Raw genomic sequence first — 115,343 nt, 5'->3', positions numbered from 1 at the left:
CGTGGTGAGACCATGCCGTTTCTTTGGCCCTGGAGCAATTTTTCTGCGATAAGAAAGGGCATCCTCATTAATTCCCTACGATGGCTGCAATTAACTTCAATGCAGGCGTGCAGATCATTTTCTGACGATATCGGGCAAAACTTCCGCCACATTACCTTATCGACTACTTGTATTTTGCAGCTGGTGAGCATAGCTCGTTAGATGTGGGAGTAACTCAAATCAAAAAAGCATCGTGGTAGACAAAAATAACAATACAGTTCATGTCCTCTGCGACGGGGAACATCGCCATCTACTGCCATCAGCATTGATGGGATTTCAAATACATCTACTTGATCCTCAGAAACCTATACCTGCAGGCACAATGTTGTTGATGGTCGACGTGGATCTAAGGAACCCGGATATGCTTTCACGTCTGCGTGCCTTTCGTAAGGTATCGCAACGTGGTTCTGACCAAATTATCGCAATTGGTAAAAACGATCTTCAAGATGAGTTGCAGGCAACTGCACTTGGTGCACGAAAACCAATTGTGAAACCGATTTCTGAGAAATCGATTGCATCCTATATCGAAGAACGGCGCAAAGCGACCGGCATGACCGGAGGAACCGCGACCGCCGCAGCCCAAGCTGGTGCCGCGGCAATCAAAGAAAGCTTTGACGAATTTAAGAACGACACTGCGATTGATGTCGATAAAATCAGTGAAGCCGGTCGCAACATTGCCGCATCCATTGCCGATCTGGGGATCTCAGAATGGCTCAGCACGGTACGGATTTATCACCAATCGACGTTTCAGCATATTTTGCTGGTGACCGGAATTGCCTGTGCCTTTGCGCAAAATACCGGGATGAGCAAAGCCGACATTGCCAAATTGACCCAGGCTGGGCTTTTGCATGATGTCGGCAAGGTTTCGATACCCGATGCGATCCTTGATAAGCCGGGAAAACTGACCGCAGAAGAGTTTGACATCGTCAAACGTCATCCCGTGGACGGCTTTAACAAACTAAATGCACAGGGAAACATTGATGCGGGCATTCTACACGGCGTAAGACATCATCATGAATATCTTGATGGCAGCGGCTATCCTGATGGCCTGACAGCCGATCAAATTCCTGATCTGACCCGCATCCTGACCATATGCGATATCATGGGCGCGCTGCTTGAAGAACGCTCCTACAAGCCGCGTTTCAGCGTTGCCAAATCGATTGAGATCCTTAAGGAAATGGGCAAAGAAGGCAAATTGGAACGCGCCCTGGTTTTCGCACTTGAAACGGTGATGAAGAAGCCGGGTTCTACGCGCTCAAACCTGACCAAATTGGCGAACCCGTCCAGCTAGGGAAAATACGCGATGATTGCTCTGTTACGTCAATCAGCTAAGGTCTAGTCTTCGATCAGTTTACAGCGGCGGAAATAGCGAAGACTTTCATCGTCCTCATCGCCCTGTGCTGTCTGCTGTTGTGCGCGATACATGCCGCTTTTAAGTGCACCATTATGCCCTGTTGCAATGATCAGCCACAAAAACCCATCCTCATCGGCCCGCGCGCGGTCCGAGTTTGATGGCCAGACATTGCCGTTGGGGTGGGAATGAAAACAGCCAACAACGGTTTCGGAACTGTTCCTTACCGTGCGATAGGTGTCAATCAGGGTTTGGGGATCAATTTCAAAAGTTTTAAGCGGATCAATTGCAATGTTGCGTGCCACGACAACCCGGTGAATACGATTGGGTCTATCTTGGGACGCAATCAAAAGACCACAGCATTCTTCGGGCCATTGCAAAGCAGAAAGATCACGGACTTCTTGATGAAGACGTGCTGATAGATGGATACTAGCTTGATCCACCGCGGCTTTGCAGTCCTTGCCCTGCACACCCTGCCCGTCCCCCATGACACAGCCCTTTTTATCGTTGATTATTGTGCATTTGGCGCAAGCAGGATGCGGCCAAGGACTGTTTTCTCAGACAAGGAGACAATTACCAAGCGTGCCGCCAAACCATCTACACCTTCGATATGCAAGGTCACGTGGTCGCCTGATACGGTATAACCAATCAAACGTTCATCGGGTTCAATATCAACCGCGATGTCGCCAAACGGTGTAATCTGTGCTGCTGCCGGGCTGACATCAGGTGCGTTAACAACTTGGTTCTCGCCAGCCATCGGAACAGTTGGTGCTTGTTCGCTTAAAGCTGCGTCTTGATCCTTGGCGTTCTTGTCAAGCGACAGGCCATAAGCCACAAGCCCGATGCCAATCACGATCAACAGGCCCATAAACGCAACCAATGTCTTAACTACACGCATTGTATTTCCAACTGACAAAACTGTTTGAAAGCCGCATGTTGGGCTATAAAACCCGATCACGCAGAACATAGTTCAAGGCCATAACGACAAGTTCCTGCAAATGCAAGACAACAACGCGTCGCTCATCCATTGCAATCGTCTGACTTGTGAAGCAGATTATGCCTTCAATCCACAGCCTTATATGCAGTGATATATGCCGCCTCAAATCGTGTGATGGCAAACACTCTATCGATCCGGAGTGCGGTGTGATTCATTGCAATTGGGTATAAAGAGGCTACAAGCAGCCCAAATCAAAAACGATGACCGCCGGGTAACAGATCGATGCCATACAATAGAAACACATGCCCCATGACGATCAGATGACAGAACACCTCAATTACACTGCAACGCCTGATGATGAAGGCGCACGCCTTGATAAGGTGCTTGCAACTGCATGGCCTGAACAATCCCGTTCACGGATCAAGGCACTGATTGAAGATGGTCATTTGATCGTAAATGATCAGCCGGTTCGCAAAATGTCGTCAAAGGTCAAACAGGACGATGTGTTTCATCTTATCATCCCGCCCGCCGAAGCCGCCACGCCAGAGCCCGAAGACATCAAACTTGATGTTCTTTACGAGGATGACGACCTTTTGGTCATCAACAAGCCGGCTGGCATGGTTGTGCACCCCGCCGCAGGCAATGAAAGCGGCACATTGGTCAACGCGCTTCTGGCACATTGCGGGGATAGTTTGTCGGGCATTGGTGGTGTGAAGCGCCCGGGCATTGTTCATCGTCTTGATAAAGATACCAGCGGGGCAATGGTTGTGGCGAAGAACGACACGGCCCACCGCGCCCTTTCGACATTGTTTTCCGAGGACAAGGAAAACATCGACCGTGCTTACCTTGCGGTTGTGTGGGGCGTTCCCCGCCCCTTGTCAGGCGACATCGAGGGCAATATTGGCCGTAGCCCGCGCAATCGCAAGAAAATGACTGTGTTAAAAACCACGGGAAAATACGCACTGACTCATTACAAAACACTGAAAACCCGTGACGACTCGTTAGCATCACTGGTTGAATGCCGTCTTTCAACCGGGCGCACGCATCAAATCCGGGTTCATATGACCCATATTGGCCACTCACTTGTTTGTGATCCTGTTTACGGAAGAAATAAAAACCTCCAAAAGTGCAACTTAGAAGCGCAGGAAATATTGAACGCATTCAACAAACAGGCGCTACATGCCAGAACCCTTGGGTTTATTCACCCTCGAACGGGTGAATATATATCAACAACAGCCCCCCTTCCTGACGACTTACGCGCCCTTATCGACAGCCTAAACATATCCAATAGGATAGTTTAACCTAGCCATTAAGGTCTAAATTCTATTGACGCATTCTAATACTCTCGTATAGGCTACAAAGGTGCTAGGGGATAACAGCACCTTTACGAAGCATAACGGGAGGCTTCAATGAAACAGGGAAATGCTCTTCCAGTAATTTCTAAAGATGGTCTGACTGTATACTTACAACGTATCCGCCGTTACCCAATGCTTACACCTGAGCAGGAAACCACATACGCCTGTGACTTTCGCGACAAGGATTGCGATAAGTCCGCGGAAAAAATGATCACAAGTCACCTTCGATTGGTTGCTAAAATCGCGATGAGCTATCGCGGATATGGCCTGCCAATTAACGAGCTGATCTCCGAAGGCAATGTCGGACTGCTTCAATCTGTGAAACGTTTTGACCCTGACAAGGGGTTCCGCCTTGCCACCTACGCGATGTGGTGGATCCGTGCCGCCATTCAGGAATATATCCTTCATTCTTGGTCGCTCGTGAAAATGGGTACGACGGCGTCGCAGAAAAAACTGTTTTTCAATCTTCGCAAACTCAAAAGCCAGATGCAGGCGATCGATGAAGGAGATCTGTTACCAGAACAGGTCGAGATTATTGCCACCAAGCTCAGTGTTTCCGAAGATGACGTGATCATGATGAACCGTCGCCTTGCCGGACCGGATCATTCGCTTAATGCACCGGTACGCATCGATGGCGATGGCGAATGGGTCGATTGGCTTGAAAGCGAAGATGAAGATCAGGAAACCCTTTATGGGAAACGCGAAGAATTCCTGCAGCGCATGAATATGCTCAAAAGTGCCATGTCGCATCTCAATGACCGGGAACGCGATATCCTGACACAGCGCCGCCTGCTTGAAAGCCCGGTAACCCTTGAAAACCTTAGTGTTTCCTATGGCATTTCACGTGAGCGTATCCGCCAAATAGAAGTTCGGGCTTTTGAAAAAGTCCGTAAATCCATCCATACAGATCTGCCCCGACAGTAGACGAACCGGACTATGATGACTGTCCTCTTCCCCCTCATGAAACGAACTACGGCGGACATAATGTCCGCCGTTTTTTTATTTTGCCAATGAGGAGTCGAACCAAGGGTTTTAGTTCCCGGAACGGTCCACTTCCTTGATCAGACTATCACCCCAAGTTTTAATCAGGCCGCGCTGGGTTTTACGCAACTCTCCCACCCGCCGCTGTGCCGAAAGGTTCAAAACATTGGCAACGATTGGCGGCATCGCAAGATAGAGCAACCAGCCAAGTCCTGCCGCCCCATACATGATTGACAGCGCAAGTGGCTGAAATATCTGTTGGGTTGCACCACCCACTGTCTGCGATGGCACCTGCCAAAGTTCAAGGATATAAGGGGCGACACCCGAAAAGTTCAGGCCAAAAACACATCGCGCCATCGACCGTCCGGGGCTACGGTCAAAGATAAAGGCCACCATGGACGGTAACAACCCGACTGTCAGCGTGATGAATGTCGGCAATGCGACCATAAACAACAGCACCGCCGATGCCACCACTGACAAGCCGGAAAATGCACTGCGGCCCTTTGGGCTTTTGCCTTTTGCCATATTGGTCCCTTAAAAGATGTGCATCAAAAACAGTGCTGAGACAGTCAACAACGCGATCATGGTTGACGCAAACGCAGCCGCCTGCTGCCCAACCTTTTCTGCCAGTTCAAGACGTGCAGGGCCAGATGATTCAAGGTCAAAAACCTCGCTCTCGGCTTCGGAATATTCTGCTACGGCTTCGACAAATTCCGACTGATCCTTACGCCGTTCCTGTTCATCATTGATCAGATTGTAAAGTTCGACCAGGTTACCACGCTTCGCCAGTTTCGGAATTTCGTTTTCCACGCGTTCACGCCGGGCTTTGCTGTGGAACACCTTGATTGCCGGTTCCATCAAACGCGCGACCCAATGCGAAAGATTCTGTAGGTTTTCCGGACCATGACGCCACTGAACAATTGCCAGCATGCTGATGATGGCACGGCTATATTCAACTTCGTCGGATGGATTTTGCATCGCCATCAACTGGCCTTCAACATCGTCCTCAAGACGGGTTGCGATGAAGGCCGCTATATGACGGTCAACCGGCCAGGTATCTTCAGATGCTTCTTCTGCCGCTTTTTCAAGGGCAGGTAAAAGTTGTGATATCTCAACAACATACTCCTGCTCAATCATCGGGCTTAAGCAATGCTGATTGCGCACCGATGTGTATAAACAACGTTCATAACCATAACCCGCACTTTGTTGCTGAATGTAATAGCGCAAGTTTTTATAAAGCTGCTGAAGCTTCTGAACTTCCGGGCTAAACCCTTCCTGACGGCCAAACCAGAAGGATGGCACATCGCGCACAACCACATCGGCAAACCGCTGAGGGCCGCGACCATGCTGCACATCGTAGGACAGCATATAGCCAAAACCATCAACCATCGACGAAAAGCCCTTGAACCGAACAGGGCCAGTCGGGTCCATGATGATAATGGCACGTGCGATAAGAACATCTTCTGCAGATCGCTTATCAGCGCCCGCCCATTGGAGCTGACGCATGGCATCAGACAGGGCTTTGGCGCGTTCGTTGTCACCCAACCCACGCCGCAACCAGATTTCAATCGTACTATCACGCAATGGTGCAAGAGAAGTCACCCAGTTGGCCGCCATCCCTTGGGCTAGTGCACGCACAGTATAATAATCCCGACCCGCCAGGTTTTGCGAACGTGCGGCACGCTTTTCGGTATTCGTCTGAACCGGCTTGTTTCGGCGGCCGTCAATCCACGCATTAAGTTCGTTAAAGCCCCATCGTTCTTCCGGGTCGTCACACAGCAGCCCACGAACAGGCTCAATCAGGACAAGCGGCAGTTTTTCCTGCGATGCTATCGCCTGAAATGATCCCTTGGACAACTTTAAGTCCATCGCTTCCTGATCGCTAAGCTTGTTGAGTGGCACATGCCCAATTCCAAGCTCGGCCAGTGTCATCCCAAGTGCATATAGGTCATCTGATAATGTTCCCATCCCGCGCCCTGCGGGATCAGCACTCATTCGGGCTGCGGTTTCATAGACAAGCGGCTGATTATAGCCAGGCGGTCCGCCGGCACAATCACCCAACACAACTTTCTCTCCGAGGGGATCGGCAAAGAACAGGTTTCCCGCCCGGACGTTCCGGTGCGCCAATCCTTTCTCTCCCAGAGCTTGTAGGACACTCATGAGCGGCTCGACCACGACGGAACTAATGTCGTGTTCGTCAATTGGCAGCTTCTTTTTGCCGACCTTCGCGGCGACACGGCCACCTTTGGGCTTTTCATAGAACAACACCATGGTCTTGCGACCAAATGGCGGCCAAAGCGCTATTTCGCTATCAAGAAGATCAATCTGACCGGCCAGATGCATGCCGGTCAGGAATTTAAGCAGGTCATAACGGGTCGGGAGAGCAGGATCGGTTACGATCGCAAAGGCACTGCCTTCATCACGGCGCAGGTTATCAGCGGAATACGCCTTGCAGTGCCCCATATCGAACTCAGGCAGCCGTAAATTCATAAAGACACGGAAATTGCCAATCTCAACGCTTCGATTGCCACCCGGGAGTTCATCTTCAACGCTCGCCGCGTCACCCTCGTCGGGTTCTTCGCTGACCACAGGCGCACCGCCCCCCGGTGCATCCATCACCGGTGATTGTGCAGCATTTTTCGAAACGTCCTGTTCCTGATCTTCAGCTTGCTCTGCCATGATCCCGATATTTCATTACCGAATTTATCATCCCTGAGGGACGCGTTTGTTCTGAACGGCTGCCTTCCTGACACGTCGCTCAGTACGCTACCCACAAAAGGTTGATAAAACGATACTTCTGATACCCCATAGGAGCAAGCTGTTATCGGCTTTGCCCACATTATGAAATCAGACCAATTCATTCAAATTCCACGAAAAAAGCCACCAGTTCAAACTGGTGGCTTTCGCGGTGCAATGCACAGATTGGTTATTAGGCGCTGAACGGGTCGTGGACAAGAATGGTGTCATCACGTTCAGGGCTGGTCGAAAGCAACGCAACAGGTGCTTCGATCAGCTCTTCAATACGACGAACATATTTGATCGCGGCAGCCGGAAGATCGGCCCAGCTACGCGCACCCATGGTGGTATCGGACCAACCTTCGATGGTTTCATAAACTGGTTTGGCTTTTGCTTGCAGACGCTGGTTTGCCGGAAGATGATCGTAGATTTCACCATCAATGTCATAACCAGTGCAGATCTTGATTTCATCAAAGCCATCAAGAACATCAAGCTTGGTCAGGGCAATACCGGTAATGCCATTAACCTTGACCGACTGACGAACAAGAGCAGCGTCAAACCAGCCACAACGACGCTTACGACCGGTCACAACACCAAACTCGTGACCCCGTTCACCAAGACGTTCGCCATCAGCATCAAACAGCTCGGACGGGAACGGACCTTCGCCAACACGGGTGGTGTAAGCTTTGGTGATCCCAAGAACATATCCAACACCAGATGGTCCCATGCCGGAACCTGCAGCAGCCTGACCCGATACGGTATTCGAAGATGTCACAAACGGATATGTGCCATGATCGATATCAAGCATCGTACCCTGTGCGCCTTCAAACAGAATGCGTTTGCCAGCTTCTTTGAACTGGTTCAGTGATTTCCAAACCGTGTCTGAGAATGGCAGGATTTTCGGTGCGATTTCTTTAAGCTGTGCCAGCAGTTCCGAACCGTCGACTTCCGGCTGACCAAGACCACGCAGAAGTGCGTTATGGTGCGTCAAAAGGTTTTCGACTTTGGATTCCAGCAGATCAACATCAGCCAAATCGCCAACACGGATCGCACGACGACCAACGCGGTCTTCGTATGCCGGGCCAATACCACGACCGGTGGTGCCGATTTTGTTGTCACCCGAAGCGGCTGCTTCACGAGCACGATCAAGATTGCCATGCAGCGGAAGAATCAGGCAGGCATTTTCCGCCAAACGCAGATTTTCCGGCGTAATGCTCACACCCTGTTCGCTCAGGCGGGCAATCTCGGCCAACAACGCCCACGGATCAACAACAACACCGTTGCCGATAACCGACAGTTTGTTCTGACGAACAATACCTGAGGGCAGCAGACTAAGTTTATAAACGGTTCCGTCGATCACCAAAGTATGACCGGCGTTATGACCACCCTGGAAACGCACAACGACGTCGGCCCGTTCGGACAGCCAGTCGACGATCTTGCCTTTACCTTCGTCCCCCCACTGGGAACCGATCACGGCAACATTGGTCATCGCAAAACTCCTTGCGCGATAAAAATTTCGTTCGATTACGCCTTAAGCGGCACGACCTGGCCGCCAAGGTAAATATAGTCACAGCCCATACGACGTGCTTCGACACGGGCAGCATCTTCTGTTTTGGCCTCAGCAGCACCTTCAAGCGCGGCCACAGTATAATGGCCTTCGGTACGCAATTTACGTGCTTCACGTTGGGGCGTTCCCAACGGAAGATAAACACGCTGAACCGGTGCACCGTCTGGAAGTCCACGAAGGATACTATCCATATAAAGCGACATACCAGTTGCCGCCTCGCCCGCAGCACCACCGGCACGGTAACGTCCGCCCCGGCCAATTTCACCACGCACATTGCGTGCAAACAGGGTAAAGCTGACACCGGTCTGATACCGGAAACCAGCCATTTCCACCGGGTCAATCGTAAGAGCAGCCTCAAGCCCTGATGCCAGAACACGTTCGGCAACATCAATCAGGCGATGCAATTCTTCAGACGCCCCAAGTGGGAGTTCAAGTTTTTTCAGTTTCGGCAACGCCGTCTTGGCCGGACCAGCCGCCTCAAGCAGCGCAACAAGCACATCGGTAACCTTGCCATCCAAAGCACGCAAAGCCGCGACATCACGGCGTTCAAGCGCCTCGGTCAGCGATTCGCGATCATCAGGCGTCACACCAAATGCATCAAACAAACGTACCGGCAGGGTCGGAAGGTTCAAGTCAACCGAAACATCTGGCAAAGCGATGCTTTCAAGGGCCTCAAGTGCAAGAAGAACAATCTCGGTATCCGCCGCTGCACTGGACACACCAATCAATTCCGCACCAACCTGTGCGAACTGACGTTCGGGGCGCAGGTGCGACCCTTTAATCCGCAATACATCACCGGAATAAGACAAGCGCAATGGACGCGGCGCATCGACCAAACGGGTTGCTGCAATCCGGCCGACCTGTGGGGTCATATCAGAACGCAGTCCCATCATACGACGCGACTCTGGATCCATAAGGCGGAATGTTTGGGTGGCAAGTTCGGGTGCTGCACCTTCAAGAAGGCTTTCTTCAAACTCGACCAGCGGGGTTTTAACCCGGTCATAGCCTGCATGCGCCAAACTGGCCATCAGCTTTTCACGGATTTCAGCTTCCCGTGCGGCGGTTCCTGGCAGGACATCCTGCAGGCCGGCGGGCAAAAGAGCTTTCCTGGCGAGTTCGGTCATTATGTGTGCTTTCCGGACTGGGCGCGCAAATTCGACTTGATAATATCCTGAGTTTCACTCAAGGCTCACTATCCGGTAGCGGTTACTACCGTGTTGTGCCGGACAGAGCAACGGGGAAAACCCCTAAAACGCAAATAATACGTACAAAATATCGGTTAACCAGCGTCAAATTCGGCTTTTACCACCGAATATGCCCAATCAAGCCATGGCAAAAGAGCCTTGATATCGCTGGGTTCGACCGTTGCCCCACCCCAAATTCGCAGACCCGGAGGCGCATCGCGATATCCATTGATATCAAGTGCAATATTTTCTGCTTCAAGAAGCTGCGAAATCTTTTTTGGCAACATCGCTTGCTGATCGACTGGCAATGCCAGCGCCCAAGGGTCGACAATTTTGATGCACATCGATGTGTTCGATGCCGTTTCCGGTGCTTCGGCAAGGTCGGCCGCCCAGTCGCTGGTCGCAAGCCACGCATCAAGATGGCCGCGGTTTGCACGCGTCCGGCTTAACAGTCCTTCAAGGCCGCCAAGGCCTTCTGCCCATTTCAAAGCATCAATCGCATCTTCAACCACAAGCATCGACGGCGTATTGATAGTTTCTCCACGGAATATCCCGTCAATCAACTTACCACCCTTGGTCAGGCGGAAGATTTTCGGCATTGGCCATGCAGGCACATAACTTTCAAGCCGTTCGACTGCACGCGGGCTTAGGATAATCACCCCATGACCACCCTCGCCGCCCAAAACCTTCTGCCAGCTATAGGTCACAACATCGAGTTTATCCCATGGCAGTTCCATGGCAAAAATCGCCGAGGTCGCATCACAAATCGTCAGACCCTTGCGGTCATCAGCAATCCAGTCACCATTAGGCACACGCACCCCTGCTGTCGTGCCATTCCAGGTAAAGACAACATCGCGATCAAGATCGACTGATCCAAGGTCTGGCAACTTGCCGTAATCCGCATCAAGGACACGCACATCATCAAGTTTAAGCTGCTTGATCACATCGGTGACCCAAGTCGCACCAAAGCTTTCCCAAGCCAGCATATCAACACCGCGTGCGCCCAGCATCGACCACAGCGCCATCTCAACCGCACCCGTATCGGATGCAGGAACCACGGCCAAAAGATAGTCGTCAGGAAGGTTTAAAACAGCACGCGAACGGTCAATGACCTCTTCAAGGCGCTGTTTGCCAAGTTTGGAACGATGCGATCTGCCGAGTATTTCGGTTTCAAGCGCAGCAGCCGACCAACCCGGGCGTTTCTTGCACGGACCCGATGAAAAGTTCGGGCTGGTTGGACGAAGTGCGGGCTTTGCGAAATCGGTGTTCTCGGCATTCTGAGCCATCGGCATATTCCTGAGCAAAAAGAACAACCCAACCGGATCATTCCAGATCAAATTAGGGGGCTGATCCTATTGAGACAAAGGCAAAAGTCAAACGCCTTCCACACAAATGGGCCAGCCAATTTTGCATGGCTGGCCCATTCGCGTCGATCACCCTGCATTTAGGTGTACGGGGTTTCACATCGGAATATCGTAATACCACGGTGCAAATAGGCTAAATGCTATCCAAAGCAGGATAATCAAAGGCGTCCCTGCTTTAAGAAAGTCAATGAAACGATAGTGACCGGGGCCCATAACCAGAAGGTTGGTCTGATACCCAACCGGAGATGCGAACGAACAGTTTGCCGCCATCACCACCGCAATTGCAAAGACATGCGGCGGCACGCCAAGCTGCTGGGCCATACCAATACCAATCGGGGTGAACAAAACTGCACAAGCATTGTTTGACAAAACATTGGTAAAGACCGCCACGATCAGGAAGAACAGCGACAAGATAACCGGCGCAGGCGCCCCACTTGTTGCCACCAACAGCTGATCCGCAACGAATTCAGCACCACCGGTCAACTGCAAGGCATTACCAAGGGCAAGGGCCGCTGCCACCAGAAGGACGATTTTTCGATCAATCGCACGCGATGCTTGACGCAGATTCAAGGCCCCGGATGCAATCATAAGGCCCGCACCGATAAAGCTTGAAACCATGATTGGGACAACACCGGTTGCCGCCAACGCGATGACGGCAAGGAAAATGGCCGCGGCACGGCGCGCATGGAATGGCCGCGGCAATGTGCGCGTGGACCATTCAAGCAACACCACATCCCGAATCGTTCTAAGGGCTTCGACATCCTCGGAACGGCCCTGTACCAGCAACACATCCCCCGCCTCAAGACGGATTTCTGTCATCTGGGTCCGGATCATCCGCGACCGGCGCTGAATACCCAGAACAAGGCATTTGTACTGGTAACGGAAACCGATCTGCTCAAGGTTAAAGCCGATCAAGCGCGATCCGGGCGGCAACATAACTTCGGCCAGAAGTTGCGTTGATTTTTGCGGAACATCTTCACCGTCGCTGCTGACCGCTGCGGCGTCGGAATGCAAAAGACCAGGATCTTTCTGAATCGCCTCGGTCAGGGCCTTACGCGTTGCGGCAACGACAAGAACATCCCCTGCCCGAATTTCCATATCATCTTCAAATGGCGGCAGTTCCGCATGTTCGCGGCGCACAATCATTTGAATGGTGATGTTTGGCAAATTCTTGAAGAAACCTGCAACCGGGCGGGTTCCAATCATAAGGGATGCCGGACCAACCGTAATCTGGGCAATGAACTGTTTGCCGCTGCTATCTGGATTGGCAAGCTTGCTGCGCATTGATGCCAATGCCGGCAACAGACGTGGCGCAACGAACAAGACATAGACAAAACCTGTAACCGCCAAGACGCTGCCAATCGTCGTGAATTCAAAGAATTCAAGCCCCGGCATGCCAAGTTCGATCAGCGAGCTTGACACCAAAAGGTTGGTCGAAGACCCAATCAAGGTCGTCATCCCACCAAGGATCGCCGCATAGGAAAGCGGGATCATCAGCGCACTTGGTGAACGCTCAATACGTTCTGCCAGTGCTTGAATGATTGGGATAAAGATAACGACCACCGGTGTATTGTTCAGGAATGCCGACATCAGCATCACAACAAACAGGCCGATAAAGATCGCGACAGACGCGTTTTTACCGCCATGTTCGGTAATCAACCCGGCGATATAACTTACCCCGCCGGTCAAAACCATCCCCTGTCCGACGACAAGCAACGACAAAACCGTCAGCAATGCCGGATTGGCAAAGCCCGACATGACGGTATCCGGGCCCATTAGGTTCGAACCATCGGCATCAAGAAGCGGGAAGAAATTGAAAAACAGCAACAGGGTCGCGATCAGCGCCATGCTGGTCAGCTCAAGCGAAATGCGTTCAAGCCCATACAGAACAAGCGATCCGGCAACAAGTGCAAGAACCACCCACATCTGCATCGGCGTCGCAGTACTGGCGACAACACTTTCGATCACGATAAATCTTCCCTTGTAAAACCAGTATCCTTGCGGTTTGCAATCCACGGATAGACCCGTGTGATTTGTCCACAATCGTCGTATTTTGTCTTTACTTAGACGAAAGCCCTACAGTCCGGTCAATAGAAAAACAGCGTCACAGACATTCAATACGGATTAATCGGTAGTCACGCATTGCCTAGGAAACATACGATTTCCAGCCTGTTTCACGACAAAACGGACAACATTTCTGCTGCCCGTCTTTTTTATTCACACGCCGAAAATGGCTTCTGTCTTAGCCCGGAATGCTAATTTCACCTTTGAGATACAGCACGGCTTCACCCTTAAGGCCGACCCGATCACCATCCACCGAACAGGCGACAACACCACCGCGTGCAGAAGCCTGATACCCGACAACGTTCTTCTGGCCCAGCTTGTCGGCCCAGTACGGTGCAACAACACAATGCATATAGCCCGTAACCGGGTCTTCATTGATGCCAATTGCTGGAACGAAAAAGCGTGAAACCATATCAAGACCGGTTTTATCGCCAGGTGCCGTGACGATCACACCCCTGCCCGTCAATTTGCCAAGCACAGACATATCCGGGCGCATTTCGCGGACAACCTTGGCATCACGATAAACAACAACGTGATCCGTATCGCGACTGGTGACCCGATAGGTTTCAATTGGTGTTTCACCCCCAAGGGCTGCGATCACGTCATCTGGAACAGTGCTGCTTTTGATCGGCTGCTTTGGGAAATCCAGGACAATCGCATCGCCATCGCGCGTGGCACTTAAAATACCACTTTGACTTTGCAGCTTAACTAGATCGCCCTCAAATCCAAGCTGGTTGAAAATAACAAAGGCACTGGCCAGTGTTGCGTGTCCGCATAGAGGAACCTCAACGGTCGGGGTAAACCAACGAATATGAAAGTCGGCCTCATCGCCCGCACCACACGGCACAAAGAATGCGGTCTCCGACAGATTGTTTTCCATCGCAATTTTCTGCATCACATCATCGGCCAGCCATTGTGGCAATGGCACGACGGCAGCAGGGTTTCCTGCAAACAAAATATCGGTAAACGCATCAACCTGATAGATCGGTAAAGTCTGGGTCTTCATAACAGTATCCTAACGTCAGCATTTACACGTCTTGTAACGCACATGCTGTAACATCTCATCACATTTACCGGCCTACAGAACAGCATCAATCGCCTGTTTGACGATGACAAGATCATGATCCTGTGTCCGCCAGTTGCTAAACGCCGCACGAAAACCAAACCGCCCACCGTAAACAGTCGGCGTCATGAAAACCTTGCCCGTGGCATTGATCCGGTCCAGCAATCCCCGATTGTCATCATCGCTGCCAATCGCCCTAAACATTGTCACATTAAGTTTCGGCTCTGAAAGCAATTCAAGTTTTCCATGGGTTCGCACCCAGGACGCTAAATCTGCAGCCTGATCGCAGTTGGCACGAATAACCGATGCAAATCCGTCCCGACCATATGCCTTCATCGACAACCAAAGTGGCAAGGCACGAAACCGGCGGGAATTTTCAGCACCACGATTTATGTAACTGTTCCCGTCGGCCTTGGTATCAAGATATGGCGCAAAGGCACGACAGCAGGTTTCAAGAACCGAAATATGCCGCGTCAGGAATATCCCGCAATCATAAGGCACATTCAGCCATTTATGCCCGTCCGATGTGATGGAATCCGCACGATGAATCCCGTTTAGAAAATGGGCGCGCCGATCATCGAGTGCGGCAAACAACCCGAATGCGGCATCAACATGCAACCATGCCCCGTAAGCCGCACAAAGATCGGCAATCGCATCAAGATCATCAAAATCCGTCGCGTTGACCGTGCCGGCCGATGCGATGACAATCTTGCCACGCGCGTCACTGGCCTCAAGCTTCTCTTTAAGATCGGCAAGATCAGTTTGCTCTGACCCTGGCAAAGTCGCAACTTTGGTAAAACGATTGCGCCCGATGCCCGTAATCGACAGATCCTTAACCATGCTGGCATGTGGACTGGCGGCAAAGATATCAAGATCCGGAAGCACGCCGGCACCATCAGCATCAATATTGACACCAACCTGCTCGCCACACCATTGACGTGCCGTCACAAGGCCGAGCAGATTTGAAACAGTCGCCCCCGTGGTCAGGACACCATCAAAACGGTCAGAGGGTAATCCCCCCATGTCACACAGCCAGTTTATGACCTGTTCTTCGACAGCCGCATTAACCGATCCTTCGGGACCCGTGGCATTTTGATCAACCGCACTTGCCAACCAATCCCCTACAAGGGCGGCAGGCGTTGTGCCACCGGTCACAAAACCAAGATACCGGGGACCAATTGATGCGGCGAGCAGCGGCAGAATTTCTTCTTTTGCTGCTCGCAACGCATCAAGTGTGCCGCTTCCCTGCCTTGATAAGGGGCGCGAGGGGTCAAAGGCAGAAAAATCACGGCAAGTCACATCGATGTCGTCCGCGCCTTGGACAAAGCCATGGGCAATATCGCCTGTTTCCACAAGGATACGGCCAAGCTTTTCAAGGTCGTCAAACATCAGATGACGTGCATTGTCAGTGGAGCTGTCAGATGCACGATTTGGAACGCTGGTCATTTGTCTTCTCCCGAAAGGATACGGGCGTAATCTGCCCGGTCGATATTTGCCCCGGTTAAAATCAGGGCAACTTTTTTTCCGATATTCTCATCACGATGCGCCATTGCCGCGGCAAGGGGCACGGCCCCGGCCCCTTCGGCAAGGGTGTGACATGAACTGAAATAAAGGCGCATGGCATTGGCGATCTGATCATCGTCAACCGCGACAATATCCGCAGCACCGGCTTTGATGATTTCAAACGCGGCGGCATCCGGGCTCCGGCATGCAACGCCATCGGCAAAGGTCTTCGCACTTGGCGTTTGAATGACTTTTCCTGCAATGAATGACTGCCGAACGGCATCTGCCCCCTTGGCCACCACACCAATAATTTCGGTTTTCAAACCAAGGGCATCGCGTGCCGTGATCAGTGAACAAATCCCCGACCCCATCCCGACAGGTACATAGACACGGTCCAGCCGCTTGATTTCATCAAACAGCTCAAGCCCATAGGACGCTACACCGCGCACAAGTTCCCGGTGGAATGGTGGAACCATGACCAGATCTGTCTGGGATGCATATGAAAACGCATATTCAGCCGCTTCCTGAAAGTCATCGCCATGTTCAATGACCTCGGCACCCCATGCCCGCATGGCGGCATTTTTCTCGACCGAGTTACCATGCGGAACAATGATAGTTGCCGCCATCCCAAACCGGCTGGCTGCATGTGCAAGGCTTTGCCCGTGATTGCCTCGCGTGGCTGAAATCAATCCGCGATTCACCTCAACGGATGTGCCCAGATAACGGCAGAATGTCAGGCCACCGCGAATTTTAAACGCACCAAGGCGTGTATGATTTTCGTGTTTGACATACAAAGACAATCCCGTCGCCCGATCCAGCATAGGCCACTGGATTGTCGGTGTCGGCGCGACATATTGATGCACGAAATCAGCTGCATCTCTTAATTCGGCCAGACTAAACATGGATATTGTACCCCATACAGAAAACACATCAATACAATCGAAATTTTCGACCAAACCCGGACCAGACGGAGACATAAAGGGAGTCTATGTCTCCGTCATACGCGGCAGTGGCTAACCGCGCGGTGGCACCCCGGTCCAAAATGGTTTGGAAAGCTCGTTATCAATATCTGCGCGCGTCAGGCCGATATCTTTAAGCATATTGTCGTCAAGCGTTTGGATCGCATGACGGTTACGTGCATGGGCCTGCAGTCGTGCCAAATATTCCACGATAGTGACAGCCATACCAACCATCGCCGAACGCCAGGTTACAGATTTTGCCCCCTGCTTACCGTTCATCACTGCGCGATTATTAACACGGATGTCGGGAAGCTGGATTGTATCGTTACAATTTACCATTTCCATCTCCTATCGGGTAATTGTCTCGATATTGTTTTGTCATTGACATTGTGACGGTGTCAATTTAAACATTGTCACCATGACAATATGGCTTCCAAAACTTGATGATGCTGGCGGACCTGTTTATCGACAGATCGCACAGACGATTAGCAAAGCAGTTAAAGACGGCTCTCTTAAACCGGGGGACCGACTGCCGACCCACCGCGATCTTGCCTATCAACTAGGTGTGACTGTCGGGACCATCACGCGGTCCTATCGCGAAGCCGAAAGGCTGGGACTTGTTGCTGGTGAAGTTGGGCGCGGGACATATGTTCTTGATAACATCCAGTCCGAACTCGACATGGCCGCGACCGCCCCCATCCCGCTTGCCTTTACAAACAATCTTGCGCAGATGGGGCGAAAGCTGAGCATTCCACAAGATGCGCCTGACGGCTCAGACGATACCGGCCCTATCAATTTCCGGATGAATTGCCCCCTGCCCCCGCAAGAAGGACATCTTCGCCAAACCCTGATGGACATCGCCAGTACGATGCCTATTGACGATATGGTGTCCTACAAATCGGAATACGGCCTCGCCCATCAACGCAAAGCATTGGCCTATTGTGCTGGAATGCTTGGACTGGATGACAATCCGGAACGCGTGCTTCCGACGGCGGGTGTTCAACACGGTATGACAGTTTCGCTTTTGGCAACGATCCGTCCGGGTGATCTGGTTCTGTGCGAAGAACTGACCTATCCCAATCTTCGCAGCCTTGCCAATTTGCTGCAGTTCCGGTTACGCGGCATTGCCATGGATGATGACGGTATCATTCCGGACGTTCTTGAAAATATCTGCCGTACACATAGCCCGCGCGCAATTTATCTGATGCCAACGCTGCACAACCCGCTATGCACCACCATGAGCCAGCAACGCCGCATCGAAATTGCGGAAATTCTGCGAAAATACGATCTGACTTTGATCGAAGACGGCATTTATCACTTCCTTGATCCTGATGCGCCACCGCCCCTGTCCTGCTTTGCCCCGGAACGCAGCATTTATCTAGATGGCGTTTCCAAAAGCATCGGTGGTGGTTTGCGTGTCGGATATATCCACGCCCCCGGTGAAATGATTGGCAAACTTGCCAGTGCGATCCGATCGACATGCTGGATGGTCTCGACGATCAATCTTGAACTGGTCACCCGCATGATCATGGATGGCAGCCTTGCCCAATACGAAGCATGGCACCGCGGTGAAGCTGCCCAGCGACTTGCCATCATATTAAGCACTCTCAAAGGATATGATGTCCGCTTCCACCCGACCAACTATCACATCTGGCTTGACCTGCCTGACCATATCGACACGGGTGAATTGGTGATGAATGCCGCCAATAGCGGTGTTTTGTTAACCGCCGCACAGCAGTTTTCTGTTGGACCGGTACCGCGCGGATTACGACTTTGCTTTGGTGCAGAACGGTCCACTGAACGCTTACGCCGCGGGGTCCAGATTGTCGACCGGCTGCTTAAAAGCAGCGATTTTGGCAATTCCGTTGTAATGTGAATTTCAACAAAACGGCACGTAAAGAACTCTCATAGTCGGCTTACAGAAACCCAACTGGCGACATTGGCGACCATCACACCATGGGGCCAATTAAAACGTTAAAAAGAGATTCCTTTCGGCATTTCAGCAATTTCCGCACGCAACGCTTGACCACATGATTGCGTTGCTTCCAAGATATGTTGCGCGGCGCAAAACGCCGTCGCTATTTCTTATCTTGGGCAGCAGAAAGTCAGCAAATGCCAGTTTCCCGCCTTGACGCAGAAGATTGCGGCTTCCCGCATTTTCGGATTCGCAGCCCACACAAAGACCAACCGCCGCAAATTTTCGATTTCTCATCACATTACCGTGCCGCAGAGGCCCTTAAATTCGGGCTTTCGATGTCCGAACCGGGTTTCAACATCTTTGTTCTGGGTCTTGATCGCGCCGGACGTATGACCGCGACGCTTGACTACCTGAACAAGGCAATGGAAGAACGCGCCACTCCCGATGACTGGGTCTATCTGAACAATTTTTCGCGCACCAACCGTCCACGCCCCTATGCCCTTCCGGCGGGTGAAGGGAGCAAACTTTTCTCATCCATGGAAACGCTGATCTCGCATCTGCGCGAAGCATTTGCATCGGCCTTTAACGCCCCTGCACACCTGACCGAAACACAAACCCAAACCGAAGAAGCCCGCACCCAGCTGCGCGAAAAATTCGAAGCCCTTCGGGAATATGCCCGTGAACGCGGTCTTGATGTTCAGGAGAACGAAAAAGGCGTGATGATCGTCGCCCTTAACGACGAAGGCGAGCCGGTTTCTCTTGATGAAATCCCCAAGGAACGCCGGAGCACCGCCGAAGCTTCCTTTGAAGAAGTCGCAGAAGAAGCCCGTAAAACCCTTCTTTCAAGCCGCGATCTTGAAGAACAGATTTCCGATACGCTTGATAGCCTGCGCCGTGGGGCGGCCAAAGTGGTTCTCAAACCGCGCATCAAGAAACTGCGCGATAAATTCACAAGCCCCGGCCTTAAGGCATGGTTCGAAGCACTTGAAAAAGACATTCTCGATAATATCGATGCCTTCGAAGAAGAAAGCGATCAGCCCGCCATTGAAAGTGGCGATGGGAAAATCCCCGAAACCGTCGATGACCGCTATGCCGTCAACCTTCTGATTGACCATTCTCGCGACAGTCACCCGGATGTTGTTTTGGAACCAAGCCCAAGCTACGACAACCTGTTTGGCCAAATTCAATATCGCCCGATGGGTGGCGGCATGCATCCGCATTTCAGCCTGATTAAGCCCGGTGCATTACACCGCGCCAATGGCGGGGTTTTGGTTTTGCGTGCCGAATCACTGGTCGAGCATGAAGAATGCTGGGGTTATTTAAAGGCCGCCCTGCGTGACCGCGAAATCCGCATTGAAGAAACCCAGAAAGGCGGCCCACCCACCGCAGGTGCACCAGAACCCCGCCCGATCCCGCTTGATCTTAAGGTCGTCATCGTCGGCGCGCCGAAATTCTATTACACCTTCTTCTCGCTTGATGTGGATTTCCGGAATCATTTCCGCGTAAAGGCCGATATCGACGCCGATATGCCTGCAGGCGGGCGCAATATTTCGATCTATACCGGGCTTTTGCGCGCATCTGCCTTGTCGCGCTCGCGCATCCCGGTTGATAATGGCGCCATCCGACAATTACTCGGGCAAGCGGCCCGCTGGGCCGGGGAACGTGACAAACTGACCGCACAGATCGAACGGGTCGAAGATGTTGCGATTGAGGCCGGGGCACTTTGTAAATCAGATGGCCGCGAAACCATTCGTGCAGCAGATGTCCGCCGTGCCATTGAAGAACGACGTCACCGCAACAGCCGGCTTGAAGATAGATCCCATGAACGGGTCCAACGCCGGGAAATCCTGATCGATAGCTTTGGCGCGGTCGCCGGACAGGTCAACGCACTTACCGTACTTGACTATGGCGATCACGCCTTTGGCCTGCCTGCCCGTGTATCGGCACGATCCTATGTCGGAAGTCTGGGCGTTCTTAATATTGAACGGATGGTCGATATGTCCGGCCCGCTTCAGCAAAAGTCGGTCATGACGATTGAAGGGTTCCTGAAATCACGCTTTGCACAGGAATTCCCGCTTTCCTTTGCCTGTAACGTCACGTTTGAACAAAACTATGGCGGGATCGAAGGTGATTCCGCATCGATGGCGGAACTTTGCGCGATCATATCGGCGGTCTCAAACATTCCGATGCGCCAGAATATCGGCGTAACCGGATCAATGAACCAGTTTGGCGAAGCGCAACCGGTCGGCGGCGTTTCACACAAGATCGAAGGGTTCTATCGCATCTGTGCGGATCAGGGCTTTACCGGTGATCAGGGGGTTATCATCCCGCTTGCCAATGCGGAAAACGTCGTCCTTCGCGAAGAAGTTGTTCAGGCCATCCGTCAGGGCAAGTTCAACATCTGGACGGTTGAACACATCAATGATGCCATTGAACTGCTAAGCGGCATGCCATCTGGTGATCGCCATGACGGCCAATATCCGGCCGACAGCGTTTATGGCAAAGCCATGGAACGTTTGCGCAGCAATGACCAGATATTGCGTGAACGACATGCCTATCAGCCGCGCGCGGAGATGTAAGAATGGATACACCACCCCATGATCGCCAACAACTTGCGACAGCCTCGTCGCAAGCGGTTTGCGCATCAAAAAAATGGGGTGGTTTATACCTGATTGCTGCTTTTGGGACGCTGGTTATTGCGGGTATTACAGCACCTATAAATGCGCACGCCCAAACATCGAACGGCGACACCATACCAACCGGGATCGATATCATTCCAACCGATCTTCCGGCACATGCGTCAACAGTTTCGCAGCCCAATCAGCCGGTCAGCCTCCTGCCAGGAACGATTCCCGCCAGTGTTACACTCAAAGAAGATTTGGAAATCCCGTCGCTTGCCACGCAATATCATCAAACATTGACAGGCAACGCGCCAATACGGCGGCAACAACGCCCAACAAGCGTTCAAAAGGCCCAAAGCACAGGGAAAGATGCGCCAGAACAACCGCGCCCTAGTGAAGGAAAGACTCCGAGTTCTTCAGAATTGATTGCGACCAAAACCGATATGTCACATTCGGTGAATACTGCGTCACGATCAGAAAATGCCGCAGCGAGCGCCAATAGCAACGCCTATCTGATCCAGCTTGGTGCATTTCGTGACACCATTTCCGCAGAAACCTATTGGGCGAGTTTTCGCATTCGCTATCCCGAACTTGCGCAAACCCATCAAAAGACAATCGTAAGTGCCGATTTGGGAACCAAAGGAATTTACCATCGCCTTCAACTGGTTGGCTTTATCACGCCGGATCAGGCAGAACAAAAATGCCGTCAGCTAAAAGCCGACGGCACCGATTGTTTTGCGACCCAGCACTAAATTCCCGAGAATTCAAATGACCAGATAAAACCGTTGGATGGCCTTAACCACCCGGCGCAAGCAGCACAATCTTATCAACAATCAAAGTCGTTGCTTCTGTGCAGGTTGTCATCAGCGCCAGATGCCCCGTCACGCGCACTTTATCGCCCGGGCGAAGACGACTGGCCTTATTGGCCAGCGCATAAAGCGTTCCATCTTCGGCACGGAACGTTACACATTCCTGGCCATGATCGGTTATCTCACCGCCAACGGTAAAATTTTCCTTCTGCAGAAACGAACACGCTGACAGCGTAACCGCCACTGTGAAAACCGCAATTTTCTTCGCTAGTCCAACCATATAATCGTTTTTCATTTAGGTGTTCTCCTATGCGTGAACGATTCTCATTCAACACAAATTCATTCCTGCTACGTTAAGGTTCTTGTAAGCCATTAACGCTAAAAGGTTAGCTATCCTTTTAAGGGTTTCACCATATCATGTCATTGGTTACAAGACAGCTCATGGAAAAGTCGCAGATTGAATTGCTCATAGAACTCGCCGCTGATTTTCAGCAGCAAACAGCGATTAACAATCGCGCGACTGAGGAATCTGAACAAAGCAACGCATTGTCAACGCTGGTCGATCTGGCCCGTGACATGCAGATGCGCCTTGACCAGCAACAAAATCGAATTCGCCAACTCGAATTGATGGTCGAAACCGACGAGTTGACCGGCCTTTATAACCGACGCGGTTTTATGCGCCGCACCCGTGAAGCCCTTGCGCGCGCCGCGCGGAATGCGGAACGTGGCCTGATGGTTATTGCTGATCTTGATGGTTTCAAAGAAATAAATGACCAATATGGTCATGCTGCGGGCGATGCCGTTTTGCGCCACTTTGGCCAAAACCTGCGTACCCATACCCGGTCTGATGACTATGTCGCACGCTTTGGCGGCGACGAATTCGCCATTCTCATGAGCGGCAGCAGTCCAGATGCAGCAGAAAAGCGTATCAACCAACTCCAAAATGCAACCGCACGCTTCCCGCTAATCTGGCAAGGCAAGGCCCTTGGTATCAAGGCAAGCTTCGGCTACACCGTTTACTCGGCCAAAAGCGATATTTCCGACCTGATCCGGGCCGCTGATGACGCCATGTATGCCAAAAAACACGCAGGTCGGAAGACTGTGACGACCAAGAATGCCGACCACGACGCGGCTTGACCCACTGAAATAGTGGTTCGCAACGACACCGGTTGTTTTCTTATGATTCTTCATCAATGATGAATTCTGCGGCACGAAGCCCCGTCATATAGGCCCCGTGTGTCGTTCCAGCATAATCAAAATCGTATGTTCCCCCGCAAGAATCAGTCGATTTTCTATTGGTTCCCCAAGATCATCAAAATCTGACTTGGTGGTACCTGCCCCCACTTCAAAAGGTGCGCCCATAGACCAATCGGTAAGCAACCGCCCGCCGATATGAGGCTTGGCTTCCAACACGGTTAGCTTGGCCCCGTGTTGGCGCAACATGTTTGCCGCGCCCAACCCGGCTATCCCGGCACCAAAAACCCGTTTTTAAATTGATGCTCAATTGCCGAACTTCAAGCCACGCTCTCTTTCGTACTATTATAATCTTTGCAAGATATGCTGATCTGCCTTCCCCATAAATCTCTAATATTTAATTTCACTCATAGACAGTGCCTTTCAATCATCGACACTCAGTGCCATCTAAATTTTGATGATCACCTTATGTATCGGTAAAAAGCGCATAGACCTAGATATCGTCAGGATTTCTCAAGCCATTTAGGCCCACAAAACCGCCGGTTTTCCCAGTTCAATAAATTTCGATTAGATACGGGGCGGATTTTTTTGGCATATCAAGTGCAAATCCTTCATATCCTTAGTAAGATCGCAAGTTACGAAAGACTGCGAACACTGCAGCACACGAAGATCAGGCGGCTTTAGATGACGGTTCACAAATGACAGACAGCACCGGGTATTCTGCGGAAACAAACGACCAGGACCTTTTGGCGGCCATGGCGTTCTGCTGGGCAGATATGCTGCTTGAAGTCGATGAAAACGGCTACATCCTGTTTGTCGCCGGTGCGACCGAAAGCCTGTTGGGCTGCACACCGGACCGTTTGATTGGTGAAGCACTTGAAAACATTGTCGTAAAATCAGAACGACCTTTGATGCGTGCGTATCTGCACACCAGCAACGGACTGAAACGGCTTGAAGAGCTTGATCTGGATTTTCAGGTTTTCGAAGCTGATGGCAGCCCGCTACAGGAACCCGTTCCTTTGTCGCTGAGCGGTTACATGATCGCCGACCCATCAAGCCGATATTACATTGCTGCCCGTCACCGTGCGATTCGCCCGCGAGCCCGTTCTGGCATAGACCGTATTATTCTGCAAAATGCAGTCATTCGACAAAACCAAAACGCAGATGCCCGCCATGCAGCAACCTTGACCGATAAGGCGACAGCCTCCTATCACAGCGAGGCCTTGGTCGTACTTGAAAACCTGGCAGCTTCACGTTCACAGGCCGAGACCGCTGCAACGAATGAACTCGCCCGCCTGATTGGCATTGGCGTCAAACAATTCGCACCATCCTTAAAGATCAATGCGTCCTCATCGCCTAAATCAATGAAAATCCACCCCGTTGACGAACCGATGATTGAACTTGAACGGCGCATTGTTGCATATGCCTCAGCATTACGTGCCGATCTTGAGGAACCGGTTCGCGATGGCTTGATGGCCTTGACCAATAGCGCGTCATCATCTGATTCAAACACGAAACGATCTGGTGCATCTGACCCGTTCGGCAGTGATTATGAAAGCGCACGCAACATTCATCATTTCGATGCTGAAAATAATGAAAATGATCGTGAAACCAATCTGACGCGTGCTGTTGCATATGCCCTGAACCGTATGCAACGCAAAGCGCAAAACGAAGTAACCGCGGCCCGCTTATCGGCCAGCCTGCCGCATTTGATTAATGAAACGCTGAAATCCGTACGCGCATTCCGCGAAATCGTCGAAAACGGGTCGTTTGCCGTCGCTCTTCAGCCAATTGTCCATCTTCATAGCCAGGAAATGCACCATTTCGAGGCCCTCGCCCGGTTTAACATCGGCAACAGCCCGCTTGCTGTCGATCAGATCATTCACTTTGCCGAAGGCACAGGACTGATCACTGAATTTGACTTGGCGATGTGCAGCAAGGTTCTGGATCACTTACGCGAGACCCCAGACAACATCCCCTTCCCGGTCGCAGTGAACCTTTCAGGACATTCACTAGAACAGGCCGGATTCCTGCCTGCATTGGTGGAACTTCTTGATCAATACGATATTGCACCACATAGGGTCTTGTTTGAAGTCACCGAAACGTCGCGTATCCGCGGACTTACCGATGTGAATAACGGACTGCAGATTTTGCGCAAACGTGGACATGAAATCTGTCTGGATGATTTCGGTGCCGGTGCCGCGAACTTTGAATATCTCAGTGCTTTGGATGTCGACATTATCAAATTTGATGGTGGTGCGATGCGCACAGCACTTGCAAATCCCAAGGGTCGCGCTTTCCTAAAGGCGACTGCCCTGCTTTGTCGTGACCTCGGCATCCACACCATTGCCGAAATGATCCATGATCAGGCCAGCTACGAAATGGTGCGTGATCTGGGCATTGATTATGGCCAAGGCTACCATCTTGGAGCGCCAGTCACGATTGGCAACAAAGGTGGCTATGACAAAGCAAATGTCACAACAGCGACCGACACCTCTTTGGAAGAAAATATTGATGTCTCGGCCATAACAGGAGGACGCGCATGACTTCCCGTCACCCTGTCGACACCGCATCGTTAAGTGCTGACGCAATCGATGATCTGATCAGCTATGATGCCAGCGTTTTCACCCTTGATCCCAAAGTCATGGCACAGGCAGAAGCCCCCGTCATCGTCATGGATTCCCATGGGGTTCCGTTATTTGCCAATAAGAACGCTGTCGGGTTTGCCAAAGGCATCCGCGATGGTCTGTTCCCTGAAATTTATCAACTGATCCGCCGGACCCTGACCACTCCAGGTGGTGTGGTTGAGATGATGACTTTTGAAGTTCAGCGCGGCACTGCAACACTTGAACTGACCGCCCTTCCGACCGGTAGTAATCAGGTCATGATTTTGCCGCGTGACGTCAGCATGGATCGGAATTTACGCGAAGCCCTGATTGATTCGCGCCAAAGATATCGCGACATTGTCGAAGTCTCCTCGGCCTTTGCCTGGGAAACCGATGAAACAGGCAAGTTTGTTTTTGTCTCCCCACGCGGGGCATTGGGATATCGTGCAGATGATATCGTCGGGCGTTTCCCGCGCCACTTCCTGCTTGATACCGTTGATCAGGACAGTGAACACGTTTTCCGCAGTCAGAAAGCTGTCCGTGATGTACCGGTCTGGTTCCGTCGGTCAAACGGCAATGATGCCTGCCTGTCTGTGTCATCGACCCCTGTCTATTCACGCGAAGGACGCTGGACCGGCACCCGTGGTCTGGCCCATGACATCACCGAACAGCGCCGCCGCGAAAGCGAAGTTTCGACCGCACGAAACCGTGACCGCCTGATGACCTATATCGTGCGCACCATGCGTGACGAAATTGATCCTCTTATGGTTCTAAAAGGCGCATCCGAGGCCAGCACACGGGCACTTGCATGCTCAAACTGCGTGATTTTCAAACGCAATGACGAAACGGACGAACTCGATATTGCTGCTGGTGATGAAAGTAAGGATGCCTGTGAAATTGCCAAGCAGGCCCTAAGCCAACTGCAAAGCACGGAAGAACCGTTTGACGCCCAGATTGGCGAATACCGCATTTTTGCCCTGCGCTGCCATTACCACCAACGTAACAATGGCGCGGTGGTCTTTATGTTTAATGCCGATCACCCTGAACCAACGGATGGTGAACGTGCCATCATGACCGAGGTTTCAGATCAGGTCGGCATTGCCATTGAACAGGCGATCCAGCATGAACGCATTCTGACATTGTCACGCACTGACGGCATGACCGGGCTTCTGAACCGCCGCGCGTTCTTTGAAGAACTCAAACGCCGCCATAGCCGATTGCAACGCGCCGCCGAACCAGCATCCCTGATGTATGTTGATATGGACAACTTCAAACTGGTGAACGACATTCACGGTCATCAGACAGGTGATGAAGCCATCCTTGCCCTGACCCATGTGCTGCAAGACAATGTGCGCCCCGCTGATCTGGTCGCGCGACTGGGTGGTGATGAATTCGTTCTGTGGCTTGAAGGTGCCGATGTAAACGCTGCATCACGGCGTGCGAAGGTGCTGATGAAAGAAAGCGCTATTTTGACAAAATTTTCCGGCGACAAAGAACATCCGCTGGGCATATCTGTGGGGATCGCCGTTCACGAACCGTCTTCGAAAGAAGAATTACAGCATCTTGTACAACGCGCAGATCAAACCATGTATCAGGTCAAGAAACATGGCAAGGGTCGTTTTGGCATCGCTGCCGCACCCGGATCAGAAGATCCGGCAAAGATAGAAGATTAGGAGGAATACCCGATGAAGGGATTTTTGCAGCGGGTCTTCACCAAACGGCGCGAAACCCCGATTACCTATGACGAAGCCAAGGAAATGGCTGGAAGCCCGGACGCAGATATCCGTGGCAAGCTTGCACAGCGCCATGATACGCGCCCTGAAATCCTGTATTTCCTGGCAACAGACAACGATTCTTCTGTCCGTCGTCATATTGCAGCAAACGAAGCAACCCCGGTTCAGGCCGATGTTCTTCTGACCGATGATTCCGATGATAGCGTGCGTGGCAGTCTTGCTGAAAAAATCGCACATCTCTCGGCCGGTCTGACTCCAAATGAAACCGACAAACTACGCCGGATGACCTATGAGGCGCTTGATAAACTCGCGCGAGATCAGGCTGTCCATGTCCGTCAGGTAATTTCTGAAACTCTGAAAGACATTGCCGAAGCACCGCAGCCAATCATACAGCAACTTGCCCGTGATGCCGAAAGTGTCGTTTGCGGTCCGGTTCTGCAATATTCGCCGGTGCTCAGCGAAGAAGACCTTCTTGAAATCATCGAAGGCAGTTCGGGGCGTGGCGCGCTAAGCTTTGTCTCGCGCCGCCGGAATGTCGGCGAAAAACTTTCCGATGCCATTGCATCAAGCAGCGACAAGGATGCGATTTCGCACCTTTTGGGCAACAAATCGGCCCAGATTCGTGAAGAAACCCTTGATCAACTGATCGATCGTGCACCGGATTATCCTGAATGGCACGAACCATTGGTCGAACGTCAGCACTTACCGCCAACAGCGGCAGGAAAACTGGCCCGATTTGTTGCCGAAAACCTGATCAGCGTGCTTGAACGACGCAAGGACCTTAAAAAGGAACAGCTCGATGCTGTGCGCGAAGTCGTACAGCAACGCATCGCATCTGGTGAATTCGAAAAACGCGACGAAGCACCAGAAGAAGCCAAAAAACAAAAGGGCAAAAAGGCTGATAAAGCCGCAGCCACAGATAAAAGCGCCAAAGCTGGTACCCCTGCTGTCGGTAAAGCGGCCGCTGATGGCGAGGAAGAGGAAGAAGAGGAGCCCGCTTACGAAAGGGCCCTTGCACTTCACGCCAAGAAAAAGCTTACCGATAAGGAAGTTGCGAAGGCATTGGCTGCGAATGATATAAAATTTGCCCGTGCTGCCTTGTCGGTTTTGGCTGGCATAACGCCAGAAGCCGTTACCAAGGTGCTTAACACCCACTCGGCAAAGGGTGTCGTTTCATTGGCATGGAAGGCAGGCCTTCCGGCTGATCTTGCGGTAAAAATCCAAGTTAAACTTGGTCACGTCCCGCCAAGCCAGACACTCAATCCGCGCAACGGCAATCAATATCCGCTCAGTGAAGATGACATGAATTGGCAGCTTGAATTCTTTACCGGCATGGCGACAAGCGGCTTGCGTTAACTCTTAATAACAATCTGTAAGATTGCATGGAACGTCCTGCTTTACGCCGGGCGTTCCATCGAGATATGCGCAATCCCGTCCTCGTCATATTTATCACCAAATTGCACAAAGCCGAGACCTTGATAAAAATCGCGCAGATAAAGCTGTGCGTTCAAATAGATCGGCTTTCCGGCAAAACTATCGGCACAGGCTTCAATCGCACGCGCCATCAAGACGCGGCCAACGCCTTGTCCACGCAAAACCTCGCTTGTCACAACACGGCCAATCGCGGGTCTATCGCCCTGCGCTGCATGATCAGGATCCAGACCCGGACCAACAATGCGTGCCGCCGCAAGAACGTCATCTCCATCCCAAGCAAGAATATGCAGGCATACCGGATCAAGCCCGTCGATCTCGGGAAAAATGCATTCTTGCTCGATAATGAAAATCTGCTGTCGCAATTTTAGCAGGCTATAGACCTGAAGGGGTGACATATCCTCAAAACGGCATATCACCCAATTCAGATTGTTCCGCGTTTCTGGCATCTAGGAATCTCTATCTTGGATAGAAATATAAGGACATTGAAATATCCAAAGAGGCTAACGGGGGACGGTTACTTACGCGCCCGTCTTTTCGATGTGATAGACAAAAACACCGTCTTCCTCTTTCGAGGAGACCAGCCGATTACCCGTCATCTCGCAGAAGGCTTTCATATCAGCAACAGACCCGGGATCGGTTGCCATCACTTTTAGAATGCCCCCGTCAGGAACATCGCGCAGAAACTTCTTTGCCTTAAGCACCGGCATTGGGCATATCAACCCCCGTGCATCAAGAATAACATCGTAAGTATCACTTGAAGATGACGTCATGAACGACCTTATAAAAAAAACGAATTTGGTCTGAGATAGTGCCATTTGGCGATTGTTGCATTTGCACAATATGTTAGACTGAATAATAACAATCAATCAAACGCTGTTAGCCTCCCCAAGATGCAAATCTATCTCCCGATTGCCGAAATATCGGTAAATATATTCCTTATTCTGGGACTGGGCGGCGGGGTAGGCTTTTTGTCTGGCCTGTTTGGCGTTGGCGGGGGGTTTTTGATCACCCCGCTTTTGATTTTTTACGGTATCCCACCAGCAGTATCGGTTGCAACTGCCGCAAACCAGATTGTCGCATCATCGGTATCAGGCGTATTCGCCCATTGGCGGCGCGGAAATGTCGATTTGAAAATGGGCCTTGTGTTGTTGGCTGGCGGCATCGTCGGCTCAACGGTTGGTGTTTGGGTCTTTGCCTGGCTGCGGTCATTGGGGCAGATCGATCTTGTCATTTCGCTGTGCTACGTCATTTTCCTTGGCATTATTGGCGGCATGATGCTTGTCGAAGCAACCCATGCGATCTTCAAAACACGCCGCAAGGGTAGTGGCTTCCGACGTAGCAAAAAACACCAACACAGCTTCATCCACGGCCTGCCGTTCAAAATGCGGTTTTACCGGTCTGGTCTTTATATCAGTGCCCTTCTCCCGCTTGCCATCGGGTTCTTTGTCGGGATGCTGACCGCTTTGATGGGGGTTGGTGGCGGGTTCGTCATGGTGCCGGCAATGATTTATCTGCTCGGCATGCCAACCGGGGTTGTGATTGGCACATCCCTTTTCCAGATTATTTTCGTGACGGCGAACGTTACCTTCCTACAATCGGTCCAAACCCAAACCGTTGATGTTGCCTTGGCGATCCTGCTTTTGATCGGCGGCGTCATTGGCGCACAGTTTGGCGCGCAGTTTGGCGCACGATTAAAAGCCGAACATTTACGCGCCCTTCTTGGGCTACTGGTTTTATCGGTTTGTCTGAAACTTCTGTTTGATTTGGTGATTGAACCAAGTGAACTTTATTCGATTATGCCGGGGAACCTGTAATGGTAGCTTCCTTGCACAAATCAATGATCGTTTGTTTGACTGCCTTCGTTTTCTATGCCCTGGGCCACACGCCAAAATCTGCGTCAGCTGACCCGCTTGTCGTTGATTTGTCCAACCATCTTGTGGCGATTACAACAGGCTTTACCGGAACCGATGTTTTGCTGTTTGGCGCGGTTCAGAATGAAGGCGATGTCATTGTCACGGTGCGTGGTCCCGATCAGGACATGATCGTCCGTCAGAAAGAACGCAAAGTCGGCATCTGGATAAACAGTGACAGTGCGCGTTACAAAAACGTACCGGCCTATTATGCCAGCGCATCCAATCGCCCGATCGAGATTATTGCACAGGCAAATGTCCTCAAAGACTATCGCATCGGCTTGGAACATCAGCGGTTCATTGCGGAAAGCGGAACCACCGAAATAGACCAGAAAGTTTATCGCGAGGCGCTGGTACGCAATATGCAAAATGCAGGCTTGTTCAATCGCCGTCCGGCCAAGATCAGTTTCCTATCAAACCAACTGTTTCGAACCGATATTCATTTTCCTGCAAACACCCCAACGGGCACATATACGATCAATGTGTATCTGATCCGTGACGGTCGCATTGCCAGCGTTAAAACCACGCCGCTGGTAGTTTCCAAAACAGGTGTCAGTGCCGCGGTTTATGACTTCGCCCACCGTTATTCTGCATTGTACGGCATTATCGCTGTCATCATCGCGATCATCGCGGGCTGGGTCGCAAGCGTTGCCTTCCGCAAAAGTTAATCTACATCCTTTGGCGTGATCCCATCCGATTAAGTCCGCCCCACATTCCATTAAAATCAGTCTGATGCGCTTTGTGCATTCGCACATGCGGCATTATTTGCTGCAATCGCAAATGATAAATCTTTGTCGATGTTCATAAAAACAACTTGGAAACAAACCACAATTTACGGCACACTTTGCTGATCCGGCATGTGGACGCGCCCCATATACACGTCCATATGGACCGGACAAGGAAACCATTTTGAGAAGCCATATGACGTCATACGATGCCGATCAGGAACTCCGCGCCACGTCCAACCGGACATTTCTTGTTGTTGTCGATAACAGCGACGAAATGACCAAGGCACTTCGCTATGCCTGCCGCCGGGCACAGCATACTGGCGGACGCGTCGCCCTGCTCAGTGTTATTGAACCTGCTGAATTCCAACACTGGATGGCGGTTGGTGACCTTATGAAAGAAGAGGCCCGCGACGAAGCCGAGGCCCGCGTCAATGAACTTGCCGCCTATGTCCATGAACAAACCGGCTCCATGCCGCTTTTGTTCATCCGCGAAGGCCGCTTAAAGGATGAATTGCTGACGCTGCTTGATGAAGAAGAACAGATTTCCATTCTTGTTCTTGCCGCAGGCACCACGTCAGAAGGTCCCGGCCCTCTGATCACGGCCCTGACCAAAAGCGACACGGTCGGGCAACTTCGCCTGCCGCTGACGATTGTACCCGCCGCCTTGTCAGAAGCTGATATTGACGCTCTCAGCTAAATTCCGTCTCAAAATCCCCAACATAAAAGCCAACCAAGTGCAGCGGCAAAGTGCCTATACACGGGTTGGCTTTTTTCATGGGAATCTTGGGGAAATCAGATCACTTTGTCTGCTGGAACAGCAACACCTTGATCAAGGAACTGCATATAGGCATCAAAGGATGATTTTTGGCCAAACAGGATGTGCGATCGGCTTTTGATCGCATGCGACACCACAGACCGGCGGCGTTTATCTGTTGCCAAGGTCAATGCCGTATCAACGAAATCTGCTGAATGATAGGCCACACAATCAAACACCGAAATTTGACGGTAACAGGTATGACTGCGCCGTGAACGTGCAGCACTTCCCGGCAAAGTTACAAGTGGCACACCAAGCCCAAGGCAATCAAACGCCAACATCGCATCGTTCCAGGCCGGGCTTTCAAGAACAACATCCACCGCACATAGAAGCGACAATAGGTCTGATCGGTTCCGCACCGTGACAAACCGCATCCGGCCTGCCACATCGGCGTAATTGACTGCAAACCGGCGTCCCCACGCAGCATCCCAACTATCGCGTTCTGGCGCGATCAGCAAAAGTTCCGCCGTTTCATCAAGCCGCAGAATTTCCGCGATCAAAGGATCAAATTCAGCCGTGAGAACATCCAAAGGCTGCGGACAAAGATACGTGTTGCGATCCTGTGCCAGACGCCAGCGGCGCTGAAGTTCACGTGGCGTCATGTCGACATTTTCAGGCGGGCTTGCATTGACAAAAAGCCCCGGCAACCGGATCAGCTTTTCGCTAAATCGCTTTTCCCCACCGGCTGTTTCCCAGTCTTCTGCAATCAAATGATAATCAATATTTGACAGACCACTGGTCGCGGCAATGCCCCCACCCGAAATCTGAAGCGGCGCCAAACGCCAGCTTGCCAGCATCATGGTATAGGCATCCGACTGCGGATCAACATAATGCAAGACATCAAGATCAAGCCCGGCAATTACCCGTGCGGAATGCAAGGGATCAAGGGGCAAGGGCACAACAAGATCAGCATGATCGTCGATCCGTGCCGTAATATCGTCTTCGCCTGTTGGGGGGCGAATGATGGTGACATCGAACCGGTCACGGTCAATGGCGTCCGCAAGACCAACAATCCAGCGGCCAATGCCATTATCACGCATATTGGACGACACAATCCCAAGACGGATTTTACCACCTTTGCGTTCTTTGGATCGGCTGACTTCCGGCACATCATAGCCCGAAACCAAGCGTTCCCAATAATGGCCCACTGCGCGAAGTTGCTTGTCACCTTCCGGGCGCAAGGCCGCACGCCAAACAGGCGGGAAACGCGTTAAAATGATCGGATCAATCCGGTCGGTTCCAACGAACTCCAGATCCGGTTCAATCGCATCTTCATCAAGCGTATCGTCCAAAAGATCCCGAACGACTTCATCATTCTGGGCCGCAAGGTTGCTTGGTACCGGCGCAAACAGCAAACGACGTGCTGTGCGAAATAATGTGGTATTTTGACCCGCAGAAATTTTACGATCAATGCCGTTTTGCAAAACCGATTGTGCGGATTCTGTATCGCCTTCTTCGGCAAGTTCGACCGCCAGACGAAATACCGCGTCATCGCCACCACCCGCACCAATGGCTGCCCCAAACCGTTCAACCGCCTCACCATGACGACCAACAAGGCTTAGTGCCTCCCCCATCATCAACAGCAATTGCGGATCTTTCGGGTGCTTAACCATAAGCGGTTCAAGCGCACCGATTGCTTCAGTCCCCTGCCCGACACGAAGGTTAAGCATCGCCAATGTCCGGCGGGCACTTTCGTCATCGGGATCAAGGGCCAAGACCTGTCGCAAGCAATGCTGCGCACCGGCGAACTGACCAAGACGAAACAGCGCGTCGCCATAGGCACTCAGCGCACGTTGATGCCCCGGCTCAAGCGTTAAGGCACGGCGCAAAGGTTCGCTTGCCGAAACCGTACGTCCCTGATCAAGGCGAATTTGGCCAATCAAAACCAACGCATTGACAATATCATCGCGCATTTTAAGCGCGGTCATACAGGATTTTTCAGCCCCATTGATATCGCCCATCGCATATTGGCAGGCGGCAAAATTGGCATGAATTTCGGCAACATCAGGGGCCATCTCCAACGCACGTTCGTAATTTTCGCGTGCGTTGTCCAATTCGTCTAACTGGCGATAGGTATTGGCAATATTGCAATAAAGGGCCGGTGCATCCGGACACAGCCGAATAGCGCGTTTAAACGCCCCCACTGCATCGCGAAGCTTGCCAATCGATTTTAAGGCTTGTGCATGGTCATGCTGAATTTCGGCACTATTGGCATCGGCAATTGCCGCCCGTCCCATCCGTTCTGCCGCCAGCGTCTGGTTCCCCTGACGCATCGCGACCAACCCGGCCAAATGCATGGCTTCTGCCGCTTGCGGATAGCTACGGGTCATTGTGCGGCAGGCTTGTTCAGCCTCCGCAAGCTGGCCTGATTCATACAAACCCAACGCAGATCGGTAAATGGCGGCGAAATCAGACAAGGAATACCTATTGCCATACGTGAATTTAATTGCGGGTCAACCATAACGCCCAAGCGTTAACAAACCACGTCTTTGCCACAAATTTTCCGCCATGACCATGGATCAGCGCCCCCGTGGGCCTTTGTCGATCAACGCAGAAGTAAGCCCACAGAATTTTGGATGAAACGCAGCTTACTAAACACCTAGAAACAAACAAAAATCCCCCGGATAGGTTCCGAGGGATTTTTAGTTTACCTACGCCAACTTTTGGCCTTAGGAACTCGTTTTAACGATTTGCTTCGTAATAACGGCCGAACCTGTTGCCAAGAAGGTCATCTAGTTTGACTTCTTCCTGACGCACATAGCCTACCCCCGGCAACGTTCGGGTCAAAACCATATCCATCACGGCGCAAAGCCCGGCAGATGTCGTGATCTGGATTGCTGACCAGTTTTTACCACCAATTTCAGTGCCGTGAACTTTGCGGATGAAATTTTCTTCGCACAGCTCGCCATCGCGGGTACCAATTGCATCGGCGAAAATTACGATCACATCCTGCTGTGTCACCGGAAGTGCGTTTTCAAAAATTTCTTTCATCATATCAGGGCGTTCACCCAAGCGCAGATCTTCAATCAGGATTTTCAGGATTTCCTGATGCCCGGGATAGCGCACAGTTTTGTAATCAAGATTATCAACCTTACCTTCAAGCATGTCGCACAATGCGCCAACACCGCCTGATGTATTAAAGGCCTCATACTCCGTGCCATCGATTGTAAAGCGCTCATAGCCTTCTAGCGGCAACACTTCGACCCGTTTGCCATTCAGGATCGCTTCACACGGATTGAGATATTCATTGATCAGCCCATCGGTCGACCATGTCAGATTGTATTTCAAACGGTTGGTCGGATTCTGCGGCAAGGCACCCACACGCAAACGCAGCTTTTTAACCGTATCAAACCGCTTGAACAGATCATGCGCAGCAATTGAAATAAAGCCCGGCGCCAGACCACATTGCGGCACAAATGCCCCATCAGCACCCTTGGAAATTTCGCGAATTGCGCGGGTGGTTTCGACATCTTCCGTCACGTCAAAATAGGATGCACCAACTGCACGTGCCACACGGGAAATCGCCACATTCAGATAAAACGGACAGGTCGACAATATTGCATCATGACCTGTTGCAATCTCGGTCAAGGCAGCCTCATCGGTAACATCAACCTTTATCAGGGTTGCGGCATGATCTTGCGCGCAATATTCCAGCATATCGCCATTGGCATCGGCCAAGGTTACCGCGTAATCGCCGCTTTCATTAAGCATCACGGCTGCCATACGTCCGATTTTACCGGCACCAAGAATCAAAATCTTTTTCATTTTTAGAACTCCCAGACAAACAGTCGGGATGGGACAAACAACCCTATCCGCCCTGATAATGTTGTTGTTTTTGACCTATTTATCCTCCGCCTCTGGACTAACGCTTTCAACCCGGCAATACTGTGAAAATACTTGAATAACCCGTCATTTTTATGGGTGCTGCCGATGAAACGTCAGCTTGATGAAACCGACCGCCGCCTGATTGCAAGATTGCAGGAAAATGCCCGCATCCCGACCGCGGCACTTGCCCGTGACGTTGGGCTATCACGTAGTGCGGTTCAGGAACGCTTGGAAAGACTGGAAAAATCGCAAACCATCGTGGGATATACGGTGCGGCTTGGGGACAATGCCCGTCCGTTTTTGCTTGCTGAAGTCATGATCCAGCTCGAACAAAAACAATCCGCCGGTGTTGTCGGCGCATTACAAAAAATCCCGTACTGTATTCGCTGCCTTGCCATTTCCGGCGAATATGACCTGATTGCCGAGGTTGCCGCCAATACCCCCGAAGAACTGGATGCCGTATTGGACCGGATCGGGGAACTATCAGGAATAAAACGCACTTCAAGTTCAATCATCCTTTCCACCAAATTCGATCGCCGCTAAGATACCCTAAAGGTTGGGGAACCTATTTTCGGAAAGAAACACTGAGTGAGATCAAAACGCAGATATTCTGTCCTTTCCGTCCTGTTGGCTGGCTTCATTAGCACCAGTGTCTTCGGCGTCGGTCTTTCCCTTTATGTCGGCCTTGGGACTGCCATAGAAAACACCCGAAATCTTTGGGTCATGCTGGCGAATATTGACCTGACATCAGTTCAGCGCACCATGAATGAGCGCATGAACGAGGTGGATGAACGATCCGACTGGGTCGCCCAACAGGTCGCTGAAGGATCCCTTGATCCAAGCTTTCAATATGGTTGGACCAATGCCATGCGTGCGCTTGCGGCGGCAGGCATGGATGTCATGGCCTATGGGTTGATTACCGGTGAACGGCAATTTATCGGCTTTAATCCCGAAGATATGAGCGACATCCGCCGCACCCTGCCCGCTGACGACATGCTGTTCTCCGAACTGGCGCAAATCCGCGGCCCGATCACCAATCGCACCGGCTTTCCGCGCTGGGACCCGTATTTCAACCGCACCGTTCTGACAAACTGGGTGCCGTTATTCTATGACGGGCACTATGTTGGCACCTTCATTCAATATCTATCACTCTCCAACCTGTCAGACAGCTTGCTAAGAGGGCGTGAAAACCTGCCGGGCACTCCGTTTATCCTGATCGCTGGCAACCGCGTCATGGCGCATCCACGCCTGCGGGACTGGGGCGAGAACACAGCAAATGCCCTGATCAATGGTGCAGACATAGCACGCAGCCCGATCCCCCTGCCGACCATTCATGACATTGGTGATCCGGTTCTTGCCAATCTGGGCAAATCCGAGAACATCAAAAACGATCAGAACGACACGCGTCAGAATGGCGGCCTCAAGCTGTCCGGCCTTGATCTTGATGATGGATATCACCTGATCGTAACCCGGCAGGTCCTGGACGCGCCGATTTCGCCAGTAGTTATTGGCATGCATTTCGACGAACGACTATTTGATGACGAATGGGACCGTCTTGTTCTAGCGTCTATTCTTGGTGGTGGTGTTCTCGTACTTGCGATTCTGGTTGCGATCTTTATGTCCAAACAGTTCACCAAACCAATTCGGCGATTTGCTGCAGCCGCGCGCGCGTTTGAAGATGAAGACATCGCATCTGTTGACGTCCCGCAACTCGTAGGAAGTCGCATACGCGAATATGACGATGCCGCCCGGTCGTTCAATAATATGATGATGGCTGTTCATGACCGTGAACGCATCACCAGCCTGTTTGGTAAGTTTGTTCCGCAATCAATTGCCAAGAAACTTCTGGCATCAGGCAATGACTCCGGGGTCTTGCCCCCTCAACAATCAGAAGCAACCGTTCTGTTTATTGATATCGCTGGTTTTACAACCATGTGTGAGGCACTTGATCCTAACCAGATTATTGCAATGCTAAACGACTATTTCGACTGTGCGACGCAAATCATCGAATCCCATGGCGGCATCATCACCCAGTTCCAGGGCGATGCAATTCTTGCGGTTTATAACGTATTTGATGATCTTGAACATCATGCCGACGCGGCACTTGATAGCGCCATCGCGCTCCAACGCGAAGTCAAAACCAGAACCTTTGAAGGGTTGAACGTCGAGATACGCTGTGGGGTCAATACCGGCTCGATGGTTGCAGGGAATGTGGGGGCCAAGGCCCGCCTTTCCTTCACCGTTCACGGTGATGCCGTCAACACGGCCTCGCGCTTGGAACAGGAAAACAAGGTTCTTCACACCGATATTCTGATTTCCGAAACCACACGGGTTTTGCTTGTAGAACCGGACCGGGTAATCAAAGCAGGTGAAGTCCTATTGCGCGGTCGCCATAGCATGACGGGACTTTATACTGTCCCGTCTGAGCAAATTAAGTAAGGAGAATGCCCAATATGGGCGTTCTCCTTTTTGAAGTCATTGTTGCATAAAGTAACGGGCACAATTGGCCATAACCGGAATGAGAAAGATTCCACAATGGCCTACCAATCCCAGGGGAACTTTAATGGCACGACGTCAACGACGCCTTTCAATTTTCGCTGTATTGCTCAGTGGGGTACTCCTAAGCAGCGTTGGCGGCGTTGGCCTGTCGCTTTATTTCGGCGTGCAAACGACGATTGAAAACACCCGCGACCTTTGGATCACCATGACCAGCGCTGATCTTGCCAAGGCTGAACGTGCTGTCGAAAATCGCATTAATCGTCTTGCCAACCGCAATAGATGGATTGCCTCTAAAATCGCAGAAGGACAAGTTGATCCCAAAACCCCTTCCTTCTGGATCGATAATATTTCTTCGCTTATTGCCAGTGAAACTGACATTGCTGCGATTGGATTGACGACACCCGATGGCGATTTTTTTGGTTATGATCCAAAAACACATCAGTTTTTGAACACACAAGCGGACCTTCTTGATGGCATTCTTGCAGCACAGTTCCCGCTTTTTGGTCCGGGGCCAAGCCAAACCCTGTTTCCATATTGGCAAAGCGCGCTTCGTCAGGTCGTTATCGGCGAAGCCATTCCCATTTTCCGAAACGGTGAATATCTTGGTCTATTGATCCAATACCTGACATTGCCCGGTTTGTCGCGAACCCTACCCGAACAGGAAAAAGGCGACGGACGTACGGCCTTTATCATCGTCGATGATCACATTATCGCCCATCCCAGCCTGTCAAACTGGCAACGGGTGAACATGCGTGCAGACGACAGTCCATTTGTCCCCAAAACCATCGAAGAAACCACAAGTGTCCTTCCACGCATTGATGACATTGGCGATACGGTCCTTGCGCAACGCGCACGCTGGCGCCCCGTGGATTTGGGCAATAGTCTTAAATACGCACTTGATCAGCGCCTTGATGTTTCTCAAGTCCAGATCAATTCGATCTACAGCATTATTGTTACCCGCGATGCACTGCAATCTTCGGCGGTACCGATTACATTTGGCATGCATTTCGAACCATCCATCTTCGAAACCGAAGGTCGTCGCATCGATAACTTGTTCATGATTGGTGCTGCGGTATTGCTCAGCGCACTGATCGGGGCAGCTGCCATTGCGCACTATTTCTCACGCCCGTTACGACGGTTCTCGTCTGCGACCCGGCAATTAGAGGACGGAGACCTTCGATCACTTCCCAAGCTCCCTTCAAGTATCATCACCGAGTTCAATGATGCCGCGACCTCCTTTAACCATATGGTCGCCACCCTTAATGACCGTGAACGCATCGGGCGGTTGTTTGGTAAGTTCGTGCCGGTGGCAATTGCCGAACAACTTCTGGCCTCGGAAAGCGATGCTGGCACAGTTGCGCCACGCAAATGCATTGCCAGTATCCTGTTCGTTGATTTGCAAGGCTTCACAAGCATGAGCGAAAAGGCAGACCCCCAAGACGTTGTTGATACCCTGAACGCCTATTTCGCCGATGCTACAGCCATTATTGAAAACAATCAGGGGATCATCACCCAATATCAAGGCGATGCAATTCTGGCCGTCTTTAATGCGGTTGGAGAATTACCTCATCATGCCGATGCTGCACTTGAAACCGCGATTTCGCTGCAGAAACTTGTTCATTCCAAACAGTTCAACGGAATAACCTTGCGCTGCCGTTGCGGGGTCAATACGGGCGAGTTGGTTGCAGGAAGTGTCGGCGCACCAGACAGACTGTCCTTCACCGTCAATGGCGATGCCGTCAATAGTGCGGCCCGCCTTGAAGCCATGAACAAGGAACTGGGCACGAAAATACTAATTGGGGAAAGTACGCGCAATCAACTAAGTGACCCGTCCCGCGCCTTTCTTGCCAAAGAAGTCCTGTTGCGTGGGCGCAGTGAAACGACGACCGTTTATACGGTTACGCTTGATGGCATTGATTAAAGCCTGAAATACAGCACCAGTCCCAAAGATACATAAAACAAAACGCCGCACTGGATAAACCGGTGCGGCGTTTTGTAAAACCTGCAGAAACAAGGTACCGGGAATTAACCCTGGCGAGCCTTGAAACGTGGGTTCTTTTTATTGATCACGTATACGCGGCCACGGCGGCGCACGATACGGCAGCCTTTTTCCCGCAGCTTAGCGGATTTCAATGAGTTCCGGATCTTCATAATCTTAAACCTTAGAAACTTGGCCCCTTCGAGGAAGCCGGAAAATAGAAGTACGACATGCCCCTGTCAACACTTAAAACAGGTTGCGGCGACAGAAAAAAGAACTTGTCCCGTCAAAGTCGCCTGCAGCAGTCAGAAACCTGAGCGATTAGTTGATCGTTGCGTAGAACCGATAAAAGGCCAGCGTTCCATTTTCAAGCATTTTTACGCGATTCATCCACATTTCCATCTCTGGAACCAAATAATCCATCACATCCGGGTCCAAACCGCTTTTCTGAATATCGGAAAGCATCGTCATCCACGCCAATTTGACATGCTTGAGATGCGTTTCCGACTCATCCTTGGCGATGCGGATATCACATTTTAAGGCGCCAAGCCGTGATTTATATTCCTGCGCTGTCCACGGAAACAGTTCATCATCTTCAAGTTTGGACCAATTAGCCAGCTCCGCATCATCAAGATCACGAGTCAGAACATAATCCGTCAAAAGAATCTGCCCATGCTCACGCAATGTACCGGTTAGAGACTCAAGGAATGTTGTTTTCTCGGGAATCTTGAATAATTCCCCAAACGAATAGACAACGTTGAAATAGCCTTTGCGCAATTCCGGCTGCAACGGATCGAATGTCTGAACCGGCACCTTTTTCTGAACCCCAGTCTGAACAGAGCGTTCCATTCCAAGGAGTGCAAGTTCGCCATCCTGTTCAAAAGCTGTCACCCACACGCCCAATCGATCGGCCAGAATACGGGCAACCCCGCCAAGCTTCGCGCCAATCTCAAGACAGCTAAGCGTTTCATCTAGCGCAAGCGGCTTTGCCAGCTCAAGCGCGTATTCATGTCCACCCGGAAGCATAATCCCGCGATCAAACAGCTTGTCATAAAGCCGTATACGTTCAGGCGGCCAACGGCCAATTTCTTCGTCAAGATCAAGATCTTCAAGCTCAGGTTCAACCGGGCGCGCCATATACATACGCATCTTGCGCAACCAGTCGGCATAGACATCTATTTCAAGCTGAAGCAGGTAATACTCTACCGGATCGTCATACCCTTCCCACTTGGCCCGCATGCGTGTGCCAAAGCCAAGATGATGGCCCGGCGGCATTTCAAACTCGGACGCTTCGCCCTCGGACATTTCGTCCTCTTCCGACATGTCGCCGTCTTCATCGACATTGCGTTGCCAAAATTTGAGTTTCAAGGCATCTACCTGTTTGTTCGAGATACGTGCTCAAGTGATTCTTGCAAAATATGGCAATTAGTCAAAAGTGACAACGTGTTAAGATTTCAACCATATGATTGCACCACATCATGCTGTCGCCAATATCGCGACCAGCTGAATTTTCGCGCTAGGAACCTCGTTAGGACAGGAATTTTCTTTCACCATGAACAATGACCGTCTCGGCATTTATTATCGCATGCTGAACATTGCACCGGGCGCGAGTGCAAAGGAAATCAAGCTCGCCTATCGTAAACTAGCGTTTGAATACCATCCTGATCGCAATACGAATGCGGATTCGGAAGACAAATTCAAAGACATCACCGAAGCTTACGAAATCCTGACGGGCGAACGCAAACCACCGGCACAGGCCGCAGGCAACGCAAAAAACTCTGCAAACAATGGTGCATCGGCCAAGCCTGGCAGCACAGGGTATGGACCGAATGCCGCCGGACCGCAGAATGCCAATCGCACCAAACAGGGGTTTGCCGGATCCGGGCGCAAAGCGGAAAAAGAAAAACCGACCACCGAAGACAAATTTGCCCGCGCCAATCAAGCTTACCGCGAACAACAGGCCAAGGCCAACACGCGCAAAAGCAACATTCACCCCGGTGCACGACGCCACAACCGCAAGAAAACGGACAGCAATGCCCAAGGGTTTATTCAGTGTGCAGTCACAGGCGTTGTTTCGGCCCAACCAAGACTGGTTGAATTTAAGATTGTCCGCGGATTTTTAAACAGGTCCCGCACCGAAACCATTTCGGCCAACCTCGCCCCCAAAGGGGCAAAGCGGATGGCATTGAAGGCCAGTTTCAAAACATGGATTCGTGGTTTTTGGGGCTGGCGCAGCTTCATCCCCGCATGGAAAGCCATCCTTGGCAATATGCGCGGCGGCACCTTCCCGCCCGAAGGCAATTCAAAGATGCTGTTTGTCCAGGCAACCGCGTTTGAGCGATCCGGCAACAAGCCCCTTGCCCGTGCAGTCCTGATGCAGGCACTTGATTTCATTGGCACCAACCGGTCTGTTCTTGCCGAGCAAATCCGCACAAGCTTGCGTCGACTAGAAGATGGCACTCCCACCCGCCGTGTTCGGGATGAATGGAAACGTGCAGGCATGTTTGATGCCTTAATGCATCTAAGCCCGCTATTTGTTCTGATTTTTGCCGCCCTGATTGCCTTTGGCCCGGGTCAGGGCTTTGTCACCCGTCAAATACCCGAACTGGTTGCTCACCAAAGCACTGAAATCACCCAACAGGTCAAACAGCTGATTGGGGAAGACCGCGATCCTTATTATGTCGACCGCGATTTCCTGAACATGCGCAAAGGCCCAAGCGTGAATGACAGTATCATTCGTCGCCTTACCCGTTTTGAAACGGTTTATATCGCCGGTGACAATAAGGATTTCTGGATTGAAATCGAAACATCCCTTGGCGAAACCGGCTTTGTAAACCTTGATGCACTGGTTCCGGGCAACGGAGCTACGGCGCGTGATACCTGGTGCACAACAAATAAATGCGACTGACCGAAAACGGTCAGTCGCATCATAAACACTCAGTGAAAAATCCAAACGCAGCGGGCTTATGCCTTCGCCGGGATCGCTTTAAGTGCGGCAAGCAGGTAATCCCAAAAACGTGCGACACTTGGCACATGGACACATTCATCCGGGCTGTGCGCGCGTTTAATGGTCGGGCCGAACGAAACCATATCCCAATGCGGATATTTCGATCCCAGAACACCACATTCAAGCCCCGCGTGAATAACGCGGATTTCCGGATCTTTGCCAAACATATCGCGGTGAACCGATTTCATCAGTTCAACAACTTCACTGTTCGCGTTTGGCTTCCATCCCGGATAAGCGTCGCCCCATTCGACAGACGCGCCGATATTTTCAAATACAGCCGTCGCCGCTTCACGGATGGCATCGCGTGCTGAATTGATCGAACTGCGTGCCGAAAGCGTCACATCTGCTTTACCGTCAGCAAGCTTGATGATTGCCAGATTAATCGATGTTTCAACGACACCTTCAACAGACGTGCTCATGGCCTGAACACCGTTTGGAGCACCAACGCAGGCATTGTTGAAATCCCTGGAATCCTTTGAACTCATGGCATTTTCAGGAAGCTCGGCATTCTTTGCAGCAATTGCAAAATTCGGTTCAATCGCACCGATTTCGTCCTGAACCTCATTGGCAAAGGCTTTAAGGGCGGCATCAAACGCCCCAGCATTGCCTTCTGGCAGAACGATGGTGACAAAGGATTCACGCGGAATGGCATTGCGCGCCGTACCGGCATTGATGGCAACGATACGCGCATCGAAATCCCGAATTGCCCCGCGTAGGAACCGCGCCATCAGTTTATTAGCATTGCCAAGGCCCAAGATAATATCGATGCCCGAATGACCGCCCTTAAGACCCGTCAATGCAATTTCACGTGCGACCTGCCCTGCATCGACGGCCTCAAGGCTATAGGTCAGGCTGGCAACAAGATCACCACCGCCTGCACAGCCAACGCACAGCTCATATTCGTCTTCGGTATCAAGATTAAGAAGAATGTCACCTTTCAGGCGCCCGGCCTCAAGGTTCATCGCACCGGTCAGGCCGCGTTCTTCATCAACAGTGAACAGCAATTCAAGTGGACCATGTTCAAGACCATCTTCGGTCATAAAACCCATCATTGCGGCGGCACCAATGCCGTTATCCGCACCAAGTGTGGTGTTGTCCGCCGTGATCCATTCGCCATTGACCAGCATACGGATCGGATCAGTATCAAAGTTATGGGTCGAACCGGAATTGGCCTGTGTCACCATATCGACATGGGCCTGCAAGATCGTCATTTTACGATCTTCATAGCCCGGCGTTGCCGGAACCGTAATCACAAGGTTCTCACCGCTGTCGCGGAAATGGGCAAAACCCTTGTCATCTGCCATTTTCTCCAGAAGCAGCAGAACAGCTTCTTCTTTGGTCGACGGACGCGGGGTATCACAAAGCTTCTGGAAATTCTCCCAAATCGCGACCGGCGCAATTTTGCTGATCTCGTTCACGGTGGCGCTCTCCTGTTGGTGTACTTGGTGTATTGAGTGTATTTGGTCTATGCGTTTTCGCGGGTTCAACTTGTTGATTACCCTATTGGCATAGGAATTTAAAGCGCATCTACGTGTTTTTGCGCAAAGCATGCTGAAATCACGATCAGATATTTGAAATCTGAACCAACCTCACCAGTCGCTATTAAACTTGCCGATTGGGCGCCAAGTTATTCAATGCCCACAGTCGTACTCCGCCGCTGCAAAAGCATCACATCACGCCATTGACCTTTCATCAGACCATAGCTCATCCGTCCCAAACCGCGCTTGCGGCCGACTGTCTCAAACCCAAGTCGGTGATGAAGGGCAATACTGGCTTCGTTTTCGGGAAAAACGCCTGCTTCCAGCGACCAGATCCCTTCCTTTTCGCTTGCAGCAATCAAGGCGGCCAGTAACGCCTTGCCAAGGCCCTGACCGTGGAAGTCCGGATCGACATATACGGAAATCTCGGCAACACCGCGATACACACAACGGTTCGAAACACCGGATAACCCGGCCCAGCCGACAACGCGCCCATCATCATCGCAGGCGACAAGCCGGCATTCGATTAAATGCCCGGCACTCCAGCTTTCCCACGTCCCGGCATCATCTTGAAAACTTGCGTTTCCCGACAACAAACCCCGCGCATAAATATCAACAACGCTGGCCCCGTCATCATCGGTCATGGCACGAATGTTCATCCGCAATTCTCCCACAAACAAGTAACCCCATCCGCATGGCGGTCAGGTGTAAAATTCGATTTTACAAGAAAGGAGAAAAACAGATAGCCTGATTAGGTATCAGACTCATTTTCGCGGGTTTTAAAGAGCATCTGGTCACGCCCCGCCTCTTTGGCAGCGTACATTGCTTCATCCGCAACCTTCATGGCATCAGACAGTTCGACAAATTTCTGCCGCCCTTCGCCACCGACGGTCGCCCCAAAGCTTGCCGTGACTTTGGCAACCTTTTCCCCGGCTTTATCGGCGGGCACTTCGATGGCCCGGATCATGCTTGCCAAACGTTCGCCAATTCGTTTGGTCACAGCCGCCGTTGCCGACGGCAACAAAACAGCAAATTCTTCCCCCCCCCAGACGAACAACAAGGTCATCATCACGCAGGGCCTGACGCAACGTTTCAGCGACTTTTTCAAGGATCCTGTCGCCAACTGCATGCCCATATGTGTCATTGATCTCCTTGAAATAATCAAGATCAAGAATGATCAGGCCAAACAACCATCTTTTGTCTTTCAAATGGCGAATTTCGCGCAAACGACTAACCGCAATCTCAAACCCGCGCCGGTTTAGTGCGCGTGTTAGCGGATCGGTTGATGCAAGGGTATCAAGCATCTGCTCTTTGCGCTTGTGATCGGTGATGTCGGTGGCCGAGACCATGACACCGCCCCCTTCCATCATATTCATCCGAATATCAGCCAACCGGCCAGAAGGTGTTTGCATTTCATCAAGTGTTGCATGGCCATGACCATGCAGCTTCATCTTGGCACAGCATTCATGCAAGGCCGAAATATCAAAGGCCTGATTGTCACCGGCTGCTTTTTCCTGACCAAACAGCCGTGCAAATTCATGATTGTGATGAACAACGTTCAAACCGATATCAAGCATCGCTACAGCAGATGGCACCAGTCGAATAACCTCGGTGACGGCTTCTTCAAGACCGGCTTTCGCCCGCACCAGTTCGTGATGCATTTCAACTTCTTCACGCACGTCATGCGCGGTCGTTAAAATGGCCGGTTTTCCGTCATGCCACAGAATGCGTTCATCGGTCAGATCGCGCCAGACAGAACTTCCGTCATCAAGAATATCAAGCACGCGATGACGATCCCCGCGGCGCTCACCGCTTAGAATGTCTGCAACATGCTTGATCGCGCGCGGGCGATTATCTTCCGGGATAAAACGCAGAATATCGGGGTTCTCCATGAACCCACTGGCACTTTCCGCCCCCATCAGACGCGCAAACGATTCATTGACGTAAAGTGCATTCATGTTGCGATGAACCATGACGCCGATAAAGGATCTGCCAAGCATGTGATCAACCTGCATGGCGGTTGTGCCATTATCAATCGCCTGTGCTGTCGTCAGAACAGCATTCCCGTGATCCCATTCGACCGTTTCATCGCTGATTTCCATCCAGACAGGGGTTCCATCTGTCCGGATATTGTAAACCTTCTTCCAGCCATGGAAGCCATTGCTTTCCTGAAAGCTTTCTGAAAGTTTTGCTGCCTCATGGTGAAAACTTGGCGGGATATATTGCCGCATGTCAGGTTCACTCATGAAATCCTTAACATCGCGGCGTCCGAGCATCTTCGCATAGGCGTCATTGACATACACAGCTTGCAGATCCTTGTGTACGACAACCCCCACTCGTGATCGCCCATACAGGCGTGCGATTTCTGTTGGCTCAAATCGCATCAACGTCCTGTTTCCCCCGAAACTCTGAATTCAAATACGGCACACCGCGCAAGCTGTGCCGCAAATTCAACCCATACAGATTACAACAGATTATGCTTAATTAAAACCAAGGGATGCCCTACCTATTCCAACGAACAGCCTGACTCCAAGCTTGGTCGAGATCATAAACGATCAGAACGTCTAAGTATTATATCCATATGAATAATAAAAACTCACCTAAAACCGATCAACGGCAGTTGTAATACCCTTTATAGTTGCTCTAGCTCTAGCTCTAGTTCAAATTCAGGATGGGTGATCTCAACATGGATCAAAAAAACGTCAACATCATTGAACGCAAGCGCGGCTGGAATGGATATTTCAAGCTTGATGTCTATCGCTTGCAACATGACAAATTCGACGGTGGAAAAAGTGCTGTTCTTGAACGCGAAGTCCTTGAACGCGGGCACGCGGTTGCCGTCCTGCCCTATGACCCGATCCGAGACGAGGTCATTTTGATCGAACAATTCCGACCCGGCACCCTGTCGGTACAGGAACGCTATCCCGACATGCCAATTTGGCTGACAGAAATTGTCGCCGGAATCATTGAAGATGGTGAAAAAGCCGAAGACGTCGCCAGACGTGAAACCATCGAAGAAGCTGGGTGTGAAATTATCGGCCCACTTGAACCCATTTCACGTTTCTATGTCACGCCGGGATGCTCTAGCGAAACAGTCGCCCTCTATTACGGGCGCGTTGACACCACACATGCGGGCGGCATTCACGGCCTAGACGAAGAAGGCGAAGACATCCGCGTCTTTCGGGTTTCGGCAGAAGAATGCTTTGCCATGTTGCAAAATGGACAACTCTGCAATGCAACTGCAACCATTGCCATCCAATGGTTAATGATCAATCGGGACCGGATCCGCAAAGAAACTGCGGGCTAGGCACATTTGTCGGCATTTCCGGTGAAATGCATAATCAACACTATTTTTGCGTTATAAATTTCAAACTGTCTTGACTTTTGTGTATAAAAGCCCCAATCAACAAGCAACCACATTTTAATCCCAACCATGTTTGGAGTCTGTCATGGACATTCGCAATGGCACCATCGAAGCCATTGGCCGCACCCCGCTCGTGAAATTGAAAAAGGTTTCCGAGCTGACGGGTTGCACCATTCTTGGCAAGGCGGAATACGCAAATCCGGGTGGATCGGTCAAAGACCGCGCTGCCCTTGCCATCATTCGTGACGCCGAAGCGCGCGGCCAACTAAAACCGGGCGGCGTGATCGTCGAAGGTACTGCTGGCAACACCGGCATCGGTCTTGCCGTTGTCGGCAATGCGCTTGGCTATCGCACCGTGATCGTGATCCCGGAAACACAAAGCCAGGAAAAGAAAGATCTTCTGCGGTTACTGGGTGCGGATCTTCGTGAAGTTCCAGCCGTCCCCTATCGCGATCAGAATAACTATGTCCACGTTTCGCGCCGTCTGGCCGAAGAATTGGCACAAAGTGAACCAAATGGTGCCATCTGGGCCAATCAATTCGATAACGTCGCCAACCGTCAGGGCCACATTGACACCACCGCACCTGAAATCTGGGAACAGACCGATGGCAAGCTAGATGGTTTCATCTGTGCAGTCGGAACGGGTGGCACGCTTGCCGGTGTTTCGCTGGCCCTAAAAGAGCGCAACAAAAACATCCAGATCGGCCTTGCTGATCCGATGGGCGCTGCTCTTTACAGCCACTATAAAACTGGCGAATTGAAATCCGAAGGAAGTTCGATCTCCGAGGGTATCGGCCAAGGCCGCATTACCGCCAACCTCGAAGGTGTCGAGATTGATCACCCGTTCCAGATTTCTGATGAAGAAATGCTGCCAATCGTCTTTGACCTTTTGAAGGAAGAAGGCCTGTGCATGGGCGGATCAACCGGGATCAATATTGCCGGTGCCGTGCGCCTTGCCCGTGAACTCGGACCGGGCAAAACCATTGTCACTGTTTTGTGTGACCTTGGCACCCGCTATCAGAGCAAGCTTTGGAACCCGGAATTCCTTAAGGAAAAAGGTTTACCAAGCCCCTCTTGGCTCTAAGTCCAGTCCAAGAAACTTAAATTACAAAACCCCCGCCAGTGTTCTGGCGGGGGTTTGCTTTTGGTATTACTTAGCAACGCAATTATAAGCTGCCCTGTCTCGCATCAGCAAGTTCACCCTGCAGTTCGCCAGCGTCTTGTTCTATCTGTGAACTGATCGTCACTTGCTCTGCTATTGATACCAACCGCCACAGATATAGCCCGCACAAAAGCGCACAAACCAAAAGCGTGCCCGCAAATCCGGCAACCGCATTCCAGCCGCCCTGCGCCCAGAACCAGCCCCCCGCCGATCCCATGATGCTTGACCCAAGATAATAAGCCAAAAGATACAGCGAAGATGCATGCCCCTTGGCACCATTGGCCAATCGCCCGACCCAGCCACTCGCAATCGAATGGGCAACGAAAAATCCGCTGGTCAAGATAACAATCCCGCCGATGATCCCGATCAGACTGTCCATAATGGTCAAGGCAACACCGAGCCCCGCCAAAAACAGCCCAACAACCAAAACCGGACCGCGCCCCAATTTATCGGACAGCGCACCGGCAATAGATGACGTAACCGACCCACAAAGATAGACGACAAAAATCAAACCGATCTGACTTTGGCTAAGCCCATAAGGTGCATCCGAAAGCCTAAAACCAACATAGTTAAAGATCGTAACGAAACAGCCCATGGCAAAGGCGCCGATCAAAAACACAAATGGCAACCCGGCATGGGTTAAATGCCCGCTCCACGCTCGCAAATGATAGCGCACCTGAAATCCCGGACGCCGAACGAAATTGCGCGATGCCGGTAACAACACCGCAAATCCAAGGGCGGCGAAAAGACCAAGTGCCCCCATCGCCCCCAAGGCAACATGCCAGCCAAACAAGTCGGTTAGAAACCCAATCACAACACGGCCGCTTAACCCGCCAATCGCGGTTCCGCTGATATAAATGCCCATTGCCATGCCAAGACCTTTTGGGTCGATTTCTTCTGCCAGATAGGCCATGGCAACGGCCGGAACCCCACCCAGGATCAACCCTTCAAGGGCGCGAACGACCAAAAACGCGTGCCAGTCTGACAAAAACGGCGCAATCAAATTCAAGATGGACGCAACACACATCGACACCAGCATTAATTGCTTGCGCCCCGCTGCCTCGGAAACGGCCCCTGCCAGCAATATCGCAAAGGCCAAAAATCCAGTCGTTAATGAAAGTGCCAACGAACTTTCGGCTGGTCCCACCGCAAAATGGTTTGCCAGTTCTGGCAGTAGCGGCTGCACACAATAAATCAGGGAAAAGGTTGCATATCCGGCAAGGAAAAGCGCGATGCTGATACGGCGAAATTCTGCGGAACCCGGTTTGATCCAAACCGGTTCCGCAGACGTTTGAACGCTGGTGGACGCGAGTGGGCTTTGGTCACGTTGGGGCGACGTGCCATTTTGCGAAACCGTATCAGCATTGTCAGGACTGCCAGCAGAATGTGGCTCAGGGGCAGTGTCCCGAGAAACAGGCATTTGCGACCTCGTTTGGAATGGTTCAGGGGATGATTTGTAAGGCAGTTCTTATGATTGCATTCAATCCACCATCCGTCCAATATATGGAACAATCATTCTTGATATGTTTTACGTATACCGAAAGAACCGTGAGCATGGAACTGCGCCATATCCGCTATTTTCTTGCCGTCGCACGCGAAGGCAACTTCACCCGTGCCGCTGCCCGTATTGGCATTGGCCAGCCCCCGCTTAGTCAGCAAATCCGTGATCTTGAAACAGAAATCGGCACAGCCCTTTTTCATCGTGTCCCCCATGGTGCGGAACTAACCGAAGCCGGATCGGCCTTCTTGGGCCTCGTTGGGCAATTCCCCGATCTTGCCGAACGTGCCATTCGTGCAGCCCAACGTGCCGGTCGGGGCGAAGTTGGCTCCATCCGGGTTGGCTTCACGGCCTCTGCCGCGTTTAGCCCATCCGTCCCGCGCATTTTTCGCGATTTTCGCCGTGCTTATCCCGGTGTCGAGATTACGCTTGAAGAAGCAAACTCCGCCCAACTTGTCACCGGGTTAAAGAAAGAGCGCCTTGATGCGGTATTTTTGCGTCAAGATGCGATTGACGGTGATGGCATACGCCTGCATGTGATTTCGGCCGAACCGATGGTTCTTGTCCTGCCTGCGGGCCATCCGGCGGCACAGCATGAAAAAGTCGCCCTTGCCGATTTGTCTGATGATGCCCTTATTCTGACCCCGCGCGCAGTGGGCCCAACCCATTTTGACAAGGTTGTCACCGCCTGTCGTACGGCCAGTTTTGAACCGCAATTGGGCCAGTCCGCACCGCAGCTTGGATCGGTGATTAATTTCGTCGCCGCCGAACTTGGTTTTTCACTGGTGCCAAAACCAATGACGCAGCTTCAGGCCAATGGTGTTGTCTATCGCGAGATTGATGGCGATGTGCCGATTGCACAATTGTCCCTAGCCTATCGCAGCAACGACATTTCCATCGCCCTTCGGAATTTCATTAGCCGCACCTTGGTCGCACATCGCAAATCTATCCCGGCATATGATGACAAAATCCAATAGAACGGGGATTTCCTGAACATCTTTCTCGCAATTTTTATATCCCTTAAATCTGCAACGCTGCCCCGCATTCCGCTTTCGCACTGGCAAGACGATGATTTCAGGCTAGATTAATCCCAACTGTGAAATCAGGCGCCCCGCAAATGCGATGCGCGCGCCAAACCGAAAGTCTGGTTGATGCTCCGATATTCCCTTCTTGATCTTTGCCCGGTAAATGCCGGCGAACATCCATCTGATGCGCTGCGTAATACCCTTGATCTCGCCCAGCATGCCGAAAAACTCGGCTATCACCGCTATTGGTTGGCCGAACACCACAATATGCCAGGCATTGCCAGTGCGGCCACCTCGGTCGTGATTGCGCATGTGGCGGCAGGAACGAAAACCATCCGCGTTGGGTCCGGTGGCGTCATGTTGCCAAACCATGCCCCCTTGGTCATTGCCGAACAGTTTGGCACCCTTGATGCCCTGCATCCCGGTCGTATTGATCTTGGCATCGGGCGCGCGCCGGGAACCGATCAACGAACGGCTGCGGCACTCCGCCGTGATATGCATGGATCCGAAGAACGCTTCATTCAGGATGTCTTACAAGTTCAGGCATTCTTGGCCCCGCTTGAAGGCAACCCGCCTATTCGGGCTGTTCCGGGTTATGGATCGCAAGTCCCGATGTGGCTTTTGGGCAGCAGCCTGTTTTCAGCAGACCTTGCCGCACGGCTTGGCCTGCCCTTTGCCTTTGCATCGCATTTTGCCCCCGATATGCTGATGGATGCACTAACACTTTATCGCCACCGGTTTGAGCCAAGTGATCAGCTTGATAAACCCTATGCGATTGCCGCCATGGGGCTCTTTGCCGCCGATAGTGACGAAGAAGGCCAGTATCTTGCAACCTCGATGCAGCAACAATTCCTGAATTTGCGCCGTGGGACGCCCGGGCAATTGCCTAAACCGGTTAAAGATATGAGTGAAATCTGGAACCGGGTCGAAAAGGCCGGGGTTGATCACGCCATGCGCTATGCCGCAATCGGCGGGCGCGACACCGTGGCGCAAAAACTTCGCGAATTTGCCTATATGACCAATGCCGATGAAATCATGGTTACAGCCAATATTTATGATCAGGCAGCCCGTCAAAAATCGTTCAAAATTGCCGCGGATTTATTTCACGAAATGAACGCAAAAAGCAGCGAACAAGACTGCGCTTAAGGTGGCTTAAAAACAAGATGCCGGGTTGCTTCCAAACCCGGCATTTTCATTTCATCATACGAAATACCAATTCACACCACTTGCACTTGCATCCGCGCTCGGACAATATGCGCATCCCGTCAAATCAAAGACGACAGTTCCTTTGTTTCAAAAGGTTATGGTGCGCCTTCCATGAGCGATTTTTTGTTGGCAGCATTGCCGATTGCAACAATCCTGTTTCTAATGATCAAGGCCGATTGGGGCGCTGCGCGCGCTGGTGCCGCAGCATGGTTTGTTACCGCTATCATTGCGGTATTCTTCTTTGGCGCACCAACCGAAATGCTGATCATCGCGCAGGCCAAAGGCGTGATGTTGGCCCTTTATATTCTCTATATCGTTTGGGCCGCCTTAATCCTTTATTTCGCAGCCGACGAAGCCGGTGCGATTAAAACCATTGGCCGCGCAATCAGATCCTTAACCGATGACCGCCCGCTGCAACTTTTGATATTGGGCTATGTTTTTGCAAGCTTCCTGCAAGGGGTGGCTGGCTTTGGCGTGCCAATTGCCGTTGTCGCCCCCCTTCTTTTGGGCATGGGGTTTTCGCCGGTCCTTGCGGTTGCCGCCCCAATGATCGGCCATAGCTGGTCTGTCCTGTTTGGCAATATGGCCACATCGTTCGAAGCCTTAATCGGTGTGACCGGCATTCCGGGTACAGAACTTACGCACTATTCTGCAATCCTTTTGGGATTGTCCGGGTTTAGCTGTGGTGCCGCAGTTCTTTGGCTTGATGGCGGCTTCCGCACTGTTCGCCGCCGCATTGTCCCATTGGTTGTGATTTCGGGCGTCATGGGGATTACGCAATATTGCATGGCGAATTACGGGGTCTGGACCCTTGGTGGTTTGACCGCGGGGATTGCGGGCCTTGTGGCATCAATCATCGTCACCCGTTTCTGGAAACCCCATCCTGATGACATTGCCGAACAGGTTGCCGACGATCATCACCACATGCCACTTCTTGAAGCCCTAACACCCTATCTGGTGTTTATCGTGCTTGTGACATTCGCGACCTTTGTGCCTGCAATTGAAATGCTTCTTGGCAAAGTCACCTTAACGCTTGATTTCCCGGAAACCGCCACATCAATCGGCTGGGTGATCGAGGCCGAAAGTGCCAAGGCAATTGCCATATTCGGTCATCCCGGCGCGCTTCTGCTTTATACTGCGGCGATTAGTTTTGGCTTCTTTAAGCTGCGCGGGCATTACGATGACGGCATTGGCAAACGCATTTGGCAGCGCACCCTTAAAAGCGGCCTGCCGACCAGTATTGGCATGGTGCCGGTGATTGGTCTTGCCATCATCATGGATCATGCAGGCATGACCTATGCGCTGGCAGAAGGCGGTGCTGCGGTCTTCTCTGGTGCGTTTGCAATCGCTTATCCGGTGATTGCCCCGGCAATCGGCGCCTTGGGCGCTTTCATGACCGGAAGCACAAACAATTCCAACGTTGTCTTTGGCATGTTCCAGCGTCATACCGCCGAACTGTCCGGGCTTTCGACCGCCCTTATCCTGGCGGCACAAGCAACGGGCGCATCGCTTGGCAGTATGCTGGCCCCTTCGAAAATCCTTGTCGGCTGCTCGACCGTCGGGCTTTCGGGTAAAGAAGGGCCGGTACTTTCGGTTGTTCTTAAAACCGGTGTGATCCTGACCGCTCTTTGCGGCTTCATGGCACTTGGGATGTTGCTCATCGCGAACATGGTTGGAGGTGCGTAAAATGAAACAGAAATTGTTTAATCCGGTGTTTCTGGTTCTCGCTTCGATCATTTTGCCGATCGCAGCGTTTGAGGCCTTTACAATCGGTAGCGTTGCCGCAAGCGACATTCTACTGGCCCTGTTTGCGGCCACCATGGCCCTGATTATTGTAGCCAAATGAACAAAACCGGCCCGCTGGTTTTCCAACGGGCCGATCAGATCAATGACCATTTAGACGATTGATTAGCTTAGGGCTTGAACACTGCCAGCTTCAAACCAAAACCAATAAACACTGCACCTGTTGTCGCCTTTAACACCCGTTGGAAACGCCCGCTTCCGGCAAAGCGTGTCAAGCGTGCCAGCACCATAATAATCGCCCCAAACCACACCGCATTGATCGCGGCATGCACGCAGACCAGCATGAAGGCCGATCCAACTGCGCCCTCACCCACCGGGATGAATTGCGGGAAAGCTGCCAGATAAAATATCGAGACTTTCGGGTTCAGTGCATTGGTCAGGAACCCTTCGCCAAATGCCACGATCAATGTGCGCTTACGCTTGGCTGGCGTTACATTTGCGACCGTCTGAACACCTCGCCAAGCATCACGAAGTGCCTTAAACCCGACCCAGCACAAATACGCCGCCCCCAACAACTTTACGACCATAAAGGCCTGTGCTGATTGGACAAGGATCACGGAAATCCCCAATATTGATAGCGACCCGTGAATGTAAAAGGCGGTAACAAACCCCACCACATTGGCAAAGCCCGCCGCACGCCCGGAAGTCGGCACGGTCTTGGCGATCAAGACACCATTGGGGCCTGGTGACATCACCAAAAGCGATGTCACCAGCGCAAAACTTAAAACCTGGGTCAATTCCATACGACGGTTCCTGTAAGCTCAAACACGCGCATCACATCGCGCTTTGGCAAAACTATAGATCTATTTTCCACACCGGCAAGCAAGCAATTGTCACCATGACATTTACAGTCAACAGCAATCACCTCAGTCAAATCGCGCTTTTGGGAAATGATAACTTTTGCGAAAATGATAAAGAATACCTGTGGTTCGCCCTGATCTTTGTCGGTAGTTTTGTCTCTAGAAAATAGAGACATGGCAAACAGCCGTGCATGACATGAGCGGGACACTCATTTCCCAACAATTCATCTCCTGATGCATCCCCAAGTGTAGCAGCCCATTGCTGTTGCGCAATGATGCCTGCTGACCAGATTTTGTGATGTGCATAAAAAAGACCGCCCTGATTGGATTTCTGTTTGGCTCCACGATTTTGATAGCTTTCGGCGCCAAGGCCGACACCTCGCAGGAATCCGACAAATGGGGTCCACATATCGACCTTGAGGGCAAGGCTGGCACAGACCGCAACCTTGGCGAAACCGATCTGTTCATCCCTCTTTGGCAAGATGAAAACACGCTGAGTTTTGGCAGTATCCGCGCACGCATGGATGACAATAATAGTCACGAAGGCAATTTTGGCCTTGGCATCCGTCAGATGCTTGATAATGGATGGAACATTGGCGGCTACGGATACTTTGACCGTCGCCACAGCCCGTATGGCAATAAATTCAATCAGGTCACCGTCGGGGTCGAGGCCCTGTCTATGGATTGGGATCTGCGTGCCAATGGCTATGTCCCAATTGGCACCACGAACTATATGGAAGACAGTCTTAGCAGCGTCGATTTCTCGGGCACGTCGATCATGTACACCCAAGGCGAGGAACGCGCCCTTCGTGGCTTTGATGGTGAAATTGGCTGGCGTGTTCCGCTGTTTGACGCCGATGCCGGACAACAGCTACGCGCCTATGCCGGTGGATATCGCTTCACCGGCAGCAACGCCGACACCGTGCAAGGTCCACGCGGGCGGCTTGACCTGACCTTTGATGAAATCCCCTTCCTGTGGGAAGGATCTCGCTTTTCGCTGGGGGCAGAAATCCAGCATGACGACCCACGCGGTAGCCAAGGTTTTGCCAGTTTCCGCCTGCGCATTCCATTACAGGGATTTGGAGGCCCCCCAAACCCCAAACTGACCGCGATGGAACGGCGAATGACCGACCCGATCATCCGCGACATTGATATCGTCAATCAGGCGGGTACTTTTACCACCGCCGAGGAAATCACCGAAACCGCCGATGGTAAAACCATCACCCTGCTTAATAGCGACACAACAACCGGTGCGAACTTGGCAACCGCGATTGCCAATGCCGGGGTCAATTCCACCATTGTGCTGAATGGTGATTATACCGGTGTCAACAGTGTTGCCACCGTTCAGGACGGGCAGACGATCATTGGCGGCGGTGCACTCGACATCAAAACCCCATCCGGGCGTTCTATAGCGGTTGCCATCCCGAATGCCTCCCTTTCCGGATCAGGCAGCAACGGCGGCGGAGGGTCCAATCGATTTTTTGACATGGCCGACAACAGCAGCCTGATTGGCGTAACGGCTTCCATCACAAGTACACTCAGTGCCGCCATCACCAGAATTGATGGCAAGCAAAATGTCACAATCAAAGACAGCACCCTCAAGGTAACGTCCAATTCCACCGCATCCGGTATTCAGATTTCTGGCAGCAGCGATGTAAATATCGAGAACAACAATATATCCGTCGTTTCCAATGGCGCGAACAGTCAGTTCACAACATTCCAAGGCACGAATTCCAATATCGCCATAGATGACAACACGGTTTCAATGACCTCCGCCACCAGTAATTACTATCTCTTCTTTGCTGGCGGGGCCGAGGTCAGCAACTTTTCGGGAACCGGAAACACATCCAACGATACGTCATGCCACGACGGCACTGCCGGCCCCATCACCGGATCGGTCACAACAAACGGCATTACATGTCCTTGATATAGGAATAGCTTAAACCGGAATTTTGGTGTATTTCGCTTGAATGTTCTTCTTTTGTTCTTTAACTTGAACATATGCAAGACATCATCGAACCGTCACTCGATCCAACAGAACACGCCTTAACTGGCGAAAGCCGGACCAATCCGGATTTTGATCCGGACCTCCTGCCTGCACGCAAGCAAAAAGGCCGAGGGGCCATATCAAATATCGATGGCCGGTTTGAACGCCATGTCCATCAATCGGTTGATGACGGCTGGATCAACCAGTTGCTTGATGACGAACCGCCGCGCATCAAAACCACTCTTGGCATTGATGGTGCGCGCAGTGTCATCACCCGCAATCAAAGCCCCGATGTGCCGTTTGATCGTTCGATCAATCCCTATCGTGGGTGCGAACATGGCTGTGTTTATTGTTTTGCGCGGCCAACACATGCCTATCTTGGCCTGTCGCCGGGGCTTGATTTTGAAACCAAGCTGTTCTGGAAGCCGGATGCAGCAAATCTTTTGCGCAAACAGCTTTCAGCGCGCAGTTATTCCCCTGCACCGATTGTGATTGGCACCAGTACCGATCCCTATCAACGGATTGATCGCGACAAAAAGCTGACCCGATCAATTATCGGGGTCCTGTCTGATTGTCAGCATCCCTTTTCCCTGATCACCAAAAGTGCCCTTGTCACCCGTGACATTGACCTGATTGCACCAATGGCCGCCAAGAACCGTGCATCGGTTGCGATGTCGGTCACAAGCCTTGATCACAGGTTATCGAACCTTCTTGAACCACGCGCATCGGCCCCGCACAGACGCCTTGATGCCATTCGCAAACTGACCGATGCCGGCATTCCGGTTACCGTATTATGTGCTCCGATCATTCCGGGTTTGAATGACATGGAAATTGAAAACATCGTTGCCGCCTGTGCCGATGCCGGGGCGCAATCGGTTAGCCATATCGTGCTGCGCCTGCCGCTTGAAATTGCCGATCTGTTTGAAGAATGGCTTGAAGCCCACTACCCCGAACGCAAGGCAAAAGTCCTGTCTTTGATCCGGCAAATGCGCGGCGGCGAAATGTACCAATCAGAATTTGGCACCCGCATGCGCGGCACCGGCCCGATTGCCGACCTGATTGCCAATCGCTTCAAAGCAGCCCGCAAAAAGCATAACCTGACCGGTAGATCCCTTGATCTTGATTGCAAAGGTTTCAAACGCCCCAACGCAGACGGACAGATGTCTTTGTTTTAGGGGTACCCCAACATCCGCCCAGCACAATTCAAAATGCTCATCCGATGCGCCGGATCGTTGTCTGCTTGCCGGCACCAACCGAAAGCCGCAGGATTTCCCCATCATCAAAGGCATAGCTAAGAACTTGATGTTGCGGATCAGATATCTGCTTTTCTTCGATCCATACCACGCCACCCATAACAAGTTCGTGCGCTTCGGCACTTGTTTTGGCAAACCCCGCCATCAGAATAAGCGAGATGACTTCGATCCCGTTTTTCAGGGCCTCAGGCGCGAATTCAAGTGCCGGGATACGGTCATTAACAGAAAGATGGGTCATTTCGGTTTTCCTTCGTGGTGGGACCACCAAGGGCAAACCGGGGATGAAAAACAAAAGGCCGCCCTGTGGCAGCCTGTTTTCATTTGATCAGATACAAATCAACACGCGCCGTACTATGTGTACGACGTAAAATAGGCGTTGTGATGAATGATCGCGTTTTCCATACCAAAATGGATAAGGCCGAAAACAAGGTCCGTCAAGCCTGTTTATGCAGCAACGTCATGGCAGCAGACAAAAGCATAAAGGCACAAGCCCGTTTACCTGATCTGGATGACGCAGACGCCAGATCGCTAAATACACGCCCCTATGCGCCCGAACCCATAACGCAAAACACCCGCCGGACGAACCAACGGGTGCTGAATTGGGTATCTGTCAGAAACTGTTTAGCTGACAACGCGGTACCGTGCATGGGGTGCCGGGCTTTTGACCATTGACGCACTGATCATTGGCGTTCCGGCCACCTCGGCAGCATCTTCGCCCGATTGTGCCTCGCCATTTTCATCACGCACAACATTGTCATTTTCTGACAGGGCCAGATTGCGGGCATTGTCAAAGAAACGCAGTCCGCATTTTTCCATGACGTAAAGCGTCTCACCGCCCCACTCGCCCGTCCAGACCATGCCAGAAAGACCCGCCATTTCTTTTTCAATGCGGGTTGGTGAAATCGGCATCCCAAGGCAGGTGGTCAAAAGGAAGGAAAGCTCCGCTGCTGTCACCCCGTCTTCACAGCATTCTTCTGCCAAAACCGACATCACGGCCATGGCAACAACCTTGAGCGAAACCTTACGGGTCTCAAGCCCCGGAAAACGGTTCTTTTGAAGTTCAACAAAGTCACTGGCGATACGATCAACGTCCCCACGGATTACATAACGCCCACGCCATACCCGACAGCTTGTTCTGGCTTCCCATTCCCGCATCGTTCTGTCCCACCCGTTTTTATGTCCCTAAGTAAAAACGATACATCACCCATACATTCAGTCAACATATTTTTCGACATTTTGTATTATTTTCGACATTCCAGACGAAACCACTGATACCCCGCCCCGGAGACAACATATCCGTCTTCATTTTCAACCGGTTCAAGATAACCGCGTGACAATGCCACATGGAAATCACGGCTAAAATTCCGTGGCATCCGCACATGCTCCTGACGGCGCAAAACACGGCGAATATCATCGCGCGTGATGAAGCCCCGCCCATCCCGGTAATGCAACCAGATTGCCGCCACCAGAATGGTTTCGGCAAAACCACGCGGCTGCATACGACCAATCAGATCACCAAGAGACCCAAGAAAACTTGTGATAAAGGCACCAGGATCAACACCGCCTACCGGATCGGCTGCATATGCTGAACCTGCTGCATTCTGAAGTACTTCACCCCCGACAACTGAACTACCGGATCCACTTCCGGCCCTGTCATTGCCTGCGCCAGCGGGCGTCACACCACCGAAAGGCTCCCGACCGGTATGTTCGGAATCCTGCCTTGGCACATGCAAACGCGCTGGGTGTGTCCCCCCGTGTTGAGACGCACCATTCCCCGACATACCACCGGACAACGAGCCCCCCGGACCATACATCGGCTGGCCAAACAACGCCGCCATCACAACAGGCAGGCGCGCAGGTGGGATCGCGCATTCGAGATCCACCGGCCCAAAGTCGCCTTCGCCCGTAAGTTTGACGTGAATTATTGCTGCCAAGGTTGCCATCACTCCTGATTTACCCAACCCCAGTACCATACATTACGTATAAAAAACAACGCTACATATTAATTTTCGTATATTTTTATACACTCCCTGCATTGTCTGAGCACAATTTTACCCTCGACAATCTGCGCACTGAGGTCACACCATGGCCACAATGAACAACAATCAAGGGCATATAGCCCGATCCATTTCGGGCCGCCCACATCAGCACACGTCGCCCCAGACAGGGTTCCAGCCCTAAACAGACGCGCGCCCCGCCTTAACGCCACCAACAGGGAAGGATAAAGAACAATGACACGCCTTTTGTTTCGCGAAGACGCCTACGCCAAAAGCTGCGATGCGGTCGTGACAGGCATATCTGAACGCGGGATCGAGCTTGACCAGACTGTTTTCTATGCCACGTCGGGCGGTCAGGCTGGCGACATCGGGGCATTGAAAACGTCATCGGGTTCTGTTCTTCCGATCGCAACGACAGTGAAGGACCGCGAAACCGGACGTATTTTACACATCATCGAAGATGACCATGCCCTGCCTGCCATTGGCGATACGGTCACGGCCGAACTGGACTGGGATAACCGGCACAAATTGATGCGGTTCCACACCTGTTTGCATCTTTTATGCGCGGTGATTGACGGGGATGTTACCGGCGGCAATATCGCCGCCCACAAGGCACGCCTTGATTTCAACCTGCCCGATGCTGCCTTGGACAAAGACGAAATCACTGAAAAGCTTAATGAACTGATCGCCCGCGATGCCGATGTCTACGACGGCGAAATCAGCATTGCCGAACTCAAAGCCAACCCGGAACTGGTCCGCACCATGTCGGTCCAACCGCCAATGGATGGCAATTCCATCCGGACCGTGACGATTGAGGGAATTGATTTTCAACCCTGCGGCGGAACGCATGTCAAAAAGACCGGCGAAATCGGCCCGGTTTCTGTTGCCAAAATTGAAAAGAAAGGCCGCCAGAACCGACGGATCAACATCGTTTTTGACGTTTGATTACAGCCAGGGGTGTGCGACGGCGGAAGACACTCATTCCCCGTCTGCCCGAAAAACACACCAAAGCGCATGACTGCAGGTTGCCAGCATGAAGCTCTGCCGTTACAAATTTAAGAATTACAGGACCATCATAAAACGATCCCGGGACCAACCGGGATCATGCAATACCCACCATTGCTAACCGGAGCTTGTCCATGAGTAACCCACTTTCCGATGCCCTGGTCTCCACCCAGTGGCTGGCGGATCACATCGACGCGCCGGACGTGCGCGTCGTTGATGCAAGCTGGTACATGCCAGCTGACAATAAAAACGCCCGCGAAATTTATAACGCACAGCATATTCCCGGCGCTGTCTTCTTTGATATCGACGAAATTGCCGCCGATGACAGTGCACCACTGCCGCACATGATGCCCGATGCCATCAAGTTTTCCGCCAAAGTACGCAAGCTTGGTCTTGGTGATGGGGTGCGCATTGTGATCTATGGCCAGACCGGTTCTGCCCTTGCCGCGTGTCGCGCATGGTGGATGCTGCGTCATTTTGGTCATCACGATGTTGTCGTACTTGATGGCGGGCTTCCGAAATGGGTTGCTGAAAACCATCCCGTAACCGATGCCCCTACTCCGCCGCGCGAACGCCATTTCACCGCACGCGCCAACAGCTTCTTGCTGCGCGAGATTGATCAGGTTCTTTCGAACGTGAAGACCAAGCGCGAACAACTTGTTGATGCCCGTGCTGCTGAACGGTTCCGGGGCGAAGTTGCCGACCCTTGGGGCAAATCGGGTCACGTTCCCGGTTCCTATAACCTGCCGTTCAACGTGCTTGTGAATGCAGATGGCACCTTTAAGGATGCCGATGCGATCAAGGCCGCGTTCGATGATGCCGGGGTTGATCTTGATAAACCCGTTGTTGCGACCTGCGGATCTGGCGTCACGGCATGCGTTCTTGCCATGGGGGCCTATATCGCTGGTCACAAGCAGGTCGCTGTTTTTGACGGCTCCTGGGCACAGTGGGCCACCACCGAAGACAGCCCGGTCGTAACAGGACCAGCCTAAGTCGCACATTCTCGTTTCCAGATAAGCCGAGTATTCAAATGCCCGCTCCCTCGCCATATGGTCAAGCCCTTGCTGAGAACAGCGCGGATGACGCCAAGAGCGGAGCGGGCATTTTGCTTGAACAGCTTAAATCCCCCTCAGATGACGATATCGCCACAATCACGGTCCTTTGGATTGCAACCGGGTTAATCCCGGCCATTCGCGATGCCCGCCAGGATATTGAAAATTGTATCAATGCCGATCACGGCAGCCTGATTGTTGCGCGTCATCCAGATGACGGCCATATCATCGCCACCATGATGACCGGCCATGACAATATCTTTGGCTGGATACATTATCTGGCCATTGCCCCGCACGCTCAAAGCAATGGCATAGGTCGTGCACTGGTGGATCTTGCCGAAGATATATTGCGAATTTCCGGCCTGCCTGAGATCCGGGTCACAATCGAAAGCCCCGCTGCAGGTGATTTTTACGCCAAACTCGGCTATGACTCACCCAACAACGTCACCGATCAGGCATCCCCTGATACCAATCGAAACACGATTATGCGCAAGAGCTTAGTTCAATGACCCCATCCAATCCGCGCAAACTCGAAGTTGTCGTCAGCTTCCTTGAAATGCAGTCTCCCCCCGAACGCGCACCGGCCATCATCCCACCGGGCAAGGTCGCGATTGTTCGGGCAGAAAACCCGACACTGTCCTTTTATCGCTACCTATATAATACAGTCGGCGAACCGTGGCTGTGGTGGCAACGCCGCCTGATGAGCGATGAAGAACTTGCGCCGATCCTGGCTGCGCCTGAAACCCATGTTTTCGTGCTCTATGTCGCAGGCGTTCCTGCCGGTTTCGCCGAGCTGGATCTGTCCGATCTTGAAAATGATGGCGTTATTGACCTTCATTACATGGGATTGCTGCCTGATTTTATCGGCAAGGGTTTTGGAAAATACCTTTTAAACTGGGCGATTGACACGGCCTGGAGCCTTAAACCAACGCGCGTGACGGTAAATACCTGCACTTTGGATCATCCAAGTGCATTGGGGGCTTACCAAAAGGCTGGCTTTGTTGTATACGACCAGCGAACGGACATTGTTGATGATCCGCGCGATGTTGGGCTGATCCCGCCAATTGATCATCATGTTGATCATGATGGCCAAATTGATGGTGACGCGCCTGATGCCGAAAGCGACCCTGAAAATGCAAATAATGCAGATTCAGGAACTTTGATCGTTGACTTTCCCGAGCGTGCAAGGTAACAAGCGCGCCTGAGTTTACCCAAGCCAGAGGATGATGACCCATGGCAGTGCCAAAGAAAAAAGTGACCAAGTCCCGTCAGGGCATGCGTCGCTCGCATGACAAGCTCGCCAAGGGCTCGTACCGCGAAGACAAAGAAACCGGCGAACTGCATCGCCCGCACCACATTGACCCGAACACCGGTATGTACCGTGGTCGTCAAGTGGTCGAGCCTAAGATGTAATTCCGCTCCAGGGGGCTTTGGCTCTTTGGCGGTTTGCGACGCTATATAATTCCGCGCCATCCGTTTTCGAATGGCGTCTGATTTAAAAAGGGATGAAGCCGTTTGGTTTCATCCCTTTTTATTTGCCCGAACGGCATCAACCAACCCGCCCCCCAAACAAAATGGACGGACAGTTCCCTGCCCGCCCGTGGATATCCTGCTTGACCGTCTACGATCAGAACCATTGAATTGGCTCGAAAGGCAGGCGTGATATTTGTGAAATACAAGGAAAATCCCGCAGCGCGGGGTGGTACCCCGGGCAAGGGGTTTGACGCAGGAGTTTGCAAATATAACGCCTGCCGACAGATCAATTGATCCCGTCGGTGCCGCTACCACATACAATCACACCAACCCGGCCCGGATCATCAACACCCAGCCGCCCTGTCATTACCGCGGCGATGCCTGCTGCGGCTGAAAGTTCGACGGCAATGCCAAGGTCTTTCCAAAGCCAGCTTGCGGCTTTTTGCATTTCCTCGTCCGTCACCAAGGCAATGCGATCAACATTCTTGCCAATCAGATCGACATTCAAGGCTGATGACTGACGCGGGGCCAAACTGGTCGCGGCTGTATTGACACTTGGCAGTGTCACGACCTCACCGCCCTTAAGACTTTCAAACAGGGTCGCGGCCCCGGTTGGCTCCACCCCGATCACCCGAATAGACGGGCGCAGCATGCGGGCCGCTGTCGCCACGCCGGAAATCAACCCACCACCGCCAATGGCAACAACAAGCGTATCAAGATCAGGTTGCTGTTCAAACAGCTCCAGCGCAATCGTGCCCTGTCCTGCAATCACTTTGGGATCGGCAAAGGGATGGATATAGGCCATGCCGGTTTCCCGCGCATGATCCATCGCCGCCCGGTTGGCATCATCCCAAACAGCCCCGATCAGGGCAACATCAACGCCCTGTGCGCGCAGCTTTTCGACTTTTGGCTTTGGCGTATTGGTCGGTAAGAATATTTTCACCGGCACACCAAGGGTGCGCGCCGCGTGGATCACCCCCATGCCGTGATTGCCCCCCGATGCCGTGCACAGCCCCGAAGTCCGCTTATCCTCATCCAGTGACAGGGCGGCATTCATCGCCCCGCGCGCCTTGAAGGATCCCGTAACCTGCATGTTTTCAAGTTTTAGAAACATTTCAGGGATTTGATCGATCGCGGCAAAGCCCGATTTATCGGAAAAACCCGTTACCCCGAACACCGGGGTCAGACGCATATGGTTTGAAATTGCGCGACGTGCAGCACGGAAATCCTGAAGTTCGATCACGGGGGCTCCTTTGACGATATTGACGCGGGTTTCGGATCAGATGGGGTGGCAACCGGTTGGCAGATCTCACAGAAATAACCCGGATCGCTGATTTCACAATAGGTTTTGCGTAAAAACCCTTGATGGACTGCTAGCAAGATGGTTTGACTGATACACCAAGTTAAAAGGATTTCTGCCCAAGGAGACGCACCACCAATGTCCGCCCAGAGCCCCAAAAAAACTGCCACCAAACTTGTCCATGCCGGCCGTCGATCCAGCCAGTATCACGGCGTGGTCAATCCACCCGTCCTGCATGCATCCACCATCCTGTTTGACAGCCTTGCTGAACTTGAAAAGGCTGGCGCATCTGCACCGGGCAAGATCACCTATGGTCGCCACGGCACACCGACCCGTTTCCTTCTTGAAGAAGCCGTTGCTGAACTTGAAGGCGGTTATGGCACGCTATGCGTATCGTCCGGGGTTGCGGCGATCAACAACGCGATCCTGGCGTTCGTGAAGCCGGGCGATCATATTCTGGTCACCGACAGCACCTATTACCCGACTCGCAACCTGTGTAATGCGTTTCTTAAAAAGTTCGGGGTAGAAACCGAATATTACGATCCGACCATCGGTGGCGATATCGCAAAGCTTATCCGCGACAATACAGTACTTGTCTGGTGTGAAAGCCCGGGGTCGCTGACATTCGAGATGCAAGACATTCCGGCGATTGCGGATGCCGCCCATGCGCGGGGCGTTAAAGTTCTGCTTGATAACACATGGGCATCGCCACTTCTGTGCCGTCCGTTTGAATTGGGTGTCGATGTGTCGGTTCAGGCCGGAACGAAATACATCGTCGGCCATTCCGACGTCATGATGGGCACAATCACAACCGCCACCGAAGAAGACCTTTTGACGATCAAAAAGCAGGTCCTGATTTCCGGTGATGCGATTGGGCCCGATGATTGCTATCTGGCACAGCGCGGTTTGCGCACCCTTGGCGTTCGCTTGAAACAACATCATGAAAGCGGCCTTGAAGTCGCCAACTGGCTGCAATCCCGGGCCGAGGTCAAACGCGTTCTGCATCCCGCCCTTCCCGATGATCCCGGTCATGCCATCTGGAAACGTGATTTTTCGGGCGCAAGCGGCCTGTTTTCTTTCGTCATGGATCCGGTCGAGAAACCCCAGCTCGCCAACATGGTTGACCATATGGAACTGTTTGGCATGGGCTTTAGCTGGGGCGGGTTTGAAAGCCTGATCTTGCCATCCGATCCGGCCAAAATCCGCACAGCCACCAAATGGGAAGAAGACGGCCAACTGATCCGCCTGCATATCGGCCTTGAAGACGCCGATGACCTGATTGCGGATCTTGAAGCCGGGTTTGAGCGGCTGAAAACTGCCTGATCGGCTTTCATATCTAAAAAACAACCGGCGCAGAATGCCCTGCGCCGGTTTTCGTTTCTAAATAGACTCCCATCATACGGATGGCGGGAACAATAAAATATCACATTCTAAATTACGCGATGATATGATTAACCGCCTGAAAATATGAACCAATTAGCCATTAGGGTATGGCGCCTTATGATACCGGAAAAAATGACACGATTTATACGGGGCTTCAGCGCCAAACACGGCTTTGCTAACGGCAACCTTCCTGTTCCTTGCCCAGTCCGCTGGATCGGGAAATGACGGCACGTACTGTTTTTGCAAAATTAGGAACGCTCCGCTTTGATTTCGGACCTGCCTGTGTCGGGATGTTCGCGACGTTTCCCCAAGCAGTTGCCTATGGTCTGATCGCGCTTTATCCATTGGGGCCTGCATGGGCGTCCTTTGGCATTGCAGCCAGTATTGGCTGCGCCATTCTTTTTGGAATTATATCCGGGTTTTTCGGACCAAACCGCTTTCTGGTATCCGGTCCACGCGCTGTTACGGCACTGATCATTGCATCGGCCATTCATATCGCGCTTGATCGTGGATCCAGCCCGCAAGAGGCGATTGTCATTGCCTTTGTCGCGGTTTTCGGGGCCGGACTTTTCCAAATGATTGCCGGGGCGTTACGTTTCGGGCATGCGGTTGCCTATGTGCCTGACCCGGTCCTGTCTGGCTTTGTCAACGCATCTGCCATTTTGGTGATACTTGGCACAGTGCCAACCGCCCTTGGCAGCACAGCCCCCTCGATCGCGGGACTTATCGAAAGCCACGACAGTAACATCCTGATCTTCGCCCTTGTGGTCAGCTCCATGACCGTACTTGGCCATTTTGCCTTGGGCAAACGCATCCGGTTTATGCCCGCTGCAACCTGTGGGCTGATCGTTGGCATGGCGGTCTATTATATCGGTGTTTCACTTTTCCCCTTGGCCAAGGCCCCCTTGGTCGGGGTGATTGAAATTTCATCTCTTTGGCACAAACCAATTCTTTTTGATCTTCCTGCTGTTCTCAATACCCTGACCGGCAATATCGACATTGCCTTGACCAGTGCTTTGACCATCGGGCTCCTGACATCTTTTGATACCGTCATTTCAAGCCGCGCCATTGATGCCCGTGTCGGACATCATAGCAATGTGAATGCCGAATTGCGCCTGCACGGCGTTCTGAATGCCGCGATGGGCTTCATCGGGTACCTGCCGGGTTCTGGCGCGTTAAGCCGATCCCTTGCCATCGTTGATGCCGGGGCGCGCACACGCGCTGCCAATGCCGGAACAGCAATCTTGTTCGCGCTAAGCCTGATCGTTTTTGCCCCGGTGGTTGCCGCACTGCCCCTTTGGGCAACGGCGGGCATGTTGATTGCGATTGCCCTTCAGGCCATTGACCGCGCCACCGTTGATAAGGCATGGAAACTCGCAACAAAGCGCCTGCCCTATCCGCGTGTCATTCTTGGCGATGTCTTGATCGGGATCTTCGTTGTCAGCGTCGCCCTTGTCTTTGATCTGGCGATTGCGGTATGTGCCGGGGTTCTTGTGTCTGTCGTGCTGTTTGTTCTGGGTATGAGCAAAAGCCCCGTACGCCGCAGCTATCGCGGGTCACGCGTTCATTCACGCATCCTGCGCAATGCAACATCCATTCAATGGCTGGAACAAGAAGGCGACCGCATCGGCATTATCGAACTTCAAGGTGCCTTGTTCTTTGGGTCATGTGCCAATCTGCGCACCGAAGCCATCCACTTGCTTGAAAACGGTGTGGATTACTTGATCCTTGATTTCCGTCACGCCACATCAATTGACAGCACCGGTGCCGCAACCCTGCGCGCCCTGCACTTGCAATGCGCCAAAGCAGGCAAACAGCTTTTCGTGAGCCATATCGAACCAGAACGCCGGAATGGTGCACTCCAAACCAAGACCAGAAATCCTGATCACGCGTCAAGCCACCGTCACGGCAAAGCCAGACCACGCTGGATATGGCTGACCCTTGATGCCAATGGCGTCATACAGGCCCTTGGCAAAGAAAATTTCTTTGATGATACCGACACCGCCCTTGGCCATTGCGAGGAACTGTTGCTGCAACGGTTTGGCGGGAAATTGCGCAATAACAAACGCAGCCTGTTTGCCAACAGCCTTCTTTTAAAAGGCATGACGCGCGCCCAAATCTCGACACTGGGCCGCACGACAAAACGGCAACGGTTCACAAAGGGTGATGTCATTTTCGCACAGGATGATGAATGCGACCGGGCCTATTTCCTGGTGTCCGGGCGGGTAGATGTTTTGATTGATGTACCGGGCACCGGCCGTAAAAAACGCATCAATACCTTTAGCGAAGGGACAATGTTTGGCGAGTTCGCTGTCCTTGATGGCGCGCCGCGCTCCGCAACGATTGTTGCGGCGACCGATGCGCTGTGCCTGTCAATCGAACGCACCGAATTTGCCGCCTTGCGCGACACCCATCAGGATGTTGCTACAATTCTACTTTTGAACCTGAGCAAAGTCTTTGCCGGTCGTTTGCGACTGGCCAACACCATGATGTCCGAACTGGAACAATAACTTTTTGATCCGGCACGCTGGGGCGAAAGGGATCGCTAAACCGCAATCCGTTTCCAGAACTGCCCCACGACGCCGGACAGCAAAAACAATCCCGCTGCCGAAATCACAATGCTTGGCCCGGCAGGCGTATCGACATGCCATGAGAGGCTGATACCGGCTAAAACCGATGCCGCGCCAAACAGCGCAGCCCCAATCGCCATTTGTTCGGGCGTTCTGGCAAAGAAGCGTGCGCTGGCGGCTGGCACAATCAAAAGCGCGGTGATCAAAAGAACCCCGACAATCTTGATCGCCATGCCAATCACAAGCGCCATCAGCAACATAAAGATCAAACGCAGCCGTTCGACCGGGATGCTTTCGGCAGCTGCAATTTCCGGGCTGACGGTCAATGCTAAAAGCGGCCGCCACATCCAGATTAACACCCCAATGGCAAAGACACCGCCCCCGGCCAGAAGCCAGATATCACCCATGGTAATCGCAAGAATATCGCCAAACAGATAAGCCATGATGTCAACAGCAACCCCTTGCACAAAGGCCAAGGCCACCATGCCAAGTGCCAATGTCGAATGGGCCAACATGCCAAGGACCGTGTCACTACCAAACCGGGCCTGACGTTGCCCAATGGCAAGGATCAATGCACTGGCAAGACAGGTCGCAATCATGCCAAGCCGGACATCAACCCCGATCAAAAGACCAAGTGCTACGCCAAGCAACGCCGAATGGGCCAGCATATCGCCAAAAAACGCCATGCGACGCCAAACGATAAACGCCCCGAACGGCCCGCAGACACAGGCCAGCAACACACCACCAACAACCGCACGAAACAGAAAATCATCCATCATTTTTGGGGTGCTGCCTCTTGCTGATTTGCCGCATCGCTCTGAGTATGAGGGGGCTGGTCGTGGTCGTGCTTATGATGTGCATGCCCGTGATCATGGTCATGTGAATGATCATGGCCGCACGCCCCAACCACATGTCCCGAAAGATCATGTTCGTGATCATGTTCGTGGGTATAGATGCCAATCGCATCGGCCTCTTGCGCGCCAAATAACGATCGATATTCCGGGTGCTGCCGCACGGTTTCGGGGATGCCTGAACAACAGATATGGCGGTTAAAACACACCACCTGATCGGTTTTGGCCATCACCAGATGCAAATCATGCGAAATCATCAGAACCGCACAATCATGCTCATGGCGGATTTCATCAATCAAACGATACAATCCCGCCTGCCCGCTCACATCGACCCCTTGGGTCGGTTCATCGAGAACAAGCAATTCCGGGCGCAACAACAATGTCCGCGCCAACATCACACGCTGTGTCTCACCACCTGAAAGGCTGCTCATCTGTGCGTCGATGACATGTGCGGCACCGACTTGGCTTAGAACTTTTTCACAGTCAGTCCGGCTTGCCGTCCGGGTCAGGGTCAAAAACCGTTTCACGGTCATTGGCAAAACCTGATCAATCGCAAGTTTTTGCGGAACATAGCCAATCCGAAGACCGGATTTACGCAAAACATCCCCCGCATCAGGTTTCTGCAAACCCAAAAGCGTTTTGACCAAGGTTGATTTTCCCGCCCCATTGGGGCCAATCAATGTGATGATTTCACCGGCATGGATTGAAAGCGACACCTGATCAAGCACACGTTCACTGCCAAATGAAAGGGTAAGCCCCCTGCCCTCAATGAGTGGCGCAGTCATGGCACAGCCCCTTGATTTCAACCGTAGTTGCCTGAATGTCAAAGCCGACCTGACCTGCGGCCTTTACAACCGCATTGCTCATATCTTCATTGACGGCCTCGGCCACACGGCCACATTGGGTACAGATAAAATACTGCCCCAGATGTTCACAATCTGGCCGGTCACAGCCGAAATAGGCATTAAGCGATTCAATCCGGTGCACCAATCCAAGATCGGTCAAGAATTCCAACGCACGGTAAACCGTCGGCGGCTGCACGCGCTGACCTTCGGATGTCAGTGCATCCAGAAGCTCATAGGCCGTCACCGCCTTGTGCGATTGCCAGATCAAGGTGAAAACCTTGCGGCGCATATCGGTAAATCGCGCATTTTCGACGTCACAGACTTTCTCCGCCTGCGTAAGTGCGCTATGCACACATCTGTCGTGATCATGGCCCTTTTTCGGGAAAAGATCGCTCATCGTTCGCTATCTCGTATCAACGGCACTTCGGCAGTGCTTAGACCAAAAGCCTAAAAAGCCGTGGCATCTGATGAAATGTTATAATATATCATTTTCTGACGTGCAGAACGCGAAAAGTCAACCACCATCGACCGGAGTTCCCCTATGACGGGTTCAAATCAACTGATTGCCGACAAGCTTAAATTCAATGAAAGCGGCCTGATCCCGGCAATCACCCAGCAGCATGACAGCGGCGAAGTCCTGATGATGGCGTGGATGAACCGCGATGCCGTAATTGAAACCCTTGATACGGGCCGGGTGTGCTATTTCTCCCGCTCGCGCGGCAAGCTGTGGCGCAAGGGTGAAAGCTCCGGCCAGGTGCAGAAACTGGTCGATTTTCGCTATGACTGCGATATGGACACGGTTCTGGTCATGGTTGATCAGCTTGGCGTTGCCTGCCACACCGGACGGCGCAACTGTTTCTATTTTGCGGCCCGTGACGGGGTCGAAACCGTCATTTCCGAACCGGAAGTCTCGGTCGAAGACCTGTACGGTAAAAAGTAAGACACATATATCATGGCCATCTCTGACGAACAATTTGATCGCGTTTCCACAACCGTCATTACCGGCTTTCTCGGCAGTGGCAAGACAACCCTTTTGAATGCTCTTCTGACACAGGATGGCATGGAAACAACCGCCGTTCTGATCAATGAATTTGGCGATATCGGGCTCGACCACCTGTTGGTGCGTGAAATCTTCGAAGACATCGTCTTACTGAATTCCGGCTGCATTTGCTGTTCGGTACGCGGTGATCTGATTTCGGGTTTACGCGATTTGTTTGTCAAACGCACACGCGGCGAAATTCCGAAATTTAACCGCGTGATCATTGAAACCACCGGTCTGGCCGACCCTGCCCCGATCCTTCATACCCTGATGACCGACCCGCTTTTAACCACCAAGTTTCGCCTTGATAGCGTGGTGACCACAGTTGATGCCATTCACGGCGAAGGGCAACTTGATGCCCATCCCGAAAGCGTCAAACAGGCCGCCGTTGCCGACCGTATCTTGATCACCAAGGCCGATCTGGTCGATGACGCCACCCGAAATCAACTTGAAACCCGTCTGCGCGCGCTTAATCCCGCCGCCCCGATACATGCCGTGATCAATGGTGATATTGCGGTTTCAAAGCTGTTTAATGCCGGACTGTATGATCCGACGACCAAAAGCATGGATGTCCAGAAATGGCTGCATGACGAAGCCTATGAGCAGCATGGCGACGACACGCATGGCCACGATCATGATCATGACCATGATCATGATCACGGCGAACATCACCATCATGCCCACAGCGATGCGCATGGTCACAGCCACGACGTAAACCGCCACGACGATCACATTCGATCCTTCTGCATTACGTTTGATGAACCGATCCATTGGGATGCGTTTGTCACCTGGGCCGAAATTTTCACTCAGATGCGCGGCGAAAGCCTTTTGCGCGTCAAAGGCATCTTGAACCTTGTTGGCGAAGAAAACCCGGTTGCCATTCATGCGGTTCAACATGTGTTTCATCCGCCCGCATCGCTTCCGGCATGGCCAAGCAATGACCATCGATCAAAAATCGTCTTCATCACCAAGGATCTGGGCCCGCAAGTCATTCGGGAATCGCTGTATCATTTGAACGCGGCGGTCAGTGAAAACAGCTCAGTTTCCTAAAAACTTGGTCGGGTTTGAGCCACATCAAGGATATCAGCCATAAATTCAGGCAATCTCGCTCTTGGCTTGATAAGCCTCACTCTAAGACTTTGGGCGGCCCTGCGACATGGTCGCCCTTTTTCTTTGGGAAATATCATTCAACACAAGCACCTTAGCCCCACGTCCTTCTCCCATTGAGCAACGCGATTATCCAATCGTACAGGTTGCGATGAGCTGGATGTGGCTTAAATTTGGCGCATATCGGGTGGACTGACACCTTATCGTCATTTGCGCATCACGGTGACAGCATCCAAAATCACAACAATCAAACTTTAAATAGGGGGTAAAATCATGATTTACCGGAACTGGCAGGGTAGCAAAATTCCGGCCCTCGGATTTGGGACTTACGAGCTTAATAATGACGATACGGCCACCATGGTCAACGAGGCCGCCAAAATCGGCTATCGCCATTTTGATACTGCCCAGATGTATCACAACGAAGAAGGTGTTGGTCGCGGCCTTAAGGCATCCGGTCTTGCACGCGACGATTACTTTCTCACCACCAAGGTCTGGTTCGACAAATTCCAAAGCGGGGATTTGCAGACCTCGGTCGTAGAAAGCCTTCGTAAGCTTGACCTTGACCATGTTGATCTGTTGCTTCTGCACTGGCCAACAGATGAAATTCCGCTTGATGAAACCATCGCCGCATTGAACGAAGTCAAAAACCTTGGCATGACGCGCCTGATCGGGATTTCAAACTTCCCGACCGTCCTGATCGACAAGGCAATCAACCTGACGGACATTCCGCTGACGGTTAATCAGGTCGAATATCACCCCTATATCAGTCAGGCAAAGGTCCTTGAAAATGTCCGATCGCATGACATGCTCCTGACCGCCTATTGCCCGATTGCCCGCGGAACAGTTCTGAATGATCCGACCTTACAGGAAATCGGTGCCAAATACGGCAAATCGGCCGTGCAGGTCACCTTGCGTTGGTTGATGCAACAAGACGGTGTCATGGCAATCCCCAAATCCGGATCGCCGAAAAATGCTGCCGCCAATTTCGACATCTTTGATTTTGAATTGTCCGATGATGACATGGCCAAAATCTTTACGCTGGCCAATCCGGAAGGCCGTCTGATTGATCCGTCATTCGCCCCGAAATGGGATGATGCGGCCTAAACTCGTGGCTTAATTTCAATACCTTAATACCGCCAATGCATTCTATGATTGGCATATAAAATTACCAAGACCGACCTCATTGAGGTCGGTCTTTTGCGTTTCGCCCCATCGCCACACTAAAAACAGGCGTTTAATGCCCGCCCAATGCCGCCAACTTGTTTCGCACCTGCGAAAAGCGTAATCTGACTGCATTCATCAGACAAAAGACTGTCGCGACTAAATGACCCAACCCAACACCAATGCCGTACCCACCAGCCCGGATACGAATGCAAGCACAGCCAAAACCACAGCCAAAAAGGACGATATTTCGCATCGTTTGTATGAGGATGTCCTGGCCCTTGTGCTCGGAACCATGGTGGTATCGCTTGGTGTGACGCTCTATAGCGAAAGCGTTCTGGTCACGGGCAGCACAGCCGGTGCCGCCCTTTTGATCGAACATGCCACGGGCCTGTCATTTAGCGTGATCTTCTTTGCGATCAACCTGCCGTTTTACTGGTTGGCGTTCAAGCGCATGGGAACAGCCTTCACCGTCAAAACCTTTATCGCAGTTGGCTTGGTTTCGGGATTCTCGAAACTGACCCCGATGATGGTTGATTTTCACATGCTCAACCCGGTCTATGCCGCGATTGCCGGTGGGGCCTTGATGGGCATTGGCCTGCTCATGCTGTTTCGCCACCACGCAGGCCTTGGCGGGATCAATATCCTTGCCCTGTATCTACAGGAAAACTTCGGCATCCGAGCAGGTTACGTCCAGCTTGCCGTCGATCTGGTCATTCTGCTCATCACCTTCCTGACCCTGCCGTTTGATAAAGTCCTGCTGTCGATCTTGGGTGCTGTCGTGCTCAACCTGATCATTGCACTCAACCATCGTCCGGGACGGTATTTGGCAGCGCGGTAACTATCTTATTCTCAAGTCCATATTTCCTTGGATATAGCTTTTGGCGTAAGGCATAAACTTGGAATACAGCATGGCCCGCTTGCAGCCTTTTGATTTAACAAAATTTCGAGCATACTCTTTGACATCGCATAAATGAGAATGGTGTCTCGATGACTATTTTAGGTACTCTAAGGCTACTGGAAGATACGAACTATCACCACAGCCAAATCAATGGAGTTTTTCAAAATCTTCAAGGTCAAGTTCAATAACTCGAGAACGCACCAACTAAATTCTCTTGAACGTTTGGCTGGGATAGGATTATCCCGGAACAAGCTTGATGACTTTCGTCTACGCATAACCATTCTCTTCCATCGTTGTGGCTATGGAAGAAAGCTCGCACGAAATTAGACATCCAATGTGCCAGTTAGAGCGAAAATTTCATCATATCTCGCACATTGGGCTGATTTGTCGATTTTTGACGAGAGCACAACTTAAGGAACATCATTGCTAAAGTAGCGCACTTCAAGGAAACCTGAATGCTGATCATCAAGAATCTGTGGAAGCCTGTAACCGTTGCAATAGTTAATCCTTGCAGTCTTTGCGTTTGGTATTTTTCGACAAAAGATTCTCGCAGGATGCATAGGCACCCCATGCAACGAACTGCGTAACATGCAATGGGAAGGTATCTTCGGTCCTATTATTGGCGTATGCGGCGCCTTTCTTGCTGCGAATTACAGCTTCAAACGAGAACTCAGAGCTAGGGACCGTGAAAATCGACAACCAATAATAAAACGGTATGTGAATAGCCCCTGGAATTGTAGACACCCGGTTTGATCAGATTTGTCGTCTTTCGAATTCGACGGGTGACAACATCCCGTTGGTACTATGTTTACGCTTCGGGTTGTAGAACATTTCTATGTAGTCGAAGACATCCTGACGTGCCTCATCCCGTGACTTATAAACCCTGCGGCGGATACGTTCGCGTTTGAGCAAGTTGAAGAAACTTTCGGCAACAGCATTGTCATGACAGTTCCCGCGGCGGCTCATACTATGTTCCAGATTGTGCTGACGAAGGAAAGCGGCCCAGTCGATGCTGGTATATTGGGAACCCTGATCAGAATGGATCAGCACCCTGTTCTTTGGCTTTCGCCGCCACACGGCCATCAGCAAGGCTTGCAGAACAACCTCTGTATCTTGTCGCTGCTTGAATGCCCAACCAACCACCATGCGGGAATAAAGGTCAATTACGACGGCAAGATACGCAAATCCTTCCTGTGTCTTGATATAGGTGATATCGGTCACCCAAACAGCATTTGGTCTAGGGGTATCAAACTGCCGATCCAGTTTGTTGTTAGCGACGACAGCTGGTTTGCCGCCATATTTTCCGGGACGCTTCTTGTAACCGATCCGGGCGCGTATGCCTGCATTGCGGGCCAGTCGAGCCACACGGTTCGGACTGCAACGCTCTCCCATATCCAGCAGATCATCATGGATTTTGCGGTAGCCATATACCTGACCGCTGTCTTCCCATATCTGGCGAACAAGAGCGGTCTGCCTTTGGTCTTCCAGAAACCGGGCGCTGTGTGGTTTCTTCTGCCAAGCATAAAAGCCACTGGGATGAACCTGCAAACACCGGCACATGGTGCGCACCGAATGGACCCGGCGATGCTGGTCAATAAACGCGCACCTCATTTTGCATCCCTGGCGAAGTACGCGGTTGCCTTTTTTAGAATATCGCGCTCCTCGGTGATCCGAGCGAGTTCTTGCTTCAGGCGGCGTATCTCGGATGATTGTTGATCAGCTTCAGCAATCGCATCAGGGGATTTGCTGAACTTCTTCTTCCACACATACAGGGAGTGTGTGCTGACACCGAGACGAGCAGAAACTTCCGCTACTGAGTAGCCTCGTTCTGTAATCTGGCGAACGGCATCAATTTTGAACTCATCGGTAAAATGACTCTTGGGCATCGTAAACTCCTTGCCTCACTTTATAAGTGATGGGGTGTCTACAATTCCAGAGGCTATTCAATTCCGGCTGAGTTGGGGTTTCTGAACAATCCAGCTTTCCGATAACATGATGTCCAGCCTCAAGTTTGTGTACAGCCAATGCGAGGTTCCTATGCAGACAATTAATTTCCCAGAACATGCTCAACAGAAATCTGACCTTAGCGCATCAAAGATTGCGCGCTTCATATGCACAATCCACAAACTCAATACAATTAATCAATTGCGAATGAGTATTATTTTTGATAACTCCATGAATGTCCGCTCATCACAGTCAGGTTTGTGACTTGGCAATTACCGACATCAGAAAACTGTTCCTGTCCCACCAACGGGAACTGCATATCTATCTGACGCGTCTATTGCGCGATACGGATACCGCTATGGATTTGACGCAGGAAACATTTTTGCGCATTTCCGAGCATACAGGCCAAGGTAAAGCACACGATGTCGTGCATGCCCGTTCCTACCTTTATCGCGTAGCACACAATCTCGCGATTGATTATGTCCGCGCACAAAAACGCAACCCAATCTCGGGTACGGATGACAGAAATCTGGAATCTATCCCTAATAATGCGCCCTCCCCCGAACAGATCGTTGGCGAGCAGTCCGAACTTGATTACGTGGAACGCGCGCTTGGGGAGCTGCCCGAGAAAACCCGAAACATTTTCATACTCGTGCGGGTTGATGGCCTGACCTATCGGCAAACCGCCGAGAAGCTAAACATCTCTGACAGCTCCGTGCAGAAACATGTCGCCCGCGCTATTGCCCATGTCATGCGACGCATGCGGGACAATCAGTCATGAAATTGCACAAATTTTTTACGCATTTCTTGCAGTTTAACCGTCCTACAGATAAGGACGAGCTTTATAAACCATCGGCACATGCGGGTTGAGAACGTGAGCCAAATATACGAAACACAGGAAAACATTGATCTTATCGCCGCCCAATGGATCGCGCGTATGATTGATGGCGACCTCAGTGCGGAAGAACATGATGCACTCAATATCTGGCTTGATCAGAACCCGATCCACCAGAAGGCCTTTAGCGAGGCCAATGAAGCACTTGCCTTGATGGATGCTTCTGTTCTTTCACAAACCCCGAACACGCCCCATGCCATAAAACAAGTTTCTCCGACACCAAACATTCTCTCGTTCGAGAAACGTGCATCACAAAAAAAACCGCACCCTCGGTTGCGAAAACGAACATGGGGCTATGCCGCACTTGCCGCCAGTCTTCTGATCGCACTGATTTCCACCAGGGTAATAGTGGGGGATCCAACACTTCTGCTGGCTGCCGACTACCACACATCGGTCGGCGAAGTTCGCGCTATTACGCTTGAGGACGGCAGTACCGTTACTCTTGGCCCCGATAGTGCAATAGCTGTTACCTTTACAGCCGAACGACGTCATATCGAACTGCTTTCCGGGCTTGCTGATTTTCAAGCTATTTCAAAAGAACAGGCAAACAATCGGCCATTTGAGATCTCCACAGCCAATGGTGTGACTCGTGCGCTCGGGACACGCTTTGTCATCGAAAGTTTCACTGATTACGCGACCGTTGCCGTTCTCGAACATCAGGTCGAAGTCAGTCTGTCACATAGCACATCCAAAAACAGGACAGCCGTTGTATCGACAAACCAAGCTGTTCACTACGATCGCCATGCCATCGGAAAGATATCATCTATCAATCCGGACCGTATTCTGAGCTGGCAAAAAGGTAAACTTATCTTTGATCGGGTCACTTTGCGCGAAGTGGTCGCAGAGTTTTCGCGCTACCAGCACGGAACAATAATAATCGCAAACGAAGCTGCCGCCCGAAAAAGAGTAAGCGGTGTCTTTGATATGAGTAACCCGCAAACCGGGTTGGAACTGATCGCTACAGAACTTGATGTGCACAATGTGTCGATCACACCGTTGCTGACAGTCCTCTATTAATCATCAAACCCCGTGCGCCGGAAACCGCAGTTTTCTGGGTCTTCTGCGCGATCTCCGAACATAAAAACAAAAAAACTGAAATTTACCTTACTGAATCAGAACGCAAATCCCGTCTCTCCTAATACAAGCAAATGCAAATCATTTGCGTTATCAGAAAATACTAAGGAATGGGGGTCTGTGTCGTGCAGGTAAGACAAGCCGGTGAAGCCGGATTGATTAAAGGACTGACTTTTGGACTGGCGCGCGGTGTCAGTTTGGCGGCTCTTGCCGCTGGATTGGTTGTTGCAGGGGCAACCACCAACGCAAAGGCACAGCAACAAAACGCTACTGAAAGTAGTGCTACAGTATTTGAATTTTCCATCTCGCCACAGGACCTAAATCAGGCCCTTTTAACCTTTGCCGATCAAACCAATTTGCAATTATTTTATGATGTGGATCGGGTTTCTGGACTGAAAAGTTCCGCACTGACCGGCACTCACACACCAGATGATGCACTTAAAATCCTGCTTTCGGGCAGTGGTGTGACTTATCGCTTCACCGATAAAAACACAGTTTCTTTATCGAAACTTGAAACATCCGATGGCGATAGTTCCACTGTTATCGCCCCGGTTTATGTCGAAGCAAACACTCAAAATACGGACGATCTGGCACATGGCTATGTCGCCACCCGCAGCAGTGCAGGAACAAAGACAAGCACGCCTTTGGTCGAGACCGCAAGAAGCATTTCTGTCGTATCCGGACAGGAAATGGAAGACCGTGCTGTTGCCAGCATCGAAGACGCGGTTGCCTATACTGCGGGCGTTGCGACCAACAATTACGGCTATGACCCCCGTTTTGATCAAGTCTATGTCCGCGGTTATCCAGTTCATATCTACGGCGACTACCGCGACGGCCTGCGCCAGATGACCGGCGTTTACGCAACCTTCAGAACCGAACCCTACAGCCTTGAACAACTTGAAATCGTCAAGGGGCCAACAGCAGCCCTGTACGGGCAAACCACACCCGGTGGTTTGCTGAACAGTGTGACCAAACGTCCGCACAAGGATGCGCACAATAACGTGTATGGCCGCTTTACCAACACGGAATCCTATGAAGGCGGCTTTGATTACAATCTGGGCCTTAGCGAAAATGGCGAATGGGCATCACGGTTTGTTGGATTGGCGCGCTATGGCGAAACCAGCAACGATATTCAAGATGACCGGCAGATGTTCGCTCCAACCATCCGCTGGCAGCCAAATGCAAACACCGACCTGACGGTTTATACGCTTTTCCAGCACGATGAGACCGATGCCTCAGCAACACTTTTAAACCTGAACGGCGCAATCCTTGATTACCGCACCAGTGATGCGGATTACGACTATCAGAAACAGGATCAGTTTCAGGTTGGTTACGAATTGACCCATGACCTGAACAACGTGCCTGTGACCTTGGCACAGAATGCCCGATTTGGTTATTTCGATCTCGAAGCACGTTATTTGACTGGTGGTGTGACAGGAGGTGGCTGGAAGAACTCCAACACCGAGTATCACCGGGCAGCACAAGCAGTTCAAGAAACCTTGTGGAGCGCACAGGTCGACAATCAGGCGATCACGACCTTTGAAACAGGAAACGTCAAGCATGAGGTTTTGACAGGTCTGGATCTAATGTATTCGCAGTCCGATTACAGGTTTGGTTCAAGCGGCGTGCTGAGTGACTACACCTTCTTTCTGAACAATCCTGACAAAGCGATTTCCGGTACGACGCCTGCCTATACAACGTTTGATGATGTCACCTACAGCCAGTCCGGCCTCTATGTACAGGATCAGATTGAACTTGGAAACTGGCATCTAAATGGCGGGGTGCGTTTTGACTATACGGAACGCAAACGGATCAGCCGCCTGACCAATACCGGATCGACCGACTACAACACCGCAACCACTTTTAATGCCAGTGCGCTTTACGCGTTTGACAATGGTGTGTCGCCTTATGTCAGTTGGGGAACCTCATTCCTGCCAAGCACAAGTCAGGACTCCGAAGGCAAGATGCTGACCCCGACAGAGGGCGAGCAGTATGAAGTCGGTGTTAAATACGAACCAGTTGGCTTTGACAGCTTCGTCACAATCTCGGCCTATCGCCTGACCGAAGACAATGTCGCGCGTTATGCCGGGTACAGCTCATCAGTCGGCTCTTATTATGAATCAATCGGCAAGCTTGAATCACGTGGACTTGAGGTCGAAGGCACAGCTAACGTAACCGACAGCCTCAGCCTTGTTGCGAACTTCGCGTATAACAACGCCAAAATCGTCAAAGGCAGCTATCGCGGCAACACGCCACTGGTGACTCCGGAAAAAACCGCCTCAACCTGGGCGAACTACACCTTCCATGATGGCCCGCTAAGCGGCTTTGGCATCGGTGCAGGTGTTCGTTACACCGACTCAACTTATGCCAACTATAACAATACCAGCAAGAACAAGCCCTACACACTGATGGATGCTGCCATTCGGTATAACTTCGGTGCAGTCAGTAACAAGCTTGAAGGCCTGTCTCTTGCAATCAACGGCACAAACTTGACAGATAAAAAGGCCGCCATTTGCAACAATGGATATTGCTACCAGAACGAAGGACAGACCATTGCAGCAACGTTGAAATACGACTGGTAACGACATATTCCGGGGCGTCATATCGCGCCCCGGATCTGCTTCCTGTGGTTCCCGTTAAACGCGGGTTCTTTGCATTTTCACAAGATTGTTTTAAGGCCATGAATTTAACTAACCGCCCTGTCGCACTTGCCATGCAAAACGCCCGTTTCGAAACAGCAGAGGGCATAAAACTTCTAGATGAACTCTCTGTCACCTTCCGCACCGGAAGCCTGACAGCAATTGTCGGTCATAACGGCTCGGGAAAGTCGACAGCGCTTAAAATGCTGGCCGGGCTAAACAAGCCATCAAACGGGGCAATCACGCTCAATGGCCAAGACATTGCTGAATTTGGCGCAAGGGAGTTTGCAAAGAACGTCGCCTATCTGGCACAGGATCCTGGCGATGGAGCAGACTATACGGTCGAGGAATTGGTCACACTAGGACGCTATCCCTGGCATGGCCCGTTCGGCCGACTACGGGATAAAGACAGGCAGGCAATTGAACGTGCCATCGTTTTGACCGGGCTCGAACCGCTGCGCCAGCGCGCAGTCAGAACTCTGTCTGGTGGCGAACGACAGCGCGCCTGGATTGCCGTAACTCTGGCACAGGAAGCGCCATGTCTTTTACTTGATGAGCCAATCTCGGCACTTGATCTCGCCCATCAATATGAGATTTTGCTTCTTCTCGAAAAACTCGGCAAACAGGATGGCTTGTGCATCATTGCCGTTCTACATGACATCAATCTTGCCGCACGATTTGCAGATCATATCGTTGCGTTAAAAGGTGGCCGCTTGGTCACAGATGCCACACCAGACGAGCTTATGCAGCCCGCCATGCTGCGCGATATTTTTGGTATGGACATGCTTGTTCACCCCCACCCAACCACCGGGCATCCCGTTGCCCTTGCCAATCTGTGACGGGGCGTCATTCAATGCACGAAACTGCACCTTCACATTCACATTCACGCAGATCATTTTTACGCCTTGTCACCCGTGCTTCGATTCTTGCCGGGTCAAGCTGCACATTCTCGGCGCTTATGTCACAACCAAGTTCGGCCGAACCGCCCAAACGCATCGTGATTGCCGACGGGGCAATCAGTGAAACCGCACTGGCGATGGGAATTGTTCCGCTGGCAATGGCGGATATTCCTGGCTATCGGGCATGGGTCCAGGAACCGGAAGTACCGGACCAAGTGATCAATCTAGGAGCACGCTTCCAACCAAGTCTGGAAAGATTGGCACAGCTTGAACCTGATCTGATCCTGACCAGCAGCTTTTATGCAAACCAGTATTCCAACCTGCAAGACTTGGCCCCTATCGAGAAAATCGACATTTATTCCAGCAGCAAGACATCGTTTCTAAATGCGATTGCCGCTGCACACAAAATTGGCGATGTCACAGGTTATCCGGATACCGCCAACAGACTGGTTTTTGAAACCTCTGAACATATTGCACAAGTGAGCAGGTCCCTTTCCAAGGCCAAGCCGAATTCGGTTTTAATCACAAGTATGCTATCCCCGCGACATATGCGTGTGTTTGGGAAAAACAGCTTGATGCAGGATGTGATTGATCGATTACCCATTCACAACGTCTGGACCGGCCCGACCAACCATTGGGGTTTTGCGACCGTCACAATCGATCAGATCGCACATTATGATGATGTTGCGATGATTGCCATCGAACCGGTGCCAGACAATGTCGAACGGGCAATTGATCACAGCCCCATTCTTTCGGAACTTCCGGCCATCAAACGATATGGGCTGATCAAGATGCCGCCCGTTGCAACTTTTGGCGGGCTGTATGCCGCCGGTCGGTTTGCCAGATTATTGGCCAGTTCTCTGTCGAATACCAACACAGGGAATGCGGAGCCCGCATCATGACAACCGTATTGCGTAAGCCTACGATGTATCATCGGGCTATTCCGACAGCACTTTTTGCTGCCACAGCGTTGCTTGGCGTCATATCTCTGCACATCGAAACCGGCAGCCTCAATCCTGCGGACATTCTTGATCTTGCAACCACGCCAGGGACACAAAGCTTACTGCTGACACATGGCTGGATACCACGGTTTCTGATCGCACTCATTGCTGGCGCCGGTCTTGCAACAGCAGGTGCCCTGTTTCAACACACTCTAAAAAACCCGTTGGCATCCCCTTCCACACTTGGGCTTGCTGGCGGCGCAAAACTGTTTTTAACACTGGCCACATTGTATGCACCCAGTGCTCTATTCATTGGTCATGATGTCATAGCACTGCTGGGTGCCTTAATGGTTGGTGTGTTGGTTTTTGCACTTGCCCGACGCAGTGGCTTTTCCCCCTTGGTCGTGATCCTTACGGGGATGATTGTTGCGCTCTATTGTGGGGCAGTAACCACTGCACTTGCGATCATTCATCATGAATGGCTCAAAAGCCTATTTATCTGGGGCAGCGGTGACCTGACGCAGGATGGCTGGTACATCCTTGGTCCGCTAAGTCTCAAGGTCGCGGTTGGTTTGATCGTTGCGGTTGCTTTGGCCCGCCCGCTTGAGATGTTAAATCTTAGCGACCATCAGGCAACAGCACTTGGCGCATCGCCTGCACGTTTACGTATGTTGTGTCTTTTGATCGGTTGCTGGTTAACCGCAACCGTTGTTGCGGCAGTGGGCATTGTCGGCTTTGTCGGCTTGGCCGGCCCCGCAATCACCCGAATGCTGGGCATTCGGCGGTTACGATCAAAACTTGGATGCTCCGCGGCATTTGGTGCGCTGCTGCTTTGTGCGGCGGACCAAGGCGTTCAGGTTCTTTCTGCCCATATCGGAACCCTTGTTCCTGTGGGGGCGTTGACCGGCATTTTTGGCGGGCCTCTTCTGATCATTCTCATCAGGCAACTCCGTGCGAATGCCATGTCTGTGCGAAACACAACATCGATGCAAACCGGGAACAGAAACCTTCTTCACATCAGGTCTCTGCTTTGTTTGCTTGTGCTTCTGGCCTTAGTGGTGGCAATCGTCATCGGGCGCGACATCAATGGTTTCTGGCAGTTTCAATGGGCCGGTGACCTTCAAACAGTCTGGCCATGGCGAGAAGCACGTATTCTTGGGGCATTGGCGGCGGGCACAATGTTGGCGATTGCCGGCACCGTATTGCAACGCATGACTGCCAACCCGATGGCCAGCCCCGAAAGTTTGGGTGTAAGCGCCGGTGCGGCGATTGGCATGATCATCGTCATTTTTTCGATGGATGCGCCATCGGCCTGGCTTCAGATTTCAGGTGCGTCCATTGGTGCGTTTGCAACTCTTGTCGCCATTTTTGCCCTGACCCGCCAATCGGGTTATGCGCCAGAACGCATTCTCATTGCCGGGATTGCAATCGGCGCATTGTTTGATGGTTTCATCGCATTTCTGATGGCCGGCGGCGATCCACGTGCAGCAAAACTACTGGCCTGGAGTTCCGGATCAACTTATGGCCTTAGTTTCGACCGCGCCAGTATTTTAACAATCGTCGCAGTTGCAGCACTGCCTGCCCTACCTGCGCTTGCACGTTGGCTCAATCTGTTTCCGCTTGGCCCAATGACCGCAAAATCATTGGGGGTAGATTTGTCAATATCGCGCGGCCTTATGCTGCTGTTTTCCGCCATCCTGACGGCTGCTGCCACGCTTTTGGTCGGCCCCCTCAGCTTTGCCGGACTGATCGCCCCACACCTTGCGCGTCTGGCGGGCTTTCGCCACGCACTTTCACACACGATGGGCGCAGCGGCGATTGGCGCAGCCCTGATGGTAAGTGCCGATTGGCTTGGGCGGATGCTGTTCTTTCCGTGGGAAATACCTGCTGGCCTGATGGCCGCGATCATTGCCGGTCCAATTCTGGTCTGGCTTCTTATGCGTATAGGACGAAATGGTTCATGATGTCAGCACCCCAACAGCCCGCCAACATAACCCGGTATCCGTCAGCATGCGAAGAGACGGGCAACAAACTGCTTTCTGAAATTAAGACAAGCCTTTCGCAAGGACCCTATCAAGGCATCGGCGAACGTCATCGCATCACGTCTGGCGCGCTTGATGGCATTGACTGCTTTGACCTGCATGATCCCGAATGTCTTTCACGGCTGCTTGATCACTATTGCCAAGCGAAATACCCCAATGATGATCGACGTGCGGCAATTTCAATGTGGTCGCAATGGTATTTTGGCCTTCTGCTGTCGCCCTTACTGGTTCTGGCGGCTGCCGGAGAACTCATATTGCCGTTCGAGGCCGGATTTATAAGCCTGAAGTCCGATGACGCAAATTGTCCAACTGGATTTGACCTTGTCGACAGGCGTGTTCGCCAGACGATCCATGCCCCCTTGGCTCCTGATCCGTGGACACATTTTCATGATCTGATCACCAACCATCTCGAACCTTTAATCGTATCACTTTCGACGGCATCAAAAGTTTCACCAAAAGTATTCTGGTCAAATGTCGGGGTGGTCATTGCCTATGTCGAAAAGAGTGTCCTCAAGGAACACCGCATTTCGCTTACGCCATTGATCACTGATGCAAAAGGACCTGACGGAATGCGCAACCCGCTGGCCAATCCATACAGCACCAAGCAGTCTGAAGATGGCAGTCTTTCGAGGCGTGTGTGCTGCCTGCGCTATTTGCTGACCAGTGTTGATATCTGTTCAACCTGCCCGCTCGCCAAAATTTAGAGTTTTCGCAAGTACCTTGCCTGACTGCGGCCCCTGTCGGGTGCCGCAGTTTCCCTTACTGAAACCCGTCGATAATCCCGTCTCATGAACAATAGGCTGGATGTAATTCGCAATCAGACCCTGTTCAAGAAACAAAATGCGTATCGACCTCGCGGAGAGTGCAAAACAACGTTCCGAATTTGCGAGTGAATATCATTTTCACTCATAAGCAAACCAACGGAGACTATTGGAAAATGCATCTCTCAAACCATCCGGAATCAAAGTCACTTGAACACAAACAACGGCAAAACCTGTTGCTGAAAACCCAAGAAACCGAAGGAAAGCTGCGTCGCGTTGCTCAATCCGTCGTCAAATGCCCATACCTTGCCGACGACATCATCCAGGACACTTATGCCAAACTCCTAACTTTACGGATCGAAGAAGAAATCACCACGCCAAGGGCCTTCATTACCCGTATCGTGCGGAACCTTGCCATCGACAAGGTGCGGCAGATGACGTTTGAGCGCAACCTGTTTGCCGATAGCGATCAGATCGAGTTTTGCTCAGCTGGAATTACCAACTGCCCCGAAGCGCGGCTAAATGGATGTCAGGCTCTGCGTATCATTGAACGCACTTTGATGGAGCTGCCACCCAACGTTCGTAATGCATTTTGTCGCCACCGCATCGATGGTTACGCACAAAATGTCATTGCCAAAGATATCGGTGTCTCAAAGGCATCTGTCTGCGCCTATATCCATCAGGCAGATCAGCGCTGTCGCCAAGCTTTACAAAGTGTCGAACTGGCACGCCCTGAGTGAAATCTGTGAAATCTGCAGCCGGGACAAGTGTTCTTCTCTCGGCTGCAGATCCAAAACAACGTCGTGTTATCCCCACGCTTGAACGACCGCATCTCCCGCCATCGACGTCCCATTTGCCAACCAGTCAACAATTGGGGGATTTTGCTCAAGATCGAACACGTCCTGCCCCAACAATGCATTAACAATTTTTGCGCTACGCCACGCCATCAGGCTCAGTTGCGGTTCAAATATCCCCAAATCAATCCGTCCTGCATTTTGAACGAAAATGCCGCGGTCTGCCGGCCCATCCCAACAGGCACGGAAATTCGCATCGAGCCGATAGGCACCAGACACCCCTTCTTCCAGACGTGCACGCAATGGTGCCATAAACTCGGGCAACGCTGTTTCGTATCCGGTCGCCAGAATCAATGCATCTGCGTGGAAAAACTCAACAACTTGATTAAGCCCATTACGTGCCGCGATCCGGAAATCTTCCCCATCATACTGGACTTGGAATACTTCACGTTGCGGCAGCAATCGACCAACGACATCGCCTTCATCAAGATATCTTTGTCGATAGATCAGCTGATAGATCGATTTCAATGTAGAAAGCGACGCCCCGTCACTTGCCAGCTTCTGGCGCGACATCAATTCCTGCTTGCGATCATCTGGTAAATTGGCAAAGACGTCGGCATAACCCGGTGTGAAATATTCATTCACAAAAGGCGTATCATCAAGTGGTTCGAAATTATCACGACGTGATAACCACAGAACCTCTTCCACGCTGTCTCTATTGCCACCAAGAAGATATTCAACCAGTTCAGCACCACTTTGACCACCGCCGATGACCGCAACCCTTTTTCCACGCAAGTCAGGCAGTCGCGATTTTGCCTGACTTGTATGAAAGCATTTTTCAGTTGGCAGATGACGTGCCCAATTGGGTACGAAAGCGGGTTTTCCGATGCCAACAGCAAGATTTTTGGCCGTATAGACACCACGGTCTGAACATACCTGAAAGTCTTTTCCGTCGAATGCGACTTCACGCACCGCATTGCCAAAAATCAGCCCGTCAAGATGACCTGCAACCCATTTCAGATAGGCTGCGAACTCCCGACGCGGCACCGCCGCGAAATCGGCATTCATAAAATCAAGCATCCGCTTCTGATTCACAATGTAAGCCAGAAAGGACCATTTACTTGTCGGATTGGTAAGCGTCACTAGGTCTTTAAGGAATGATGTCTGAAGTTCAACACCGGGCAACATCATGTCCGGATGCCACGCGAATTCGGCCTTTTGATCCAAAAACGCGGATTTTACATCGCTAATGCCATCAAGTTGGGCCGCAAGACTAAGATTGAAAGGACCAATCCCGATCCCGACCAGATCCAGTTTATCCATCTTCTGCGTCCTTCTAGTTGCCTGAAAATTCTAGGCTGCCTGTCTGCTCAAACGCACGTGTCAAACGCCCGCCAAAAAATTTGTGAAAGGCAGGATCACCGATAATGGTCAGGTGATCCGTACCGGGAATATGTTCTGGTCTTTCAGCGCGTCGCGACAGAGATTGAAAATCGATCAGATCAAGATTCCGACTAACTGTATCCCCTGCCAACCAGGATGCGATTGGGGCGTCATAGGGAAGAAGCTCATGGCGTCGGAAGACAAGGGCATTATCAATCAACACCCAAAAGGTATGCTCGCGTGTACCGATACCCGGCCCATCTGTCGGCAAGCCAAATTCACTTTTGCCAACGAAATGGACGAACTGCGCATAGGCAAGATCATCCATCAGCGCCAAAAGACGTTCCCAATCCTCGCGCATTGAGGTTCGTTGCAGCCACTGGCGAATGCGGATTTCGATTTCGGCACGTTCTCCTGGCTGAAACTTTGGCCGGGCGTTCAGATCAAAGTCGTCATCCATGTCACAAACATCGACCATACCGATCAAACGCAGATCGATATCATTCCCCAGCATCCGGGCTGCTTCATAGGCCAATAACCCGCCCCACGACCAGCCAAGGAAGGCACAAGGCCGGCCCTTTGCCTCGCGGTGCACGATCTCGGCATAGCGTGCGCTGATATCCGAAACCGAAACATCAAGCTCCTGACTGTCTGAAAGCGAGTGGCACATGAAACCAACAGCCGATTGATCCGGTCCAAGGCTTTTCACGAGCTTCATATATTCGCGCGTACTGACCAGAAGTCCCGGGAAGCAATAAAGAACCGGCGCATCCCGGTTTCCTTTCTGTAGATGCACGATGTCAGCACCGGGTTTACATTCTGGTTCTGACATGGCCTGCAAAAACGACCGTATGGTTGGGAAATTAAATAGGTCAGTGATTTCGGTGTTACTATTTGGGAAGTGCTCGCGAATTTTTCCCTGCACACGAAGAGCTGTGATTGAGTTCCCCCCGATTTCAAAGAAATTGTCGGTAACTCCGATATCATCAAGCCCCAATGCCGCCTTCCAGATTGCAAGAACCGCAGCTTCGCCGTCGTTTTGCGGTTGCGTGACAGAACCTTCCCGACGGGGCAAAGGAAGCTGTGCCTTATCTACCTTATGATTGGCATTAAGCGGCAGCATCGTCATTTCAATGATGTAGCCCGGCACCATCGAGCTTGGTAAAAACTGTTGCAAACGTGCACGAACGGATCGGGTATCAACCGATGCCCCAGAGCGCGGAACCACGTAAGCGATCAGTTCAAGTCGGGATGCAACATGTGCTGCAATGACCACACAGTTAGCAACATCGTCAAAACCGCGCAGGACCGTTTCAATTTCCGCTGGTTCGATCCGGTGACCACGAATTTTCACCTGATCATCGACACGACCGGCAAACTGGATCATGCCATCTGGCAAAAAGCGGCCAAGATCGCCAGTACGATACATCCGGGCGTTATCACCCTGTGCAAAACTGTCCGGAACAAACAGATTGTCCGTTTTCTCGGCCAAATTGTTATAGCCGCGGGCGATACAATATCCACCAAGATGAATTTCACCGATCTCGCCGCGGGCCACCCGATTGCAATCACCATCAAGAATATAGGCCCAACGATCACCAACCGGACGTCCAATAGGTGCGGTCACTGTCTCGCAAAGCTGGTCCCGATTAACCCGCCAAAGCATCGGGGTCATTACTGTTTCAGTCGGACCATAACCATTGATCAGATACTGTGAATTGATCGCTCTGGCGATACGGTTAAAGGTCTCCCTTGGCATTGCTTCACCACCAAAGGAGCACAATATCAGATCAAGTGTCTGTTCCTTTTCACGCAGCCAACCCGCCAATTCATGAACATAGCTGGTCGGAAATGATGCATGGGTAACGCCATGTGCGCGGACCGCCCTTACCGTATCTTCCGGTGTCCACAGAAGCTGGTCTGGCAACAAAATACTACCGCCTGCCATCAGCGGCACAATCCAGCGTTCGTGCCCCCCGTCCGATGAAAATGGCAGAAAGGGTAATTCCCTCGATGTTTCATCCATCAGATAAAGCGGTCCCGTCGCATTCAAATGGTCAACCAAAGGACCGTGATCGACCATCACCCCCTTTGGCTTCCCCGTCGAACCAGACGTATAAATGATATAGGCCAACTGATCCGGATACAGCTTTTCTGCGATAAACTCGATATCCGCAGCCTCAATATCCTCAACCAGAACCGCTTTAATATCTGTGTTTTCTAAAGCCACCAGTCCCTTTTGATTGCTGACAGCAAATCCCGCACCGCAATCAGATAACACATGCTTATTGCGGGCTTCGGGATGATGCGGATCTACTGGCACGAATGCTGCGCCAGCCTTCCAGATCCCCAGTATCGCGGCAATTGCCATAGCTGACTTCGGTAAGACAACAACGACAATGTCCCCAGGCCGAACTCCATTTGTAACAAGTGCATGTGCAATCGCATCCGAGGTTTTCTTCAGGCGTTTGCGTGACCAGACTTCTTCGGTCGTAACAATAACTGACCTGTCTGGATCGCTCTGACAGAACCGATCAATTACCTCGTGCGGATACCCCGTCATCGGCCAAGGAGCCTCAGCCCAAGGCAGGCCAATTGCCTCACCGGAGATAGAATGCAGACCGGGTGTAGATCGGGGCTCTGTCGTCAGGTCAGATGATGCGGCAAGTACCGCCTGAGAACCGTTCATGATCGTCTCCATGTTGGCAAAGCAATTTTCAGCGTTTGAACAAAGGACGATCCGTCGGGCTACAAGTTCAGAATTTTCTGTCCGCAAATGTAAAAAAGATCCCTGAATTTTATGCCCGTCCATTCGTCCGGACAACAGCGAGATAACTAACCCAGTTGGGTTGGAACCATGGCAACACGGAGCTCCGGACATGAACATCGTAACGCAAGAAATCCCAAAACCCTCAAGAACCCCCTTGGAAATCAGCCATTCCCAAGAAGGGAAGAAATGGCATTCAGTCACCAAAACCGGCCATCTCCATTTAAAAGGTGAAGATGAGAACCATGATTTCTATTTCACCCTTACATCCAGGCAGATCGTTCTTGATGACATCGCCAGCCTGACGTTAGACATCCTTGATCAATATGGCTTAGCCGCATTGGCCGAGGCGCTTTTTGCCGCCCATCCGGCACGTGACGAGATCCGCCTTCCCAACCAAATTGATCCGGAATGGCTTGCCCGTATGATCAGGAGTGGGTTAATCACGCCAACCGCGGATGGCCACACCATCTTTTCAGGCCAACTGTATCAATTGACCCTGAACTGGCTGCACCATCCTGAAAGGGATGCTCTTCCACTACGCTACATCTCAACCAATGGTCGACGTCATCCGACTCGACGTCCAAGTGCCTATCAGACACTTTATTCACGCTACATTCCGTGGATTGACAAGACGATCCGGTTTGAACGGGCAGATACAACCCGCCATCTTGGGCACTTTCACCAATGGATGAATGACCCCCGTGTAGACGTTTTCTGGGAAGAATCCGGCACCGAGGCAAAGCATCGGGCCTTCCTTGAAAACCGGCTTGATGATCCCCGTACTGAACCACTTATCGGTTTTTTTGATGACGCTCCGTTCGGGTATTTCGAACTGTATTGGGCGCAGGAAGACCGACTGGGCGAACATTACAAGGCCGAGGATTTTGATCGTGGCTGGCATGTTGCCATCGGCGAAGAGGCCTTTCGCGGCAAGGAATATCTTACAGCCTGGTTACCATCACTGATGCATTACATGTTCCTTGATGATCCTCGCACCCAGCGGATCGTTGGCGAACCTGATGCTGCTCACGACCAGCAGAACCGCAATCTCATGCGTTCAGGGTTTGCCGGTCTCAAACAGGTTCGCTTCCCCCACAAAACATCGCTTCTCGTGATGCTGTTGCGTGAACGCTTCTTTGATGACCGTCTTTATGTTCCGAACTTTGTGCGCGACGAGGATGCTTCCTGATGCGTAAGCGTGAACTTCCGGACCTGAGTGATCCTGCAATCATGCGATTGATCCTGCGGCTCGCCCTGCCCTCTGTCGCGGGGCTTTCGATCAACGCAATAAATCAGGTCGTCGATGCCTTTTTTGTTTCACATTACGCTCTAAGCGCGATGGCAGGGGTAACGCTCTCAATCCCCTGCTTCATGCTTGTCGGTGCCATCGGGCATGGATTGGGTTTAACAGCATCAACCGAAATCGGCAGGGCGCTTGGTCGTGGCAACTCATATGATGCGCCCCGTGCAGCGTCACTTGCCTTGGGATTGGCGGTCATATTCGGGATCGTCGTAGCCATACTTATCACCCTGTTTCACGGCCCGATTTTATATGCCCTGGGCGCAAGTGGTAATGTCTTTGATGAAGCTGCGATCTATATGCGCATCCTCGGCGCCTGTTCAGTCTTGGTCCTTTTGCAGATCGTGTGTGACTTTATTGCGATCGGCGAAGGTAACAGCCGCTTTTCAATGTATACCCTGATCGGATCGTTTGGTCTGAACATGACGCTTGATCCCATTCTGATTTTTGGGTTCGACATGGGAATTGCAGGAGCAGCTTGGGCAACCGTTATTTCGCAGGTCGCTGCCCTTTGTGCTTACATCTACTATTTCCACAAACGTTTGGGTCGTGTGCATCCGTCACTGTCTGCTCTTCGCCAACTAAATTGGTCTAAAGCCTTTTATCCTTTTGCAAAGCTTGGCATTCCGGCAAGTACGACCACGATACTTGCTTCGGTCTGCTTTGCCATTTTGATGCAGGCTGCAACCATGTATGGCACCGAAGACGAACTGGCAGGATTGGCCATTTCTCTTCGCATTGTGTTACTGGCAATCTTGCCAATCATCGGCTTTTGCCTTGGGGCACAACCAATCATGAGTTACGCGGCAGGTGCTGGCAATCAACGTCGCTTTGACGAAGTATTCAAAGGGATTATCCTCTATTGTGCCGGGTTTTCGTTAAGCTGTGCCCTGGTTTCTTTCCTATTTGGCGACGTGTTGATCTCTGCGTTTGTTGATGATGCCGATCTTGTCAAATTTGGCAGCCATCTTCTTGATATTCTGGCCATCCAGATCGCCTTTGTCGGAATTTATCAGCCGATAATCTCCCGGTTTCAAGCCGCCAACAATGCCCGCTGCGCCGCAATGATAAGCATGGCCCCACAAGGCTACATCCAGATCCCGCTGGCACTTCTTTTGCCAATGACCATGGGGTTCAACGGGATCGTCGCAGCCCCCGCGCTTGCCGCAGGACTAACCACCTTACTTGCCATTTTTCTGACCTTTTCGGGTACCCGGTCTCTTCCCATCAAGGAGCTTTCATCATGAATGAACTGCCCGCAAAACCATTGAATATGCATCAGGACGAAATTCAGCATACCGGAATGCATGACCCAAGCTATGAACGCCATTTTCGTGCAGTTTCTCACCCGATTTATCAGACATCCCTTTTTGCATTCCGCGATTTTGACGATATGGCAAATGCTTATGCCGGGAACCCCAGCGGGCCGATTTATGCGCGTGGTGACAACCCCACAGTCATGGCATTTGAACGTGAAATTGCCCGGCTGGAGAATACTGAAGCATCCCGGGCCTTTTCGAGTGGCATGGCTGCGATAAGCGCCACCGTGATGGCACTTGTTTCGCCCGGTGATCGCCTTGTGACTGTTCATAACGTCTATTCAGATGCTTATCGCCTGTTTGAAACGATGCTCAGACCTATCGGTGTTGAGATCGACTATATCGATGGCACAAATACAGATGCCGTGATTTCAGCAATTTCCGGCGCGAAGTTGCTGTTTCTTGAAAGTCCGACATCACTTACCTTCGAATTACAGGATCTTGAAAAGCTCGCAATTGCAGCCAAGACACAAAACGTTGTCACGGTAATCGACAATTCCTGGGCAACGCCCATTTTCCAGAAACCCGCTGATCTCGGTATTGGTCTTGTTATTCATGCCGCGTCCAAATTCCTGTCCGGACACAGCGACACAGTTGCAGGCGTTGTTACGGGTCGGCAGGAATTGATCAACCGGATCAACGGATCGACTTTCCCCTATCTTGGGGGAAAACTCGGCCCGTTTGAGGCGTGGCTTCTTTTGCGTGGCTTAGATACCCTTGAACTGCGCATGCAGCGACATGCCAAAACCGGGGAATATCTGACCAAAAACCTTGCAGAACATACAGCGGTTTCGTCCGTGCTCTATTCAGGTTTCAGCACTCATCCCGGGCGCCGAACCCTGCACGGTCATTCAAGCCTGTTTTCAATCATTTTGGATGACGCTGTCGACATCCGGGCCTTTTGCAACGCACTTCGACTGTTTCGTCTGGGTGTCAGTTGGGGTGGGCCTGAAAGCCTTATTGTTCCGGCCGCTGCAGTCCTTCATCAGAAATACGATGTCAGCGCGTTCCAACATTTCAAACTCAATCCACAGCTTGTCCGCATCTATGGTGGACTTGAAAATCCCGAAGACCTGCTTTCCGACCTGAAACAAGCAATTGAGGTCGGTTTGAAACGATGAACCAAAAGGGCGTCCGAGCGACGCCCTTTCTTTCCCTAACCAACTCAAACTAGGGTCTGGACTCAATTGACCCAACATCTGATTGCGAAAATCCGGACCATATTAAGGAAGTTTTCTGCTGACTTTTCGTATCGGATAGTCAGCCGCCTCATATCCTTCATACGGCAGAAGAAACGCTCAACAAGATTGCGTTTGGCGTAAAGACCCGCGTCATGAGGGATAGGCTTTCTAGCATTTGCCTTGGCGGGGATCACCGGCAAGGCACCTTCATCCTCTATCTCCCGACGGATACGTGCACTGCCATAGGCCTTGTCGGCGACAATGGCCAATGGTGGTTTTGTCCAATTCAGGAAGCAGTCGATCATCTTGCTGTCATGGAGTTGTCCGCCACTGATCGCAAGGCGTAACGGGCGACCGAGTACATCTACAGCGGCGTGAACTTTACTTGTCCTGCCGCCGCGTGAGCGTCCAATACCCTCTGCCAGTTCCCCTTTTTTGAACCAGCCGCGGCGCGGTGAGCCTTCACTATTGAACTGTCGATAAAGACAAGCGCATCTTCATGTTCTGATGCTAGGGCCTCGAATATCTCGCGCCATATGCCGCGCTCTCCCCAGCGGACATAACGATTATAGACTGTCGTAGGCGGACCATATCTTCCTGGAAGATCCCGCCAGGGCGCGCCGGTTCGAAGAATGTAGAAGATGCCATTAAGAACTGTTCTGTCGTCCCGCCGTTTCGGCCCACGACCGTCAACAGGAAGAAGCGGAGCAATGATCGTCCATTCTTTATCGCTCAAATCAAATCGTGCCATGTGATAACTCCCTTTCCCAAAGGATGAATCACATTCCGACTATAAATTTCAAGCGTTCCAATTGGGTTCAGACCCTAGCTTCCGGTTACCGATGGCTCAATCCGCCGCAATCCGGGCCGGGACAATAACGTCAACACCCATTCAAGTGGACCCCGCAACGCAAATCGGAACCAGACTTGTGCAAACAGAACCCAACCCAGATACATCAAGGCTGATATCCAGAGGCAGTCCGAAAGACTGACCTGATTGTGCATCCCTGCACCATAACCAAAGAATACAAATCCCATAATCAGTGACATACCCAAGTAAATGGTCAATGACATGCGCCCTGCTGGCGCAATAAAAGATACGACACCGGAAAATCGCTGCGACGCAAAAAACCTCATGGCCAATGACACCAAGACAAGTGAAAGCGGCACTGCAAACAGCGGGCGAAAGATCAAAGTCAACATAAGGAACCGTTCAGGTTCGGCTGATGCTGGTAAGGCTGCAAGTAAGCCATAAACCACACTGCCCAGAACTGCCGGGAAGGTTGTAAATGATCCAATCAAATGCAGTCGGGCAAGCAAAGTTTCAAAGCCACGCACATCACAATATCGCGCAGCTGCCAAACCGGTGAACATGGCGGCAATCACCAGCAGATAATTGCTCCACAGACAATAAAGCTGAAAACCACTCCAGCGATCTAGACGTACAGCAATAACATCAGAAAAACTCCCAAATGCCAGTACGTCTGCAAGAGGCACCTCCGGCGCGATGTAAGGTGCAGGGTTTACGATCATGTTCACACCAAACAAAGCGTTACCAATCACGCCCAAAGCCCAAAAGCCAACACCAAGTCTTAGAAGCACACGCACCGAACAATCACGAACCAATATCAGCAACAAACCAATAACCGCATAGGGCAAAAGGATGTCTGCTTCAAACAGCAGGGTCAAATTTATCACGCCAAACAGCGCCAGGATAACAAGGCGGCGCAGGTAAAAAGACAGGCCATACCGCTGAAACTGCTGCAAGGCAGCAAAACCAAATAGCGCGGAAAATATCAGGATGAATTTGCTTTCAAACAGCCCCTGAATCACCCCCGCTGCGATCACGTTACCCCACAGAGGTGTCGCTTCCTGCCATGCCATGCCCGCAAAGCCGAATGTGATCGCAAAAAACGGTAGGTTGACAACAAGTATCCCGAACAGGGCAAATGCACGAAGTGCATCAATCGATGGCTCTCGTTGCTTGAACATTGATTTTTCCTTTGATGAGTCACGTCAAAGGAAAGACGTCCGAGGACCTCATAAATTCAGCAGAGCGGATCTATTTCATAGAAAAGCAAATTATATCAATTTCTTGCAACTTAAACTGTGCCATAAACGCAAGGCTTCGAATGTTATAACCCCGAATTATGACAAGAAACTACGTGCATACTCGTTGTTGTTAAGGCACCGCGCGAAGCATTGGCAAGGATATGCGCAGAGACAAATTCCAAAACCTCCGAATACCACCCCTGATTGAACATGAAATCTGGGCAACGCATTATTCGCAACTTGATGCAACCGTAACAAGGTCAAAACATGGTCTTGTTGGACCCATGTTGAACCGTTGTTGAACCCATGTTGGACCGTTGACAGGAATTGAGTTTCCAACAAGGGTTCAACATGACTATTGGTGAATGTGTAACGCCCCTTCGAGATTTGTCGCACTAACATGGGGAGAAGGCTAAAATCCAAGGCCTTTTTGGGGACCTAAGTGCGACAAAACGAAAAACGCCAGCTGATCAAACAAGAAGTGACGTACAAAAACGGAGTTAAAAAATAATCGGATTTTCTGCAACACGTTGTTTACTCCTTTAAGGGAAGTCCCAACACAGATGTTCGTATGGTTACTTAAAGTTGCTTTCCAGGAACAGACCGACACGGCGATCGTACATTTTCCTCAAAAAATTTTTGAGCTTTCCAGAAGTCTGTCGGAGACGCCAGAAGGCCGCATCACTGGTCTTCATTTCAAGAAGCCGACAGATTGAAACACGAGAACCAAAAACGAACTTGGTTTCGAGACGCCGGCCCCATCTCAATGAAGCTTGCCATTCGTTGCCTATCAGCTTTGAACGTTCAGACACCTCATTGAAGGGCAATGAAGTTGGCGATAGCCACTTAACCCGGCACTTATAGGCATCAGATACTCTTGGCAGGCCGCTTGTCCATGCGCTTTTCGCATTCATTAACGAGCCACGATCTGTTGCGTTCAGCTAGGGTCTGAACCCAATTGGAACGCTTGAAATTTATAGTCGGAATGTGATTCATCCTTTGGGAAAGGGAGTTATCACATGGCACGATTTGATTTGAGCGATAAAGAATGGACGATCATTGCTCCGCTTCTTCCTGTTGACGGTCGTGGGCCGAAACGGCGGGACGACAGAACAGTTCTTAATGGCATCTTCTACATTCTTCGAACCGGCGCGCCCTGGCGGGATCTTCCAGGAAGATATGGTCCGCCTACGACAATCTATAATCGTTATGTCCGCTGGGGAGAGCGCGGCATATGGCGCGAGATATTCGAGGCCCTAGCATCAGAACATGAAGATGCGCTTGTCTTTATCGACAGTTCAATAGTGAAGGCTCACCGCGCCGCGGCTGGGTCAAAAAAGGGGAACTGGCAGAGGGTATTGGACGCTCACGCGGCGGCAGGACAAGTAAAGTTCACGCCGCTGTAGATGTACTCGGTCGCCCGTTACGCCTTGCGATCAGTGGCGGACAACTCCATGACAGCAAGATGATCGACTGCTTCCTGAATTGGTCAAAACCACCATTGGCCATTGTCGCCGACAAGGCCTATGGCAGTACACGTATCCGTCGGGGGACAGAGGATGAAGGTGCCTTGCCGGTGATCCCCGCCAAGGCAAATGCTAGAAAGCCTATCCTCATGACGCGGGTCTTTACGCCAAACGCAATCTTGTTGAGCGTTTCTTCTGCCGTATGAAGGATATGAGGCGGCTGACTATCCGATACGAAAAGTCAGCAGAAAACTTCCTTAATATGGTCCGGATTTTCGCAATCAGATGTTGGGTCAATTGAGTCCAGACCCTAGTTTGCGGATGTGCTGCAACTCTTCTTTTGTTGGTTCAGCAAGTATCCCGATCCAATCCCAATTACGCTCATACAGAGCCAGTTCTTCTTCCTCAGACAGAACACGTGTGCGATCCCCCTGCCAACGAAGAGCAGCCTGAAACGGATAGCTATCTTCCGAAAATAGCATTTGGGTCTCCTTCGCATGGGCCAATTTCCAAGAGACAAACTGGAACCCCCTTGCCTGCAGACTGGTCTTGCAGAGTGAGATTAACGGGCTGATCCCAAAACGAGCATTGCAGTAGCGGTAACTTTTTTAAAAAAGAACAGTCTCAGTAACACGGCTTGATCCTACCATGATGAAACAACATGGAGCGGACATTATGAACTGTGTAACAAAACCAGCGATCTTTTCGACAACCAGTCGCAGTGCAGCAAGTAAGACCGCGGTGTCCAAACCGACAACTCAATCAAATGACCCAAGACCGGCTCTCCAAAATTATCTTGGGTGTGGCACACGGATAGAGATGAAATTGCGTTCCGGGAGCAAACATCAAACCCAAGCAAAATCATCCTTGAAACGGAGGAAGCCATGGTAGCCAGAAGACTTCCTGAATTCGTTCCTGATCCTCGTTATTGGACTGATTGGCAGCTTGCACGTCATCTGGGCTGCACGCCAAACACAATGCACCGAAAGATCGCAAAGCTTGACGGATTCCCCAAAAAGGATTCAGACTTCGGGTGGGATAGCGTTGCAATCGAAGCATACCTTAACTGTCGATCTGGCCTGACAACCACCCAGAAAACGCAGAAAGACGAATCACACAACGTGGATGATATTTGCGATGACCTCAGTAGAACTACCCTACGTGAATACGTACAGCAGTAAGGGCAAGGTCTATGCGTATTATCGACGCGATGGGCAGAAGGTTCGCATCAAAGGGATGGTCGGATCCAACGAGTGGCTGCAAAACTATCAGGATATTCATCGCTGTTTTCAGACCAGTGAGAAAGGCATTACCAAAGGTTCGGTCCACGATCTGATTGCGCAGTACAAGGGAAGCCCAAACTTCAAACAACTGAAGCCGCGCACGAAGAAGGAACATCACCGGCTACTCGACAAGATTGGCAAACTCTGTGGATCAAAGCATGTCACCGCGATAAGTCGTCGACTGGTTCTGAGTATCCGCAATGCCGGGGCAGATACCCCAAGGGACACAAACAACCTTCTGACCACGCTGCGCCTGCTAATGCAGTTCGCAGTTGATATGGAATATGTCGCCGTTAACCCTGCATCTCGGTTCAAACGCCTGAAGGAAGGCGTTGGCCACAGACCATGGGAAGAGTTCGAAATCGATCAGTTCCGATCGCATTGGGGGATTGGCACAAAGGAACGCGCGGCATTTGAACTACTCTTGAATACGGGGCAAAGATCAGGCGATGTGCGCACCATGACCCGAAATCACATCCGATCAAACATCGTCTCTGTCATTCAGAGCAAAACCGGCAAGCGTTTGGACATACCCGTTGCCAACCGGCTAAAGGACACTCTCGATGCCTGGCTACCGAAAACCACAAGCATGAACCTTGTACCATCCCCAATGGGCATGCAGATGGACGCAACCGCATTTTCAAAATTTATACGCAAAGCATATAGAGCTGCAGGCTTGCCAGAAGACTTCACCTCACATGGTGGTCGATATGCTGCGGCAACGCGCCTCAAGGAACTCGGTCTTTCTTGGGAAGAAATCGCTGACATTGTGGGGCATGAGACAGTCTCAATGGTGCAGAAATATACACGCCAGCGCAGAAACGCGAAAATGGCGATTGACAAAATCAACCGCGCTGATCAAGTCGGGCAAGTGACTAACTTTTCTCGGAGCAGTGACTAACTTTTAGTCTGACAATCGGAACTGAAACCACAAGTCATTGTTATTACTGAATAAAAATGGAGATCCCTGCAGGACTCGAACCTGCAACCTACAGATTAGAAGTCTGTTGCTCTATCCAGTTGAGCTAAGGGACCGCTGGGTGGGGTGGTTTGCTGTACCCCGGGGCATGGCATTGGACGCCTGCCCGATATGAAGTCAGAGTTTAACGTCCCCTGTCAGACGAAACGGGGTGGAAATCCGCCCCGGTGCTAGGTCAATGCCGTCAGGCCATCAACAGATCAAATGACGCGTTTGAATGCGAATTTATCAGCATATGATTTGGTCTGAATTTTGCGCGACTTGGGTCGAAACCTTGCGACCGTTCGGCTTCGTCCATGTGTAAATATCTATCATCGATCAGCCTTTTCCATTTGCTGGCTCACGTCTTGGCATTTCTTGATTTTGAGTAGCGGAACCTATCACAGCAAATCGATTCGGTAACCGGATCGGGGGAAATGGACACACACAGTTCCCACATCTTCTGCGGAGCGTTCTATTACAACTGTCTCTGCATCGGCGTAACGTAACGTCCCTGCGACGGGTTGCTCGCCGCCATTGACATCAGGTTGAACCGTTACTGACTGCCCGACCGAGAGACCCTGAGGGTCATCAGGTGCCACTCCACTCCTAGCCGTTGGCTTCAGATCCTTTGCGCGCGCTATGGCATCCATCGGGTCCATCTCGCTAAAGGTACCATGACCGATTTCACGGATATTCTCCTCCCAGCGGACAAGGTCTTTGAACTCCGACAGAAACGATGGTCCGTCAGCCCACCGGCCGCGCAAGAACCAAACCACGTGGTAGAACTGTGCATCTATCGCTGCTGGCTGCGGACCAAGTAAGAATGCACGCCCGTCAGACATTTGCGCGTTCAGCCATGACAGCGGCGCACGTACTTGTGATACCAGATGAGGCAGATCGGCGTTGGCCTGTTTCAACCCTGCCGCCCAGTCCTCTCCGAGGTATAGCCGCCCACGATCTGCCGCAAAATCCTTGTCCAGCTGATCGCCAGCCGCGCCCAGAACGTGCCGCACAGTTTGGTCGAACAAAGCCCCATCCGTCCATCGGCTTAGGCACCACATCAAGCCCTGTTCGGACGTGGGCATGATGGTCGGCAATGGGAACCGACGTTCAAGTTCGCGGATGATACATTGGCTGTCACAGTAGATGTCTGCACCGATCTGCATCACAGGCGTACGCCGATAACCGCCGGTCAGTGCCGTCAACATTGGTTTGGGTGGTAGGCGCGGAATTTCCACCTTGCGCCACTCAAGTCCTTTAATGCCAAAGGTGACCCTGACTTTTTCGGCAACAGGGGATTGCGGGTAGGCATGGAAGATAATCTCGAACGTTGGATCAGACAATTTGTACTCCTTTTCGGAAATTTAACTCGAACATACTGCAAGTCGCATTTGGCTTGGCACCTGTTCAACCCGAAGGCACAATCCGCAATATCTTGCCACAATGAGCCACCCTGCATTGAAAAACTCTTTTGCATGCCTTGTCCAAACGTTTTGATAGAAATCGATGACCAGAGAGAAGAAACTTTAAGACGGGCGGGGTCGACACGCAGCCGCAACGCACCTCAAAAAGCTCGGCCTTTCATCGGAAGAGATAGCGGTCATTGTTGGTCACGAAACAGTTTCGATGGTCCAGAAATATACCCGTCCGCGCAGGAACGCGAGAATGGCGATTGAGGAGATCAGCGTCGGCACAGCAAATCTTTGTTTTTACAAAGGAAAAATGGCGATCCCTGTAGGACTCGAACCTGCAACCTACAGATTAGAATCCTGTGCCTGTGCCTGTGCCTGTGCCTTTCCCTTTAACATCAACGACCGTCAGTCAGTTTTCACCGTTTCTTCACGGTTATATAAATCAATCACTTAACCTTTAAGTGACTAACCCGATCTAGAAACAAAACTACCAGTTTGTTGGGTCGTAGCTGGTCTAAATTAGTGCTCTGAATATCTGTACAAGCCATATGTCAAAGGGAAGCTCTGCTCGTGCAGTCACCCCGGCCGTATGACCGCAAATGTCAATAATGGTTTTGGCGTAGCCACGGCCGAGATTTTGCGAACGACAAACCGGTAACAGTCATCCTGCCTCTCGCAGCCCCGGTACTCAGTTTATTGCGCCCGCCCCAAGTCGGCGGGAAATATCACCGGACATTTCGACCAAACGTTCGCGGCACAGTTCTGCCGATACGACTGACGTTCCCGAAAGACGCTGAATAAACGGCACGGTCAATGCAGCCACAACTTTGCCTGAAAAATCAAAGACCGGGGCAGACAGGTTCAACACCCCGCCAATCGTAAGCGATTGAGACTCACAATATCCGGCGTCGCGCACTTTTGGCAGATCGGCAAGGAACAATTTTCGCTTTTCATCCGAGATACCACCAGCTTCCTCGAGCAGAGTGCTGAGCGATTGTTGATCCATCCACGCAGCCAGCACCCGTCCCGATGCCGTTTCATAAATGTTGATCTGTGCCCCAAGGCGCACGGCCGTGATGTTGTTGTCCTGGCAATCAGCCTGCGCAATTACCAGAACCTTTCCCGAATGAATGATCGCAAGATGCAATGACTGGTTCACCTCGTTGGCAAGACGCTGCATTGCGTCTCCGGCGATAGAAGTCAGCCGGCGTATCGGCGGATGCTTGTGGGCGATCTCGAACATCTTTGTGGTCAAATAATAACGGTCATCTTCAACACGCTGCTCCACATATCCACGCTGGCAAAGCACCATCAACATGCGAAAGATTTCCGACGTGTTCCGGCCCAATTGTTTTGCAATCTCTATTTGCGACAAACCATCGGTTTCCGACGCAAGAAGCTCAAGAATATCAAGCCCTTTGGATAATGCAGGCGCGCGGTATTTTTCCTGATCTTCCTGATCGTTCGACATATTGTTCGTGTTCTCTCTTATGAGGTTATTCAAGCAGTTTGCATCAACTTCGGCAGTATATGCAGGGCACCTTATCCTGACAACTACACCCATCACTTGACACACCAATATCACATATAAAATTATCTTTCATTTATAAATCATCGCTATTAGAGTGAGGTCAGGAGGAAACATAACGATGACCGCACAAAAACAACTCAGGGGCATGACTTGGTCAGACCCGCGCGGCTACGACCCGCTGATTGCAGCTACCAGCGCATTTCGTGAACGTCATCCGGATGTTGATATCACGTGGGACAAACGGTCCCTTCAGGGTTTTGAAACCACGCCGGTTGAAGAACTTGCCAGCAAGTATGATCTGATCATTATTGATCACCCGCATGTTGGCGCAATCGTTCGGGAAAACTGCCTTTTGCCACTTGATGCCTATGCGCCCCAAGATTATCTTGAGCAACTTTTTGCGGAAACCGTTGGTAAAAGCTTCCAGAGCTATTTTTACAAAGATCATCAGTGGGCGGTCCCGGTTGATGCCGCCTGTCAGGTGCAGGCAATCCGCCCTGACCTTTTGGGCACACCATCGGCCACCTTTGGCGATGTGATGAAACAGGCGCGCGATGGACGCGTCGTTTGGCCGCTGCGCCCCCCGCATGTTTTGATGTCATTCTTTTCTCTGCTGGCCAATTCTGGAAGTCCCTTTCCGATCACCCGTGCAAACCGACTGGATCCGATTGCCACCCAAAGAGTTCTACAGGGAATGGAAGCACTTGCAGGACTGGTTGATCCCGCCTGCACAGAAATGGATCCGATCGCAGCACTTGATGCGCTGTCTGACGGGGGTCAATTTGCGGCGTGCCCGCTGGTGTATCTGTATGCGCCTTATGCGCGCAATGGCTATCGCCCCCATCGCATTACCTTCCACGACATGCCGGCCTTTGGTAAATCCGGTCCTTTGGGGTCGGCACTTGGCGGGACGGGTCTTGCGGTCTCTGCCAAAACGCAACACCCTGATATATGCGTCGAATTTGCCCTGTGGGCTGCATCGGCCGAAGTTCAAAGAGGTCTTTACGCCGAACATAACGGGCAGCCGGGCAACGCCATTGCGTGGGGCAGTGATAGTGTGAACACGCCGGTTAATGATGCCTATCACAATACACGACAAACCCACGAAGCAGCTTGGTTGCGTCCTCGTCATGCCGGTTACATGGGCTTTCAGGAGGAAGGCTCCCAGATCGTGCTTGATGCCATCATGGGAAAAACCACTGCGACAACTGCGATTTCCGCCCTTCAGAAACGTTTTGACGAAAGCTTCCCGCATGACTGATACATTGCCACTTACAGGACTTAAGGTTCTTGATTTTTCCCAATTCCTAGCGGGTCCATACTGCGCGCTCAAACTGGCTGATTTGGGGGCAGATGTGGTGAAGGTCGAACGCACCGGACTGGGTGATCTGTCACGTTATCTTTATCTGACCGATACCAAGATTGGCGGTGAAAGCACAATCTTTCATGCCATCAACCGCAACAAACGATCCATTGCCGTCGATCTTAAATCTGATGCAGACAAGCAGCGCCTTGGCACATTGGTCGCCGAGGCAGATGTGATTTTGCAAAACTTTCGACCGGGCGTCATGGATCGACTTGGATTTGGCTATGAAGACGTGAAGAAGGTCAACCCGAATGTTGTATACGGCACGGTCACGGGATATGGGTCCGACGGGCCATGGGTCGACTTGCCTGGACAGGATCTTTTGGCCCAAGCACGCTCTGGCGTTATGTGGTTGTCTGGAAGCATAGATGACGGTCCTGTCGCCATGGGGCTTCCCATTGCCGATATCTTGGCCGGGTCAGCACTTGCCCATGGGGTCCTGGCCCTGTTGTATCGACGCGCAACCCAACAAATAGGCGGTTATGTTGAAACATCATTGATCGAGGTTCTTGCTGACCTGCAATTTGAACTTTTAACCACATGGTTCAACGACGGGAAACGTACACCGAAAAGATCAAAGAACAACCCAGCACACGCTTATCTTGCTGCACCATACGGCGTTTACGAAACGTCCGATGGTCACATTGCGATTGCCATGGGCAAACTGGATTTGTTGGCACAAATAACCGGTCTTGCACCAGACGTTGCCCAAAAGGATGCATTTGCCAAACGCGATGAAATAAAGGCAGACTTGGCCGCAATGCTTAAGACCCACACATCTGATGACTGGATGGCGAAGTTTGTTGAAAATGACATTTGGGCCGCCCCTGTGATGGACTGGGATGGTGTGGTCGATAGCGGCATATTGCAGACACTTGATATGGTTCAGGATATTCGCCGTGGGGAACTTGAAATGAAGACTACTAAACTGCCCCTGCGCATTGATGGAACACGGCCGTCATCATCACGTGCGGCCCCGGAATTGGGCGAGGCCAATGACTTTCTCGAAACCGGTTGGTAACAGCAAAAAGCTCCAGAATCCTGCATAAACATAAAAAGCGCGGTTCTGATCGGAACCGCGCTTTCCTTTATGATCAAACCGTTTTCGACCTAAACGGAAACGCTTTGACTATGTAAAGGAGCTTAGTCGTCTTTGACGCAGACTTGGCGCTGCGTCCCCAATTTGTCGATGCCAAGTTCAACCACATCGCCTTCTTTAAGGTAACGCGGGGGATTGAAACCAAGGCCAACACCTGGGGGCGTGCCGGTTGAAATGATATCGCCCGGATGTAAGGTAAAGAACTGCGACAGATACGAAACCAGATGTGGCACGCGATACACCATGGTTGCGGTTGAACCATCCTGAACACGTTCACCATTCACATCCAGCCACATACCAAGATTGTCGAAATCACCAACCTCATCAGGGGTCACAAGCCACGGACCGGTCGGACCGAAGTTGTCGGATGATTTTCCCTTGGACCATTGGCCTGCACGTTCGATCTGATAGGCGCGTTCGGAAACGTCATTGACCAGGCAGAATCCCGCAACATGATCAAGTGCATTTTCTTCGGAAACGTATTTGGCTGTCTTGCCAATAACAAAACCAAGCTCGACTTCCCAATCGGTTTTCTCCGAGCCACGCGGAATGATAATCGGATCATTAGGACCACAGATTGCCGAGGTATATTTGGCAAAAATAACCGGCTCCGGCGGCACTTCCATACCGGATTCAGCCGCATGGTCGGCATAGTTCAGACCAATACAGATGAACTTTCCGGTCTGTCCAACACACGCGCCCAGGCGCGGTTTCCCATCAACCAACGGCAGCGTATCGGGATCAATCGATTTCAAATCGTCAAGGCGGGTCAGAACATCGCCAGCAATATCCCCGACATGCGCAGAAAGATCGCGCAGATTGCCATTGTCATCAACAAGTGCGGGCTTCTCAGCGCCACGTTCACCGTAACGTGCAAGTTTCATTGTTCTTCCAATCCTTTCTTCAAATTCTGATCAGGCAGTCCAGCCGCCGTCAACAACGTGGACAACTCCGGTCGTAAAGCCACTTTCATCTGCGGCAAGATACGTCACAAGAGCTGCGATTTCTTCTGGTTTTCCAATCCGGCCCATCGGTTGGCGCCCGATAAACGTTTTGAGCGCACCTTCATAATCCCCGGTCGCACGCAAACGGTCATGCAGGCTGGGACTATCGACTGTCCCCGGTGCAATTGCGTTGCATCGAATACCTTGCTTTACATGATCGTTGGCAACTGCACGGGTCATGCCCGCCACCGCCGCCTTTGACGCAGAATAAATCAAACGATTGACCGGGCCGGTTACAGGTCCCGCAACAGAGGACATATTGATGATTGATCCACTGCCCTTTTCAATCATGTGCGGAAGAACCGCACGGATCATGCGGAACTGCGATTTGACGTTCAGATCAAATGCGAAATCCCATTCTTCTTCAGTGGCATCCAGAATGGTTCCGTTATGCACAATCCCGGCACAGTTAAACAACACATCAACGCCGCCAATATCAGCAACCAGCGCTTCAATTTCGGCCTTGTTGGTGACATCAAGTTTTCTGGCCTCAATACCGTCAATCGCATTGAGCTCCGCCAAAGAAGCATCGTTGATATCGGTTGCAATCACACGTCCGCCTTCTGCAGCCATGCGTTCTGCCGATGCCCGGCCGATCCCCTGTCCTGCTGCTGTTACGAGACAGGTTTTTCCTTCTAGTCGCTTCATAATTCCTCCTCACACAGCCGGTAGGCATGACGGCCCGATTGGCTCGAATGTTTTGTATGTCAGTATAAATTCACGGTGTCCCAGGGATTCGGATTTGGTTTCCGCCCCCTTTGCCACATTCACCACAAGGTCACGGATTTCCTGTCCGACTTCGGCAATGGAACGTTTGCCTTCGATGATGTCACCCGCATTTACATCCATGTCGTCAGTAAGTGCGCGATACGTGTCCGGGTTGGCGCAGATCTTGATCACCGGCGAAATGGCGGACCCAACCACCGATCCCCGACCCGTGACAAACAGCGTCACATGCGCCCCACTTGCGATCATTTCAACAATTTCAGCATTATCTGAAATATTAGGAAAACCAAACCGGACTTCGCCATCGGGCACAACATCCATCAGATACAATCCGCCCGTAGGTGGCACATCTCCCGGCTTGATCAGTCCTGAAATTTTGTTGTCCCCTGATTTGACGTAGGCCCCAAGGCTCTTTTCCTCAATCGTGGAAAGCCCGCCTGCAGCATTTCCCGCAGCAAACGACCCAAAGCCAAGTGTATCGTAATATCGTTCGGCCTTTTGCACGGCAGCGCGCAGTTCTTCACCCAGTTCCGGGGTTATGGCACGTTCGGCCATGATATCCTCACAACTGATCATTTCGCCGGTTTCTTCAAAGATGCAGGCCGCACCTTCACCGATCAAAATATCAAAGGCCTTGCCCGCTGCCGGATTGCCCGAAATGCCAGATGTCCCGTCTGATCCACCGCAGATCGTGCCAATCACAAGGTCTTCTACCCCCATCGGGGCACGTTCCACCTTGGCAATCTCATCCAGTGTCTTTCGCACCCATGCACGTCCGGCCCCGACCGTCTTGGTGGTTCCACCCGATCGTTGAATGACCAATGTATCGACCGGGCGTCCGGACTCAGATACCGCCGTTGCTACCCGGACCTTGTCAAAGCTTTCGCAACCAAGGGAAACAAACAGGACAGCCCCGACATTCGGATGGGTGCACAAGCGCTCCATCATCTGGGCGGCATATTCATTTGGGAAGCATCCCGGAAAACCGATCACCTGAACATCTGATTCATCAAAATCAGCGGCAATTTTTGTTGCGACGAAATGGGCACATTCCACCAGATAAGCGACAACAATGGTATTGCGGATGCCCTTGCGGCCATCTGCACGCAAGTAGCCCTGGAATTTTTCAGTCATTTCGACACCTCCGTGCTTTGGCCATTGGCATCCTGCAGCGCATAGGTCGCGGTATAGGCAGACCGGATGTTATGTACATGGACATGCACCCCTGCGGGGATATCTTCGGTCGCAATACCAATTGGCATACCGTATTTCAGGATGCGTTCCCCACTTGCAATATCCCGGCTGGCAATTTTGTGGGCCAAGGGAATGGGCTGGCTAAGCGTGATTGTGAGGCCATCTGGCAGTTTCACATCAACGCCGGCTTCGGCAAGGCGTCGCGCGACCAGAACATTGTCCTTTGGGTTCAACTGCAAAAAAGGTCCGTTCATGGCTTCATCTCCACCATGTAAATATGATCGGCGACCAGCACGGTTTCATCCTGCTGGTTTGTCACGATCAATCGTTCGCTAACACGTCCATAACCCGGACGTTTTTCCATCACTTCCTTGCCGATAATTTCAACCCGTGACTTGATCGTATCACCGATAAAGACCGGTTTGACGAACCGCATACGATCATACCCATATGAAAACGCCACCGGATTGATCATGGTCGCAGTAAGACCAACACCGATGGTAAAGACCATCGTGCCATGAGCTATGCGCTGCCCGAATGGTAAGGTCTTGCAGAACTCTTTATCAAGATGATGGGGAAAGAAATCCCCGGAATGACCGGCGTGAACGACAAAATCCGTTTCGGTGATCGTACGTCCGACTGTATCGCGCCCTTCGCCAATATCGTAATCTTCGTAATATCTGATTTGCTCAAGCATCAGGCGCCTCCTTTATTGGATGCATGGGACGGGCAGAGCTTTCATAAGAAGCCTCTACCAGTGCCATGGTGTGCCATGCGTCTTCGGCAGAACCGTCAAGCGCGTCATCAAGACCGGCGGCGAAACGCTGCACCTGGGCAAAACGCCCGTGGAATGCTTCGATAAACCAGTTACCTACCAGATCAATCTGACGCCACTCTCCATCGGTATTAAGCCACAGTTCGTCCGGCTCACCTTTGGGGTAATCAAGATTGACACCAAGCTTCATGTAAGCAGCGCCTTTGGTGCCACAAATCCGGAATTCACAGGCCTGAAATTTGCGGCCAAATCCATGGTTGTGATTGATGGAAAGATTGCAGCGCACGCTTTGGCCATAATCGAGCATAATTGAACTGCGTGTATTGGAAACCGTCGATGATGGATGCCCGATGCTACGCGCATGAACACCGTTCGGATTTCCCAGTAAATCACGGACGAAATCCAGATAATGGATTGAATGCAAAAGAATTTCGACCCGTGGCAAATCGGCAAGGAACGCCCAAAGATGCCAGGGCGTATCAAGCGCCAACCAGGCGTCAAAATCCACGACATCGCCCAATAGCCCCTTAGCAATCGCATCTTTCAGTGCAAGTGACATCGGGGCAAAGCGAAGTTGGAAATTGACTGCGGCCTTGATGTTCTTGCGACGCAGGACCGAGATAATTCGGCTTGCTTCATCCAGATCAGAACCAAGAGGTTTCTGAATCACGACAATTGCACCCTCGGGCAATGCTTCAAGCAGTTCCACAATTGCCGCAGGCGGGACCGCAAGATCAAAAACAACGTCCTTCTGACTGGCAGCTTGCTCTAGCGTATCAAAGACTGACGTTCCCCAGTCGGAGGCAACCTTTTGTGCTTTGTTAAGATCGGGGTCAAAAATCCCGGCAACAGGCACATTCAAATCACGATATGCCGGAAGATGGGCATCTGTCACAATCGACCCGGCCCCAAAAACCACCACCGGCGTTTTCGTTGTCGGCATTTCAATGGTCTGGCGAAAATCAGTCATGATGGAAAACCTCTTCCATTTCCGCCCACCATTCGCCTTCCAACCGACTGTCAAGCGGACGCTGAAGCGGCTCGCAGAACGTCCACCATCGTTGCGTCTCCGGGTCCGCTGCCATTTTCTTCATGTCGGCTTCAAAGTCGGTCCCGACATATTCGAAATAAGCAAACAGCACGTTCTCAGGCTCTTTGAGAAAGATCGAATAATTGCGGATATTGCATTCGGAAATCTTTGCAAGAACGCCAAGCCAAACATCTGTATGAAGGCGTTTGTATTCGGCAATGGCGTCTGCACCAATTCCAATCACTTGTCCGTGGCGTGTCATTGATTGGCCTCCGTAATTTCGAATGCGCTTCCTTCAACGCTAAGTGCTGCAAGTTTGTCCTGGTCCCAGTCAATCCCCAGACCCGGCTCGGTCGGAGCGATTGCATTGCCGCCGTCCCGTGCCATCGGCGCGGCAATATCTTCAAGTTGCGGGATATATTCAAGCCAGGGTGCGTTGGGCACTGCACAGACAAGACTTACATGCAGTTCCATCAGGAAATGCGGGCAGATTGCGATGTTGTGGGCCTCTGCCATGTGCGCGACCTTAAGCCATGGTGTAATTCCACCAACGCGGGCAACATCGGCCTGCACAACCGAACAGGCATCGGCTGCGATGTAATCGGCAAACTGGCCGGGGCTATAAAGGCTTTCACCAACAGCGATCGGCACGGTCGAGCGTGCCTGCAAACGGGTGTGTCCTGCGATGTCATCGGATGGCAATGGTTCTTCGAACCAACCGATATTTAATCGTTCAAGCATCGGGACGCGACGGGCCGCTTCTGCCCCGGTCATGGATTGGTTGGCATCGGTCATGATCTCGTAATCATCACCCAATGCGGTTCGAACCGCTTCAAGACGTTTGGCATCCCCGGCAATGGTCGGGGTTCCGATCTTGATTTTCGATCCGGCAAAGCCCTTGGATTTGGCATCTTTCGCGTCATCGACCAGCGCTTCGGGCAGCAAATGCAACCAGCCACCTTCGGTGGTATACATCCGGACCGATTGCTTTGCCCCACCGGCAAGAACATGAAGCGGAAGACCGGCTTTGCGCCCGCGCATATCCCAAAGGGCTGTATCAATTGCAGCCAGTGCCAAGGACATAATCGGGCCGACCGCTGTTGCATGAGAACAAAACAGTAAATCACGCCAGATCGCTTCGATCCTGTCTGCGTCCTGTCCCATCAGGCGTGGCAATAATGTGCCATGCAAAAGCGACAGGATTGCAGCACCACCGTCGCCGATGGTGTAGCTGTATCCCTGCCCTTCTGCGCCATCGGCATCGCGGATCACGACAAATATCGTTTCCTGTGATTTGAACGACTGGATTGCATCAGTGCGAACCACCTTGGGCTCAAGATCCACCATAAATGCCTTTGCGGATGTAATCCGTGCCATTGTGACCTCCTATACCTTATTAAGGGCCACGCCGGTTTCGGCATCGAACAGATGACACCGATCCAACATAACTTGGAATGTAAGACGTTCACCAGCCTGCACAGGACGCGGGTTTAGCATCTTGGCCTGCACTTCAGCCCCGGCAAGGGTTGCAAATAAAAGGGTTTCCGTGCCAAGCGGCTCTGTCAGATTGATCTCCAGTTCGACCTCGGAAATGTGCTCTCCACGAGGAAGGGCATGACCGACCGGCATGATGTTGTCTGCACGCACGCCGAAGGTAACTGCTTGTCCATCAGACAGATCATAGCCTGGTGGGGCTTTGATGGTTGAACCATCGGTAAACTGAATATTTCCGTTCTTGACGGTGCCATCAAGCAGGTTCATCGGCGGCGAGCCTATGAAGGTCCCGACAAAGGTATTTACCGGGTTTTCGAACACGTCCAGCGGAGTGCCAACCTGTTCGATATGGCCATCACGCATGATCACGATCCGGTCGGCAAGGGTCATGGCCTCGACCTGATCATGCGTGACATACACGATGGTCGATTTCAGTTTTTGATGCAGTTTCTTGATCTCGACGCGCATCTGGGTGCGCAATTTGGCATCAAGGTTTGAAAGTGGTTCATCAAACAGGAAGACTTCCGGATGACGCACAATCGCGCGCCCCATCGCCACGCGTTGACGCTGACCACCTGACAGTGCGCCAGGTTTGCGATCCAAAAGCGGCGTCAGAGACAAAATTTCGGCCGCCTCATCAACTGCCTTGTCGATTTCGTCCTGCGAACGCTTGGAAATCTTGAGAGAAAACCCAAGATTCTCACGCACGGACATGTGCGGATAAAGCGCATAGTTCTGGAAAACCATCGAAATGTTCCGCTCTCGCGGGGGCAAATCGTTGACAACTGCATCCCCAATCCGGACGTCTCCGCCCGAAATTGCTTCCAGTCCGGCAATCATCCTGAGAGTGGTCGATTTACCACAGCCAGATGGGCCGACCAGCACCACGAATTCGCCATCGGCGATATCCAGATTGATGGAATGGACAACTTCAAGCACGCCATATTTCTTGACGACATCGCGAAGGTGGACTTGAGCCATTTTATTATCCTTTCACACCACCGAACGTCAGTCCGGCAATGAGATGTTTCTGCACGAGGAATGTGAGGATGAGCGCGGGAATAATCATCAAAACCGCAAGAGCACACATGCCCCCCCAATTCAGGGTGAATTCAGACGTGAAATCGAGAAGCCCGACAGGCATGGTTTTGGAGGTCGTCGAACGGGTCAGCTGGGATGCCAGCGCGTATTCGTTCCACGACGTCAGAAAGGCAAAGATACCTGCTGATGCAACCCCTGAACGGGCAACCGGGAACTCCACGCGCCAGAACGCCTGCCAACGGGTACAGCCATCAATCTCGGCTGCTTCTGCCAGTTCCGGCGGAACCTGGCGAAAGAACCCGTCAATCAGCCATACCGTAAATGGCACGTTCATGGCGACATAGACCAGGATCATACCGATATGGGTATCAATGATGCCAATCCGGGCAAACAGAATGAACAATGGCAGCGAAAGCGCCACCCCCGGCACGGCACGCGTAACCATCAGGCCAACGAAAATGCCCCCCTTGAACTTGAACTTGTAGCGGGCAAATGCATAACCACCTGCCATACCGATCAAGATGGCAA

Annotated in this window: 99 protein-coding genes, 1 tRNA gene and 4 pseudogenes (1 of these 104 cut by a window edge); 51 read left to right on the top strand and 53 right to left on the bottom strand. The window is 51.7% G+C overall.

Translation table 11 applies throughout. The annotated features are described in order from the left end of the window. The first annotated feature begins 400 nt into the window (after positions 1-400). The gene (locus ACQ0MK_RS06050; protein ID WP_430475261.1) at positions 401-1,330 is read left to right on the top strand and encodes an HD-GYP domain-containing protein; all 930 of its coding nucleotides are present in this window, start codon (positions 401-403) and stop codon (positions 1,328-1,330) included. Between the two features lie 44 nt (positions 1,331-1,374). On the opposite strand, the gene ACQ0MK_RS06045 is transcribed toward ACQ0MK_RS06050, so the two are convergent. Next, complete coding sequence (locus ACQ0MK_RS06045) at positions 1,375-1,878, bottom strand: Mov34/MPN/PAD-1 family protein (protein ID WP_430475260.1); 504 nt, start codon at positions 1,876-1,878, stop codon at positions 1,375-1,377. A 23-nt stretch (positions 1,879-1,901) separates the two neighbouring features. Then, positions 1,902-2,288, bottom strand: coding sequence for a hypothetical protein (locus ACQ0MK_RS06040; RefSeq protein WP_430475259.1), 387 nt, complete (start codon positions 2,286-2,288; stop codon positions 1,902-1,904). A 359-nt stretch (positions 2,289-2,647) separates the two neighbouring features. On the opposite strand from ACQ0MK_RS06040, the gene ACQ0MK_RS06035 reads away from it, so the two are divergent. Both ACQ0MK_RS06035 and rpoH read left to right on the top strand, forming a co-directional pair. Beyond that, entirely contained in the window at positions 2,648-3,628 is a 981-nt protein-coding gene (locus ACQ0MK_RS06035; RefSeq protein WP_430475258.1) for an RluA family pseudouridine synthase, read from the top strand. Positions 3,629-3,736: 108 nt separating this feature from the next. After that, the gene (gene rpoH, locus ACQ0MK_RS06030) at positions 3,737-4,606 is read left to right on the top strand and encodes an RNA polymerase sigma factor RpoH (protein WP_350042740.1); all 870 of its coding nucleotides are present in this window, start codon (positions 3,737-3,739) and stop codon (positions 4,604-4,606) included. A 108-nt stretch (positions 4,607-4,714) separates the two neighbouring features. Here rpoH and ACQ0MK_RS06025 read toward each other — a convergent pair whose 3' ends face one another. The 10 genes from ACQ0MK_RS06025 to ACQ0MK_RS05980 all read right to left on the bottom strand — a co-directional run bounded on the left by ACQ0MK_RS06025 (position 4,715) and on the right by ACQ0MK_RS05980 (position 17,442). After that, positions 4,715-5,188: a hypothetical protein gene (locus ACQ0MK_RS06025; protein ID WP_430475257.1), complete on the bottom strand. Its 474-nt coding sequence runs from the start codon at positions 5,186-5,188 to the stop codon at positions 4,715-4,717. A 9-nt stretch (positions 5,189-5,197) separates the two neighbouring features. Further along, positions 5,198-7,342, bottom strand: a complete 2,145-nt coding sequence (locus tag ACQ0MK_RS06020) for a protein kinase family protein (RefSeq protein WP_430475256.1) — start codon at positions 7,340-7,342, stop codon at positions 5,198-5,200. 250 nt (positions 7,343-7,592) lie between these two features. Then, positions 7,593-8,888, bottom strand: coding sequence for an adenylosuccinate synthase (locus ACQ0MK_RS06015; RefSeq protein WP_430475255.1), 1,296 nt, complete (start codon positions 8,886-8,888; stop codon positions 7,593-7,595). 35 nt (positions 8,889-8,923) lie between these two features. Then, entirely contained in the window at positions 8,924-10,090 is a 1,167-nt protein-coding gene (locus ACQ0MK_RS06010; protein ID WP_430475254.1) for an ATP phosphoribosyltransferase regulatory subunit, read from the bottom strand. A gap of 155 nt (positions 10,091-10,245) precedes the next feature. Continuing rightward, complete coding sequence (locus ACQ0MK_RS06005; protein ID WP_430475253.1) at positions 10,246-11,436, bottom strand: phosphoserine transaminase; 1,191 nt, start codon at positions 11,434-11,436, stop codon at positions 10,246-10,248. Positions 11,437-11,610: 174 nt separating this feature from the next. Further along, positions 11,611-13,482, bottom strand: coding sequence for an SLC13 family permease (locus tag ACQ0MK_RS06000; protein WP_430475252.1), 1,872 nt, complete (start codon positions 13,480-13,482; stop codon positions 11,611-11,613). A 274-nt stretch (positions 13,483-13,756) separates the two neighbouring features. Then, positions 13,757-14,584, bottom strand: a complete 828-nt coding sequence (locus ACQ0MK_RS05995; protein WP_430475251.1) for a PhzF family phenazine biosynthesis protein — start codon at positions 14,582-14,584, stop codon at positions 13,757-13,759. 72 nt (positions 14,585-14,656) lie between these two features. After that, positions 14,657-16,087, bottom strand: coding sequence for a pyridoxal phosphate-dependent decarboxylase family protein (locus ACQ0MK_RS05990; protein ID WP_430475250.1), 1,431 nt, complete (start codon positions 16,085-16,087; stop codon positions 14,657-14,659). Beyond that, on the bottom strand, positions 16,084-17,046 hold the full coding sequence (locus ACQ0MK_RS05985; protein WP_430475249.1) for a threonine dehydratase: 963 nt from the start codon (positions 17,044-17,046) through the stop codon (positions 16,084-16,086). The genes ACQ0MK_RS05990 and ACQ0MK_RS05985 overlap by 4 nt, the downstream gene beginning before the upstream one ends. Positions 17,047-17,157: 111 nt before the next feature. Next, a complete protein-coding gene (locus ACQ0MK_RS05980; RefSeq protein WP_430475248.1) occupies positions 17,158-17,442 on the bottom strand; it encodes a DUF1127 domain-containing protein in 285 nt (94 codons plus the stop codon). 79 nt (positions 17,443-17,521) lie between these two features. On the opposite strand from ACQ0MK_RS05980, the gene ACQ0MK_RS05975 reads away from it, so the two are divergent. The 3 genes from ACQ0MK_RS05975 (at position 17,522) to ACQ0MK_RS05965 (ending at position 22,394) form a co-directional block, all read left to right on the top strand. After that, positions 17,522-18,979 (top strand): PLP-dependent aminotransferase family protein, encoded by a 1,458-nt coding sequence (locus ACQ0MK_RS05975; protein ID WP_430475247.1) that lies wholly within the window; start codon positions 17,522-17,524, stop codon positions 18,977-18,979. A 236-nt stretch (positions 18,980-19,215) separates the two neighbouring features. Continuing rightward, a complete protein-coding gene (locus ACQ0MK_RS05970) occupies positions 19,216-21,600 on the top strand; it encodes a Lon protease family protein (RefSeq protein ID WP_430475246.1) in 2,385 nt (794 codons plus the stop codon). A 2-nt stretch (positions 21,601-21,602) separates the two neighbouring features. Further along, positions 21,603-22,394 (top strand): SPOR domain-containing protein, encoded by a 792-nt coding sequence (locus tag ACQ0MK_RS05965; protein ID WP_430475245.1) that lies wholly within the window; start codon positions 21,603-21,605, stop codon positions 22,392-22,394. Positions 22,395-22,437: 43 nt separating this feature from the next. Here ACQ0MK_RS05965 and ACQ0MK_RS05960 read toward each other — a convergent pair whose 3' ends face one another. Continuing rightward, positions 22,438-22,746, bottom strand: coding sequence for a DUF5818 domain-containing protein (locus ACQ0MK_RS05960; RefSeq protein WP_430475244.1), 309 nt, complete (start codon positions 22,744-22,746; stop codon positions 22,438-22,440). A gap of 146 nt (positions 22,747-22,892) precedes the next feature. On the opposite strand from ACQ0MK_RS05960, the gene ACQ0MK_RS05955 reads away from it, so the two are divergent. Continuing rightward, positions 22,893-23,588 (top strand): GGDEF domain-containing protein, encoded by a 696-nt coding sequence (locus ACQ0MK_RS05955; RefSeq protein ID WP_430475243.1) that lies wholly within the window; start codon positions 22,893-22,895, stop codon positions 23,586-23,588. 84 nt (positions 23,589-23,672) lie between these two features. On the opposite strand, the gene ACQ0MK_RS05950 is transcribed toward ACQ0MK_RS05955, so the two are convergent. After that, a complete protein-coding gene (locus tag ACQ0MK_RS05950) occupies positions 23,673-23,894 on the bottom strand; it encodes an FAD-dependent oxidoreductase (protein WP_430475242.1) in 222 nt (73 codons plus the stop codon). A 449-nt stretch (positions 23,895-24,343) separates the two neighbouring features. On the opposite strand from ACQ0MK_RS05950, the gene ACQ0MK_RS05945 reads away from it, so the two are divergent. From ACQ0MK_RS05945 to ACQ0MK_RS05935, 3 genes are read left to right on the top strand one after another with little or no spacing between them, the layout of a single operon-like run. Then, complete coding sequence (locus tag ACQ0MK_RS05945) at positions 24,344-26,191, top strand: EAL domain-containing protein (RefSeq protein ID WP_430475241.1); 1,848 nt, start codon at positions 24,344-24,346, stop codon at positions 26,189-26,191. Then, positions 26,188-27,924, top strand: a complete 1,737-nt coding sequence (locus ACQ0MK_RS05940; protein ID WP_430475240.1) for a sensor domain-containing diguanylate cyclase — start codon at positions 26,188-26,190, stop codon at positions 27,922-27,924. The genes ACQ0MK_RS05945 and ACQ0MK_RS05940 overlap by 4 nt, the downstream gene beginning before the upstream one ends. Positions 27,925-27,936: 12 nt before the next feature. After that, positions 27,937-29,340: a DUF2336 domain-containing protein gene (locus ACQ0MK_RS05935; RefSeq protein ID WP_430475239.1), complete on the top strand. Its 1,404-nt coding sequence runs from the start codon at positions 27,937-27,939 to the stop codon at positions 29,338-29,340. A gap of 41 nt (positions 29,341-29,381) precedes the next feature. Here ACQ0MK_RS05935 and ACQ0MK_RS05930 read toward each other — a convergent pair whose 3' ends face one another. Together ACQ0MK_RS05930 and ACQ0MK_RS05925 are read right to left on the bottom strand one after the other, a co-directional pair. Next, entirely contained in the window at positions 29,382-29,813 is a 432-nt protein-coding gene (locus ACQ0MK_RS05930; RefSeq protein WP_430475238.1) for a GNAT family N-acetyltransferase, read from the bottom strand. A 123-nt stretch (positions 29,814-29,936) separates the two neighbouring features. Then, the gene (locus ACQ0MK_RS05925; protein ID WP_430475237.1) at positions 29,937-30,188 is read right to left on the bottom strand and encodes a sulfurtransferase TusA family protein; all 252 of its coding nucleotides are present in this window, start codon (positions 30,186-30,188) and stop codon (positions 29,937-29,939) included. Between the two features lie 120 nt (positions 30,189-30,308). Here ACQ0MK_RS05925 and ACQ0MK_RS05920 point away from each other — a divergent pair, with 120 nt between their 5' ends. The 3 genes from ACQ0MK_RS05920 (at position 30,309) to ACQ0MK_RS05910 (ending at position 32,753) form a co-directional block, all read left to right on the top strand. Next, complete coding sequence (locus ACQ0MK_RS05920) at positions 30,309-31,232, top strand: sulfite exporter TauE/SafE family protein (RefSeq protein WP_430475236.1); 924 nt, start codon at positions 30,309-30,311, stop codon at positions 31,230-31,232. Positions 31,233-31,267: 35 nt separating this feature from the next. After that, positions 31,268-31,996, top strand: coding sequence for a TIGR02186 family protein (locus ACQ0MK_RS05915; protein WP_430475235.1), 729 nt, complete (start codon positions 31,268-31,270; stop codon positions 31,994-31,996). Between the two features lie 253 nt (positions 31,997-32,249). After that, positions 32,250-32,753 carry a universal stress protein gene (locus ACQ0MK_RS05910; protein WP_430475234.1) on the top strand — a complete coding sequence of 168 codons (504 nt, stop codon included), beginning with the start codon at positions 32,250-32,252 and terminating at the stop codon, positions 32,751-32,753. Positions 32,754-32,848: 95 nt separating this feature from the next. Here ACQ0MK_RS05910 and ACQ0MK_RS05905 read toward each other — a convergent pair whose 3' ends face one another. Beyond that, positions 32,849-35,254: a tetratricopeptide repeat protein gene (locus ACQ0MK_RS05905; protein ID WP_430476005.1), complete on the bottom strand. Its 2,406-nt coding sequence runs from the start codon at positions 35,252-35,254 to the stop codon at positions 32,849-32,851. Between the two features lie 298 nt (positions 35,255-35,552). Next, entirely contained in the window at positions 35,553-36,635 is a 1,083-nt protein-coding gene (locus tag ACQ0MK_RS05900) for a saccharopine dehydrogenase family protein (protein ID WP_430475233.1), read from the bottom strand. Positions 36,636-36,800: 165 nt separating this feature from the next. Between ACQ0MK_RS05900 and ACQ0MK_RS05895 the strand changes: the two genes are divergently transcribed. The 3 genes from ACQ0MK_RS05895 (at position 36,801) to ACQ0MK_RS05885 (ending at position 41,115) form a co-directional block, all read left to right on the top strand. Then, positions 36,801-37,238, top strand: coding sequence for an Lrp/AsnC family transcriptional regulator (locus ACQ0MK_RS05895; RefSeq protein ID WP_430475232.1), 438 nt, complete (start codon positions 36,801-36,803; stop codon positions 37,236-37,238). Positions 37,239-37,283: 45 nt separating this feature from the next. Continuing rightward, on the top strand, positions 37,284-39,134 hold the full coding sequence (locus tag ACQ0MK_RS05890) for an adenylate/guanylate cyclase domain-containing protein (RefSeq protein WP_430475231.1): 1,851 nt from the start codon (positions 37,284-37,286) through the stop codon (positions 39,132-39,134). 124 nt (positions 39,135-39,258) lie between these two features. After that, a complete protein-coding gene (locus ACQ0MK_RS05885) occupies positions 39,259-41,115 on the top strand; it encodes an adenylate/guanylate cyclase domain-containing protein (RefSeq protein ID WP_430475230.1) in 1,857 nt (618 codons plus the stop codon). 104 nt (positions 41,116-41,219) lie between these two features. On the opposite strand, the gene ykgO is transcribed toward ACQ0MK_RS05885, so the two are convergent. Continuing rightward, complete coding sequence (gene ykgO / locus ACQ0MK_RS05880) at positions 41,220-41,345, bottom strand: type B 50S ribosomal protein L36 (RefSeq protein WP_007090004.1); 126 nt, start codon at positions 41,343-41,345, stop codon at positions 41,220-41,222. A gap of 148 nt (positions 41,346-41,493) precedes the next feature. Beyond that, on the bottom strand, positions 41,494-42,540 hold the full coding sequence (locus ACQ0MK_RS05875) for a methyltransferase domain-containing protein (RefSeq protein WP_430475229.1): 1,047 nt from the start codon (positions 42,538-42,540) through the stop codon (positions 41,494-41,496). Positions 42,541-42,724: 184 nt separating this feature from the next. Here ACQ0MK_RS05875 and ACQ0MK_RS05870 point away from each other — a divergent pair, with 184 nt between their 5' ends. Continuing rightward, positions 42,725-44,080, top strand: coding sequence for a DnaJ domain-containing protein (locus ACQ0MK_RS05870; protein WP_430475228.1), 1,356 nt, complete (start codon positions 42,725-42,727; stop codon positions 44,078-44,080). 56 nt (positions 44,081-44,136) lie between these two features. Here the strand turns inward: ACQ0MK_RS05870 and ACQ0MK_RS05865 are convergent, their stop codons facing one another. The 4 genes and pseudogenes from ACQ0MK_RS05865 to ACQ0MK_RS05850 form a co-directional block, all read right to left on the bottom strand. After that, positions 44,137-45,597: an aminoacyl-histidine dipeptidase gene (locus tag ACQ0MK_RS05865; protein WP_430475227.1), complete on the bottom strand. Its 1,461-nt coding sequence runs from the start codon at positions 45,595-45,597 to the stop codon at positions 44,137-44,139. 209 nt (positions 45,598-45,806) lie between these two features. Continuing rightward, on the bottom strand, positions 45,807-46,316 hold the full coding sequence (locus ACQ0MK_RS05860; protein ID WP_430475226.1) for an N-acetyltransferase family protein: 510 nt from the start codon (positions 46,314-46,316) through the stop codon (positions 45,807-45,809). Between the two features lie 92 nt (positions 46,317-46,408). Then, positions 46,409-47,011, bottom strand: a pseudogene (locus tag ACQ0MK_RS05855) (GGDEF domain-containing protein); the annotation flags it as partial. 10 nt (positions 47,012-47,021) lie between these two features. Next, a pseudogene (locus tag ACQ0MK_RS05850) lies at positions 47,022-47,933 on the bottom strand (PAS domain S-box protein); the annotation flags it as partial. Positions 47,934-48,343: 410 nt separating this feature from the next. Here ACQ0MK_RS05850 and ACQ0MK_RS05845 point away from each other — a divergent pair. Both ACQ0MK_RS05845 and ACQ0MK_RS05840 read left to right on the top strand, forming a co-directional pair. Continuing rightward, positions 48,344-48,964, top strand: coding sequence for an NUDIX domain-containing protein (locus tag ACQ0MK_RS05845; RefSeq protein WP_430475225.1), 621 nt, complete (start codon positions 48,344-48,346; stop codon positions 48,962-48,964). Positions 48,965-49,106: 142 nt separating this feature from the next. After that, positions 49,107-50,105, top strand: a complete 999-nt coding sequence (locus tag ACQ0MK_RS05840) for a cysteine synthase A (protein WP_430475224.1) — start codon at positions 49,107-49,109, stop codon at positions 50,103-50,105. Positions 50,106-50,187: 82 nt separating this feature from the next. Here ACQ0MK_RS05840 and ACQ0MK_RS05835 read toward each other — a convergent pair whose 3' ends face one another. Beyond that, on the bottom strand, positions 50,188-51,603 hold the full coding sequence (locus ACQ0MK_RS05835) for an MFS transporter (protein ID WP_430475223.1): 1,416 nt from the start codon (positions 51,601-51,603) through the stop codon (positions 50,188-50,190). Positions 51,604-51,737: 134 nt separating this feature from the next. Here ACQ0MK_RS05835 and ACQ0MK_RS05830 point away from each other — a divergent pair, with 134 nt between their 5' ends. The 4 genes from ACQ0MK_RS05830 (at position 51,738) to ACQ0MK_RS05815 (ending at position 55,758) form a co-directional block, all read left to right on the top strand. Then, on the top strand, positions 51,738-52,658 hold the full coding sequence (locus ACQ0MK_RS05830; RefSeq protein WP_430475222.1) for a LysR family transcriptional regulator: 921 nt from the start codon (positions 51,738-51,740) through the stop codon (positions 52,656-52,658). Positions 52,659-52,832: 174 nt separating this feature from the next. Beyond that, entirely contained in the window at positions 52,833-53,852 is a 1,020-nt protein-coding gene (locus tag ACQ0MK_RS05825) for an LLM class flavin-dependent oxidoreductase (protein WP_430475221.1), read from the top strand. Positions 53,853-54,023: 171 nt separating this feature from the next. Continuing rightward, positions 54,024-55,598 (top strand): L-lactate permease, encoded by a 1,575-nt coding sequence (locus ACQ0MK_RS05820; RefSeq protein WP_430475220.1) that lies wholly within the window; start codon positions 54,024-54,026, stop codon positions 55,596-55,598. Position 55,599: 1 nt separating this feature from the next. Beyond that, the gene (locus ACQ0MK_RS05815) at positions 55,600-55,758 is read left to right on the top strand and encodes a hypothetical protein (RefSeq protein ID WP_430475219.1); all 159 of its coding nucleotides are present in this window, start codon (positions 55,600-55,602) and stop codon (positions 55,756-55,758) included. Positions 55,759-55,825: 67 nt separating this feature from the next. On the opposite strand, the gene ACQ0MK_RS05810 is transcribed toward ACQ0MK_RS05815, so the two are convergent. Next, complete coding sequence (locus ACQ0MK_RS05810) at positions 55,826-56,458, bottom strand: LysE family translocator (protein ID WP_430475218.1); 633 nt, start codon at positions 56,456-56,458, stop codon at positions 55,826-55,828. Continuing rightward, the gene (locus ACQ0MK_RS05805) at positions 56,449-56,691 is read right to left on the bottom strand and encodes a hypothetical protein (protein ID WP_430475217.1); all 243 of its coding nucleotides are present in this window, start codon (positions 56,689-56,691) and stop codon (positions 56,449-56,451) included. The genes ACQ0MK_RS05810 and ACQ0MK_RS05805 overlap by 10 nt, the downstream gene beginning before the upstream one ends. Positions 56,692-56,813: 122 nt before the next feature. Between ACQ0MK_RS05805 and ACQ0MK_RS05800 the strand changes: the two genes are divergently transcribed. Then, positions 56,814-58,442, top strand: a complete 1,629-nt coding sequence (locus tag ACQ0MK_RS05800; RefSeq protein WP_430475216.1) for an inverse autotransporter beta domain-containing protein — start codon at positions 56,814-56,816, stop codon at positions 58,440-58,442. A 74-nt stretch (positions 58,443-58,516) separates the two neighbouring features. Then, positions 58,517-59,677 carry a PA0069 family radical SAM protein gene (locus ACQ0MK_RS05795; protein WP_430475215.1) on the top strand — a complete coding sequence of 387 codons (1,161 nt, stop codon included), beginning with the start codon at positions 58,517-58,519 and terminating at the stop codon, positions 59,675-59,677. A 37-nt stretch (positions 59,678-59,714) separates the two neighbouring features. On the opposite strand, the gene ACQ0MK_RS05790 is transcribed toward ACQ0MK_RS05795, so the two are convergent. The 3 genes from ACQ0MK_RS05790 to ACQ0MK_RS05780 form a co-directional block, all read right to left on the bottom strand. Continuing rightward, positions 59,715-59,993: a tyrosyl-tRNA synthetase gene (locus ACQ0MK_RS05790; protein ID WP_350043751.1), complete on the bottom strand. Its 279-nt coding sequence runs from the start codon at positions 59,991-59,993 to the stop codon at positions 59,715-59,717. Between the two features lie 383 nt (positions 59,994-60,376). Then, positions 60,377-60,910: a hypothetical protein gene (locus tag ACQ0MK_RS05785; protein WP_430475214.1), complete on the bottom strand. Its 534-nt coding sequence runs from the start codon at positions 60,908-60,910 to the stop codon at positions 60,377-60,379. Between the two features lie 86 nt (positions 60,911-60,996). Then, a complete protein-coding gene (locus ACQ0MK_RS05780) occupies positions 60,997-61,689 on the bottom strand; it encodes a hypothetical protein (protein WP_430475213.1) in 693 nt (230 codons plus the stop codon). Positions 61,690-61,986: 297 nt separating this feature from the next. On the opposite strand from ACQ0MK_RS05780, the gene ACQ0MK_RS05775 reads away from it, so the two are divergent. From ACQ0MK_RS05775 to rpmF, 5 genes are all read left to right on the top strand, one after another. Continuing rightward, positions 61,987-62,697, top strand: coding sequence for an alanyl-tRNA editing protein (locus ACQ0MK_RS05775; protein WP_430475212.1), 711 nt, complete (start codon positions 61,987-61,989; stop codon positions 62,695-62,697). A 194-nt stretch (positions 62,698-62,891) separates the two neighbouring features. Further along, entirely contained in the window at positions 62,892-63,749 is an 858-nt protein-coding gene (sseA, locus tag ACQ0MK_RS05770) for a 3-mercaptopyruvate sulfurtransferase (protein WP_430475211.1), read from the top strand. 38 nt (positions 63,750-63,787) lie between these two features. After that, positions 63,788-64,318: a GNAT family N-acetyltransferase gene (locus tag ACQ0MK_RS05765; RefSeq protein WP_430475210.1), complete on the top strand. Its 531-nt coding sequence runs from the start codon at positions 63,788-63,790 to the stop codon at positions 64,316-64,318. Next, positions 64,315-65,001 carry a GNAT family N-acetyltransferase gene (locus ACQ0MK_RS05760; protein WP_430475209.1) on the top strand — a complete coding sequence of 229 codons (687 nt, stop codon included), beginning with the start codon at positions 64,315-64,317 and terminating at the stop codon, positions 64,999-65,001. Before ACQ0MK_RS05765 ends, ACQ0MK_RS05760 begins: the two co-directional genes overlap by 4 nt. A 41-nt stretch (positions 65,002-65,042) precedes the next feature. Further along, on the top strand, positions 65,043-65,222 hold the full coding sequence (gene rpmF, locus ACQ0MK_RS05755) for a 50S ribosomal protein L32 (RefSeq protein WP_007090029.1): 180 nt from the start codon (positions 65,043-65,045) through the stop codon (positions 65,220-65,222). Positions 65,223-65,568: 346 nt separating this feature from the next. On the opposite strand, the gene ACQ0MK_RS05750 is transcribed toward rpmF, so the two are convergent. After that, positions 65,569-66,525, bottom strand: coding sequence for a threonine ammonia-lyase (locus ACQ0MK_RS05750; RefSeq protein WP_430475208.1), 957 nt, complete (start codon positions 66,523-66,525; stop codon positions 65,569-65,571). A gap of 195 nt (positions 66,526-66,720) precedes the next feature. On the opposite strand from ACQ0MK_RS05750, the gene metC reads away from it, so the two are divergent. Both metC and ACQ0MK_RS05740 read left to right on the top strand, forming a co-directional pair. Beyond that, positions 66,721-67,905 carry a cystathionine beta-lyase gene (metC, locus tag ACQ0MK_RS05745; protein ID WP_430475207.1) on the top strand — a complete coding sequence of 395 codons (1,185 nt, stop codon included), beginning with the start codon at positions 66,721-66,723 and terminating at the stop codon, positions 67,903-67,905. A 281-nt stretch (positions 67,906-68,186) separates the two neighbouring features. Further along, a complete protein-coding gene (locus ACQ0MK_RS05740) occupies positions 68,187-70,475 on the top strand; it encodes an SLC26A/SulP transporter family protein (protein ID WP_430475206.1) in 2,289 nt (762 codons plus the stop codon). A 35-nt stretch (positions 70,476-70,510) separates the two neighbouring features. On the opposite strand, the gene ACQ0MK_RS05735 is transcribed toward ACQ0MK_RS05740, so the two are convergent. The 3 genes from ACQ0MK_RS05735 to ACQ0MK_RS05725 are packed head-to-tail and all read right to left on the bottom strand — an operon-like array spanning position 70,511 to position 72,628. Next, positions 70,511-71,314: an iron chelate uptake ABC transporter family permease subunit gene (locus ACQ0MK_RS05735; protein WP_430475205.1), complete on the bottom strand. Its 804-nt coding sequence runs from the start codon at positions 71,312-71,314 to the stop codon at positions 70,511-70,513. Next, complete coding sequence (gene znuC, locus ACQ0MK_RS05730) at positions 71,311-72,171, bottom strand: zinc ABC transporter ATP-binding protein ZnuC (protein ID WP_430475204.1); 861 nt, start codon at positions 72,169-72,171, stop codon at positions 71,311-71,313. The genes ACQ0MK_RS05735 and znuC overlap by 4 nt, the downstream gene beginning before the upstream one ends. Continuing rightward, on the bottom strand, positions 72,152-72,628 hold the full coding sequence (locus ACQ0MK_RS05725; RefSeq protein ID WP_350043739.1) for a Fur family transcriptional regulator: 477 nt from the start codon (positions 72,626-72,628) through the stop codon (positions 72,152-72,154). Before ACQ0MK_RS05725 ends, znuC begins: the two co-directional genes overlap by 20 nt. Before the next feature lie 144 nt (positions 72,629-72,772). Here ACQ0MK_RS05725 and hisI point away from each other — a divergent pair, with 144 nt between their 5' ends. The 4 genes from hisI (at position 72,773) to ACQ0MK_RS05705 (ending at position 76,379) form a co-directional block, all read left to right on the top strand. Next, the gene (hisI, locus tag ACQ0MK_RS05720) at positions 72,773-73,171 is read left to right on the top strand and encodes a phosphoribosyl-AMP cyclohydrolase (RefSeq protein ID WP_430475203.1); all 399 of its coding nucleotides are present in this window, start codon (positions 72,773-72,775) and stop codon (positions 73,169-73,171) included. A 12-nt stretch (positions 73,172-73,183) separates the two neighbouring features. Next, positions 73,184-74,320, top strand: coding sequence for a CobW family GTP-binding protein (locus tag ACQ0MK_RS05715; RefSeq protein WP_430475202.1), 1,137 nt, complete (start codon positions 73,184-73,186; stop codon positions 74,318-74,320). A 330-nt stretch (positions 74,321-74,650) separates the two neighbouring features. Beyond that, positions 74,651-75,481, top strand: coding sequence for an aldo/keto reductase (locus ACQ0MK_RS05710; protein ID WP_430475201.1), 831 nt, complete (start codon positions 74,651-74,653; stop codon positions 75,479-75,481). Positions 75,482-75,701: 220 nt separating this feature from the next. After that, positions 75,702-76,379, top strand: a complete 678-nt coding sequence (locus ACQ0MK_RS05705; protein WP_430475200.1) for a YitT family protein — start codon at positions 75,702-75,704, stop codon at positions 76,377-76,379. An 813-nt stretch (positions 76,380-77,192) separates the two neighbouring features. On the opposite strand, the gene ACQ0MK_RS05700 is transcribed toward ACQ0MK_RS05705, so the two are convergent. Continuing rightward, a protein-coding gene (locus ACQ0MK_RS05700) for an IS3 family transposase (protein ID WP_430475199.1) occupies positions 77,193-78,325 on the bottom strand; the annotation gives its coding sequence in 2 pieces (ribosomal slippage) (positions 77,193-78,082 and positions 78,082-78,325; 1,134 coding nt in all). Between the two features lie 293 nt (positions 78,326-78,618). On the opposite strand from ACQ0MK_RS05700, the gene ACQ0MK_RS05695 reads away from it, so the two are divergent. From ACQ0MK_RS05695 to ACQ0MK_RS05660, 8 genes are all read left to right on the top strand, one after another. Then, positions 78,619-79,164, top strand: coding sequence for an RNA polymerase sigma factor (locus ACQ0MK_RS05695; RefSeq protein ID WP_430475198.1), 546 nt, complete (start codon positions 78,619-78,621; stop codon positions 79,162-79,164). Between the two features lie 93 nt (positions 79,165-79,257). Beyond that, positions 79,258-80,295, top strand: coding sequence for a FecR family protein (locus ACQ0MK_RS05690; RefSeq protein WP_430475197.1), 1,038 nt, complete (start codon positions 79,258-79,260; stop codon positions 80,293-80,295). 182 nt (positions 80,296-80,477) lie between these two features. Then, positions 80,478-82,934: a TonB-dependent siderophore receptor gene (locus ACQ0MK_RS05685; RefSeq protein ID WP_430475196.1), complete on the top strand. Its 2,457-nt coding sequence runs from the start codon at positions 80,478-80,480 to the stop codon at positions 82,932-82,934. Between the two features lie 98 nt (positions 82,935-83,032). Next, entirely contained in the window at positions 83,033-83,830 is a 798-nt protein-coding gene (locus ACQ0MK_RS05680) for an ABC transporter ATP-binding protein (RefSeq protein ID WP_430475195.1), read from the top strand. A gap of 14 nt (positions 83,831-83,844) precedes the next feature. Further along, entirely contained in the window at positions 83,845-84,792 is a 948-nt protein-coding gene (locus tag ACQ0MK_RS05675) for an ABC transporter substrate-binding protein (protein ID WP_430475194.1), read from the top strand. Then, positions 84,789-86,795, top strand: a complete 2,007-nt coding sequence (gene fhuB, locus ACQ0MK_RS05670) for a Fe(3+)-hydroxamate ABC transporter permease FhuB (RefSeq protein ID WP_430475193.1) — start codon at positions 84,789-84,791, stop codon at positions 86,793-86,795. The genes ACQ0MK_RS05675 and fhuB overlap by 4 nt, the downstream gene beginning before the upstream one ends. Beyond that, positions 86,792-87,577 (top strand): siderophore-iron reductase FhuF, encoded by a 786-nt coding sequence (gene fhuF, locus ACQ0MK_RS05665; RefSeq protein ID WP_430475192.1) that lies wholly within the window; start codon positions 86,792-86,794, stop codon positions 87,575-87,577. The genes fhuB and fhuF overlap by 4 nt, the downstream gene beginning before the upstream one ends. Before the next feature lie 233 nt (positions 87,578-87,810). Then, on the top strand, positions 87,811-88,374 hold the full coding sequence (locus ACQ0MK_RS05660) for a sigma-70 family RNA polymerase sigma factor (protein ID WP_430475191.1): 564 nt from the start codon (positions 87,811-87,813) through the stop codon (positions 88,372-88,374). A gap of 66 nt (positions 88,375-88,440) precedes the next feature. Here ACQ0MK_RS05660 and ACQ0MK_RS05655 read toward each other — a convergent pair whose 3' ends face one another. Together ACQ0MK_RS05655 and ACQ0MK_RS05650 are read right to left on the bottom strand one after the other, a co-directional pair. After that, complete coding sequence (locus ACQ0MK_RS05655) at positions 88,441-89,751, bottom strand: lysine N(6)-hydroxylase/L-ornithine N(5)-oxygenase family protein (protein ID WP_430475190.1); 1,311 nt, start codon at positions 89,749-89,751, stop codon at positions 88,441-88,443. 13 nt (positions 89,752-89,764) lie between these two features. Beyond that, positions 89,765-92,500, bottom strand: a complete 2,736-nt coding sequence (locus tag ACQ0MK_RS05650) for an amino acid adenylation domain-containing protein (protein ID WP_430475189.1) — start codon at positions 92,498-92,500, stop codon at positions 89,765-89,767. A 190-nt stretch (positions 92,501-92,690) separates the two neighbouring features. Here ACQ0MK_RS05650 and ACQ0MK_RS05645 point away from each other — a divergent pair, with 190 nt between their 5' ends. Genes ACQ0MK_RS05645 through ACQ0MK_RS05635 form a run of 3 tightly spaced genes read left to right on the top strand, consistent with a single transcriptional unit; the run spans position 92,691 to position 96,321 of the window. Continuing rightward, positions 92,691-93,770: a GNAT family N-acetyltransferase gene (locus ACQ0MK_RS05645; RefSeq protein WP_430475188.1), complete on the top strand. Its 1,080-nt coding sequence runs from the start codon at positions 92,691-92,693 to the stop codon at positions 93,768-93,770. Then, positions 93,770-95,128, top strand: coding sequence for an MATE family efflux transporter (locus ACQ0MK_RS05640; RefSeq protein WP_430475187.1), 1,359 nt, complete (start codon positions 93,770-93,772; stop codon positions 95,126-95,128). Before ACQ0MK_RS05645 ends, ACQ0MK_RS05640 begins: the two co-directional genes overlap by 1 nt. Next, entirely contained in the window at positions 95,125-96,321 is a 1,197-nt protein-coding gene (locus ACQ0MK_RS05635; RefSeq protein WP_430475186.1) for an aminotransferase class I/II-fold pyridoxal phosphate-dependent enzyme, read from the top strand. Before ACQ0MK_RS05640 ends, ACQ0MK_RS05635 begins: the two co-directional genes overlap by 4 nt. A 65-nt stretch (positions 96,322-96,386) precedes the next feature. Here ACQ0MK_RS05635 and ACQ0MK_RS05630 read toward each other — a convergent pair. After that, positions 96,387-97,105 (bottom strand): annotated as a pseudogene (locus ACQ0MK_RS05630) (IS5 family transposase); the annotation flags it as partial. Positions 97,106-97,206: 101 nt separating this feature from the next. After that, positions 97,207-98,373: a DUF418 domain-containing protein gene (locus ACQ0MK_RS05625; protein WP_430475185.1), complete on the bottom strand. Its 1,167-nt coding sequence runs from the start codon at positions 98,371-98,373 to the stop codon at positions 97,207-97,209. 1,079 nt (positions 98,374-99,452) lie between these two features. Between ACQ0MK_RS05625 and ACQ0MK_RS05620 the strand changes: the two are divergent. Continuing rightward, positions 99,453-100,200, top strand: a pseudogene (locus ACQ0MK_RS05620) (IS5 family transposase). On the opposite strand, the gene ACQ0MK_RS05615 reads toward ACQ0MK_RS05620, so the two are convergent. Further along, positions 100,193-100,381, bottom strand: a complete 189-nt coding sequence (locus ACQ0MK_RS05615) for a hypothetical protein (protein ID WP_430475184.1) — start codon at positions 100,379-100,381, stop codon at positions 100,193-100,195. The pseudogene ACQ0MK_RS05620 and the gene ACQ0MK_RS05615 overlap by 8 nt on opposite strands. A gap of 655 nt (positions 100,382-101,036) precedes the next feature. Between ACQ0MK_RS05615 and ACQ0MK_RS05610 the strand changes: the two genes are divergently transcribed. Next, positions 101,037-102,083: a tyrosine-type recombinase/integrase gene (locus tag ACQ0MK_RS05610; RefSeq protein ID WP_430475183.1), complete on the top strand. Its 1,047-nt coding sequence runs from the start codon at positions 101,037-101,039 to the stop codon at positions 102,081-102,083. A 57-nt stretch (positions 102,084-102,140) separates the two neighbouring features. Here ACQ0MK_RS05610 and ACQ0MK_RS05605 read toward each other — a convergent pair. The 3 genes from ACQ0MK_RS05605 to ACQ0MK_RS05595 all read right to left on the bottom strand — a co-directional run bounded on the left by ACQ0MK_RS05605 (position 102,141) and on the right by ACQ0MK_RS05595 (position 105,026). Then, positions 102,141-102,217, bottom strand: a tRNA-Arg gene (locus ACQ0MK_RS05605). A 324-nt stretch (positions 102,218-102,541) separates the two neighbouring features. After that, positions 102,542-103,486 carry a glutathione S-transferase family protein gene (locus ACQ0MK_RS05600; RefSeq protein ID WP_430475182.1) on the bottom strand — a complete coding sequence of 315 codons (945 nt, stop codon included), beginning with the start codon at positions 103,484-103,486 and terminating at the stop codon, positions 102,542-102,544. Positions 103,487-104,243: 757 nt separating this feature from the next. Next, complete coding sequence (locus ACQ0MK_RS05595; RefSeq protein WP_430475181.1) at positions 104,244-105,026, bottom strand: IclR family transcriptional regulator; 783 nt, start codon at positions 105,024-105,026, stop codon at positions 104,244-104,246. 178 nt (positions 105,027-105,204) lie between these two features. On the opposite strand from ACQ0MK_RS05595, the gene ACQ0MK_RS05590 reads away from it, so the two are divergent. Both ACQ0MK_RS05590 and ACQ0MK_RS05585 read left to right on the top strand, forming a co-directional pair. Further along, positions 105,205-106,347: an extracellular solute-binding protein gene (locus tag ACQ0MK_RS05590; protein ID WP_430475180.1), complete on the top strand. Its 1,143-nt coding sequence runs from the start codon at positions 105,205-105,207 to the stop codon at positions 106,345-106,347. Beyond that, entirely contained in the window at positions 106,340-107,473 is a 1,134-nt protein-coding gene (locus ACQ0MK_RS05585; RefSeq protein WP_430475179.1) for a CaiB/BaiF CoA transferase family protein, read from the top strand. The genes ACQ0MK_RS05590 and ACQ0MK_RS05585 overlap by 8 nt, the downstream gene beginning before the upstream one ends. Before the next feature lie 122 nt (positions 107,474-107,595). On the opposite strand, the gene ACQ0MK_RS05580 is transcribed toward ACQ0MK_RS05585, so the two are convergent. The 10 genes in view from ACQ0MK_RS05580 to ACQ0MK_RS05535 are tightly spaced (at most 30 nt apart) and all read right to left on the bottom strand, a layout consistent with a single transcriptional unit that may run on beyond the window. After that, the gene (locus ACQ0MK_RS05580; protein ID WP_430475178.1) at positions 107,596-108,435 is read right to left on the bottom strand and encodes a fumarylacetoacetate hydrolase family protein; all 840 of its coding nucleotides are present in this window, start codon (positions 108,433-108,435) and stop codon (positions 107,596-107,598) included. Between the two features lie 30 nt (positions 108,436-108,465). Continuing rightward, on the bottom strand, positions 108,466-109,203 hold the full coding sequence (locus ACQ0MK_RS05575; RefSeq protein WP_430475177.1) for an SDR family oxidoreductase: 738 nt from the start codon (positions 109,201-109,203) through the stop codon (positions 108,466-108,468). A gap of 9 nt (positions 109,204-109,212) precedes the next feature. Further along, entirely contained in the window at positions 109,213-110,415 is a 1,203-nt protein-coding gene (locus ACQ0MK_RS05570) for a UxaA family hydrolase (protein WP_430475176.1), read from the bottom strand. Then, positions 110,412-110,729, bottom strand: a complete 318-nt coding sequence (locus ACQ0MK_RS05565) for a UxaA family hydrolase (protein WP_430475175.1) — start codon at positions 110,727-110,729, stop codon at positions 110,412-110,414. The genes ACQ0MK_RS05570 and ACQ0MK_RS05565 overlap by 4 nt, the downstream gene beginning before the upstream one ends. Next, positions 110,726-111,172 carry a MaoC family dehydratase gene (locus ACQ0MK_RS05560; RefSeq protein ID WP_430475174.1) on the bottom strand — a complete coding sequence of 149 codons (447 nt, stop codon included), beginning with the start codon at positions 111,170-111,172 and terminating at the stop codon, positions 110,726-110,728. Before ACQ0MK_RS05560 ends, ACQ0MK_RS05565 begins: the two co-directional genes overlap by 4 nt. After that, positions 111,165-112,220, bottom strand: a complete 1,056-nt coding sequence (locus ACQ0MK_RS05555; RefSeq protein ID WP_430475173.1) for a Gfo/Idh/MocA family protein — start codon at positions 112,218-112,220, stop codon at positions 111,165-111,167. The genes ACQ0MK_RS05560 and ACQ0MK_RS05555 overlap by 8 nt, the downstream gene beginning before the upstream one ends. After that, a complete protein-coding gene (locus tag ACQ0MK_RS05550; RefSeq protein ID WP_430475172.1) occupies positions 112,213-112,542 on the bottom strand; it encodes an L-rhamnose mutarotase in 330 nt (109 codons plus the stop codon). The genes ACQ0MK_RS05555 and ACQ0MK_RS05550 overlap by 8 nt, the downstream gene beginning before the upstream one ends. Further along, a complete protein-coding gene (locus tag ACQ0MK_RS05545) occupies positions 112,539-113,657 on the bottom strand; it encodes a mandelate racemase/muconate lactonizing enzyme family protein (RefSeq protein ID WP_430475171.1) in 1,119 nt (372 codons plus the stop codon). The genes ACQ0MK_RS05550 and ACQ0MK_RS05545 overlap by 4 nt, the downstream gene beginning before the upstream one ends. Before the next feature lie 9 nt (positions 113,658-113,666). Continuing rightward, a complete protein-coding gene (locus ACQ0MK_RS05540) occupies positions 113,667-114,755 on the bottom strand; it encodes an ABC transporter ATP-binding protein (RefSeq protein WP_430475170.1) in 1,089 nt (362 codons plus the stop codon). A 4-nt stretch (positions 114,756-114,759) separates the two neighbouring features. Continuing rightward, positions 114,760-115,343 carry the 3' portion of a carbohydrate ABC transporter permease gene (locus ACQ0MK_RS05535; protein ID WP_430475169.1) on the bottom strand. The gene runs 283 nt beyond the window's last position, so only the last 584 of its 867 coding nucleotides appear in the window; its start codon lies off the right edge, out of view — the gene reads right to left on this strand; it ends in the stop codon at positions 114,760-114,762.

This window comes from Thalassospira lucentensis, assembly GCF_050516545.1.
Lineage (GTDB): Bacteria > Pseudomonadota > Alphaproteobacteria > Rhodospirillales > Thalassospiraceae > Thalassospira > Thalassospira lucentensis_C.
This window is presented reverse-complemented; position numbering and strand designations above follow the sequence as displayed.

What these genes read in the sequence shown, in the direction of transcription:
- ACQ0MK_RS05975 (WP_430475247.1), top strand. Translation starts at nt 17,522, where the DNA reads ATGACAATATGGCTTCCAAAACTTGATGATGCTGGCGGACCTGTTTAT.
- ACQ0MK_RS05835 (WP_430475223.1), bottom strand. Translation starts at nt 51,603, where the DNA reads ATGCCTGTTTCTCGGGACACTGCCCCTGAGCCACATTCTGCTGGCAGT.
- ACQ0MK_RS05845 (WP_430475225.1), top strand. Translation starts at nt 48,344, where the DNA reads ATGGATCAAAAAAACGTCAACATCATTGAACGCAAGCGCGGCTGGAAT.
- ACQ0MK_RS05640 (WP_430475187.1), top strand. Translation starts at nt 93,770, where the DNA reads ATGCGTAAGCGTGAACTTCCGGACCTGAGTGATCCTGCAATCATGCGA.
- ACQ0MK_RS05980 (WP_430475248.1), bottom strand. Translation starts at nt 17,442, where the DNA reads ATGGTAAATTGTAACGATACAATCCAGCTTCCCGACATCCGTGTTAAT.
- ACQ0MK_RS05705 (WP_430475200.1), top strand. Translation starts at nt 75,702, where the DNA reads ATGACCCAACCCAACACCAATGCCGTACCCACCAGCCCGGATACGAAT.
- ACQ0MK_RS05595 (WP_430475181.1), bottom strand. Translation starts at nt 105,026, where the DNA reads ATGTCGAACGATCAGGAAGATCAGGAAAAATACCGCGCGCCTGCATTA.
- fhuB (WP_430475193.1), top strand. Translation starts at nt 84,789, where the DNA reads ATGACAACCGTATTGCGTAAGCCTACGATGTATCATCGGGCTATTCCG.
- ACQ0MK_RS05560 (WP_430475174.1), bottom strand. Translation starts at nt 111,172, where the DNA reads ATGCTTGAGCAAATCAGATATTACGAAGATTACGATATTGGCGAAGGG.
- ACQ0MK_RS05580 (WP_430475178.1), bottom strand. Translation starts at nt 108,435, where the DNA reads ATGAAACTTGCACGTTACGGTGAACGTGGCGCTGAGAAGCCCGCACTT.
- ACQ0MK_RS06025 (WP_430475257.1), bottom strand. Translation starts at nt 5,188, where the DNA reads ATGGCAAAAGGCAAAAGCCCAAAGGGCCGCAGTGCATTTTCCGGCTTG.
- ACQ0MK_RS05650 (WP_430475189.1), bottom strand. Translation starts at nt 92,500, where the DNA reads ATGAACGGTTCTCAGGCGGTACTTGCCGCATCATCTGACCTGACGACA.
- ACQ0MK_RS05545 (WP_430475171.1), bottom strand. Translation starts at nt 113,657, where the DNA reads ATGGCACGGATTACATCCGCAAAGGCATTTATGGTGGATCTTGAGCCC.
- ACQ0MK_RS05800 (WP_430475216.1), top strand. Translation starts at nt 56,814, where the DNA reads ATGTGCATAAAAAAGACCGCCCTGATTGGATTTCTGTTTGGCTCCACG.
- ACQ0MK_RS05945 (WP_430475241.1), top strand. Translation starts at nt 24,344, where the DNA reads ATGACAGACAGCACCGGGTATTCTGCGGAAACAAACGACCAGGACCTT.
- ACQ0MK_RS06035 (WP_430475258.1), top strand. Translation starts at nt 2,648, where the DNA reads ATGACAGAACACCTCAATTACACTGCAACGCCTGATGATGAAGGCGCA.
- ACQ0MK_RS06040 (WP_430475259.1), bottom strand. Translation starts at nt 2,288, where the DNA reads ATGCGTGTAGTTAAGACATTGGTTGCGTTTATGGGCCTGTTGATCGTG.
- ACQ0MK_RS05810 (WP_430475218.1), bottom strand. Translation starts at nt 56,458, where the DNA reads ATGGAATTGACCCAGGTTTTAAGTTTTGCGCTGGTGACATCGCTTTTG.
- ACQ0MK_RS05940 (WP_430475240.1), top strand. Translation starts at nt 26,188, where the DNA reads ATGACTTCCCGTCACCCTGTCGACACCGCATCGTTAAGTGCTGACGCA.
- ACQ0MK_RS05785 (WP_430475214.1), bottom strand. Translation starts at nt 60,910, where the DNA reads ATGCGGGAATGGGAAGCCAGAACAAGCTGTCGGGTATGGCGTGGGCGT.
- ACQ0MK_RS05710 (WP_430475201.1), top strand. Translation starts at nt 74,651, where the DNA reads ATGATTTACCGGAACTGGCAGGGTAGCAAAATTCCGGCCCTCGGATTT.
- ACQ0MK_RS05765 (WP_430475210.1), top strand. Translation starts at nt 63,788, where the DNA reads ATGCCCGCTCCCTCGCCATATGGTCAAGCCCTTGCTGAGAACAGCGCG.
- ACQ0MK_RS05935 (WP_430475239.1), top strand. Translation starts at nt 27,937, where the DNA reads ATGAAGGGATTTTTGCAGCGGGTCTTCACCAAACGGCGCGAAACCCCG.
- ACQ0MK_RS05550 (WP_430475172.1), bottom strand. Translation starts at nt 112,542, where the DNA reads ATGACACGCCACGGACAAGTGATTGGAATTGGTGCAGACGCCATTGCC.
- ACQ0MK_RS05820 (WP_430475220.1), top strand. Translation starts at nt 54,024, where the DNA reads ATGAGCGATTTTTTGTTGGCAGCATTGCCGATTGCAACAATCCTGTTT.
- ACQ0MK_RS05540 (WP_430475170.1), bottom strand. Translation starts at nt 114,755, where the DNA reads ATGGCTCAAGTCCACCTTCGCGATGTCGTCAAGAAATATGGCGTGCTT.
- ACQ0MK_RS06015 (WP_430475255.1), bottom strand. Translation starts at nt 8,888, where the DNA reads ATGACCAATGTTGCCGTGATCGGTTCCCAGTGGGGGGACGAAGGTAAA.
- ykgO (WP_007090004.1), bottom strand. Translation starts at nt 41,345, where the DNA reads ATGAAGATCCGGAACTCATTGAAATCCGCTAAGCTGCGGGAAAAAGGC.
- sseA (WP_430475211.1), top strand. Translation starts at nt 62,892, where the DNA reads ATGAGTAACCCACTTTCCGATGCCCTGGTCTCCACCCAGTGGCTGGCG.
- ACQ0MK_RS05565 (WP_430475175.1), bottom strand. Translation starts at nt 110,729, where the DNA reads ATGAACGGACCTTTTTTGCAGTTGAACCCAAAGGACAATGTTCTGGTC.
- ACQ0MK_RS05725 (WP_350043739.1), bottom strand. Translation starts at nt 72,628, where the DNA reads ATGAGCGATCTTTTCCCGAAAAAGGGCCATGATCACGACAGATGTGTG.
- ACQ0MK_RS05985 (WP_430475249.1), bottom strand. Translation starts at nt 17,046, where the DNA reads ATGTTTAGTCTGGCCGAATTAAGAGATGCAGCTGATTTCGTGCATCAA.
- ACQ0MK_RS05885 (WP_430475230.1), top strand. Translation starts at nt 39,259, where the DNA reads ATGGCACGACGTCAACGACGCCTTTCAATTTTCGCTGTATTGCTCAGT.
- ACQ0MK_RS05970 (WP_430475246.1), top strand. Translation starts at nt 19,216, where the DNA reads ATGCCAGTTTCCCGCCTTGACGCAGAAGATTGCGGCTTCCCGCATTTT.
- ACQ0MK_RS05775 (WP_430475212.1), top strand. Translation starts at nt 61,987, where the DNA reads ATGACACGCCTTTTGTTTCGCGAAGACGCCTACGCCAAAAGCTGCGAT.
- ACQ0MK_RS05590 (WP_430475180.1), top strand. Translation starts at nt 105,205, where the DNA reads ATGACCGCACAAAAACAACTCAGGGGCATGACTTGGTCAGACCCGCGC.
- ACQ0MK_RS05840 (WP_430475224.1), top strand. Translation starts at nt 49,107, where the DNA reads ATGGACATTCGCAATGGCACCATCGAAGCCATTGGCCGCACCCCGCTC.
- ACQ0MK_RS05925 (WP_430475237.1), bottom strand. Translation starts at nt 30,188, where the DNA reads ATGACGTCATCTTCAAGTGATACTTACGATGTTATTCTTGATGCACGG.
- ACQ0MK_RS05655 (WP_430475190.1), bottom strand. Translation starts at nt 89,751, where the DNA reads ATGGATAAACTGGATCTGGTCGGGATCGGGATTGGTCCTTTCAATCTT.
- ACQ0MK_RS06010 (WP_430475254.1), bottom strand. Translation starts at nt 10,090, where the DNA reads ATGACCGAACTCGCCAGGAAAGCTCTTTTGCCCGCCGGCCTGCAGGAT.
- ACQ0MK_RS05625 (WP_430475185.1), bottom strand. Translation starts at nt 98,373, where the DNA reads ATGTTCAAGCAACGAGAGCCATCGATTGATGCACTTCGTGCATTTGCC.
- ACQ0MK_RS05955 (WP_430475243.1), top strand. Translation starts at nt 22,893, where the DNA reads ATGGAAAAGTCGCAGATTGAATTGCTCATAGAACTCGCCGCTGATTTT.
- ACQ0MK_RS05715 (WP_430475202.1), top strand. Translation starts at nt 73,184, where the DNA reads ATGGCCATCTCTGACGAACAATTTGATCGCGTTTCCACAACCGTCATT.
- ACQ0MK_RS05735 (WP_430475205.1), bottom strand. Translation starts at nt 71,314, where the DNA reads ATGATGGATGATTTTCTGTTTCGTGCGGTTGTTGGTGGTGTGTTGCTG.
- ACQ0MK_RS05610 (WP_430475183.1), top strand. Translation starts at nt 101,037, where the DNA reads ATGACCTCAGTAGAACTACCCTACGTGAATACGTACAGCAGTAAGGGC.
- ACQ0MK_RS05790 (WP_350043751.1), bottom strand. Translation starts at nt 59,993, where the DNA reads ATGACCCATCTTTCTGTTAATGACCGTATCCCGGCACTTGAATTCGCG.
- ACQ0MK_RS05920 (WP_430475236.1), top strand. Translation starts at nt 30,309, where the DNA reads ATGCAAATCTATCTCCCGATTGCCGAAATATCGGTAAATATATTCCTT.
- ACQ0MK_RS05805 (WP_430475217.1), bottom strand. Translation starts at nt 56,691, where the DNA reads ATGTCTCTATTTTCTAGAGACAAAACTACCGACAAAGATCAGGGCGAA.
- ACQ0MK_RS05825 (WP_430475221.1), top strand. Translation starts at nt 52,833, where the DNA reads ATGCTCCGATATTCCCTTCTTGATCTTTGCCCGGTAAATGCCGGCGAA.
- ACQ0MK_RS05930 (WP_430475238.1), bottom strand. Translation starts at nt 29,813, where the DNA reads ATGTCACCCCTTCAGGTCTATAGCCTGCTAAAATTGCGACAGCAGATT.
- ACQ0MK_RS05950 (WP_430475242.1), bottom strand. Translation starts at nt 23,894, where the DNA reads ATGTTGCGCCAACACGGGGCCAAGCTAACCGTGTTGGAAGCCAAGCCT.
- ACQ0MK_RS05760 (WP_430475209.1), top strand. Translation starts at nt 64,315, where the DNA reads ATGACCCCATCCAATCCGCGCAAACTCGAAGTTGTCGTCAGCTTCCTT.
- ACQ0MK_RS05795 (WP_430475215.1), top strand. Translation starts at nt 58,517, where the DNA reads ATGCAAGACATCATCGAACCGTCACTCGATCCAACAGAACACGCCTTA.
- ACQ0MK_RS06005 (WP_430475253.1), bottom strand. Translation starts at nt 11,436, where the DNA reads ATGGCTCAGAATGCCGAGAACACCGATTTCGCAAAGCCCGCACTTCGT.
- ACQ0MK_RS05575 (WP_430475177.1), bottom strand. Translation starts at nt 109,203, where the DNA reads ATGAAGCGACTAGAAGGAAAAACCTGTCTCGTAACAGCAGCAGGACAG.
- ACQ0MK_RS05900 (WP_430475233.1), bottom strand. Translation starts at nt 36,635, where the DNA reads ATGAAAAAGATTTTGATTCTTGGTGCCGGTAAAATCGGACGTATGGCA.
- ACQ0MK_RS05965 (WP_430475245.1), top strand. Translation starts at nt 21,603, where the DNA reads ATGGATACACCACCCCATGATCGCCAACAACTTGCGACAGCCTCGTCG.
- ACQ0MK_RS05995 (WP_430475251.1), bottom strand. Translation starts at nt 14,584, where the DNA reads ATGAAGACCCAGACTTTACCGATCTATCAGGTTGATGCGTTTACCGAT.
- ACQ0MK_RS06045 (WP_430475260.1), bottom strand. Translation starts at nt 1,878, where the DNA reads ATGGGGGACGGGCAGGGTGTGCAGGGCAAGGACTGCAAAGCCGCGGTG.
- ACQ0MK_RS05815 (WP_430475219.1), top strand. Translation starts at nt 55,600, where the DNA reads ATGAAACAGAAATTGTTTAATCCGGTGTTTCTGGTTCTCGCTTCGATC.
- ACQ0MK_RS05675 (WP_430475194.1), top strand. Translation starts at nt 83,845, where the DNA reads ATGCACGAAACTGCACCTTCACATTCACATTCACGCAGATCATTTTTA.
- znuC (WP_430475204.1), bottom strand. Translation starts at nt 72,171, where the DNA reads ATGACTGCGCCACTCATTGAGGGCAGGGGGCTTACCCTTTCATTTGGC.
- ACQ0MK_RS06020 (WP_430475256.1), bottom strand. Translation starts at nt 7,342, where the DNA reads ATGGCAGAGCAAGCTGAAGATCAGGAACAGGACGTTTCGAAAAATGCT.
- ACQ0MK_RS05645 (WP_430475188.1), top strand. Translation starts at nt 92,691, where the DNA reads ATGAACATCGTAACGCAAGAAATCCCAAAACCCTCAAGAACCCCCTTG.
- rpoH (WP_350042740.1), top strand. Translation starts at nt 3,737, where the DNA reads ATGAAACAGGGAAATGCTCTTCCAGTAATTTCTAAAGATGGTCTGACT.
- fhuF (WP_430475192.1), top strand. Translation starts at nt 86,792, where the DNA reads ATGATGTCAGCACCCCAACAGCCCGCCAACATAACCCGGTATCCGTCA.
- ACQ0MK_RS05895 (WP_430475232.1), top strand. Translation starts at nt 36,801, where the DNA reads ATGAAACGTCAGCTTGATGAAACCGACCGCCGCCTGATTGCAAGATTG.
- ACQ0MK_RS05660 (WP_430475191.1), top strand. Translation starts at nt 87,811, where the DNA reads ATGCATCTCTCAAACCATCCGGAATCAAAGTCACTTGAACACAAACAA.
- ACQ0MK_RS05570 (WP_430475176.1), bottom strand. Translation starts at nt 110,415, where the DNA reads ATGACTGAAAAATTCCAGGGCTACTTGCGTGCAGATGGCCGCAAGGGC.
- ACQ0MK_RS05910 (WP_430475234.1), top strand. Translation starts at nt 32,250, where the DNA reads ATGACGTCATACGATGCCGATCAGGAACTCCGCGCCACGTCCAACCGG.
- ACQ0MK_RS05555 (WP_430475173.1), bottom strand. Translation starts at nt 112,220, where the DNA reads ATGACTGATTTTCGCCAGACCATTGAAATGCCGACAACGAAAACGCCG.
- ACQ0MK_RS05695 (WP_430475198.1), top strand. Translation starts at nt 78,619, where the DNA reads ATGTCCGCTCATCACAGTCAGGTTTGTGACTTGGCAATTACCGACATC.
- ACQ0MK_RS05990 (WP_430475250.1), bottom strand. Translation starts at nt 16,087, where the DNA reads ATGACCAGCGTTCCAAATCGTGCATCTGACAGCTCCACTGACAATGCA.
- ACQ0MK_RS05860 (WP_430475226.1), bottom strand. Translation starts at nt 46,316, where the DNA reads ATGAACATTCGTGCCATGACCGATGATGACGGGGCCAGCGTTGTTGAT.
- ACQ0MK_RS05740 (WP_430475206.1), top strand. Translation starts at nt 68,187, where the DNA reads ATGACGGCACGTACTGTTTTTGCAAAATTAGGAACGCTCCGCTTTGAT.
- rpmF (WP_007090029.1), top strand. Translation starts at nt 65,043, where the DNA reads ATGGCAGTGCCAAAGAAAAAAGTGACCAAGTCCCGTCAGGGCATGCGT.
- ACQ0MK_RS05830 (WP_430475222.1), top strand. Translation starts at nt 51,738, where the DNA reads ATGGAACTGCGCCATATCCGCTATTTTCTTGCCGTCGCACGCGAAGGC.
- metC (WP_430475207.1), top strand. Translation starts at nt 66,721, where the DNA reads ATGTCCGCCCAGAGCCCCAAAAAAACTGCCACCAAACTTGTCCATGCC.
- ACQ0MK_RS05680 (WP_430475195.1), top strand. Translation starts at nt 83,033, where the DNA reads ATGAATTTAACTAACCGCCCTGTCGCACTTGCCATGCAAAACGCCCGT.
- ACQ0MK_RS05870 (WP_430475228.1), top strand. Translation starts at nt 42,725, where the DNA reads ATGAACAATGACCGTCTCGGCATTTATTATCGCATGCTGAACATTGCA.
- ACQ0MK_RS06050 (WP_430475261.1), top strand. Translation starts at nt 401, where the DNA reads ATGCTTTCACGTCTGCGTGCCTTTCGTAAGGTATCGCAACGTGGTTCT.
- ACQ0MK_RS05635 (WP_430475186.1), top strand. Translation starts at nt 95,125, where the DNA reads ATGAATGAACTGCCCGCAAAACCATTGAATATGCATCAGGACGAAATT.
- hisI (WP_430475203.1), top strand. Translation starts at nt 72,773, where the DNA reads ATGACGGGTTCAAATCAACTGATTGCCGACAAGCTTAAATTCAATGAA.
- ACQ0MK_RS05585 (WP_430475179.1), top strand. Translation starts at nt 106,340, where the DNA reads ATGACTGATACATTGCCACTTACAGGACTTAAGGTTCTTGATTTTTCC.
- ACQ0MK_RS05615 (WP_430475184.1), bottom strand. Translation starts at nt 100,381, where the DNA reads ATGCTATTTTCGGAAGATAGCTATCCGTTTCAGGCTGCTCTTCGTTGG.
- ACQ0MK_RS05960 (WP_430475244.1), bottom strand. Translation starts at nt 22,746, where the DNA reads ATGAAAAACGATTATATGGTTGGACTAGCGAAGAAAATTGCGGTTTTC.